The sequence below is a fragment of the Acidobacteriota bacterium genome (assembly GCA_018001935.1).
In the GTDB taxonomy this organism is placed as follows: domain Bacteria; phylum Acidobacteriota; class JAAYUB01; order JAAYUB01; family JAAYUB01; genus JAGNHB01.
Genome location: JAGNHB010000002.1, coordinates 1 through 115,343, shown reverse-complemented (window position 1 = coordinate 115,343; position 115,343 = coordinate 1). Strand labels below are relative to the sequence as shown.

Below are 115,343 nucleotides of genomic sequence, written 5' to 3'. Positions count from 1 at the left end.
ACCCTGGCCAGGAGTTCCGTGGCGTTGAACGGCTTCGTCACGTAATCCACCGCGCCCTCCTCGAAGCCGCGGACGATGTCCGCGGTCTGGGTCATCGCCGTGAGGAAGATGATGGGGATGTCCCGGGCCCGGGGGGAAGCCTTCAGCCGCCGGCAGACCTCGAAGCCGTCCATCCCGGGCATCATGATGTCCAGGAGGACGAGGTCCGGGGACAGTTCCTCGACGGCCTCGAGCGCCTCCGCCCCGCCGGCGGCCGCGGCGATCTCGTAGGCGTCGCCCTTCATCAGGATCTCGGTGAGGACCTGGAGGTTCTGGGGGATGTCGTCCACCATGAGAATGAGGGGTTTTTCCCTCCGGGGGGTCTCCGGGGCTTCCGTCATGACGCCCTCCTGGAATGAGGCCGGCGCGGGACCGGCCACGTGGAAGTCTGATGTGGTCGCTATAAGTACCTTCGCCCTCCGGGCGATGGCTCAAACAAAGGTCCTACAACCACTTCTCCGTTCGATATCCGGCTTTTTGCGAGGCCGCCTAATCGCTCCGGCGCAGGACCCAAAGGGCCCGCAAACCCGTTCCGGGCGGTATCCCGAACCTTCCCGGGGCCACCGGGTTTTGCGACCCAACCTCCGACCCCTCCCCGGGCTTTCCCGGGGCCACGGGGCTTCACATCCCCATCTCCGACCGATCCCCCAGCCTTAAGAAACCACCCTGCCTGGCACAACCGGAAAGTTCAGCGCTATTCTCCCCCATCGTGAATAAAATTGCAACGGAAATTGACCTCCGGACGAATTCCCGCCCCGGTGAAAGCGTCGCCCCGTTGGCGTAGACGACGGCGATGCTCGGGCAGAGCCGGGCGTACGGTTCCGAAGCCATCCGTACAAACTCGTGGTTATCCGTATCCGGGCCGGGTCCTGGTCGGCGGCAAACCTCGGAATTCCCGGGGGTGCGGAAGGTGTGGGAGGCGCTGAGGGGGCTGACGGCGGTCGGACTTGTCCCGCCGCGACTTCGGCGAACGGGCGGGGGGCGGGTGGGGCGCATCATGCCATCGTCGCGCCTAGATCGCGGCCTCTGTCTCTTCACCCCGTCGTGAAATATTTGTAGAAATTGTGGTTTTATAGGTATCTCCCCCCGCGCGCCGCCGGCCGGTGAACGGGCCCCGAAGCACGATTTCCCCCCGGCGGCGCGCGGGGGAGGGAATTGAATAACCCGATTTACTACAAATGTTTCACCCCTGACGGGGTGAGGGCGCACAGGGGCGACGGCGTCGCGAAGGGGCGGCGGCATCGCAAGTGGGGCGACGGTGTCGCGCAGGGGCGATGGCATCGCGAGTGGGCGCGGGCATCGCGAGGGGGTGACGGGTTTGACCGGTGTCAAAAACCTGGGGTGCGGGTCGTTCGCGTTATGGCTCTCCAGAAACAAATTCACAACATGCTCAGAAAGAATCGGTTGCGAAATGCCGTTTCTGGTCGGTTGGACGGCGACCCCGCCGCCCTCGCTACACAGATTGAACCGCTGACGGGGTTCCCCGGTGCGGTTTGTTCGTGATCGGCCCAGGTTACCAGGGGCGTTCGAAGCGAAGGACGAGCCCCTTGCCCGCACCGGCCTTGCCCCGGGTCCCGGGAGAAGCGCCCCTTTTCCCGCCATCGTCCCGCCCGGATCCCGACGTCTTCCCGCCCGCGCCCCGCCCGGATCGCCGACCTGGCCGGTCCCGGGGACATCGCCGCCGGAACGCGCCCCGCCCGGCCACCAACGTCGCGACACCGCGCTCCGAGAGGATCAGACCGTCCAGGGCCCTGCCTGACCCGCCGGGCCCGGCTTGACGTACCAGTCGTCCCAGCGGGAGAACTTCTCGAAGACCCGGCGGTAGCCTTTTGCCTGCAGCAGGGCGCGGAGGCGCTCGCGCTCCGGCGTGAAGTTATGTTCCACCGTGAGGATGCGGACATCGAAGCGGGAAAAGTCGAAGGCCTCCAGGATGGTGAGTTCGGAGCCCTCGGTGTCCACGGAGAGGTAATCGAGGGTTTCCGGCGCCCCGTGGGTTTCGAGCAGCTCGTTGAGGGAGACGGTGTCCACCGGGTAGATCGCTCCCCCCTCCCGTGAGCGCGCGAAGCCGTCCGCCCCGGCGAGGGCGTCGAGGGTGGAGAGCCCGCCGTCCGGTGTTTCCCTGAAGGCGAGGCGTTCCCCGCTCCGGCTCCAGACGCAGCGCGTGTCGACGGCGCACCGGCGGTTGGCCCGGAGCGCGTCGTGCCAGCCGCGGGCCGGCTCGGCCAGGATGCCGGACCAGCCGAACCCCCGCTCCAGCAGGCAGGAGTTGCTGTGGGTGACGCCGTTGGCCGCGCCGAACTCGACGAAGTACCCGTCCCGTTTCCCGCCGGTCTGGAACAGCACGAAAAGGTCCTGGAAAAGCTGCGCCCGCGACTCCCCGAAGTGATTCAGGACGCAGGCGACGAAGTCGTGCCCGGGGCTCTGGCCGAGGGCTTCGCCCCCTTCGCGGTACCCCGCCAGCCCCCCCGCCCATTCCGAAGGTTCCGCGGCATTCACCAGCTCGGCGCCGAGCCGCCGCCCGATTGTCTTGATTTTCTTCAGGACATAATCACGAAATTTCATCGACGAACTCGCAAGGAAGCGGATATGGAACGGGAAAGGGTGTGCAAGACCTTTGGTACAGCCATCGCCCGGAGGGTGACGGTACGCTTTGGGGGAAGGTCGTCATGGATGAAGCCGCAAGGAAGCGGAAATGGAACGGGAAAGGATGTGCAAGACCTTTGATTGAGCCATCGCCCGGAGGGTGATGGTACATTTTGTAACAGCTCGTCCTTGATGACCTCGTAAAAAGTCCTGGTTGTGATCTCACAGAGGCACAGAGGCACGGAGAAGAATCGCAAGGATTTTTGATTCTATTAAATACGATATGCATTTCTCTGTGCCTCCGTGCCTCTGTGAGAGAAAAGGACTTTTTGCGACCGCATCATCCTTCGACATCCTTTGGGCGCCTCCCGGGACCCCTGTCGCCCTTGCACTCGCCCTCACCCGGTCCGCCGGCACCCGGGGTGCCGGGGAACAGGCAATCCCGCAACGCTTGCGGTGAAAAGTCCTGGTAGACCCGCGCGGCGCCCAGCCGCCCCAGGTCCTCCGCCAGCTCCGGCCGGGCCAGCAGGTCGGCGCAGTGCCGGGCAAAGTGATCCGGCCGGTCCGCCAGCAGCACCCCCTGGCCGGGCTCCGCCGCGATCCCCTCCGCACCGGTCGGGGTGCTCACTACCGGGCGACAGTGGGCCAGCGCTTCCAGCACTTTGATCCGGGTGCCGCCGCCGGCCCGGACGGGGACGACCACCAGCCGGGCCCGCCGATAGAGCGGGGTCACCGCCTCCACCCGGCCGACCGGCTCCACCTCGGGGATCCTCGCCAGCCGGCGCGCCAGCCCGGACGGCAGTCCGCCGCCCGCCACCCGCACCGTGAACGGCCGGTCCGCCATCCGGCGCAGCGGGGGGAGCACCCGGCGGCAGAACCAGGCGATCCCCTCCTGGTTGGGGTAATAGCCCAGGTTGCCCACGAACAGGATCTCGTCTTCCGTCGGGGGCCCCACGGCCGCGGCGGGGGGCGACGCCACGTTGGGCGCGACCGACACCGCCAGCCCGGGCAGCGCCCCCGCGAGCACCGCCCGGTCGTCGGCCGAGCAGACGTAGACCCGTTGGAAGCGCGGCAGCCACAAGCGCTCCCGCCGCTCGTAAAATGCCGCTTCCCGCAGCGCGCCCAGGGCGCGTGGGAGGCGTCCCCGCCGCAGCAGCAGCCGGGCCAGGCGGCGCCGCGTCCGGGACTCGATGTCGTCCAGGTCCAGGTGTCGCGGAACGTCGCCGGCCGGGCCGCCCGGGGCATAGGGGGCCATGTACAGGCGGAACACGTGGCAGGCGTCGAACCGGACGGGGGCAAACGCGGCGGCCGCCAGGGCCTGCCGGCCGGGCGGGGGCGGCGGCCACTCGGGCGGGTGGCCCGTCAGCAGGCTGTACAGCCCCGGGAGGCGCCAGGACCACTGTCGCCGGCGGCGGGCGGCGGCATCCAGCCCCGCATCCCGGGGAAGATGACGGATGGCCCGGCACCACCCCTGCAATTCCGGGAAAGCCGGCGTGTGGGAGAGCATGGCATCGACCACCAGGAGGCAGACCTCGTATTGTTCGGCCAGCGCCCGGAGCATGGCGAAGGCCCGCATGGCCCGGCCGTTCCCGCCCGGGGCCGGCACCACCGGCGACACGAAGAGAAGGCGGGGCTTCACGGGGTCGACCCCGGCCCCGGGTCGCGGCGGCGAAGACGAATCTCCCGCAGCCGCCTGGCCCGGCGTTTCACGCGCGCGACGAGGTCCAGCAGGGTGTAGCGCAGGGCGCGGGCGCGCGAGGGCGGCGGCAGGAAACGGCGGGCGATCCGGTTGTACGTGGAATCGAGGCGCCGGATGCGGCTTTCGGAGATCAGCCCGGCGTGGAAGTCGGAAAAATCCCGCCGGCCGCGGGATTCCCACAGGTGCGCCCAGAGGTGGATGCTGCAGGCCCCGTCGGGCGCCTCTTCCGCGGCCTCCAGCAGCCGGTGCAGGTCTTCGCGGGTCCACATGTAGGGGAAGAAGGTCTGCTCCGGCTCCAGGTGCACCATTGACGGGTGGATCTGGCTGAGCTGCCAGGGAAGGCCGGTGGAGTGACGGCTCCAGGTCCCGTCGAAGACCGTCTCCATGGCTTCCCGCCAGTGCCGGGCGAAGGCGGCGCCCGGTTCGGCCATGAGCAGGGCGTTGCACAGCGAGGGCCGGGGCGCCTGCCCGGGCCCGTCCGCCACGTCCTGCTCCCGCCCGATGACGAAGGGTTTTTGGTAGAGCGCCTCGGGCAGCGGGCGCACGAACAGGGTGTCCATGTCGGCATAGACGCCGCCGTGGGCGACGAGCGCGTCGAGACGGACGAAGTCGGCGCTGTGGGCGTAGCGGTAACGGGCGACGTGGGGATCCGAGTAGACGAAATCGGTTACCAGCCGGACCGGTTCGACCGGGTGCAGTTCCAGGTGGGGGCGGATCAGGTCCCAGTACGGGCCGTACGGTTCATGCTGGTAATGCAGCAGGATGCGCTGCGGCCGGTTCACATGGCGGCAGGACTCCAGGCCGAGCCAGTACATCGGCGGGAACGGGCGGTCCTGGGGGCGCAACCCGAACACGAAATGGAAGATCCGGGGAATTCTCTCGCTCATGTCACCACTCCAGCGCTGTCAGCATGGCTTCCCGCACGGCGGCCTCGCTGAACCGCCGGGTCACGTACTCTTGTCCCGCCTCTCCCCGCTCGCGCGCCCGGGCGGGGTCGCCCGCCGCCTCGCGCATCAGCCGGGAGGCCTCGCCCCGGTCCGGCTGGGCCCACCACTGTTCCGGGGCGAAGGACGGGAAGCCGGACGGGTCGTCCACCGGGACCCGTATCGACTTGACCAGCCAGGCCGTCTCCGGCGCCAGGTAATCCAGCGGGCCGCCGAAATCCGTGGCGATGACCGGCCGGCCGTAGGCCGCGGCATCGTAGGCCCCCAGCCCCCACCCCTCGCCGTGGGCCAGTTGAAGGTAACAGTCGCCCCGCCCGTGCAGCCGCAGGAGGGTCCGCGGGTCCAGGTAGCCGGTCAGCAGGCAGACCCGGGCGGGTTGGGCATAGTCCCGCAGGACCTTCCGCACCCGGGCCCGGACACCGGGGTGGAAAAATCCGTTCCCGCCCGTGTGGGACAGGTCCCGACGGTCCGTCTTGATGATCAGCGTGACCGGGTCCCGCCGGGTGAAAGCGTCCAGGTACGCCCGCAGGGTGAAGGCCAGGTCCTTGCGGGCCGTCCAGGACTGGATGGTGTAGAAGACGAAATGGCCGTCCGGGACCCGGCAGGGGAGCGGCCCCGCCTGCGGGCGGTCCTCCGGCAGCGGGTGGGGCACCACGTGCACCGGCCTCCGGACGTCGTCGCGCTCGAAGCTGTCCCGGTTGAACCGGCTCGGCACCATCAAGCGGTGCATCCGGCGCAGGTGGGGCGGCCAGTGGTGGGGCAGCCGGTCGGTTTCCCAGGCCGTGTAGCCGAACCGCCGCCGGTCGGGCTCCCGGATCGACCAGTAGGCGAAATTCTCCGGCACGGTGTGGACCACGACCCGGTCGTAGGGCAGCGGGGCGCGGTAGCGGCCGTCCAGGATGTCGTCGCCGGTTTTCAGGGACCGGATCTCCCCCTCTTCCGACCGGCCCGGCCTCGGCCCCCGCCCCATGGCCGTCCACGTGACGGGGACGTTCGACCGGACCAGCAGGCGGATGTAACGGAACGACGCTTCCGTGTAGCCGCTGGGCGGTTTCATGGTGACGAACAGGACCCCCCTGGAGTTTGCGCCGCTCATGCGCGCACCTCGCCGTTTTCTTCCCGGGAAGGCGGGAAAGGGGTATCCCGCAGGAGGCCCCGGTCCATGTCCAGGGTCCGGTCCACCGCCGCCAGGATGCCTGGCCGGTGCGACACCACCACCACGGTGCACCGGCCCTTGAGGGATCGCAGGGCCTCCACCAGGGCCTTCTCGCTCCACTCGTCCACGTTGGCCGACGGCTCGTCCATGACGAGCAGCCGCGGGCGGCGCAGCAGGGCCCGGGCGATGGTCAAGCGCTGCCGCTCGCCCGACGAGAGGCCGTCGCCGCTTTCCCCGATCCGGGTCTCGAGGCCCTGCGGCAGCCCGCGGACAAAGCCGTCGAGCTGCACCGCGGCCAGCGCCCGCCAGAGGTCCTCCTCGGCGCCGGTCCGCGTCCGGCCGTACTCGAGATTCTCCCGCAGCGAGCCCTCGATCAGGAAGGGCTCGGGCCCCACGTAGGCCAGTGTTTGGGACCGCTCCTCCAGGAACGCCGCCGCCGGCCGGCCGTCGATGCGGCTCGACCCCGCCGAGGGGGCGTAGATGCCCAGCAGGCAGCCCAGCAGGGTGCTCTTCCCGCTGCCGTTGGAACCGACGATGCCGCAGTGGGCACCGGCCGGGATGGTGAAGGAGAGGTCGTGGAAGACCGGCTCGGCGGCATCCGGCCAGCGGAAGGCCAGGTGGTCCGCCTCGAGGGCCGGCGGGGCGGCGTCCGGCTCCGGGGCCGCCGCCGGCGGGGGCTGAAAAGGGCGCCACTGCAGGTGGGCCCGCCAGAAGTGAAAGCCGCTCTCCGGGCGGAACGCCTGCCGCAGTTCCGCCGGCGAGAGGGAGTCCACCAGGGCCAGGGCGCGCCGGAAGTACTCCCGCGACGCGAAAAGCTCGCCGACCAGGTTGGCCCCGTTGGACATCTTCTGCTGCAGCCGCATGTACATGAAGAGGAAGGCCGCGAACGAGCCCGTGGCGACATGGAAGACACACAGGTTGGACGCCACGATGGCCGCCAGCACCAGGACCCCCAGGACGGGCATCACCACCAGGCTGAGGTTGGCCATCAGGAACGCGACGGCGTTGTGCCGGTACCCGGCGAAGACCGGCTCCAGCATGAGCCGGGATTCCTGCTCCTGGATGCGCAGCACGTGGATGAGAAACCAGTTCCGCACGACCCGCGTCTTCGCCTGGTACATCCGCGCCACCGCCTCCGTCATCTTCAGGGAGGCCCGCTGGGCGGACCGGTTGAAACCCAGGACCATGAGCCCCAGGAGCCCCATGAAGACCAGCCCCACCAGGGAGGGGCCCCACGCCAGGAGGGTCATCCCGGCGGCGATCAGGACCACCTGGATCAGGAACGACAGGGTCTGGACGAAGTGGAAGGTGAACTGGCCGGCCTTGTCGAAACACTCCGCGTAGTAGAAATCGATGGTGCTGGCCGGCAGGGGGTGGTTCGCTTTCCGCCACAGGAGGAGGTGGGTCAGCGCCATCTTCAGGCGGACGTTCACCCGCCCGGTGAGCAGGATCTTGGACTGGAAGGACCCGACCCGGGCCAGCGCCTGCAAGATGGCCACCCCCAGCAGGCCCAGCCATATCCAGGGGCTGGTGATGGTCGCGTCGGAAAACGGCAGCCAGCCCGGCAGCCTGCCCGGGGCGGTGATCCCCAAGGCGCTCATGAACAGGACGAAAAACCAGGCGAGAACATATTCCAGGAGGGCCAGGAGGACCGAGGAGAGGATCTCGAGGGTCAGCAGCAGCAACCCGGGCCTTCCCAGCAGTTTCATCACGCCGCGCAGCGTCTCCCGAATCGGCGGGGGGGATTTCATGGGGACACGACCTTCCGGGAAAGCCCGGCCGCCTTCCGGCGGCGAAGGTAGGCCCGGCCGCCCCGCATCACCCCCCAGGCCCAGGCGGCGCGGAACAGGATGACAAGGGGGAGGGCCAGCAGGATCCGGCCGGGCCGGCAGGGGAACCATCGCTTGAGCGTCACCCAGGTCTCGTTCACCAGGCGCCAGGGGCCGTTGAGCATGAACAGGAGCGGGTGATCGGGGAAAAGCCAGAGCTGCTCCGTCCGCCCGGGCAGGTACACCCTCCGGACGTGCAGGCCCCAGTGATAGAACTTGACCAGCGCGGCGAACAGGGACTCGCGGCCGCGGATGTAAACGCCCGCCCGGGGGTTGAAGCGTATTTCGTAACCCGCCCGCAGCACCTGCCGGCACCAGTCGAAATCCTCGAGCCAGTGAAGCTCCTCGTTCATCGGCCCGACCCGGTCCGCGACCCGGCGGGGCAGGGCCATGTTGCCGGACGGCTGGAAGGTGGACCGCCGGGGCGGCAACCCCTCGTGCCAGTTGAAGAGGGCCGTGGCGTTCTCGGCAAACGCCGTCAGGCTTCGCTGGGCGGGGTCGGGCGAGATGGCCCCGCCGCTGATGCCGACGGCGGGGTCGGAGAGCAGCACGGCCAGGTGCTCCCGGACGAAATCCGGCCCGGCCGGCCGGGTATCGACGTCCAGGAAGATGATCACGTCCCCGCGGGAGGCGCGCAGGCCGGTGTTCCGCGCCGCCGCCGGCCCCTGCCGCGGCTCCTCCAGGCGGCGCACCGGCAGCCTGGCCGCCAGCTCCCGGGACCCGTCGGTGCTGCCGTTGTCCACCACCAGGATCTCCAGCTCCGTGCCGGGCGGCAGCCGCTGCGCCCGCAGGGCATCGACCAGGCCGGCCAGGGTCGAGGCCCCGTTCAGGCAGGGAATCACCACGCTCACCCGTTGGCGGGCCGACGTGCCCCCGCTCATGGCCGCCCCGCCGTGCCGGGGCCCTGGGGCGCAGCCGGCAGGATGAACTTGTGCGGGAAGAAATCCCCCTGTTCCTGCAAGGCCAGGAAGACCCGGCGGTAGCGGGCGGCCCGGGGGTCGTCCGCCGCCGGGGCGGGGCCGTTCGGCCGGGACCGCGTTTCCGGCGCGGACAAGCGGTCCGGCGGATCGGGCTCGCCGGCGAGCCAGGCGGTGGCCAGGGCGTCCATCTGGTCCAGCAGCACGGACAGGGGAGGTCGTTTCGACGAGCGAAACCGGCGGCGATGGAGCGTTCGGCTGACCTCCACCAGCCGGTGGCGCAGTCCCCCCGGCGGCGGCAGGGCCTTGCGGACCTGGCGGAGGACGCCCTGCGCCGGCCGGGTGTCCGCAGCGCCGAGGGGAACGGCGGGCCGGCCCGCCGCCAGGTCCGCCGCCCGGCCGATGAGGGCGAGCGCGTCCGGTCCCAGTTCCGGGGCGTAGGGCTGGATGCGGTCCCGGACCCGGTCGGTGCGGAGCAGGTCCACCCATTCGGGGCGCGGCCTGCCGCGGCAGGCGTGCAGGAGCCGGGCCTGGGCGGCCTCCAGGAGCGCCTTTCCCAGCAGGGCGGAAAAGGCCGCGGGATAGAGCAGCGCTTCCGCCAGGTGCTTGAAACTCCGCCAGAGGGCCCCGGACGCCCGCGGCGCGGTCAACGCCTCCAGGCAGACGGACGCCGCCGGGTCCCCGGCGACGATCCGCCCGCCGGTGGTCGACCAGCCCCGCCGGAAGACGGGGGCCCAGACCAGGCCGATGTCCAGCGTGGCGGCCAGGCCCAGTGCCCGCAGACGCGGCCCCAGGAGGGCCCAGAGCCTTGCGGGGCGGAGCAGGCGCCAGTCCGGCGCGATCACCACCAGGTCGTAGTCGCTCCGGCAGACGGCTTCCCCGTCCACCGTCTCCCACCGCCCCTCGTTGACCGACAGGCTGCCGGTGAGCAACACGGTCGCCCGGGGCAGCACCCGCAGCAGCGCCCGGCTGATCTCCCGCAGGTCCCCCCGGACCCGGGCGGTCAGCCCGGCCGGGCCGTCCCGCAGCAACGGCTCCTGCTCGATGTCCATCCGCAGCCCGTGCCCCGGCCCGGCGGGCTCCCCCGCCGCACCGGCCGGGACCCGGACGGGCGCCGGGCCGTTTCCGCCGGCTTCCCCGCCCGACAGGCCGCGGCTGATCCCGGCGAGCAGGCTCACCGTGCGCAGCTTGTCGAGGAAAGGGTAGGCCAGCGCTTTCGGCCAGGGCAGACCGCGGGTGCGGTGGGCCCGCACCATCCAGGGGTAGCGCAGCAACCCCGCCGCGGTGCGCCAGCAGGCCCAGCGGTATCGCGCCGCGGACAGGAAGCGCGGGTGGAAATCCCGGGCGTGTTTGCGGCGGAAGGCGGCCACCCCCAGCCCTTCGTGGAAACTGCGGGCGGCCAGTTGGCGAAGGCCGTCCGGGCCCGGGTGCACGACCACCGCCCGCGGGTTGTAGCGGAAATCCAGCCCTCCCACGGTCTGGACCCGCCAGGTCAGGTCGGCGTCCTCCCCCCAGCGGAAGGACTCGTCGAAGACCCCCACCCGCTCCAGGGCGGCCCGGCTCACGGCCAGGTTGCCGGTGGCCGCCGTCGGGATCACCTGGGAGAGCAAGTCCGCCTGGGAAATGACCCGACGGTATTCCGTGAAGCGGCTGACGAGGCGGGGTGACGGGGCGCCCTCGATCTCGCCGACGAAGAACCCGACCGCCGGGTCGTCCCACGCCTCCAGCAGTGCCGTCAGCCAGTGGGGTCCCGGGACGCAGTCGCCGTCCAGGAAGACGATGAAGTCGCCTCTCGCCTGGCGGATCCCGGTGTTGCGGGCCCGGGCCGGCCCGCGGACGAGGGCGCTCGACACCGTGACGGGGTAGCGGGCGGCACGGGCCGGGGTGTCATCCGTGGACCCGTTGTCCACCACGATGATCTCCCGGGACGCGGGAGGATAGGTCTGGGCCAGCAGGGCCTTCAGGCAGGCGTCCACGTGCTCCGCCTCGTTGAGGACCGGCACGACGACGGAGACGAAGGGCCAGGTCCTCATCACGTTCCCCGCGGCCGGGCGACCACCGGGACCCGCTTCCAGGGGTCGGGTTGATAGGCGATGACGTCGTAAGGCTCCAGCGCGAAAAGGTACCCGTAGCCGTGCAGGCGGTGCAGGCACGCCTGCATCTCCGTCCAGGACATGATCTGGTCGCCCAGGCCGTGTTCGAAACGGACGAGGGCCGGGCGGAACCGCTCGAAGTCCACCATGGCCAGGATCTCCCGGTCGTACCCCTCCGTGTCGATCTGCAGCAGGTCGAACTGACGAATCCCCTGCTGCTCGAGCAGTTCCGGGAAGGTGAGACAGGGGACGTCCTCCGTGAGGATGTGCTCCTCCGGGACCCCGAAGCGGCGCAGGTGGTCCCGGTCGAAGGACGCCATGCCCGGCGCGCCGCCGGGGAGACGGGGGGCCGAAAGGTCCGCCCGGTGGAGCACCGCCCGGCGGAGGGTCCGGTGCAGCGCCGCCTGGACGCCGCGGACCTGGGGTTGGTCCCGGTAGTTGTGCATCAGCTGCCGAAAGACGTCGGGGAGCGGTTCCACCACGACGCCCCGCAGCCGGTACTGCCGGACGAAGGGGGCCAGTTCGTCGCACATGAGGCCGTCGTTGGCGCCGATCTGCACGAAGAAAAAATCCGGGTTCCGCTTCAGCTGCTTGAGCAGCAGGACCTCCAGCAGGGAGAGGCTGCAGAGGCCCCGGACCAGGTATCCCCGCCGGGCGGCCCAGGTGCGGAAGGTCGTTTTCCAGTTCATGGTCGCTCCTGCAAAACCCGGCGTGCCAGCCGGACCAGCGGGTTTTCCCTCGCCGCCTCCGCCATTTCCAGGAAACCGGCCCGGAAGGGTCGCGTCTTCCAGGCCAGGTATTCCTGGTAGGCCTCCTCGTGGCCGTCCAGGTAGCGCAGGTACTCGGCCAGCGCCCGGGGGGGCCCCAAGGCCGGCGCGTCGATGTAACAGCGCTCGCCGGGGGCGAAATCGGCCACGTTGGGCGCGCCCAGGTACACGGGCACCGAGCCCGTGATCAACGCCGAGAAGAACTTCTCCGTCACGTAGTCCACGCCGCGCGAATTCTCGAAAGCCAGGGTGAACTTGTAGGCGGACTGCAGGTCGTGCTTGGCCCGGAGGCTGCCGTCATCGCCGGGGAAGGGGCGGTTGTTCAGGCAGCGGCCGCAGGAGTGCACGGGGAGGTGCCGCATCAGTTCCCGGACGTACAGCGTCCGCCCGCTGGTTTCCCGGTAACTGGAGGCCAGGAACAGGCACAGCGGCGAATCCGGGCCGCGACCGCCCGGCTTCGGGCGCGGGGGAAGGCGCAGGTGCTCCACCGCGTCCGGGCCGTAGTAACACAGGTAGGGCATGAAGATCTCCGCTTCCCGGCGGTAGGTCATGCGCAGGTCGAAGCGGCGCATGAAGCGCGGGTCGTCCAGGCAGGGGTAGGCCTGGGCGCTCTCGAACGACCAGGCCACCCACACCTGGCCGGGCGGCTTGGACAGCCTGCGCAATGCACCGGGCGGCAGCCCGGGGACGTGGAACACGACGGCGGCGGCCTCGGCGAAGCGGGCCCGGTCGGTCGTGAAGGTCACCCCCGGGGGGGCCGCGTCCGAGGGGAACTCCAGCGGTTGCTCCCACATGCGGTTGTAGACCAGGATCACCGTTTCGCCGGCCGCGTTGCTCCGGGTCGGACGGCTCGCGAGCGGGGCCCCGCGGACGGCACCGGCGCCGGCCGGCCCCGCCGACGAACCCGTCGGCCAGGGGAGTTCACGGAGCCGGCGCCGTAACCGGGCGGGGGCGCTGCGGCGCAACGCCTGGCGCAGGCGGTTCCGGAGCAGGATCCAGCGGAGTGCGGCACGACTGGGCCAGGGGGGCGGCGCGGCATTCATGAGGGCCATTGTAGCAACGAAACGGGTTGCGGGCAAGCGTCGCGGCGTCCGTTCAAATTCGGCGCCCACCCCCCAAACCTGACGCCCTTGTAAAAAGTCCTTTTCTCTCACAGAGGCACGGAGGCACGGGGAAATGCAAATCGGATTTGGTTGAAAAAAACAATTCTTATGATTCTTCCCCGTGCCTTCGTGCCTCTGTGAGATCAAAATCCGGACTTTTGTAAATCATCAAGCCCGTCTCGACTTGGGGTGGACGGAGGAGTATAACGGTGCGTGGCGAGGGCGCCGGCGTGGCCTTCCCTCGATCGAGATCCTGAACAGGCGGTTCTCATGAACAAGCTCAGAAAAACGGTCGTGCTGGGTGCGGGGGGGTTCATCGGCGGCCACCTGGCCGGGCGGCTGAAGGCGGAAGGTTGCTGGGTGCGCGGCGTCGACCTGAAATACAATGAGTACCACCAGCACGCCGACGAGTTCGTCCTCGGGGACCTGACCGACCCGGCGATCGCGGGGTCCGTCATCCCGGAAGGCGCGGACGAGGTCTACCAGCTGGCCGCCGACATGGGCGGGGCCCTGTATCTCTTCACGGGGCGCAACGATGCGAATGTATTGCACAACTCCGCGCTCATCAACCTGAACGTGGCGCGGGCATGTGTGACCCGGAAGGTGAAGCGGTTGTTTTTTTCTTCCTCCGCCTGTGTCTACCCGGCGTACAACCAGCTGGACCCCCTCAACCCGGCGTGTTCGGAGGCGATGACGTACCCGGCCGAGCCCGACAGCGAGTACGGGTGGGAAAAACTCTTCAGCGAGCGGCTGTACCTGGCGTTTCACCGGAATCACGGCCTGGACGTCCGGATTGCGCGGTTCCACAACATCTTCGGGCCGTGCGGGGCCTGGACGGGCGGCAGAGAGAAGGTTCCGGCGGCGCTCTGTCGAAAAGTGGCCCAGGCGCCCGACGGGGGAGAGATCGAAGTGTGGGGGGACGGGCTGCAGACCCGCTCGTTTCTGTACATCGACGAGTGCCTGGAGGCCCTGTCCCGCTTCATGCGACGGGAAGGGTTTGTCGGGCCGGTGAACATCGGCTCGGAGGAACGGGTCACCATCAACCAGCTGGCCCGGATGGTCATCGAGGTGTCCGGCAAGGACATCCGGGTCAGAAACCTCTGCGGCGACGACTTCGTCGCGAAATACGGTTTCCCCTGCCCGCAGGGCGTGCGGGGACGGAACTCCGACAACGCGCTCTTCCGGGAAAAGATGGGTTGGGCGCCGACGAAAAGCTTGAGAGAGGGAATCGCCGAGACCTACGCCTGGGTCAACGGGCTCTGCTGACAACCCCCCTCGTCCTGCCGTCGTCCCGCCAAAATCGTGGCTTTTGTCTCTTCACCCATAGGGGTGAAATATTCGTAGCTTGGGGGGGCCACGTTTCCCCCGCCCCGCGCGCCGCCGGGGTTCAATTTGTGTAGAATCCTATCCCCGAATCGCTCCCCGAACCCCGCCAGTTCAATCTGAATGTACCGACGGGGAGTGCGGCGCGCAGGCCGCCGGAGTGACGGTGGGAATGTCCTGGGGAGTGCGGCGCGGAGGTCTGACGGAGCGCCGCTTTTTGACAAACCCCAGGAGTAAGGCGCGCAGGCCGCCGGAGCGCCGTCGGAAGGGGACCGCCTCACCATCGCGGGGGACGCAAGGTCACCAGAGGGCGCACCGCTCCCGGAGGGCCGGGTCTTTGTCCGCCGTCACTCTCCCCGCGCCGCTCCGGAAGCCTGCGAGGCGCGGTCAAAGCGCCGCTCCGTCAGACCTGCGCGCCGCACGGGATTGGCCTCCCTCACGGCGATGTTCCGGCCCTTGCACAATTCGGCGTCCGAACGCCGCAGGCGTGTAACTGTGTAGCGAGGGCGGCGGGATGGCCGTCCAATCGAACAGATACCACATTTCGCAACCTGATTTTTTTAGGCATGTTGCGAATTTGTTTCCGGGGAGGAACGCTCTGAAACAGGCCTCCAGGGTTCACCGGGTCGGGCCGGGGGGCGACGATGGCAGGCGGAGGGTGGCCAGGGCGCCGCCGGCGGGGGCGTTTTCGAGGCGGACGGCGCCGCCGTGGAGCAGCGCCACCTCCCGCACCAGCGCGAGCCCCAGCCCGGAACTGCGGGCCCGGGTCCCCGGCCGCGGCAGGGAGTAGAACTTCTCGAAGACCTTGTCCAGGGCGTAGTCGGGGACCCCGGTCCCATTGTCGGCGACGCGCAGCTCGATTCCCTCGGCCGTCTCCCGGACCGTCAGCGAGACCCGCCCGCCCCGGGGCGTGAAGTCCAGGGCGTTCTGGACCAGGTTGGACACCGCCAGGCGCAGCAGCATCCGGTCGCCCCGCACCGGGCACGGGGGTCCCGGGTCCGTCTCGATGGCGATCCCCCGGGTTTCGGCCAGGGGGGTCAGACCTTCCGCCTCCTCCCGCACCAAGGCCGCGAAATCGAGCGTTTCCGGCCCGGGGAGGGCCTTGAGGTTCTCGATGGCGGCCAGCTGCGGCAGCCGGTCGGACAGGCAGCGGATCCGCTCGCTCTCCGCCAGGACGTTGGCCACGAAGCGGGCGCGGTCCTCCGCCGGCAGGTCCTCCTGCAGCAGCTCGGCCGCCCCCCGGATGGAGGAGAGCGGCCCCTTGATCTCGTGGGTCAGGGCCCCGACGTAGTGCTCCACGTAACGTTTCCCTTCCAGCTCGTCCCGCATCTCCTCGAAGGCGCCCCCCAGGCGGCCGATTTCGTTCCGGCCCAGCGGGGGGAGGGCGGTGCGCTTCCCCTGCCGCACCGCCTCGGCCCAGGCGGCCAGCGTCTCGATGGGGCGGGTGACCCAGAACGTCAGGAGGAGGCCGAGCCCGGCCAGGGCCAGACCCGCCACGGCGGCGGCCGTGAGGATGGCCCGGCTGGCGCCCCGGACGAACATCTTCACGTCCGACGCCGGCTTCCCCACGCTCACCACGCCGACGAGCCGACCGCCCTCCCGCACCGGCGCCGCCACGTACAGCACGGTGGAGTAGTCGTCGGCCGGGTCCGTCCGGGTGGCCCTCGAGCCGTAGCGGCCCCGGAGCGTCAGCCAGACGTCGTTCCAGCGGGAGAAGTCCTTCCCCTCGCTCTCGCCGTGGCGCGAGTCGTAGACGACGACCCCGCTCCCGTCGGTGACGTAGACGTGGATGTTGGTGCCGCTCCGGCGGTGCTCGTAGATCCGGGCTTCCAGGGGGTGGCGGAACGTGCCGGCCAGGGCTTGGCGCAGCCCGTCGGCGCGCCGGCGGATGTCCCCCGGGCGCGACTCCAGGAAGCCGGCGAGGACCTGCACCGTGTCCAGGAGGGCGTCCTCGACGGCCCGGAGGGGCTGGACGCGGGCGTCGCCCAGCAGCCAGGCGGCCAGCACGGCGAAGACCCCCGTCACCAGGGCGAGGAAGCCCAGGAGGATGCGCGTCCTTATCCTCATGCGTCGTCCTTGAGCGAGTAGCCGAAGCCCCGGTGGGTGACGACGGGGTCCTCGTCCGGGCGGACCTCCTTCAGCTTGGCGCGCAGGGTCTTGACGTGGGTGTCCACGGTGCGGTCCGTGCTCATCTCCGGCGCGTCCCAGGCGACGGCCATCAGTTCGTCCCGGGTGAACACCCGTCCGGGGCGCCCCACCAGGGTCTTCAGGAGTCGGTACTCGTACCGGGAGAGGTTGAGGGGGACCCCGTGGTAGAGGATGCGGCACCGCTCCGGCTCCACGCTGAAGGCCGACGGACGGCCCATCGCGGGCGGAGGGGGCGTGCCCGCCCCGCGCCGGCGCAGCACCGCCTTGACGCGGGCCGCCAGCTCCCGGGGGCTGAAGGGCTTCACCACGTAGTCGTCCCCGCCGATCTCGAGGCCCAGCACCCGGTCGATCTCCCCCACCCGGGATGTCAGGAAGATGACGGGGACGTCGGACCCCTTCCGGATCTCCTTGCACAGTTCGAAGCCGCTGACGTCGGGGAGGCCCACGTCCAGGATCACCAGCGCCACGCCCCCCTCCGCCAGGGACCGCCGCGCCTCCCCGCCGGTGGCGGCCCAGGCGGGGTCGAAACCCTCGGCCCGGAGGACGTAGACGATGGGGTCCACCACCGCCGATTCGTCCTCCACCACCAGGATGCGCTGCCGGTTCTCCACCGCCTCCCTCCCATGCCGCCCGCCGCTTGTGTCCAGGCCATTGTAACTCAGTCCGTCCGGCGGAAGAAGTACATCAGCACCCCGGTGACGACGAAGAGCAGGAGGCTCCCCACCAGCAGGGCGGTGTCCTCGAGGCGGAGGATGACGTACAGCACCCCGTAGAGCGCCGCCAGGACGCCCCCGACCGCGACGGCGGACCCGGTGCTTCCGAAGATCCCCCGGGCGAAGAGCCCCACCTGCGCCAGGACCCCCAGGGACGCGAAGCCGTAGGCGCTGTCGAAGCCCGCGACCTCCGACAGGGAGAGCAGAAGGGTGTAGAACACCACCAGGGCCACGCCCGCCAGCAGGTACTGGACCAGCGTCGGCCGGCGGGGGGAGCGCGTCTCCGCGAGGAAGAAGGCCACGAAGGTGAGGAAGATGAATAGGATGGCGTACTTGAGGGAGCGCGTGACCTTCTGGTAGCCGTCCACCGGGTAGACCAGGCGCACGCCGAAGGCGGAGCGGGTCAGGTCCTTCGCGAAGTCGGTGCCCGCGGAGAGCGCGTGCTGCGGGAAGTTCCGGTTGAACTTGAGCACCTTCCACGACGCCTCGAAGCCGGCGGGGCCGATCCGGCGGGTGTCGGGGAGGAAGGCCCCCCCGAAGCCCGGGTCGGGCCAGGGGGACCGCAACCTCACCGTGGTGGTTTCGCCGAGGGGGAGGAAGCGGATGTCCTCGCTCCCGTTGACGGTGAGTTCCAGGCTGAACCGGACGCGCCCGCCCGCGTCAGCGGCGGCCACCGCGGGGCCTCGGGCCGAGATCCCGGCCGGGAAGAGGTTGGGCGCCGTCCGTCCGGGCTCGAGGTCCAGGGCCTTCCCGTTCCACAGCAGGCGCACCCCGTCCCGGATCCCCCGCAGGTCCGAGATCCCGACGGAAACCACCGACTGGTCCCGGCGGACCGGGTAGTCGACCAACTCCGGGGCGTCGGGCCCGGGCAGGTCGAACGACCCCTCCAGCCGGAGGCGCGCGGAGTAGAGAACCACGGGGTAGAGGGTGCGGTAGCGGAGGACGGGGGTGACCTCGCCCGTGACGGTGAGTTCCCGGGGAAGCACGTGGTAGTAGCCCGCGTCGGAGAGGATCCCCGTCCGGGGGTCCACGGTGCACAGGGGGAGGGAGACCACCGGCGCGCCGACCACCTGGGCCCCACCCCAGGTCCCGGCCACCTCGCGGACCACGTCGTCCCGCGTCCGGCGGCGCTCCTCCACGAGGTCGAGGATGGGGACCGTCGCCAGGTACAGCAGGACGATCAGGCCGAGGATCCCGGCGAAGCGGACCGCCCTGCCGCCAAGGGGGAGCGGGCCCGGGGCGACGGGGGTCGAATTGAACGAATCGCTTGGTTCAAACATGGCTGCCTCCGTTTGGTTGGTGATGGGCTGACGCGGGGGGTCGGGCGGGGAGGGCACGTTCCGGCCGAACCGCCCCCGTGTCCCTTCACGAGACCATTCTCACGCACGGAAGTGAGCATTTTTCGAAAGGCAACCGAAATGGCGGTGAAATCGCGGTGAAGTCCGTGGAAGGCCCGAGGGCCGCCACCACCGCAGCGAGGCGGTTCAGCCGATCCGTGCCCGGCGACGGCGGGGCCCGGGGGGGATGAAGTCGTCCTTCTCCCGCTCGGCAATGACCCGAAGCGCCAGGTTCACCAGGATTCGTTCCTTGGCAGAACCAGCAGCATCTCCCGGTCCACGGCCGATTTCCAGTGGACCCAGGCGTTCAGCCGGTCGATCAGGAGGTCCTCCAGGCCGATGACGTAAAGGCCCAACCCCTCCCCGAGGTCAATCTCCTCCCGCAGGGCATCCTCTCCGGCCAGATCGGCCGCGGGGCATTTCACGGCGATGTTCCAGCCCTCCTGGACCCAGTGCCGGCCTTCCCGGCGGAAGCCGAGGCCGTCCAGCACCTCGTCGAACGCGGTGGAGCGGGGGTAGGCCAGATCGATGTCGGCCGTGAATTAACCTCGCGGGTGTAGTAGGCGAGTGCGCATTCCCCGATCAGTTGCGGGCCCGTTCGAAGGCGATGTCGTAGGTCTGCCCCTCCACGGCCTGGAAGTAGGTGCCCAGGAGCCGGTCGGACACCGGGTCGTACTGCAGGTCGTACTTCGACCCCGGGTAATTGACGTCCCGCAGCTCGACGTAGACGCGAAGGGCTCCGTCCTTCCGGCTCCACTTCGCCATGAACACGTTGATCTTCCGGGGGTTGAAATAGGAGGCCGCCAGGCGGCCGTCCGCCAGAACGTCTCGGAGTTCGAGAACGTAGCCGCCGTCCGGCCGGACCCATTTCCCTTCCAGGCGCTGGTAATCGGGGGGCGGCGCCGCGGGTTTCCCCGGTTTCGGTTTCGCCGGGGAGGCCGCGTGGGCGAACGGTGCCCCGAGCAGGGCGAAAAGGGCCAGGAACGGGATGACGGGCATCAGGGCGGCGGGTTTCTTCATGGTTTGCCTTCCTTTGGGAGGTTTGGCGGCCCGGAGTCGTCCGGGGCGGCCTGGAGGAGCAGGGGACGGTCCACCGCCCGCATCACCAGGGAGGCGGGGTACCCGTTCTCCAGGAGTTGCGTGATGGCCCGCAGGTACTTGCGGATGTGGCGGAAGAACTTTCGGTACCCCGCGCAGAGGTAGTGCAGCCCGGGCTCGCCCCGGGCGGACTCGGTGAAGCGGTGCTTGGGGCACCCCCCCCGGCATGCCGCCAGGACCTCGCACTCCCGGCACTGGAGCGGCAGCGCGGTCTCCTTCCCCACGCCGAACCCCGACCGGCGGGAGCGCTCCGCCAGGTCGTCGAGGCGGTCGGCCCGGACGTTCCCGAGCTTGAGCTGCGGGTAAACGCCGTGATCACAGGCGTAGACGTCGCCGTTGTGTTCCACCGCGAGGGAGCGTCCGCACCGTTGCGCGTGGACGCAGACGGGCGAGGGGTTGCCGACCCAGGCGTTGAGGGCCCACTCGAAGTTCATGACGAAGACCGTGCCCACGTCGTGGCGAACCCACTCCTCGTACACGGCGATGAGGAAGTCGCCGTAGTCCTCGGGGAGAACGGACCAGGGGGTGACCCCCTCCGGTTCGACGGGGGCTCCCGGGGAGCCGAACCCCGCCAGCCGGAGCCCCTGCGCGGCGGTGCCGGCGTCGGCCGGGCGCTCCACCACCGGCGTGAACTGGATGAATTCCACGCCCTGCTCCCGGAGGAAGCGGTAGACCTCCAAGGGGTGTCGGGCCGTCTCCCGGGCCACGCACGCCAGGACGTTGAACGCGACGCCGTGCTTCTTCAGCAGGCCCAGTCCCCGCATTACCGCGTCGAAGGTGCCGCGGCCCGCCCGGTCCCGCCGGTAGCGGTCGTGGATCTCCCGCGGGCCGTCCAGGCTGAGGCCGACCGTGAATTCGTGTTTCCGGAGGAAGGCGCACCAGTCGTCGGTGAGCAGGGTCCCGTTGGTCTGGAGCGCGTTCGTGATCTTCTTCCGCCGGGTGAAGCCCTTCTGGATCGCCACCACCCGCCGGAAGAAGTCGACCCCCAGGAGGGTCGGCTCCCCGCCCTGCCAGACGAACTCCACCTCCGGCGTGGGTTGGCTGTTGACGTAGTTGGCGATGAAGGCGCTCAGGACCGCGTCGCTCATCCGGGTCTTCCCGCCGGCCCCGAAGAGGGCCTGTTTCTCGAGGTAGAAGCAGTAGGCGCAGTCGAGGTTGCAGGCGGGCCCCGCGGGCTTGGCCACCACGTGGAGGCCCCGGGGAGCGTTGGCTGTTTTTGGGTTATCTGTCTTGTTTGGCAACGTTCGGGTCCTCGTTGAATCGCCCCGCAAGCGGGGCTCCTCATCTCATCGCCGCCTCTCCCCGGGGCTCGGGCGAAGCGCCCGTCGCCCCTCTCCCCGGGGCTCGGGCGAAGCGCCCGTCGCCCCTCTCCCCGGGGCTCGGGCGAAGCGCCCGTCGCCCCTCTCCCCGGGGCTCGGGCGAAGCGCCCGTCGCCCCGGGCTACACTCAGTCGCCCCGCAGGCGGGGCTCCGGGAACCCGCGCCCCGAAGGATGACATTATAGCATCCCTTGCCGGAACAGGCTCAGCGAGGAGTCCAGCCCGTTCACGTCTTTTTCCGGAAGGTGCACCATCTCTCGGCCACCGCTGTAAAGGGATCGAGCGAGTGTTCCCCGGGGCGATGGCTTTCCGCAGAAACTTGTTGCGTGGGGGGGTGAGTTTAGCCAGGAACGAAGAGCATTCCTCAGGAGCCCGCGAAGCGGGCGATTGAGTGTAGCCCGGGGCGAAGGGCGCTTCGCCCGAGCCCCGGGAACCCGCCGGAAAAAGAATCGGAGCCCCGCTTGCGGGGCGATTCGTTTCCATGAATCAATCATTTCGGTCACATGGATCATCACAACATGATGTCCACCGGTTTGGGGCCGATGATTCTCGGGATGCGACGGCATTCCTGCGGCCCCGCCCATCCTCATTTCCAGATGTATTTTTCATCGTATTCGATCCCGTGCCGCTGCAACATCCGGAGAAATTCTTCCTGAAAACTCATCCTCCGGTGGTGCGCCTCCTGCCCCCGGATATACTCCCTCACCCTGTCGATCGCGGACATGCTGACGGAGAAGGCCCCGTACCCCTCCTGCCAACCGAACCCCGGCAGGTCGAACTCCCGGTGCACCCACCCGGAGGAACGGCTTTTCAGGTCGCGCATCAGGTTGGCCGCGCTCACGTCCTTGGAGATTTCGGTCAACAGGTGGACGTGATCCTCGGTCCCGCCGATCTCGCGGACCTGCCCGAACTCCTCGTTCACGATGCGGACCATGTAGGGGAAAAGGCGATCCCGGAGCGGTTTTTTCAGGAAGCAAGCCCTGCCCTTCGAGGAGAAGACAAAATGAAGGGTTATTTGGGTGAACGTGTGTGCCATGTTGACATTCCTTCGTTTTGATGATTATGAAAAATCGTTGGGTGGCCGGAAACGTGTTCGTCATTCATCCGATCGGACATGGCCAGCCGTTGATGGTCTTTTTTCGAGGCTATCCTTGTTTTGAATCGCCCCGCAGGCGGGGCTCCTCGTCTCATCACCGCCTCAATCCCGGGGCTCGGGCGAAGCGCCCGTCGCCCCGGGCTACACTCCATCGCCCCGCAGGCGGGGCTCTGGGAACCCGCGCCCCGAAGGATGACATTATAGCATCCCCTGCCGGAACCGGATCTCCGACGGGTCCGGCCCGTTCGCGTCTTCTTCCGGGAGGTGCACCTCCTCTACGCCACCTCCCCGAGCCCGTAACGTAGGGGATGGAGCGTAGTCCGGGGTCAGTGTGAACCGCAGGTCTCCGCAACGCGAGGGATGGAGCGCAGTCCGGGGCCAGATGTGCACCGCAGGAGCCCGCAACGCGAAGGATGGATCGTAGTCCCGGGCCAAATGTGAACCGCATGAGCCCGCGAAGCGGGCGATTGAGTGTGGCCCGGCGCAAAGGGTGTTCCGCATGAGCCCGCGAAGCGGGCGATTGAGTGTAGCCCGGGGCGAAGGGCGCTTCGCCCGAGCCCCGGGAACCGGCCGGAAAAAGAATCGGAGCCCCGCTTGCGGGGCGATTCCTGGTTCTCTGGGGTCTGAATTGATTACCGTGTTTGGCAACGCTCGGGTCCAGGTTGAATCGCCCCGCAGGCGGGGCTCTGTTCGATTCCCGGCCCGCCTCCCCGGGGCTCGGGCGAGGCGCCCGTCGCCCCGGGCTACACTCAATCGCCCCGCAAGCGGGGCTCCGGTCGATTCCCGACCCCTCTCCCCGGGGCTCGGGCGAAGCGCCCGTCGCCCCGGGCTACACTCAGTCGCCCCGCAGGCGGGGCTCCTCGTTTCATTACCGCCTCTCCCCGGGGCTCGGGCGAGGCGCCCGTCGCCCCGGGCTACACTCAATCGCCCCGCAGGCGGGGCTCCGGTCGCTTACCCCCCCCCATCGCGCCTCGGGAACGACCCCTACCCGAGGATATTGATGGCGCGCGAGGCGACCACCAGGATCGTGGTCAGGGAAACGGCGCTCTCGAGCATCATCAGCAGCTTGGCCCGGGTGGTCAGCGGCAGGGCATCGGTGGAGCTGAAGGCCGTCGCCGTGGAGAACCCAAGGAACAGGTAGTCGATGAAGACGGGCCGCCAGAAAGGTTTTACGAGCGCGGGAGGGGCGGATTCCGCCGGAAAGACCCAGTCCGGCCGGGCGCCCGCCTCCTTCGCCCGCAGGGCAGGCCCTCCACGGTCCGTCTGCCAGTACACCAGGGAAAAGGCGATGACGTTGGTTGCCCAGGCCCCGACGCTCGAGGAGAGGAGCTGGAGGCCCGTCATCCCGGACGAGTGGTTCAGGATGGCAATGACCACGTGCCGCAAGGACATCAGGGTTGCCAGCATCACCACGCCGGCGCACAGGACCGTGGTCACCCTCTCCACGGGCTCGAACCAGCGACGGGTGGCCGGCAGATCCGACAGCAGCATGGGGAGGACGAAGGTCAGCGTCACCGTGCAGACATACCAGCCGGGGAGGATGCGGATGCGGGCCGGCATCATCACGAGGAGGGCAAGCACGAAAAGAATGGCGGCGGCGGCGGGCCAGCGGGGCTCATGCCGGGGGACGGGTGCCGGGTCTTCACGTGTCACGAATCACCTCTTGTTCTTCCAGGACGGCGTCCTTTTTGCCGCCGGCGGGTGTGATCTTGAGGAGGGTGATCATTTTCATGCAAGTGAGGATGCACGAACCGTGCCACTGCTTCGCGAAGCATGCGCTTTTGCTTGCATCTCAAGTCTTTGGAATCAGATAGTTGAAAATCGTTCCCGGGAGGAACCCGCTCCCGCTCGCGCAAGGGGGTCGGCATTGCGTCCTTTGAGCGAAATATCGCCCGGCACCCCGCCGACACTCGGGTGTCTGCCGGAGCAGGTACTCCCACAACCTCTACATGAAAAGAGATATAGCAAACAGGGGGGTGAGGCGCCCGGCTTTGGCATCGATCATGCGATCTGAATCCCGAAACGGATCCGGGTAACCGGTGAGACCGGGGCCGATGCCGTCCAAGCGGGGCGCCGAAATCCCCGGATCGACGACAGGACGCCCCGGTGACAGAAGGAGAGCCGGCGAGACGGCTGAATACACGTCAAGACTTTCAGGAGGACCGATGAAAAAACTCACGTTATCCCTGTTTCTGCTGATCCTGGCTTCACTCGCGATCGTCCCCGTCTTGGCCGAGGAGGCGGCGAGCGGACATTACATGCCCGGTGCGCTGGCGGACTGCGTCGATGCCCTGCCGCTGAAACCGGGGTTCACGTTCGTCAACATCTTCTCCGCCTACAACGGCGATACGGGCGTCGGGAGGGAGATCCCCATCATCGGCACCGTGGGCCTGAACGTCGAGGGGACCGCCTTCGCCGACTGCCTGCTCCTGTTGTACACCTTCAAACCCAAGGTGCTGGGCGGCCAGTGCGCGGCCCTCGTCAGCCTGCCCCTCGCGCACCTGACCATCGACGCCGACCTGGTCACCCCCACGGGGACGGTCCACCGCAGCCAGTCCGCCAGCGGGCTGGGCGACATCTTCTTCTCCCCCTTCGCGATCGGGTGGAAGGTCAAGGACTGCAACATCGGCGCGATCATGGGCTTCTATGCCCCGACCGGCAAGTACGAGCGGACGAACGTGGCCAACCTGGGGAAGAACTACTGGACCGTCGAGCCGACCTTCTACGTCAGCTATATGGGCCACAAGAACATGGTGGAACTCAGCCTCTTCACCGGTGTCGACTTCAACACCACCAACAACGAGACCGACTACAAGACCGGCACGCAGTGGCACGTCGAGGGGACCGTGGCGAAGCACTGGATGACCAAGTCGCACGCCATCTGGGGAATCGGAGCGAATGTCTATTATTACCAGCAGATCACGGGCGACAGCGGCACCGGCGCGAAACTGGGCGACTTCAAGGGGCGCTCTTTCGGTGTCGGGCCGGCCTTGTCCTTCATCAAGCACACCAAGAAGGCGCTGATCGCGGCCGAAGTCAAGTGGCTCCCCGAACTGAGCGTGGAGAACCGCCTGAAAGGAAATTCCTTCTTCGGAAAGCTGGCGTTCGTATTCTAAGTGGACGGTCCCGGGTTCAAACCCGGGACCCCATGGCCCGAACAACACCCACAGCTTGGGTGATTACCGGGTTTCAACCACGAAATACACGGAATACACGAACAGCGGCAGACCATTCACCGGCCGGGGCGGTCCCGGCAGCCGCCAGAAAGAGCAGGATCACCCACGCGATCTTCCTCGGGAGACCGGGAAGGAGAGCGGATTGGGCGTTCCTCGTCCCGAAAGCGCACGAAGAACCGTTTGACATTGCCCTCACCCCCACCAGGAGAGCACGAACACCCCGCCGAAGACGGCCGGAAACAACCAGCGGACCCGGACGTCGAGACGGTCGACGAGGGGGGGGCGGTCCCGGCGCACCAGCCTGGCGCCGAGCGTCACCAACTTGCAAAGAAGAAGGGAGGGAGGGAAAACAAGGGTTTTTGACGGCGCTCCCCGGTCCGGGCTTCGAATCCAGGTTGCATTTATGCTTTCCCCCCTCCAGGTCAGGGTCGGGCGGACGCGGGGCTCGCGACGACCGGTGCGTTCCCGGACGACGCGCCGACCCCCGGCCGGATTGTCACTCGATCCCGGCGACTCCCTTGTTCTGGAGGACCCGCACCACCACCCGGCGGGCTTTGGCCTGCCCCTCGGGGGTCCGGTCGTTGGCGACGGGCGCTCGCTCCGGCCACTCACCCATGGCCGCCGGCGCCAGCAGGCAGACCGCGGGAATCCCTCCCTGCTGGAGCAGCAGGGCCGTGACGGCTTCCGCACGCTGCTCACTGAGTTTCTGGTTCCTGGCGGCGTTGCCGACCGGCGAGGCGAATCCCTTCACAGCGATCCGGTACCCCTTGACGGTCTTGGCCTTCTGCGCCAGCGCCATCAGCAGGGGAACGTACGAAGGCTCGACGGCGGTCTTGTTGTTGCCAAAGTAGACCGTCACCTCGTCCCAGATGTAGAACTCGGCCAGCTGGCCAAAGCGGGCGGTGTTGGCGGCAATGGCGGCCTTGTGCTCCTCGATCTGGCGCTGCTGCTCGGCCAGTTCGGCCTGCTGCTTTTTCAGCTCGTCGTTCTGCGCCTGCAGTTCCGCGTTCTGTTTCTCCAGCTCCTCCTGGTTCTTCCGGGCCTGTTCCTGGGTCTCGTGCAGGCCGGCCTGGATGGACTGGGCCCGCTCAAGGTCGTCCCCGTTGAACCGGACGGACTTCGCCACGAGCTGCTGCTTACTGTCGTAGGTCCCTTCCACCTGGACCGGGAGGCCCGTGACGAGGCAGGACATCGGCATGGCCTTCTTGCGCACCTTCAGGGCGCCCAGGTTCTGGGCCACCTGGGTTTTCTTCGTCAGCCGGACGACCACCTCCGCGTTTTCGGGCGTCTGGATCGTCAGGATCATCTCGGTGCGCTGCTTGATCAGGCCCTCCACCTTGACGGTCCCGGCGAAAACGGCCGTGCAGCCCAGGATTCCCAGCAGAGCCACCCGGGCGATTGCCGTTGATACTTTTTGGATTTCGTTTCCTCTCATGACCGGATCTCCTTTATTCCTAGATATTCACTGCTTCCAGGTCCACCCGGGAGCTCTTGAAGACCCGTACCGGGAAAATCCGGGAACCAGGAGCCCCGGGGTCCCCTCGTCTGCCGGTGGACACCGGGATTTTCCCGGCGATCGGGGGCAAGACGAGGGAATTCCCTCGAGACAGGGTAATTGCATTCTCTGTGCCAACCCGACGCCGGGAAAAGCACGCGGGACAAATGCCTTGTCGTCAGTGAAAGAATAAGGACCCTCCGGAGTGCCGGATGTCGTCAAGCCCGGGAAGGGGACGGTATTCCGACCCGGGGACGGAATCCCGACTCACTTCGGAGCGGTTCCCCGGGGCGAGGGGACTTTGGGCGTAGCGCGGGGCTCCGTCCCGCGCACGGATCGGCCGCGGCGGGATCGTCCGTCGCCCGGAGGGCGACGGTACGCGCAGGGCGCGGGCGCGCGCTCACCTGCCTTTGGCGAAAACGCCCTGATTGCCGGCCTCCAGGGCTTTCACGGGGTCGACCAGCCCGAACAGCTGGATCATTTTCGCCACCACGCCGGTCCACCCGGTCTGGTGGGACGCGCCCAGGCCGGCGCCGTTGTCGCCGTGGAAGTACTCGAAGAAGAGGAGGTGGTCCCGCCAGTGGGGGTCGTTCTGGAACTTCTCCGTCCCGCCGTACACCGGCCGGCGGCCGTCCTCGTCCCGCAGGAAGATCCGCGCGAGCCGGTCGGCGATCTCCCGGGCCACCTCGAAGAGGTTCATCAGCCGGCCCGAGCCGGTGGGGCACTCGACCTTGAAGGTGTCGCCGTAGTACAGGTAGAACTGCAGCAGGGCCCGGATGAGCACGGCGTTGACGGGCATCCAGACCGGGCCCCGCCAGTTGGAGTTGCCGCCGAACATGCCGGTGTTGGACTCGGCCGGCAGGTAATCCACCCGGTACTCCCGGCCGTTCACGTGAAAGACATAGGGGTGGCGCTCGTGGTACCGGGAGAGGGCGCGGATGCCGTGAGGGCCCAGGAACTCGTTCTCGTCCAGCATTTTCCCGAGGATTCGGCGGAGCCGCTCCGGGGTGACCAGGGCCAGGATCCCCCGCTCGGCCACCCCGAAGTGCCCCGGCCCGGTGGGGTGGATGCTTTCCAAAAGGACCGGCATCTGCACCGACCGGCGGATCAGAGCGGCCATCACTTCCGGGACGAGGTCCCGCTGTCCTTTCTCGATCACGGTGGTGGCAGCCAGCGGCAGGAGCCCCACCATGGAGCGCACCTTGAGTCGCGTGGCGCCGCCGTCCGGGGTCCGCAGCAGGTCGTAGTAGAACCCGTCCTCCTCGTCCCACATGCCGTCCGGCCCGGGCTTGTTCATGGCTGCGGCAATGTAGTAGAAGTGCTCGACGAACTTCAGCACCAGGTCCTGATAGGTGGGGTCCACGGCGATCAACTCGCCGGCCATCTCCAGCATGTTCTGGGTGAAGAGGGCCATCCAGGCCGTGCCGTCCGCCTGCTCCAGGTAGCCGCCCGTGGGGAGCGGGGCGCTGCGGTCGAAGACGCCGATGTTGTCCAGCCCGAGGAAGCCGCCCTCGAAGACGTTCTTGCCGAAGCGGTCCTTGCGGTTCACCCACCAGGTGAAGTTCAGCAGGAGCTTGCTGAAGGCCGCCCGAAGGAACTCGAGGTCCGACTCGCCCCGCACGAGCTGCTCCATGCGATGCAGGAACAGGGTCGCCCAGGCGTGGACCGGGGGGTTGACGTCGCTGAAGTTCCACTCGTAGGCGGGGAGCTGGCCGCTGGGGTGCAGGTACACGTTGCGCAGCATCATCTTCATCTGGTCCTTGGCGAAGTCGGGGTCCACGATGGAGAGGGGCAGGGTGTGGAAAGCGAGGTCCCAGGCTGCGTACCAGGGGTACTCCCACTTGTCGGGCATGGAGATGACGTCGTCGTTGACCATGTGGAACCACTCGCTGTTCCGGAAGTTCCGGCTCCCGGGGTGCAGCGGGTGGGCGCGGTGCTCCTTCAGCCAGGCGTTGGCCTCGAAGAGGTAGTACTGTTTCGACCAGAGCATGCCCGCCAGGGCCTGGCGCATGACCGCGGCCGCGTCGGGGGAAAGGGAGGGCGGCGTCACGGAGCGGTAGAAGGCGTCCGCTTCCGCCCGCCGGGTGGACAGGACGTCCTCGAACCCCGGCCCGAAGGGGGCGCCTTTCCTGGTCCCGACGGCGTCGGACCGCCCGACGAGGCGCACCCGCACCGTCGCGGCCTCGCCGGGGCCCACCGTCAGCTTGTAATGCGCCGCGGCCTTGGTGCCGGTTTTCGCAGGGTTCACCGCGTCGGCCCGGCCGTTCACCACGCAGTCGTTGATGCCGTCCTTGAAGAACTGCCCGGTGACCGGCCGTTCGGGGAAGAGCCGGGCGGTGTGGGTCTCGTTCTCGGTGAAGAGCAGCGGCGCGTCGCCCTCGCAGTGGAAGTCGAAGGCGCCCAGGACCGGGTGGAACGCCTCCAGCGCCCCGGCGCCGCCGGGCCCGTCCACCTGCCGGAGCAGCGGCTTGCCGGCGGGTTCGGCGATCCACGCCGCCCAGTCGTTGCGGAACCAGAGCGTCGGCAGCACGTGCAGCTCGGCCGCCTCCGGCCCCCGGTTGACGGCGGTGACCTTCACCAGGAGGTCCTCCGGGCCCGCCTTGGCGTACTCCACGAAGACGTCGAAGTAGCGGTCCGCGTCGAAGACCCCCGTGTCCAGCAACTCGTACTCGAACTCCTCGCGGGTTCGCCCCCGGTTGGTTTCCACCAGGTCGGCGTAGGGGTAGGCCGCCTGGGGGTACTTGTACAGGAACTTCATGTAGGAGTGGGTGGGGGTGCTGTCCAGGTAGAAGTAGTACTCCTTGACGTCCTCGCCGTGATTGCCCTCGCTGTTGGTGAGCCCGAAGAGGCGCTCCTTGAGGATGGGGTCCCGGCCGTTCCACAGCGCCAGGGCGAGGCAGAGCCGCTGCTTGTCGTCGGAGACGCCGGCCAGGCCGTCCTCGCCCCAGCGGTAGGCCCGGGAGCGGGCGTGGTCGTGGGTGAAGTCGTTCCAGGCGTCGCCGCTCTCGCTGAAGTCCTCCCGGACCGTCCCCCACTGCCGCTCGCTCAGGTAGGGCCCCCACTTCTTCCACGGGAGCCTGCCGTCCCGCGCCTCCTCCAGCCGGATCTTCTCAGCGATTTTCTCCTTTCCCATTTCTCCTCCGTTTTCGTGTGGTTCGTGGTTAAACTCGCCTCAGAACCACCGGTAGTTGTACGCCACGGTCAGGGTCGTGAAATCCGCCCCGACCGCGGTGTAGGCGCCCCGGGAGACGCTGACCTTCAGCGAGTGCGCCGGGGCCAGCGGGATGAACAGCGTGCCTCCGATGCGCGAGTTGCGCTGCAGGTCCATCAACCGGACGCCGTCGACGACGATCCGGCCGCCGATGTAGTAATTGGCGTTGAACATCGCCATCCAGCCCTTTCCGAAGGCGTACCCCACGTGGCCCTGGACGTTGGTGACCGGGCTCTGTTCCCGCAACTGCCCACCGAAGAAGTCGGCGTTGGCGGTGAACATCCAGACCCCGACGTATCCTTCCAGCAGCCACTTGCCCCGGGCGTGGGAAACGCCCACCTCCGGCTTGAAGGCCCAGCGGTTGGTGCCGAGGTTGATGAGCCGGGTCGGGTCGTACTGCCCCAGCGGCGCCGCCACCGTCAGGCTGACCCCCAGGTTGGTCTTCTGCCGGTAGTTCCGGAACTCCTTCGGCGACAGCGCCGGCCCCCCCAGGAGGTTCACGGCGAAACGGACCCGCGGGTCCGCCAGGCCCTCCCGCCGGGTGCTATTGCGCTCTTCGTAGACCAGGCCCTCGGCGGTCCCGAAGGCGTAAGGGACGAGGAGGCTGACGCTGGCCGAGCGGCCGGCCAGGGAGAACGAGCGCATGTAACCGAGGACCCCGCTGTGCACGTCCGCCTGGACGTCCTGCAGGGGAAGGTTCGGGTCCGACAGCACGCCGCCTCGGGACCAGGCGTAGCCGCAGGTGAGGACGTTCACCCCCGTGGGGAAGGTCTGGTAGGCGCGCGGTTCCAGTTCCTGGGCAATCGCCGTCGCCCCGGCGGCCAGGAGCAGGCAGACCATCGCGAGGGCGCGGAAAGGGTGTTTCGCGAAACGGCCTCCCGAAACGGTCACGGTGCCGAGGCCATTCAAGGCAGCCCGCGCTGCGGGCTTCTCCGGGGCGTCGATCCTCACCAACTTTGTCGTGACACCACAAGGCTGTCCCTTTGGAGGGTCGATCTTCGGTCCCGTTTTCGTGTCACCGGAAGGTTGTCCATCCGGAGGAACACGCCTCGGCACCCTTCCCTTGACACCCGGAGGGCCTCCGTATCCCTGCCCTGCAGGCGGGATATTTCCCCTGATCGTCGAATGGGTTTCCGCCATGCCTGTCACATCCGCATCAATCTTTCGGAAGCCGGGGATGATGGTCCTCCCCGCCCGAACGGGCGGGCGGGGCGTGCCAGTTCGCCGGGGGGACCACTTTCGGCCCGGCGGGGTCGCCGAGGTAATGGGGCGACATGATCTGGACGCCGTTCTCGTTGAAGGTGTCCTGGATGCGGGCGTGCAGCTCCGCCAGGACGAAGATCCGCTGGTCGGCCTGCTGCAGGTAGGCGTTCACCTGGTACTCCACGTAGAAGTCCGACAAGGCGGTCTGGATGACGAAGGGGGCCGGCTCCTTCTTCAGCCCGGCGGTGCGGGCGACGGCCTCCAGCAGCATGGCGTGGACCTGGCGCCACGGGGTGTCGTAGCCGATGGTGACGCTGGTGTAGACGATCACCCCCTTGTCCTCCACCAACCGGGAAAAATTCGTGGAAGTGCCGCCCAGGAGCACGTTGTTGGGGATGTTCACCTCTTCGCGCTGGATGGTCCGGACCTTGGTGGACACCATCCCGATGGTGGTCACCGTGCCCTCCACCTCGCCGACCCGCACGTAGTCCCCGACCGTGAAGACGCGGGAGAAAACCAGGATGAAGCCGCTGATGAGCTGGGAGACCAACCCGGACGACCCCAGCGAGATCAGCAACCCCGCGAAGATCCCCAGGGCCTTGAAAACCTCCGAGTCGCTCCCGGGGAGATAAGGGTACACCAGCACCAGGGTGAGGGCCCAGAGGACGATCATGATGAGGCGGCGCATGGACGGGGCGGTGTCGGGGTAGAGGTTGAGACAGGGGACGGAGACGCCGCGCTGCTCGACGAGGGTGAAGGCGAAGCGGATGAAGCGCGAGACCAGACGGGCCAGGAACACGATGATGACAACGACGAGCAGTCCGGGCAAGGCGGCCCAGACGCCTCGGCCGACGAAGGCGAGGGCGTTGAGGACCACCCCCCGGGCCTCGTCCCCCCAGGGGCGGGTCAACGGGAAACGGCGCAGGCAGAACGTCACGCACATGTTCACCAGGGCGACGACGGCGACGACGAGGGCCAGCCGGTACACCATGTTCAGGACCATCCGGAGCGGCCGTACCAGGATCTTGCCCACCTCCTCGTCCAGGTCCTTCAGGCGCTCCGGGGAGAGGTCCGCGAAACGGGTGTCCAGGCGCCGGTAACCTTTCACGCACAGCCACGCCAGGAACGCGCAGATCACGACGGCCAGGAGGGACAGGGCGACCCCTTCGAGGACGATCCGGGGCCGGCGCTGTTCCCGGATGGCCTCCAGGGCCTCCCGGAGACGGCTCTCCGTCTCCGCGCCGGCTTGCTCGAGCGTCTGCTCCAGGAGGAGGTCCAGGTCTCCTTCGTGCAGGTTGAACACGGCCTTGTCCGCGATGAACACCCGCTGCTCGTCACCGACCCGGGCCAGCCGCACGGGTCCCGTCACGTCCGCTTCGACCAGTTCGGCGATGCGATCCATGGCGGCGGCGGCCCGCTGGGCGGGGGAGTAGCCGCGCCACTCGCACCGGAGCACCGCGACGGTCCGGTTGGCGACGACGATCCCGGCCGGTTCCGGCCTTGCCTCTTTGGTATGGGACTGTTTCGGCCCGGGAAGGGGCTCGACGGGGATCGCTTCCAACGTGGCCGGCGGGGTGACGGGTTCCGGCAGCGGGGAGGGTCCCGCCGTGACGGGCGTCAGGGTTCCGGGAGCCGGCGAGGGTTCGGCCGTGACCGCGGAGGCGGCGGTATGCAGGGGCGGATTCGGTGGGGTTTTCGAGGGGGACTGCCCCGCCGGCCAAACCGCGAGAACAACGAAAATCGTCAGAACCATCGGCACGACAGGCAGGCGTCTCCGGTTCATGGTTGGTGCCCTCTCATGGCCGAGTCCTCTCGAATGATCTGCACGCCGTACTCGTTGCCGGGGGTGATCTCAGTCCGGCAGATAGTCGCTGATGTTGGTCAGCTTCCAGGGGTTCTGGAAGGCCTCCAGCTCGATCTCCCCGGTCTTGTCGTTGACTTTCAGCTGCATGACCGGCAGCAGCGTGCCCGTGCTCTTGCCCTTTTCCGGGCTCAGGATGATCTCGAAGGCCGACAGGTTGTAGTCCGAGGAGCGGCTGTCGGACCACGCCTCGCCGAAGCGGATGGGCCGGTCGGTTACCATGCGGAGTTTCCGGCTGCCATCCGGCTGTTTGAACTCCCGGATGTACTTGATGTCGAAGCCGAGGGTGCCGGAGATGGCGATGCGGCCGTGGGACTGCAGCTTGCTCACGGCGTTGTGGAGGCCTTTGGGCCCGTCGGCCTTGAAGGCCTCGAACAGGTTCTTCTGGTCGTCGGCGGTGCTGAATTCATAGATGATGATGGTGATGCTGGCATGCCTGCCCAGTTGGGTGCTCTCACCCAGGGCGACGGCCTCGATACGCTCGTACTTTTCCTTGGCGAGGGCGGTGAAGCTCGCCGCCAACAGGAATCCGGCGAGGAGAAGGGTGACGAGAATCCGGTTCGTTCTTCGATCCTGTGTCATGGCAACCTCCTTGATGAAATAGTGTTCGGATCATCCGACGCGAGATTCCGCGCGAAAAGCCCCGCTTGCGGGGCGAATGAGTGTGGCCCGGGGCGAAGGGCATTCCACTGGAGCCCGCGAAGCGGGCGAGTGAGTGTAGCAGGGTGAAGGGTATTCCATTGGAGCCCGCGAAGCGGGCGAGTGAGTGTAGCCCGGGGCGATGGGCATTCCGCCGGAGCCCGCGAAGCGGGCGAGTGAGTGTAGCCCGGGGCGATGGGCATTCCGCCGGAGCCCGCGAAGCGGGCGATTGAGTGTAGCCCGGGGCGAAGGGCGCTTCGCCCGAGCCCCGGGACAGGTCGTAGGCGTGGTCCGGAGCCCCGCTCGCGGGGCGATTCATGGTTCTCTGGGATCTGAATTGATATGTCGTATTTGGCAACGCTCGGGTCCTTGTTGAATCGCCCCGCAAAGCGGGGCTCATCGTTTTATTTCCGCTTCTTCCCCGGGGCTCGGGCGGGGCGCCCGTCGCCCCGGGCTACACTCAATCGCCCCGCAAGCGGGGCTCCGGTCGCGTCTCTGACCCTCTCCCCGGGGCTCGGGCGGGGCGCCCTTCGCCCCGGGCTACACTCAATCGCCCCGCAGGCGGGGCTCCTTCCCTTTCGTGTGGTTCGTGGTTCCTTTCCGGGTTATCCGGTTTGGCTCCGAATCAATCCTCCTCCTCGATGAGCGCCTCGATTCTTCCACTTCGGACCGCTTTCGCCAGGGCGGTGTAGTCCTTCTCGTTCTGGTCGGCGTAGGCCAGCGAAAAGTCGGCGACCGCCTCGTCGAACGCGTCGCCGCGCCCCAGGTAGCCGGTGATCACCGCGGGGTCGCTGCCCCGCGCGTGACAGAGCGCCAGGGCCCAGCCGCACCACATGGCGTATTGATACATCTCCGCCTTCCCGAAGGTCTCCACGGCGAAGCTGATCTTGCAGTCCCGCAACTGGCGGACGTAGAAGTGAAGGCCCGTGGGCCCCTCCATCCACCCGAGAAAGATGTCGCTGGCGGGCTGCATGAGGCGCTGGCCGTTCACCACCCGCTGGCCGTGGTTGGGGAAAACGCTCGGGCCCGCGAAGGCCTCCAGCACCGAGGCGCGCGCTTCCTTGACCTGGAGGAAGAGGGGGTCCCCCTCGCCGGCCTGGAGCAGGACGATCCAGCAGGCCGTGCCCACGCTCCCCACGCCCACCACCTTGATGGCGGCGTCCTTGATCTCGTAGCGGTCGAGCAGCACACGGCAGGACGGCGCCAGGGTTTCCCGGTACCGGGCGAAGGTCTCCGCGACGGCCTGGTGGATCTCCCCCGGCGTGTGACCCTTCCAGTGGAAGATCGTCGGGCGCTGGTCGCGGATGAGCGGCTTCCTGCTCTCCGCGTCCGCCAGCTTGGGGAAGACATCTTCGGCGATGGTCTTTCCGCGTTCCTTCTCCAGCCGCCGGATGGCCCGGCGACGTAACCGGTCGTCCTTTAGGGTGGTGATCAGGGTATCCGAATCCAGGGCCAGATACCAGAGGTCCAGCACGCGCATCGTGCTGAACTCGGCCATGTGCTCGCGGTAGGAGCGGACGCACCGGAGGGCCGCCTCCCGGGCCGCCGCCTCGGAGAGGCCGTTGTCCCGGCAGCCCACCACGAAGCTGGCCGCGAGCCGCTTGACGTCCCACTCCCAGGGTGCCGGGAGGGTCTCGTCGAGGTCGTTGATGGAGAAGATGACCTGCCGTTCCGGCGTGGCGAACGCGCCGAAGTTGCACAGGTGCGAGTCCCCGCCGCACTGCACGCGGAACCCCGAGTTCGGCGTGTTCGCCAGGTCCGTGGCCATGTGGAGGGCCGCCCCCCGGTAGAAGGTGAAGGCCGATCGGACCATGCGCCCGTGGCGCAGGGGGAGCAGTTCAGGGAGCCGGCCCTCTTCCGCCGCCAGCACCAGGTCCACCGGGTCGGGTCGCCCGGCGGGCGCCTTCCTCTTCGCGTGCGCGGCCCGCGGGCAGGCTCCCCGCAGGCCCTTGCCCAGGGCGAGCCGCTCGTCACGGGAAAGGTGGTGGGTGAACGACGGGACTTCCGGCCCCGGGCTGGTTTTCGAGGGTTTCTTTTTCATGGCGAACTCCTGTTCTGATAAAATTCCACGGACCACAGCCATCTCCTGTCCCATTTTGCCGGCAGTTGACGCGAACATCGCGAATCGGGAGTCCGGGACACGATCCGTGGATCGGGTAACAACGGTACAGTGGAATGATTCGTTCTATCCATTCGCATCATTCACGCGCGACGCCCTTTGGGCTTTTCTTCGAGCCCGCGAAGCGGGTGATTGAGTGTAGCCCGGGGAGATGGGCGCTGCGCAGGAGCCCGCGAAGCGGGTGATTGAGTGTAGCCCGGGGCGATGGGCGTTTCGCCCGAGCCCCGGGAAACCGCGGCAAAATGAACCGGAGCCCCGCTTGCGGGGCGATTCGTTTCCATGACTCAAACATTCCGGTCTCCTGGTTTATCACAAAAATGATCTCAATATGGTTTGGGACGATGATTCTCGGGATGCGACGGCATTCCTCCGGCCCAGTCCAGCCTCATTTCCAAATGAATTTTTCATCATATGCGATCCCGTGTTTTTGCAACATCCGGAGGAATTCCTCCTGAAAACCCATCCTTCGGTGGTGTTCCTCCTGCCCCTGGATATACTCCCTCACTCTACCGATCGCGGACAGGCTGACGGAGAAGGCCCCATACCCCTCCTGCCAACCGAACTCCGGAAGGTCGAACTCCCGATGCACCCACCCGGAGGAACGGCTCTTCAAGTCGGAGGTGCTTTTTTAAGGCCTTCTCCATCTTGATTCGCCCCGCAAGCGGGGCTCCGATTGCATCGCTACCTGTCAACCCGGGGCTCGGGCGGGGCGCCCGTCGCCCCGGGCTACACTCAATCGCCCCGCAAGCGGGGCTCCGGTCGCGTCTCTGACCCTCTCCCCGGGGCTCGGGCGGGGCGCCCTTCGCTCCGGGCTACACTCCATCGCCCCGCTTGCGGGGCTTGAAGCCTCCTCAATCCTCTTGCCTTGCGCGTTCACGCTCGCTCGGACGCCACATTTCGTTGGGCTGCACACCTGTCATGAATCAGTTGGATTCACACGATTCTCTGACGATTATAGCCGATTTCCGGAATCCTCGTATTCCTTTGAAAGAACAATCTCGATGATCCCGTAAAATATTCCCTGAAGACTGCGACCGACACGAATCAAGAAACAACAATACATCGAAATAATTAGTATAATTGGCGTTATTCGTGAGTTGGTTCCTTTCGTGTCTTTTCTTCATCGTTCGCTTTCCTTGCGAGCCTCGCATGCGGGGCGATGGGCGTTCCGCTGGAGCCCGCGAAGCGGGCGATTGAGTGTAGCCCGGGGCGATGGGCGCTTCGCCAGAGCCCCGGGAACCGGCGGCAAATTGAAACGGAGCCCCGCTCGCGGGGCGATTCGTTTTCCTGAATCAATCATGACGGTCCGCTGGATAATCACAAAATGGCCTTCTCCATCTTGATTCGCCCCGCAAGGCGGGGCTCATTCCCTCTCGCCATCTCCCAACCCCGGGGCTCGGGCGGGGCGCCCGTCGCCCCGGGCTACACTCAATCGCCCCGCAAAGCGGGGCTCAACGCCCGCGGGTCAGAAGTGCACCCCCAGGTTCAGGCCCAGACGGTGCTGGTTCCTCGAAACGTTCCCGCCCGATTCCCCCGCGAAGGTGTAATCCCAGACGAAGCCGAGGGAGACCACCCGGCTGAGCGGCTGGCTGATCTCGAGATTGAACCGGAGCATGTGGTTATAGGCGTTCCGGGGGTCCTGGAGGTAGAAGAAAACCTCCCGGGCCCGGAACGCGAAGGGCAGTTTGCAGTCCAGGTCCTGGAAGACCCCGGCGACGAAGTGCCAGCCCCGGCTCGTGGTGTACTCGGCGTACTGGACCCCGGCGAAGGGTCCGACGGAGAGCCGAACACGTCCGCCCTTGAGCAGCCAGTACCCGACCCCGAAGACCTGGTTGGCCTCGTTGAGCAAATTGACGATGGGGTCCCGGTAGTAGTTGGTGTTGGCCTGGAAGAACCACCGCGGCCGGAGGTACCGCCGGAAGCGGAACCCGCCGTCCAGGTTGTCGTCCTTGGCCTTTCGCGAGCCGTCCGCGTTGACGTCGTCCTTCCGGTAATAACTGAAGGTGAGCAGGTACTCCCGGTTTCCGGGGATGGTCTTTTCGGTGCGGTAGCCCAGGTCGAGGGTGACGTCGCTGTCCCTTCCCCTTCGCATCATCAGGCCGAAGCGGAAGACGGTCTGCCACCCCCGGAAGGGTTGAAGAATGCGGAGGAACGCCTTTTCCATCGACCGGGTCCGGGCCGCGTCGACGGCGTCCGCCCCGGAAGCGGGTCCGGCCAACGGCGCCGGGGCGGGGGGCGCGGGGGAGACAGCCCCGGATCCTTGAGCGGGTGCGCCCGCCTCTACGGCGGCGGCCGGTTCCGTGGGGACGGCCGCCGTCGGGGCCGGGGAGGCGCCCCGTTCCAGGCGGGCGATGGCGGACCGGGGCACCGTCAGCACCCCGAAGGCGCTGGAGCGGAACGCCACGGTCTCCGCCGATTCCGAGACAACCGTCCCCGACAGGTGTTCGCCGCCGCGGGTGTAGAGTTCGTCGGCCCGCGGGCCCGACCCGGCGGCGAGCAGGAGACCCAAGAGAGCTATCATCCGCTTCGCACGTTTTCTCATCGTAACCTTTCCGCCCCGGCCTCACCGGGCCGGGATGGGGATGACGGGGAGGGCCTCCGGTTGCCCGGTCTCCATCATCGTGAAAAGGAACATGATGATCATGGACGTCCTCCTCTCAGCGGGCCAGAAGGGAAAGCAGCCCCCACAAGCCGCCCACCGCGAGCAGGGCGGCTAAGGTGATGCTGAGCGACAACCGCGACGGAGTCAGGGTTTCACCCCGCCGGAGCCGGCGCAGGGTGAGCCCGTGCGACACCCCCGCGCAGACCATGGCCACGATCCCGACCACCACCAGCGCCGCGCCGAACCAGATCGCAACCTGGTGCAGCCGGATCGCCTCCAGGTTCTGGTAGGACTGCCGCAGGGAGCGGAAAAAGGCGACCAGGCCGAAGCCGAAGGAGGCCATGGTCAGGGTGGTCCGGACCCAAGCCAGGGTGGTCCGCTCGAGGGCGAGATGGGTCCGGTAGACCGCCATTTTCGTGCGGTCCTCGGCCAGTTGCGTGCGGTCCTCGGCCAACTGCGTGCGGTCCTCGGCCAGTTGGGTGGTCCGGCTCGGCTCGTCGCTGTGTGTTGTGTCCATCGTTGCCTTTCCTCCCGCATTTCGTCAGGAGCCCCCGGCTATTCTCTCACCGGCCCTTCGAACCTCCGGACCCCACGGGGCCTGCCAAACCCCTCGAGGCTATGGTTCCCGCCGGGATGCACCGATTCTTCGATGCCGTGGGCCCCGCCGGGTTTGGCCGACCCGCCGAGGCCATGAGGCTCGTTTGTATCGAAGTCATTTCCGACTCTCAATCGAGCGGGATGAGCGCCTCTTTCCACCACTCGGGAGGCGGCACCTGGGTGGGCGTGAATTCCACGCGCTGCTTGCCCGGGATCGGCGGCAACTGGGCAGCCACCTTGGCCTGCCGGGAGACGACGGCCTCCCGGGTGATGTTGATCACCGTCAGGTCTTCGGCCTGGACGACCGGACCGTCGTACACCTCGCGGAGTTCCGAGAAGAGTAAAGGGACCACCGTCGGCGACAGCAGGGTGTGCCAGAGCACGGCCACGCGAGGTTTCACCAGGCTAAAAACCTTGCCGGCGGCCTTGGGCGAGGTGTGCGCGGCATTGAGCGCAATCGTCGCCCGCTCGATCGAGAGGCCCGATGCCGCCGCGAGCGCCGCCGCCGGCGGGAAGCACTCGTGGATGAGGACGTCGACGCCCTTGCAGGCTTTCACGAGCGGCCAGCACGGGCGCGTGTCGCCGGAGAAGCCCAGCGACACACCGGCGAAGTCGATGCGATAGCCCACGGCGCCGCTGATGCAGTGGACGACGGGAAATGCCGTCACTTTCACGCCGTTCTTCTCGTAGACGACCTGGGTCTTGCTGTAGTCGAACTCCGACCCCACGATCCTCATGCTGTCCGGATTGATGGGCCCGTATCCGGCCGCGGTGTCCCACGCCAGCGCTTCCTCGATCGACTCGCAGAAATGCTTCGTGCCCAGGCGGGGCTCCGTTCCGCTGGGCCCCCACACGTAGACCGGACCGTCCGCCCGCCCCACCTTGGCAAAGCTGCCGCTCAGCGTGAGGATGTCGCTCATGTGGTCGGCGTGCAGGTGCGTGATGAACACCTTGTCGATCTTGTTCACGGGCAGTTTCAGACTCGCATAGTTCGCGAGGGAGCCGGTCCCGAGGTCGAAGACCAGAACGTCGCGCTCGGGATTGCCGACTTCGACCAGGACGCTGGCCGAGGCCTGGGCGCGTGTCGGCCAGGGATTCCCGCTGCCGAGCACCGTCACGCGCAGCTCGCCGTCCGCGAGCGTCTCTTCGCCCGGTACGAATACCTCCGGGTATTCCCGCTTCGGCGTGCCGACGACTGGCGTCCGGGTGATCGCCTTGGTTCCGCCTTCGTAAGCCAGTGCCGGCAACGGGGTGCCCGGCTTCCCGGCCGCCTTGGCGGTCTTGTCCTGCCTTGCCCCCTGAGCCGCGGCACACAAGCCGGTTGCCGCCATCAAGGCCAGCAGGAGCATCTTCCGTCCATGTTTTCGCATAGCATCCTCCGGGTATCTGATAGATAATCTCCGTATGTCAAGATCATCGGGTTGTGTGTTCGACCCCTGCGGGGTCGGTCACGGCCCGGATCGCCGTCGTCACCGCGGGTGCGGCACCCGCGGCTATTCACCGGCGATCCCTTCGGGAACGATCCGCGACCCCGTTGGCCTCCCCGTGTCGGGGCCGTCTGCGCCGGTCAGCCCAGCTACCTGGCCGGCGTGTACTGGACGTTCACGTTGTCGATCCGTCCGTTGAACGCGAACGGCGCCTGGTCGAAATAGTCGGGGGACACCGGCGACCCCAGGTCCGTGCCGATGTCGAGGCAGTCGTTGGCCGTGAACAGCACCGGCGCACTGATGGGCACCCGGCCCCGGGCAACCTCCCGGCCATTCACCTTCAGAACGACCTCGAGCGGTCCGCCCGGTTTTTTCTCCGTGTACCGGGTCTCGACCTCGATCTTCGCCTTGCCGGCGGGCAGTTTCTCCGCGGACCTGATCTGGGTGCGCTGGATCTCGAAAAGGTTGTATTCGTAACAGAGCCGGCCGTCCTTCAGGAAGCAGGACAGGCCGCCGGAGAAGGCGCCCAGCGCATAGAGCACGCCGTTCGCGTCGGCGGGGAGGTCGGCGTCGATGGTGACCCGGTTTTCCCGGTTCCCGAGCTTGGGCGCCGTCAACTCGGGCATGCGCGTGATGTTGCCGGAGAAGGTCCACTCCGTGTAAGGAGAGGCCGGGCCGAGGTCCGGGCGCACCAGGACCGTGAACAGGCCGCCGCCCACCGGAAAGCCCTTGTTTTTGGCAAACTCCATGGTGAAGACTTCCTTCATCTGCGCGAGCTTCTCCGGCATCCGGGCGGCCAGGTCGTCCGACTGGGTCCAGTCCCGGGTCAGGTCGTAGAGTTCCCACTGGTCGTTGTCCGGGGTCCAGGCGAGCTGCCTTTTCTCGTCCAGGAAGCCCTTCGGGATGCCGGGCACCCAGGGGATGCGCGGCCCCATGGTGCAGGCGAACCAGCCGTCCTGGTAGACGCCGCGGCTGCCCATGATTTCGAAGTACTGGGTGTGCCGGACCTCCTTCGCCTTCGCGTCGTTGAAGGTGGAGGCGAAGCTGACGCCGTCGAAGGGGTCCTGGGGAATTCCGTTCACCACCCGCGGCGGCTGGATGCCGACCACGTCGTAGAGGGTCGGCACCACGTCGACGACGTGCAGGAACTGGGAACGCGGCACGGCATCGGGCTTGATCTTCGCGGGCCAGCGGACGGCCAGGGGGTTGCGGGTCCCGCCGAAGTGCGCGGCCACGAGCTTGGTGGACCTGTACGGCGTGCTCCCCGCCCAGGCCCATCCGGCGTGGTACATGTTGTCGGTCTTCTCCGACCCGAGGGCGTCGAGCCCGCCCAGGGACTCCAGGGTCTTGAGATGCATGTCGATGGTGGTGGGGATGCTGTTCTGGGCCAGCAGTTCGCTGATGGTGCCGTTCTGGCCTTCCGCCGAGGCGCCGTTGTCGCCCCAGATGTACAGGATGAGAGTGTTGTCGCCGTAGCCCAGGCGTTCGATCTCGTCCACCAGGCGGCCGACCTGGGCGTCCATGTGCTCGGTGAAGCCGGCGAAGACTTCCATGAGCCGGCGCTGGAAGGGTTTCTCGGCCTCGGGGATCGAGTCCCACGCGGGCAGGGTGTCGGGGCGCGGCGTCAGTTTGGCGTCCGGGGGGATGACCCCCAGGGCCTTCTGCCGGGCGAACACCCGCTCGCGGTACTGGTCCCAGCCGTCGTCGAATTTGCCCTTGTACTTGTCGGCCCACTCCTTCGGCACGTGGTGCGGACCGTGGCTGGCACCCGGCGCCCAGTACATGAAGAAGGGCTTCCCGGGCATGAAGGCCTTGTGCTGCTGAAGCCATTGGATGGCGTCGTCGCAGATGTCCTCGCTGAGGTGGTACCGCTTGCCGTCCTTGGGCTTGTTCGGGTGGACGACGGTGGTGTTCCGGACCATGTTCGGCTCGTACTGCGACGCCTCGCCCGCCAGGAACCCGTAGAAGTACTCGAAACCGTAGCCGGTGGGCCAATTGTCGAAGGGCCCGGCGGCGGTGGTTTCGTTGGCGGGGGTGTTGTGCCATTTGCCCCAGGCGGCGGTGTGGTAGCCGTAGGCCTTGAGCACTTCCGGGATCATGGCGCTGCTCTTCGGCTGAACGCCGGAGTAGCCGTCCCAGTCGTTGGCGAACTCCGCGATCTGGCCCGCGCCCACCCGCTCGTGGTTCCGCCCGGTCAGCAGGGCCGCCCGCGTGGGCGAACTCATGGCGGTGGTGTGGAACCGGTTGTACGTGATGCCCTGTTTCGCGATCCGGCTCAGGGTCGGGGTGTTGATCTCCCCGCCGTAGGTGCTGGCCTGGCCGAACCCCACGTCGTCCGCCAGGACGATCAGGATGTTGGGCGTCCCGGCCGGGAGCCGGCGGGGTTCCGGCAACGGGTTGTAGGTGGACTCCTGCATCGTCCGCCCGGCGATGCTGCCGGACGGCTTCGGCGGAAACGGCAGGCTTTCCTGCCCCAGGAGCGCCTGGGGCGCCCCCCCGGTCAGCACCACCCCCGCGGCGGCGGCCAGGCGCGCAAACCGTTTCGCTGTCTGATCCATGGCTAACCTCCGTATATCAAAATCATAGGTTGCTTCGTTCGTAATTGTCCCGTCGCCCGCCGGGCGACGGGACGATTACATCACTTCTTTCCCCCCGCCGGGAAGAGCAGCGTCAACTGGAGGCGCATCGACCACCGCGCCCCGGTGCTCTCGGGCGTCACCGCGTTGTAGTACAGGGCCGCGCTCCCGTTCACCGGCACCTTCCCCAGTTTGAAGATTTTGCCGAACCCGCCCCCGAAGGGCACCGTCCAGCGCTCCCCCTCGCCTGCCTTCCAGTTGGCCGTGATGATGGGCGAGACAGAGACGTACCAGCCGTCCTTCATGTTGTAATTGACGAAGTACTGGAAAAGAAACTGGTTGACGTCGGGGCGCCCCTCCTGGCCGCCCACCGACCAGAGGTTGTTCACCAGGCCGCCGATCACCCAGTGCCCCGGCATCGTCAGGGCGACGAAGGTGGGGCCCAGGCCCCAGGCCCCCTGGGAGATCATCGGGTCCGTCCCGGAGGGGAACTGGATGACGGGCCCCGCGCCCCAGATGAGCTTCCCCGCCTTGGCGGGCGACAGGAAGAAGCTGGCCTGGATGTCGCCCACCCCGCCCGTGCTTCCCGTCGGCGCCCAGGCGTCCGGCTGGTACAGCACCGGGATGATGGTCCGGGTGATCAGGTTCCAGTTCTCGCTCAGCCGGAAAGGGATGACCGGCTGAAAGTTCATGACGTACTGGGTCCGGTCGTACGGCCCCACGCCGAAGTTGACGTTGTTTTGAAACGGGAAGCTCATCATGCTGGCCACGGGGTTCTGCGCGGCCTTGGCCAGGGCCTCCTTGCTCTCCTCCTGGGCCGCGGCGCCCCCCGCCAGGACAATCAGACCCAATATCAGGATCATCAAAATCCTACGGCTTTGCATATATACTCTCCCTTTCACTTATTCTGTGTATTGCGAAATATTTTCCCTCAACGTTGACGGAAGAGCCCGTGCTCTTCGTCCAGGTCGATCTTTTTCATCCGCAGTTCCTGGATCCAGCTCAGCCCCCGGGTGTCCGACACCTCGTAGAAGCTGAGTTCCGGGGCCCGGGAACCCAGTTCCATGGCCAGCAGCAGCCGATGGAAGAGGTTGGACTGGATGTGCAGGCGCAGGTCCTCGGGTGTGCGCCACTGGTCAAGGTAGAGGATGGCCTTCTCGTTCCCCGACTGCTCGAAGACGGCGCAGTCCATGCACCCCGCGCGCCCGGACAAGAGGCTCTCGATGGACCGGAGGACCCCCAGCACGGCGTCCCGCTTCCCGCTCAAAGGCACGATTTTGAGAATGGTCAGCATCATAACCCTTCCTTTTCGCATGGCCGGTGCCAATCCGGGGCCCGTGCGGGTCATTGCCCGCTTAATTCCTGCAAAGGGAAAGGATGAACGGCACATCCCCTTGAGTGCTCGTTGGGACGATGCTTCGGAAGGGTCGGCATCCCGACCCAAAGACGGGATCCCGACTCTTTGCCGATCTTCATGGGAAAAATGTGGAAGTCGTCCGGCTAGGCCTCACGCAAAGGCGCCAAGCCGCCAAGCCTCGCAAAGTTGCCGAGATGTTGTCTCATTGCGAGGAATTGTGCCTCTGCGCCTCCGACAGAGCGGGGAGAGGGGCGTTCCCCTGAGCAGACTCGGCAGGAAACGACAAAAGGACCAAAAGGACTTAAGGGACCAAAAGGAAATCGAGGGAGGGGCAGTGGTGTTTTGTGTTCGCGAGTATTGGCTTTATTCGCGGGCCGGTCTCCGCCGCTCGGCTTGGCGGGTCACGGCTCCCGGTTGTCCCGGCGGGTGGGGATGCCGAGCTTGTTCATGCGGGTGTAGAGGGTGGACGGTTTCATCCCGAGCTGGGCGGCCGCCCCGCCGGGGCCCTTGATCCGCCCGCCGGTCCGCTTCAAAGTGGCCCGGATGAGTTCCGCCTCGGCTTCGGCGAGGGAGACGGGGGCCGCGGAAGTGTCCGTCGCCGTCACCGGGAGGTCGACCAGGAGGGTCTGCCCGGTGGAGACGATCACCGCCCGCTCGATGACGTTACGCAACTCGCGGACGTTCCCGGGCCACGGGTAGCGCTGGAGCGCCTCCATGACCCGGCGCGGCACCTGCCGGATGCTCCGGCCGATCCGCCTGGAGAACTCCTCGACGAAGGACCGGACCAGGAGGGGGATGTCCTCGGGGCGGTCCCGCAGGGGGGGGACCTGGATCGGAAACACGTTGAGGCGGTAGTACAGGTCCTGCCGGAAGGTCCCCTTCCGGACCTCCTCTGCCAGGTCCCGGTTGGTGGCGGCGATGACGCGCACGTTTACGGCGAGGGTCTTCGAACTCCCCAGGCGCTCCAGGAAACCCTCCTGGAGGACCCGGAGCAGCCGGACCTGGACGACCGGCGTCAGCTCGCCGATCTCGTCGAGGAAGAGGGTCGAGCCGTCGGCGAGTTCGAAGCGCCCGGCCTGCCGCGTCAGCGCCCCCGTGTAGGCCCCCTTCTCCCGCCCGAACAGCTCGCTCTCGACGAGGGTCTCGGGCAGGGCGGAGCAGTTGACCGTGATCATCAGCCGGTCGGCCCGCGGGCTGAGCTGGTGGATGAGGTGGGCGACCAGTTCCTTCCCGGTGCCGGTCTCCCCCTGGATGAGCACGGTGGACAGGGTCGGGGCCACCTGGTCGACCAGTTGCAGGGTCTTCCGGATGGCGGCGCTGTGCCCGATGATGCTGCCCTGTTCGTAACCGTGGGTGATCTCCTCGCGGAGGTAAACGTTTTCCTGCTGCAGCCGGTCCTTCAGTTCCCGGATCTGTTCGAAAGCCTGCTTCAGGGACAGTTCGGCGCGCTTCTCCTCCGTGATGTCCCGGATGGCCCCCAAGGTTCCGAGGGCGTTGCCGTCCCCATCGCGCCCCGTGATCTGGGCGGAGTGGCTGAACCACAATTCTCCCCGGTCCGGGTGCCGGTAGCGGTAGACGAGCCGTGCCCGGTCCAGCTTCCCGGTCAGCATCTCCCGGCTCATCTCGAGGACCCGGACGCGGTCCTCGGGGTGGACGTGTTCCAGGAAGAAGTCCCTCACCTGGTGCTCGTTCCCGGCCGGGAGACCGAACAGGTCCTGGATGCGCTCGTCCATGTACACGAACATCGGGGGGTTGCGCATCTCGTAGAAGCCGATGCCCCCCACCTCGACGGCGGCCTCCAGCCTCGCCTTCTGCTCAAGCAGGGCCTGCTCGTTCCGCTTTCGCTCGGTCACGTCCATCGAAACCCCTGTCAGGCGGTCCGGCACCCCGGTTCCGTCCACCCGGATCGTCCCCCGGGAGGCGATCCACCGGGTGTCGCCGTCCGGGAGCACGATGCGATACTCGAGGCGGATTTCAACTCGATCGCGTGTCGCGTCGTCCACCGCCTGCCGGACCCGATCACGGTCCCCGGTGTGGACGACGTCAAGGAAGCCCTCCAGCGTGATGTCTTGTTCCGGAGCGAAACGGAACAGTTCCCGGGCCTTATCCGTGACCCAGAAACGGCCGGTCCTCAGGTCCAGGGACCACAGGCCGGCGTCCGCGGACGCCGCGGCCAGGTTCAGCCGCGCCTCGCTCTCCCGCAGGGCCTGGTCGGATCGCTTCCGGTGGAGGGCGTTGGCGATGATCTCCGTCAACAGGAGAAGCCTTTTCACGGCCGGTTCCGGCCAGGGGTGTTCCTCCCGGATGGCGTTGAAGGACAGGACCCCGATCGGGGGGAGCCCCCCCGCCGCCAGAGGCAGGACCAGGGCTGATTTGATGTCGAAGTGGCGCCAGGATTCCCGGTCGACAGCCGCTTCGGGCGGCAGGCCGTCCATGGAGGAGACGACGATGGTCCGGCCGGTCGACAGTTCCCGCAAACACCAGGGGTAGAACTCCCGGGCGCGCATCGGTTCCGGCGGGGCCGGTCCGTCCATCAGGCGGTAGTAGTGGGCCAGGGACAGGTTCTGCGGGTCCTCGGTCGACACTGACCACATGCCGCACGCGTCGATTCGAAGTTCCTCGCAGATCCGGCGCAGGGCGTCCACGATCTTCGCGTCGATCTGCTCGGAGGGCAGGTTGATGAACGACGCCGACAGTTCGGTGACCAGGGATTCGAAGCGCAGCCGCTCTTCCCAGTCCCCCGCCAGCCTGTCTTCACTCGATTCCGCCACCGCGCCTCCGACGCTCCCCAAACCGGTTGTTCTCGTACCATCGCCCGGAGGGCGATGCTGCAAGCTTCCTGTTTGACTGGGCGGCCAACCCGCCGCCCTCGCTACAAAGGCGCCATTATACCATGGTTTCAACCTTCGGGCGCAAGGGCGATGTACGCGCCTTCCGCCGGAAGGCGCCCTCTCCTTTACAGCCCGCGAAGCGGGCGTTTGAGTGTAGCGCGGGGCGAAGGGCGCTTCGCCCGAGCCCCGGGAAGGGGCGTTTGAGTGTAGCGTGGGGCGAAGGGCGCTTCGCCCGAGCCCCGGGCAAGGACGTGGGCGTGATCGGGAGCCCCGCTCGCGGGGCGATTTCTGACGCGTCGGCAATATCTGAGCGGTTGAATCCGGCATCGCCCGGGTCCATCTGAATCGCCCCGCATGGCGGGGCTCCTCGTTTCATCGCCGCCTGTTCCCCGGGACTCGGGCGGGGCGCCCTTCGCCCCGGGCTACACTCAGTCGCCCCGCAAGCGGGGCTCTTTCCCTGCTACCGAACCGTGTCCCGGGACTTTGGCCGGGTGAAGCGTGTCCCGGGACTTTGGCCGGGTGAAGCGTGTCCCGCAAGAGCCCTTGAGGCGATCCCGGAATATTCCCGCGCATACCGCGTGGACCCGCTCCGCTATGGCTTCGCCGGCCCGGCGGGGGCAGCGGGGCACTTGAACCACTCCTCCTTCGGCACGACCTTCGGTTCGGCCGGATCGCCCTCGTAGGCCGGGGTCATGATCTGCACGCCGTACTCGTTGAACACGTCCAGGATCGAACGGTTCAGCAGGGCGTAGAGCCGGCTCATGTCCTGCGGCTTGTCACAGTAGACGTTCAGTTCGTAGACGACGCTGAAGTCCCCGAGCGCCTTGTAGAGAACGAAGGGCGCGGGTTCCCGGAGCAGTTCGGGGGTCCGTTCGGCCGCCAGCCTGAGCATGGCCTCCACCTGCCGCCAGGGGGTCTCGTAACCGATGCCGACGGTGGTGTGCAGGATCAGGCCGTGGGATTGGGCCAGCGAGCTGTAATTGACGACCTCGCCGTTCAGGATGCTTGAATTCGGGATGATCACCTCCTCGTTCTTCAGGCTCCGGACGTGGGTGACCTGGAGCCGGCTGGAGGTCACGTCCCCCACGACGTCCCCGATTTTGACCCGGTCCCCGATCTTGAACGCTTTCCGGTACGTGAGAGTGTAGCCGGCCAGCAGGTTCGAGATCACTGAGGAGGACCCGAGGGAGAAGACCACGCCGATGAAGAGGGAAACGCCCTTGAACGCCGCGGAGTCCGAGCCGGGGATGTAGGGGTAGGCGACGATCAGGCCGAAGGCCACCACGACCAGCCGGACGATCTTGTAGGTGGGCAGGGCCCACTCCGGCTCGAAGGCGGAGAGGTGCAAGGCCCCCCGGGCGATGGAATCGAAGAACAGGCGGATCAACCCGAGGGCGCCCCGCAGAACGAAGAAAAGCAGCAGCAGGAAGATGAGGTTGGGGACCTGGTCGAGCAGGGACTTCCCCATGAGGTTCAGGGGACTGATGACCCAGTCGGACAGCCGGGCGTAGGCCGGCCGGGTCCAGGGGAACAGGCCGAGCACCAGGTGGACGTTGACAAAAACCGTCACGCCGATGAGCACGGTGAAGACGCTGCGCATCCCCCGGCGAAGGATCGCGCCGAAGCGTTCCGTGCCGCCCTCCTTCAGCGCTTCCATCCCCATCGACCGGACCCGCTCCTCGATCCGGACCGCCAGGTCGTGCAGGATGCGGCGCTTCAGCCAGACCAGGCAAAAGACGACGACGGCGCACAGGAGCGTGATGCCGGCGGCTGACAGGGCGCTTTTCCAGATCGCCCCCGGTTCGCGCTCCGCCCGGTAGTCGACGATGGCCCGCTTGATGCGCCGGAGAACCACCTGTATCAGAGCGTGCCGGGACACGTCCTCGATCCTTCCGTCCGCGTCGAAGATCGTGACGACGCGAACCGGGCCGGCCATGAGGTGGGTCATGTTCTGCGCGTCGACCACCAGGAGTTTTTCCGGGTCAAAGGCCTTGTCGCGGGCGACGGAGCGGATGGTGTCCGCGATCTGTTCGGCCCGTTTCTCGGCCGGCAAGGCGGACACCCCTCGGATCTTGAACAGCGCCCGCCCGTCCACTTCGACCGAGGCCATGTTGATACGGGGCCTGGCATCGGGACCGCTTTCACCGGGCCTCTCGCCCCCTTCCTGGGCGGAGAGCGCCGGGATGCCGATCCCGATGACCACCAGCAGCAACCCTGCGGCAAAGCATTTCGGGGAACTCATACGTCACCTCTTCCCAAATCGTCAATAATCGCGTCTGTAACCCTTTCGTTTCGTTCGTGGTGTCGTGGTATGGGTTCCGGCAACCCGTGCTCATCCGTGTTATCCGTGTTATCCGTGCTCATCCGTGTTCATCCGTGGTTTCCTTTCCCGGTTTGTCTGGGCCGGGCCGGCCGGGCGGCGGCTCCCACTTCGCGTGGGCCTTGCGCGGGCATTTCTCCCGCAGGCTCTTGCCGAAGGCGAGGCGTTCGGCCCGGGAAAGGTGGTGGGTGAACGAGGGCGGCAGCCCCGATGCCACCGTGTCTTGTTCAATCGGGGACTTCTTCTTCATGGCACACTCCTTTGAGGCTTTGAAGAAAGGGGGGCACGGCGCCCACGCCGCTGCCTGAATTCGAGGATCTCTACGATCTTTGTTCCGCCGATCCCTTGCCCCCTTCCCCTTTCAGATTCGACAGGAGGATATGCGTATGGAATTCATCACGTCACGGTTATTTTCAAAACACGCGCTGACGGCCACAACGGCATCGCCCGGGGGGCGATGCCGCACATACGTACCATCGCTCCCCGGGCGATGGCGGGGCGATGACCCTGGAGACGTACCGCTCTTTCCGGCAAGATCGGGAAGTCTCGACACTGATCTGATCCCTGGGTATTATAGCAAACAACCGGTAAAGAGTTGGAAGCCAATCTCAAGCTCGACGGGATCATCGGGGTGGCCGTCCATTCGACCAGAAACGAGTCGGAGCCGCGCGCGTAAGCAAGCGGTAAGAATATTTGTCTCTTACCGCTCCCTGACGGTCGCGGCTCCGACAATTGTTTCTGGAGAGTGGGTGAAATGAACCAACCCATCAATCAAAGGTGATGCCCTCGTAAAAGTCCGGATATTGATCTCACGGAGGCACGGAGAAGAGGACCAAAGCATTTTTTTCTATGAAATACAAATTTCATTTCTCCGTGCCTCCGTGCCTCTGTGAGAGAAAAAGACTTTATACGGAGATGTCAAAGGTCTCAAAGCGGAAGCCTTGGACGTCACATGGACCGTTCCGAAATTCCGGAAGGTCATTTGAAATGATTCGATGGTAAACTACGCGGGTTGCCCGCAAGAACGCCCGGCAAATCAGCGACCGACACGGAAAGGAAAAGAAGATGAAAACCGCGCTCATCCCAAGTGTAATCATGATGGCCGCCGGCCTCGTCTGGACGGCGCAGGCGGCGGACAAGCCGAAGATGGCAACCCAAATCCCGCCGGACATCACCACGCCGGACTCGGTCGAGACGCGACTCGGCACGTTGAGGTTCTTCGACGGGTTGCCGGACAAGGCGACGGTCGAGAAGGTCTATGACAACCTCGACTTCATGCGCGGCGTGGACGTGTTCCTGAACACGATGGCGGCCGCGTCCACGCTGGCCAACATCGAGGGATTGAAGAGCGTGGGCTGCGATAACTTCGCGGCCGTCATCCACGAGGACCGCGTGGATGCCAGGACGCTGCTGCTGACGCCGAACACCCAGACGGCGACGCTCTGGGCGTTCATGGACTTGAAGGCGGGCCCGCTCGTGGTCGAGATCCCGCCCGGCGTGCTCGGCCTGGCCGACGACGCGTGGATGCGATACGTCATCGACCTGGGTTTGGCCGGCCCCGACAAGGGCAAGGGCGGCCGGTATCTCTTCCTGCCCCCCGGCTACAAGGGCGAGGTGCCCGAAGGCTACTTCGTGGCCAGGCCGCTCACGTACAAGGTGTGGTTCGGCGCCCGCGGCTTTTCGGCCAAAGGCGACACCGGTCCGGCGGTGAAGGCCTTCAAGGACCATTGGAAGGTCTATCCGCTCGGGCAGGAGGCGAAGGCGCCGAAGATGAAATTCATCAACGGTTCCGGCCTGTACTTCAACACCATCCACTCGACCACGTTCAAGTTCTACGAAGAGGTCAACACGGTCGTCCAGGAGGAGCCGGCGGATTCTGCCGACCCGGAGATCCTCGGCCAACTCGCCGCCATCGGCATCGTGAAAGGCAAGCCGTTCGCGCCCGACGCGCGCATGAAAAAGATCCTGACGGATGCTGCCGCCGTGGGCAATGCCACTGCGCGCGCCCTTTCGTTCAAGTCCCGCGACGAGCAGATGTACTTTTACCCGGGAAAGTCCTGGTTCACGCCCTTCGTCGGCGGCAGCCACGAGTTCATCCAGGATGGCGTCCGGTTGCTGGATGCGCGCACCGTGTTCTTCTACGTGGCCACCGGCATCAGCCCGGCCATGGCGGTGAAGATCGTCGGCGGCGGGTCGCAATACGCCTGCGCCACCTTCGATGCGGAGGGCAACTATTTTGACGGCGGAAAGAATTACCGGCTGCGTCTGCCGCCGAACGTGCCGGTCAAGACCTTCTGGTCCATCATCCCCTACGACACGCAAACCCGGTCGGTGTTGCAGACCGACCAGCGCGACACGGCCCTGACCAGTGAATCCGGCACCGTGAAAACCAACGACGACGGCTCCACGGATATTTACTTTAGCCCGAAAGCGCCTCCCGGAAAGGAAAGCAACTGGATCCAGACCATGCCCGGCAAAGGCTGGTTCACCATCCTGCGCCTCTACGGCGCGCTCGAGCCGTGGTTCGACCAGACCTGGAGACCCGGGGAGATCGAACGGGTGAGATGATCCGGTTTTTTCGTGTATGGCAGGCCCGTCACCTGGAGCGTCGCCCGACGGCATGCCGGAAGGGCCGGGATGGGGGGCGGCGACAACGTTCTGGCCTGTGAGGTCCCCATGAACTGGTTTATTGTCAACCGTAGCCGGGTTTTTCTGCGATCCTCCCTGTGTGTGACGCCGATTGTCTTCATGGCGGCGGCACTCCTCACCGCCCCCCTGGTCCGGTGGGTGGACGACCGCACGCAGTGGACGCTGATGGGCTTCGAACCCGACGGGGCGAGGGCCCTGGTCGGGGCCCTGGCCTCGTCGCTCCTCACCTTCATCGTCTTCGCCTTCAGCATGATCCTGCTCATGGTCCAGATCGCCGGCGGCCAGCTCTCGCCGCGCGTCATCGCCCGGATCTTCGAGGGCCGGACCGCCAAGCTGACCCTGGGCGCCTTCGCGTTCTCCTTCACCTATTCCCTGGCGGCCATGGGCCGGATCGAGGGCCGTGTCCCGCAGCTCCCGGTGATGCTGGTCATCCTGTCGAGCCTGGCGAGCCTCGCCCTCTTCCTCTACCTGATCCAGCGGGTCAGCCAGACCCTCCGGCCCATCCAGATCATGACCCAGGTGGCCGCCGACACCCGCGCCGCCATCGACAAGGCCTACCCGGACCCCTTCACGGCCCCGCCGGAAGCGGCGCCGGGCCCGGACGTCCCGACCGTCCCCGCCGACCGTACGGTCACCTACCGCGGGTGCCCGGGGGCGGTCCTGGCGGTGGACACGGCCGGCCTGGCGGAGATCGCCCGGAAGGCGGGTTGCACCCTCGAACTCGTCCCGCGGATGGGGGATTTCCTGGCCGACGGGGACGACCTGTTCGGGCTCCGCGGCGCCCGGTCGGGCGAGGTGGACGAGAACCGCCTGCGCCGCGGCGTGGTGACAGGCACCGAGCGTTCCCAGGAGAACGACCCGGTCTTCGGCTTCCGGATCCTCGTGGAAATCGCCGTCAAGGCGCTCTCCCCGAGCCTCAACGACCCGTCCACGGGGGTCCTGGCCCTGGACCAGCTCCAGCACCTCCTTCGCCGGCTCGGCGGACGTGACCTCGACACCGGGTTGGTTCGGGATTCGGCCGGAGCGGTCCGGCTCCGGTTCCGCACCCCGGCCTGGGAAGACTACCTTGCCCTCGCCGTGACGGAGATAAGGCACTACGGGGCCGACAGCCACCAGGTGGCGCGGAGGCTCCGGGCGATGTTCGACCACCTCCTGGCCGTCCTGCCCGCGGAGCGCAGGGAAGCACTTCACCGGGAACGGGCTCTCCTGCAGCGGACCACCGAGGGGGCCCTGGCCGACCCCGAGGACCGTCGCCTGGCGGGCGTCGGCGACCGTCAGGGCTTCGGCAGCCTCCTGCGCGGCGGCGGCCCGGAGGACGCCCCGAACGGACGGTAGCGGGCGGTCGAGCAGACGACGCGAAACGTTCGCTTTCGGCAGAGGGTAAATCTCGTGCTGTGTTCCTTGCGTTCTTTGTGGTAAAACGGGCGCCGGGTTATCGGGATTTTATCACGCCGGGCGTGAACGGTCCCGGAAGAACAAGATTGCGGCTTTGGCCGCGCAGGAGGTTCCATGAGGGTTCGGATCATGATCGTGCTGGTGCTGACCTCTCTCGCGTGGACGGCTGTCCACGCCCAGGAAGTGCAGACGTTGACCTTTCCCCGGACGAAAACCGCGGCCGACGGCAGCCAGGTGATCCTCTACCAGCCGCAGATCGACAAGCTGGACTTCTCCGACCGGCTCGAGTACCGCCTCGCGGTCGAGATCCGCCCCCCGGGGGCGACGGCGGCCATCCCTGCCTCCCTGAAGATGAGCGCTGCGACCAGCACCGACCTCTCCGACCGGACGGTGCTGATCTCCGACCAGAAGATCGTCTCGGTCAATTTCCCCTCGGCGGACGGCGACACCGCCCGGCGCCTGTCCCAACTCCTGGAAGGGATCGTGTCGGTCAAGCCGTTGAAGCTGTCCCTGGACCAGATCCTGGCCTGTTCCGTCTCGGCCGAACCGACGCCCGACGTGGCGCCCCCACCGGAGAAGCCGGCGCCCCCGGTCCGGGTCATCGCCGTGCCGCCGGACCCGCCGGTCATCCTCTGCAGCCAGACCCCGTCGGTGCTGGTGCTCTTCGACGGCGAGCCGGTGTTCGCGCCCATCAAGGATACGGGCCTGCGCTACGCCCTGAACACCAACTGGGACCTGTTCCAGACCGACGACAAGACCACCTGCTATCTGCTCGACGACGGCGCCTGGCTCCAGGCCCCCGCGCCCACGGGCCCCTGGGCCCCGGCGGGCAAGCTGCCCAGGGGCTTCTGGGACATCCCCAAGACCGACAGCTGGTCGGAGGTGCACAAGAGCCTTCCCGGCAAAACCCTTGCCCGGGACAAGATGCCCCGGGTATACGTCAGCTTCAAACCGGCGGAGTTGATCCTCCTGGAGGGGAAGCCCAAGCTGAAGGACATCAAGGGCACCGGCTTGAGGTGGGTCACCAACACCGAGAGCGAGCTGTTCCAGGAGAAGGCGAGCAAGGCCTGGTTCTTCCTGGTGGCGGGCCGGTGGTACCGCGCCGCCTCCCTGGAGGGCCCCTGGGTCCTGGCCAGCAACCGGCTGCCGGCCGATTTCGCGAAGATCCCCAAGGATCACCCCCGGGCCTCCGTCCGCGCCTCGGTCCCCGGCACCCCCGAGGCGAAGGAGGCGGTGATGCTGGCCCAGGCGCCTCACAAGGCCGAGGTCAAGCGCGCCGACGTCAAGGTCGAGGTGGTGTACAGCGGGGAACCCGAGTTCAAGCCCATCGAGGGCACGTCGCTGGCCTACGCCGTCAACACCCCGTACGACGTGATCCAGTTGGGGCAGCGCTACTACGTCTGCTACCAGGCGGTCTGGTTCACGGCGTCCTCCCCCAAGGGGCCCTGGGTGGTGGCGGACAGCGTGCCGAAGGAGATCTACACCATCCCGCCCGAGAACCCCAAGTACAACGTGACTTACGTCACCGTGTACGAATCGACCCCCGAGACGGTGACGGTCGGGTACACCGCCGGCTACATGGGCTGCTACGTCGCCTACGGCTGCGTGGTGTACGGCACCGGGTACTACTACCCGCCCTACTGGTACTATCCTGCCGGCTTCTATTACCCGATCTACTATCCCTACCCCTACACCTTCGGGGTGGCGGCCTACTACAACCCCTACACCGGCATGTACGGCCGGGGCGCGTTCGCCTACGGGCCCTACGGCGGCTGCGGCTACGCCGCCGCCTACAACCCGGTCACCGGCACCTACGCCCGGGGCGCGGCGGCCTACGGCCCCTACGGGAGCGGCGGGTTCGTCCAGGCGTACAATCCCCGCACGGGGACCGGCGCGGCGACCTACCAGCGGTCCACCCCCTACGCCCAGTGGGGCCAGTCCGTGGTGACCCGGGGGGACGACTGGGTCCGCACGGGCCATTACTCCGACTCCCGGGGGACGGCGGCCGGCTTCGAGACGTCGTCCGGCGCCAAGGGCGGGCGGGTCGTGACCGACAACGGCAGGACCACCGTCGTCAAGGACGCCGACAACAACGTTTACGCCGGTCACGACGGCAACGTGTATAAGAAAACCGAGGACGGCTGGCAGAAGTACGAGGACGGGTCCTGGAACGACGTAGACCGGTCCGAGGCCCGGGCGAACAAGTCCGGGGACGAACGGTCGAACCGGTCAGGGGACGCCCGGGCGTCCAACCGGGCCGGGACCCAGCCGTCCGGGTCCGGCGAGCGTTCCCGGAACGTGGATCAGCTCAACCGGGACCAGCGCGCGCGCTCCGAGTCCGTCCAGCGCCAGAAGCAGTACGACTCCTGGCGCCGCAGCGGCGGCCAGAGGAGCTGGGGCGGCGGCCGAAGTTTCGGCGGGCGCCGGCGGTAAACCCGTCCCGGGCCGGCGGGGCCGTCTCCCGACCGGGCCGGCCCATGGCGGAATGATGAATCACGAAGTGTTGACGGCCATCGATGAACTGGAACACGACGGTGTCCTGGACCCGGCCCAGGCGGATCGCTTCCGCCGGGTGGCGGCCGGCCGGCTCGTTTCGGTGCAGACCGAGTTGCGCCTGGTCGTGGGGATCGGGATAACCCTGACGGCCTCCGGGGCCAGCCTGTTCATGGCGGAAAACAAAACGCTGCTCGGGGCTTTGCCGGTCCTGCTCGTCATCGCGGCCGCCGCGCTGGCCTGCATCGCCTGGGTGTGGCGGAAGGCGGCCCCGTTCACCTGGAACGAGACCCCCACCCCGGTCACCTCCCTCGATTTCGTGCTGCAGCTCGGCTTGCTCCTCCTCGCCGCCGCGCTGGCCTATGGGGAAGCGACGTTCCACCTGGCCGGAACGCGGTGGCCCGTCTACCTTCTGGCCGTCGGCCTGATCGACCTCTGGGCCGCCTACCGTTTCGACTCCTGCACCGCCCTCTCCCTGGGGCTCTCCGCCCTGGCGGCCTGGCGCGGCGCGGCCGTCATCCCCTCTCTCTCCCTCCGGGAGAACCTGTCCCTCGTGGACTTCCGCTGGAATGCATCCCTCCTGGGGGCGCTCTTCCTGCTGGTCGGTTTCCTGTCCCGCCGTCTGAAACGAAAACCGCACTTCGCATCCGTGTGGGAACGGGGCGGCTTCTTTCTCCTGTCCACCGGGGCGATGTCGGGCACGTACGACCCGTCCGGTTACCTGCCCTGGCTCCTGCTGCTCCTGGCCGCCGGCACGGTCACGTCCCTTGCCGGGATCCGGCGCCGGGTCCCGGTCGATTTCGTGATGGGCTACCTCGTTTTCTGTGTTGGGGTCCTGCGGCTGCTCGCGTTGGTGCTGACGGGGGACGTCTTCCGGTACGTGGTGTCCCCGGTGATCATCGGAGCCCTCGCTCTGCTGATCTTCTCCGTTCACAAAATGGGGGAGGAGCCATGAAACCCGATCCGCGTCTCGCGTTCAACCGGGCGGTCACGAAAGCGGCCCGGGCCTGGCACGAGGCCGGAGCGCTGTCTTCGGACACCCTCCAGGCGATCCTGGCGCGCTATCCCGACGGAGGCCCCCCCGATTCCGTCATCCTGACCGTCGCTTTCTTTTTGCTGGTCACCCTGGGCAGCCTGCTCCTGCTGGCCGGCACGGGGGCGCTGACGTTCGTCGCGCTCGACCGGCTCGAACCGGCCTTTCCGCTGATTCTCCTGGGAACGGTCCTGTGCCTGGACGGCGATCGGCTGGACCGGAAAAGCGGCCTGGGCAAGGAGGGCATGGTCCTGGCCGCCCAGTTCTGGGGGGCCCTGTTCCTCGCGAGCGGCCTCGTCGCCTCACTGGGGTGGTTCAACGTGGAGAGACCGTCGAACCTGTCCGGTGTGTCCGGCCTGGTCGTCTTCGGCCTGGCCGCCTGGCGATGGGGTCGCGGCTTGTTCACCCTCCTGGCGGTGTCCGCGTTCTTCCTCCAGATCCACCTGTCCGTCGGCCATCCCGGGGCCTGGTTCCTCGGCGGGTTGCTCCTGGGCGCGGGCAGCGGCTTCCTTCGACGCGGGGCGTCGGCGACCCGGCGCGAGAGCGGGGGGATTCTGCTGCTGACGTCCCTGGTGACGATCTATGCGGCCGTGAACCGGTACGTCCTCGAGGAGCGATGGCTCTTCAACCCCAACGCCTCCCTTCATCCCCGGGGGCCCCTGGCGGCCCTGGCGGACGGCCCCGGGCCCTGGTATTCCCTTTTCTCCATCGCGGCCACCGTGCTGTTCCCCCTCGTCCTGCTTGCCTGGGGCGCCCGGTCCCGGCGGCTTTCCGTTCTGAATGCCGGCCTGGTCTGCCTGGTCCTCTCCCTGGCGACCCTGTACGTCTACCATCCCGTATTGCCGCTCTGGGTCGTGTTTTGCCTGGGAGGCCCGCTCCTGGCCGGACTGGCCTGGGGGCTGGAATCCGGGCTGAACCGGAGGCCAGGCCAGGAGTGGCACGGTTTCACCGCCCAGCCGCTTTACGGCAACACGGCGAGGGACAGGGGACTGAACCTGGCCGCCAAGGTGTTCAAAAAACACCTGCCCGGCTGGTGAAAATTGACACCCCCGCAAAAAGTCGCATCTTACCCGCGAATCACGCGAATGAACGCGAATCAGAAATCAACAATCAATAGATATTATTCGTGTTATAAATTCGCGTATATTCGTGTTATTCACTACAGGGCTCGCAACGACCGGGAAGTCGATTTCCTGATCCGGCGCGGCACCGGGGTGGAGGAATTGGTCCAGGTGGCCTGCGCCCTCGAGGGGGAGGACACGCGGCGGCGGGAGATCAAGGCCCTGACCGAGGCGGCGGAAGAGCTGGGGGCGTCGCGTCTGACGATCCTGGCCGGACAGGGCTCCGAAAGGGTCCCGAGCGGCGACCGCTCGATCGAGGTGGTCCCCCTTCTGAACGGCGGAAAGCAGTTCCTTCCGGTAGAGGGACCCGGCTTCGGCCATCTTCCCCGGTTTCACTTTTCGTGAAGGTTTCTTTCCGTTCAGCGCGGGTAGCCCTGGATCTCGAGGCGGGTCAGGCCGCGGTCTTTCGCGTGCCGGACCACGGCGTGGTACTCGGCGCGGGTGATCCGGCGGTCGATCTCGGGGTACTCCGCGGCCTTGAAGACGGGGGTGAACTGGGACATCAGGTTGAGGTAGGTGTCCGCCGGCAGGTGGTCCGCCACCCAGTCCACCACCCGGATCGAGTCCTCCGCCCCGCCGGGCATGACCAGGTGCCGGATCATGAGACCCCGGCGGATCAGCCCGTCCGGGCCGGGCCGGGCCGTCCCCACCTGGCGGTGCATCTCCCGCAGGGCGGCCCGGGTGACCTCGGGGTAGCTCCCGGCCCCGGCGGAGTAACGCTCCGCCCGCCGGGCGTCCGCGTACTTGAAGTCGGGGAGGTAGACGTCCACCACCCCGTCCAGGAGTTTCAAAACGTCCAGGCGCTCCCAGCCGCAGGTGTTGTAGACCACCGGCAGCCGGAGTCCCTTCCCGGCCGCCTCGTCCAGGGCCAGCAGGATGTGGGGGGCGTAGTGGGTGGGGGTGACGAGGTTGAGGTTGTGGCAGCCCCGCCGCTCGAGGTCCAGCATCATGGCCGCCAGGTCCGGGACCCGGCAGGGCGTGCCCTGGCCGCCATGGCTGATCTCCCAGTTGATGCAGAAGACGCACCGCAGCCCGCAGTGGGTCAGGAAAACGGTCCCGGACCCGCGGCTCCCCGACAGGGGCCGTTCCTCCCCCCGGTGGGGGTAGTGGGAGGCGACGTCCAGCCGGGTGGTGGCCCCGCAGAAGCCCGCCTGTCCGTCGAGCCGCGCGGCGCCGCACTCTCGCGGGCAGAGCCGGCAGTGCTTCATGGACTGCCACAGTTGCTCGCCCCGCCGCTTCAGTTCACCGCGGCGGTGGAGGGCGAGGCAGGCGGGCTGGAAGGCCGGGCCGCCCCCGTTCCCCTCCCGTTCCCCGCCGTTCGCGTCGCCCCTGGCAGGCTGGCCGGGAGACGCTTCCCGGCACCCGCCGAACCCGGCCGGACCGAGACCGGCCAGGGCCAGGGCGATGGAATCCCGGAGCAATTCACGCCGGTTTCTCCCGTTCACGGGTCCCTCCGTTTCACGCCCCGGGGCGGCAACGGTTCCCGGGGCGAGGGGGTCAGTCTTGACACCCCCGTAAAAAGTCGCATTTTGCCCGCGAATCACGCGAATAAACGCGAATCAGAATTCAAAAACTACTAGATATTATTCGTGTTATAAATTCGCGTATATTCGTGTTATTCGCGGGAAATCTCCCTTTCGCGACTTTTTGCGGCCCCATCAGTCTTCTTCGTGGGCCGTGTGCCCACCGAGCATGAACTCCAGGCCCAGCCACACCGAGTGGGAGTCCCGGGGGTCGAGGGCGTCGGACCGGTCGTAGTTGTACTGGAGTCGGAACCGGCTGAAGTGACTCGGGCTCCAGGAGAAGAGCGGGGAAAGGCGCAGGCGGTCCGCGCGGAGCGGGTCCGCCTCCCGGGGGATGACCCCGTCGTGGCTCCCCGAGGCGTACTCGACACGCAGCCCCGCCGCCAGCCCTTTCCGGAAGGTGAACACTCCCTGAAGGTTCAGCCCCCAGTCCACCAGGGTGGTCTCCGGCAGGGAAACCAGTCCCCCGTGCCCGTCCGCGGCGAGCGACGCGGCGGCGGTGTAGGCCCGGCGGATGCCCTCGCCCGTCAGCGTGAAGGCGGGGCCGCCCCCGCCGTGATGGTCCGGGTGCCAGTGGAGCAGCGCGTCCACGCCCCAGATGTCGGTGCCGGCCTCCGGTCCCGTGGCGTTGGGGCCGCGCAGCCAGGACCCTCCGCCCTTCAGGACGGCGTTGGGGCCGAGTTCGGCGGCGTTGTCCCAGCGGACGAGGTAGACCAGGTCCCGGAGGCGGCCGATCGGGCGGTCAACGACCGGCCACCCGCCGGGGGCCCCGGACGCGTGACCCCCGTGCCGTGCCGCCGCAAGGCCCGGGAACCCGGGGCGGACCGCGAGGGGCCGGCGGGGGGCGTCAGGGTCTTCCGCCGCCTCCCCGGGGTCCCCGAGGAAACTGACCATGGTCTGGCCCGACGGGTTCTGCACCCCCAGGAAGAGCCGGGAACGCCAGGGCAGAGGCGCCTCCCACGACAGGCGCGCCCCCGGGCCGCGCATGCCGTCGGGACCGAAGACGCGGGTGTTGATGATCGGCTGGTCCAGCCAGGTCCAGGCGTGGGGGTGGGTGGGGTTGGACCGGCCGAACTCGGTGAGAAACTGCCCGGCCTTGACCTGGAGCCCTCGCGGGAGACACGCGGTGGTGGCGAAAGCTTCCTCGAGTTCCACCCCGGTCTCGCCGGTCCGGCTGTCGATCGCGGCCGTGAGATAGGCCTCCACCCGGAACCAGGGGTCCACGTTGCCGGCAAAGGCCAGCTCGGCCAGGCGGAAGGTGAAACCCCGCCGGTCCGGGTCGTGGCCGCCCCCTTCGATCAGGGGGATTTCCGGGTCGGGCCGGGTGGACCCCCCCACCGCGGCCTGGACGTCCAGGGCGATCTCCATCCGGCGGGGGGAGGCGGTTTCGTCGTCCCCGGGCTTCCCGTGGTCGTGGCCCGCGTGCGTGCAGCCCTCCGCCGGCTCGTCGGCGTCGTGACCCCGGGGGGGCGGCGAGCCCTCTCCCGGCGGGGAGAGGGCGGCCGGCTCGGCGACTGGGGCGCCCAGGGCCGCCTGCAGGGCGTCGAGCCGCTTCGTCAGCGTCTCGATGACCCGCTGTTTCTCCGCGTCCCGTCGCTTGAGTTCCTCGATTTCCCGTTTCAGCCGCGAGAGTTCGTCCGGGGCGTCGCCCTGCGCCGGGGCGAGGCAACCCGCCGCCCAGAGCAACACGCCAGCCAGAAACCATCGTCCGGTTTTGATCATGCGCAGATTCCGATGGACCGTCGTGCCGGCGGCACGGCGAAAAGCCGTCACATCATGGCGCGGCGCAGCTTGTGCTTCCGTTCGTGGATCTCCCGGTGGATCTTCCGCATCTCCGCGCGGCTCTTCGCCGCGGCCGGGTCGTCGCGCCGCTTCTTCAGCTCGCGGATCTCGCGCTTGACGGACGTCTTGTCGATGCCCACCACGTGGAGGTGGTGGTGCATGTCGATGTGCAGCGCCTTGCAGAGGTTGGCCAGCAGGTGCTCCTTGTTCATCTGGGTGGCGCCCTGGACCGCCTCGTGCTGGATGGTCTTGGCGATCTCGCGCAGCTCCGCCACGGACTTGCCTTTGAGTTCCTCGAAGGTGTACGCCATGCCACACTCCTTGCGCAGAATTTTCCTGGATTATACCACAGGGGCCCTGACTGGGGAAACCGGAGAAAGGACCACGGAATACACGAAATACACGAACAGGGAGGACAGAGTTCAGATTTCTTCGCGAGCTTTGCGCCTGGCGAGATCTCGATCCGGATCGATTCTCGCCAGGGCGCCAAGCTCGCAAAGGAAGACGGCATGGGCCGCAAATCGTGTTCCCGGTCGGCGTTTCATGAGATCGACCCCACGATCTTGCGTGACCTGGCAACGATTCCACGTTGAAGGGGCTTCGCTTTTTCGGGGACATTGCCCGGTGAAAGTGGCCTGGGAAGTCAACCGGGATTGACAACCTGCGGGTAAAAACGCAGCCGCTGAAGCGCCTAAAAACCGGGGACGATGTGGATGCGGGCCCGATAGCGGCCGAAAAGGCGGGCGTCGTACCACATCCAGTAAAACCGCTCCATGTTGAAGATCGTAGTCCCCTCCATCCGGTCGTCGTGCCGGTCGTAGGGGTCGGCGAAGAAGATCACGTCGTCGGCGAAGTCCGCCGTCCCGCGGTCGTCGAAACCCTTGGCCACCACCCAGTGGCCGCCCCAGTCGCTCCACTCCACCAGCACGGGGGCCCCGGCGCGCAGACGGTCTTTCAGGGCGAACCAGGCCCAGTAGGGGGTCACCGTGTCGTTGTGCTCCGCGTCCTGCTCGAAGAGGGCGGCGGCAATCCCGTGGGCCTGGAACCAGGCCAGGATGGCCTCGGGCGTGGTCCCGCAGGTCATGTTCGACCCCATCTCCGCCGCCAACTGCCTCTCGATCTTCGTGAGGATCTTCGGGTCGGTTTCCGTCACGAGGCCCCAGTAGCGGAGCAGGCTGAGAACGGACGCGGGGCCGCAGGTGTAGTCGGTGCTCTGCTGCCAGCCGGTCACGGGAAGGTGGCAGAGCCCTTCCTGAAGCGGCAGGTTCTCGAAGTCGAGGGTCGAGTAGTAGGGAAGTGCGGACGCTTTCGCTTTGGCGGGCGCCGGTTGCGGGGCTGCCGGAGGGGTTCCGGCCGGGTCCGCCCCGGTGCCCGGGGGAGATGCCGCGGCAACCCCGGCGAAAGCGGCGGCACAGGCCAGGAATAATCGTGCGAGGAACATGTCGCGGCTCCTTCGGCGGGCGTTCGAGCGGGTGTGCCGACGCACCTCCCTCTTCCCGCTCCCCACGGGCCCTCAACTTCGGGGGCCGGTTCTCGCCCGGCGATCACCTCGGCAGAGGCGCCGCTTCGGCGGCCGGGGCGGGGGGGGGCGGCGCGCCGTCGCCCTTGCCCCCTCCGGCCGGGAAGACGTTGAGGATGACGTGGTTGAGGGTCTGCCAGTCCGGGGTGGCCGCCCCGGGCGAGGGGTTGCCGACGATTCCCTTCTCGTGCAGGTACCAGAACGCCAGGGTCCCCGTTGTCATGTTCCGCCAGAGCAGGTCGGCCCGACCGTCCCCGTTGAAGTCGCCGACGCCCATGACCTTCCAGTTCAGGTCGGACACCGTTCCCATGTCGATGCTCCGCTGGAGACCGCCTGCGTTGATCAACCACAGGGACAGCGCCCCCGTCTCTGCGTTCCGCCAGAGGACGTCGGCGCAGCCGTCCCGGTCCACGTCCCCGAAGCCCAGCACGTGCCAGGCCGGGTCCATGGGCCCGGGGGACACGTCGGCGGCGAACCCGCGGTCGTTCAGGAGCCAGATGGACGGGGCGCCCGTCGGCCCGTGGCGCCAGAAGAGGTCCGCGGTCCCGCTGCCGTCGAAGTCGGCGGTGCCGACCACCTGCCAGTCCACGGACCCGACGCCGCCGAGATCCAATGACCCCTTCACGGCCGCACCGTCCATGAACCACAGGGACAGCAGCCCCAGTTCGTCGTTGCGCCAGAAGAGGTCCGCCATCCCGTCGGCGTTGACGTCCCCCGTCCCCACGATCTGCCAGGCCGGGTCCACTTCCCCGGGGGACTCGTCCGCGACGACGCCGCCCTTCCCGAGAATCCACATCGACAGCTCGCCGGAGAAGCGGTTCCGCCACAGGACGTCGTCCGGCCCGTCGCCGGTGAAGTCGTTCAAGCCCTTCACCTCCCAGACACCGTCGCCGGACCCGCCCAGGTAGAGCCCGACGATGGCCCCGTCATTCTCCAGCAACCACGCGGACGTGACGTCCTGCACGTCGTTGCGCCAGAAGACGTCGCTGATCCCGTTCGCGTCGAAATCGACGACGGCGTGCGACGCAACCTGGCGCACGGTGACCCAGGCCGTGACCGAGTCGGCCGGCCCGCAGCCGCCCGTGACCTGGACCCAGTAGGGCGTGGTCTCGGCCAGGGCGGGCGTGGTGAAGGTGTTCGCGTCCCCGCCCACCGGCTCGGACACATCGCTCGCCACGCCGCGGTACCACTGGTAGTGGAGCGTCTCGCCCGACGCCAGGACGGACAGCGTGGCGGCCTGGCCGGCCCAGATCGTCCGGGGTAGCGGCATGGCCGTGATCTCCGTGACGCTCAGGACCGTCACCGTGTGGTCCGGGGAGGTGGCCGTGCAGCCGGCCGCCGTGGTGACTGTCACCGTGTACGCCGTCGCCGCCGCGGGCGACACCGTGATGGCCCGGGTCGTCTCGCCGCCCGGGGACCAGTGGTACGCGGCGTAGTCCGCTCCCGCGTCCAGCGTCACGTCCGACCCCAGGCAGACGGTGGCCGGCCCCGTGATGAGGGGCGTGGGCAGCGGGTTGACGGTGTGGCCCGCCCCCGGCGAGGTGCTCGCGCCGAAATGGGCGTCCCCGCCGTAGGCCGCGCTCACGGTGCGGGCCCCCGGAGCCATGGCCGCCGTGGTCAGCACGGCCGTGCCGGCGCCGTCGAGGGTCCCCGTGCCGAGGGACACGGCGTCGTCGTAGAACGTCACCGTTCCCGTGGGCGTCCCCGCCCCCGGCGCCGTCACCGTCACGGTGGCCGTGAAGGTCACCGGCTCGCCCTCGCAGACCGGGCTCGCCGAGAGCGCCAGCGCCGTGGCGGTCCCGGCCGGGTTCACCACCTGGGACAGCACCCCCGACGTGCTGCCGTTGAAGTGGCCGTCCCCGCCGTAGCTCACCGTCACCGGGTGCGTCGCCACCTCCAGCGCGCTGGTGGAGAAGGAGGCGACCCCGCTCCCGTCCAGGGCGGCGGTCCCCAGGGTCGCGGCCCCGTCCAGGAACGTCACCGCCCCCGTGGGCGTCCCCGCCCCCGGCGCCGCCGCCGTCACCGTGGCCGTGAAGGTCACGCTCTGCCCCCACGCCGACGGGTTGGCGGACGACGCCACCGCCGCGGTGGAATCCGCTTTCTGGACCCCCTGGTCCAGGATCGTCGACGTGCTGGTGTTGAAAGACGGGTCGCCCTCGTAGCGCGCCGTGACGGGGTGCGTCGCCACCGCCAGCGCGGCCGTGGTGAACGTGGCCGTGCCGCCGGCCAGGGCACCCGTCCCCAGGGTCGTCGCCCCGTCAAGGAAGGTCACCGTCCCCGCGGGCGTCCCCGTCCCCGGCGCCACCGCCGTCACGGTGGCCGTGAAGGTCACCGCCTGGCCGAACACCGACGGGTTGGGGGAGGAGGTCAGCGCGGTGGCGGTGTCCGCCTTGTTCACCGTCTGGTTGACGGCGGAGGATGTGCTGGTGTTGAAGGCGGCGTCGCCGTCGTAGCGCGCCGTCACCGCGTGTGGCCCTGCCGCCAGCGTCGCGGCTGTGAAGGTCGCCGTGGTGCCCGACAGCGTCCCCGTCCCCAGCGTGGTGGCGCCCTCCAGGAAGGTCACCGTCCCCGTCGGCGTCCCCGCCCCCGGCGCGCTCACCGCAACCGTGGCCGTGAAGGTCACCGCTTGGCCGAACACCGACGGGTTGGGCGCCGAGACCAGGGCCGTTGTCGTTTCGGCCTTGTCCACCGTCTGGTTGACGGCGGAGGACGTGCTGGGGTTGAAGGCGGCGTCGCCGTCGTAGCGAGCCGTCACCGTGTGCGTTGCCACCGACAGCGTCGGGTTGGTGAACGTGGCCGTGTCGCCCGACAGGGTCCCGGTCCCCAGGGTCGTGGCGCCGTCGAGGAAGGTCACCGTCCCCGTGGGCGTCCCCGCGCCCGGCGCCGTGACCGCCACGGTGGCCGTGAAGGTGACGGCCTGGCCGTACACCGACGGGTTGGGCGCCGTGTTCAGGCCGGTGGTGGTGTTCGCCTTCTGGACGTCCTGGGCGAGGGGCGCCGAGGTGCTGGGGTTGAAGGATGGGTCGCCGTCGTAGCGTGCCGTCACCGTGTGCGGCCCGACGCCCAGCGCCGGGGTGGTAAACGTGGCGGTGCCGCCCGAGAGCGTCCCGGTCCCCAGGGTGGTCGCGCCCTCCAGGAAGGTCACCGTCCCAGTGGGGGTCCCCGCGCCCGGGGCCGTGACCGCCACGGTGGCCGTGAAAGTGACGGCCTGGCCGTACACCGACGGGTTGGGCGCCGCGTTCAGACCGGTGGTGGTGTCGGCCTTCTGAACCGTCTGGGTCCCGGCCGGCGAGGTGCTGGGGTTGAAGGCGGCGTCGCCGTCGTAGCGCGCCGTCACGGTGTGCGGGCCGACGCCCAGCGCCGCCGTGGTGAGGGTGGCGGCGCCGCCGGCCAGCGTTCCGGTCCCCAAAGTCGTCGCGCCCTCCAGGAAGGTCACCGTCCCCGTCGGGGCCCCGCTCCCCGGCGCGTTCACCGTCACCGTGGCGGTGAAGGTCACCGGCTGGCCGACGCGCGAGGGGTTGGGCGCCGCGCCCAGGCTGGTGGTGGTGTCCGCTTTCTGGACGGTCTGGGTGAGGGGTGTCGACGTGCTGGGGTTGAAGGACGCGTCCCCGACGTAGACGGCCGTCATGGTGTGGGGCCCGACGCCCAGCGCCGCGGTGGTGAACGTGGCGGCGCCGCCGGCCAGCGTCCCCGTCCCCAGGGTCGTGGCGCCGTCGTGGAAGGTCACGGTTCCGGTGGGTGTCCCGGCGCCCGGCGCGTTCACCGTCACCGTGGCAGTGAAGGTCACCGACTGGCCGTAACGGGACGGGTTGGGCGCCGAGGCGAGTCCGGTGGTGGTGTCGGCCTGGTTCACGGCCTGGGAGAGGACCGGCGAGGTGCTCGCTTCGAACAAGGCGTCGCCGTCGTAGCGCGCCGTCACGGTGTGCGCTCCCACGGCCAGTGCGCCAGTGCTGAAGGTGGCGACGCCGCCGATCAGCGTCCCGGTCCCCAGGGTCGCGGCGCCGTCGAGGAAAGTCACGGTCCCGGTGGGGGTCCCGGCGCCCGGCGCCACGGCCGTCACCGTGGCGGTGAAGGTCGCCGGCTGCCCGTAGGTCGACGGGTTGGGCATCGACGTCACGGCGGTTGTCGTGCCGGCTTTCTGGACCGTCTGGGTGAGCGGCGTCGACGGGCTGGGGTCGAAGGCGGCGTCACCCCCGTACTGGGCGATGACGAGGTGAGTTCCCACCGCCAGGGAAGACGTGTTGAAAGTGACCGTCCCGCTCCCGTCGAGCGACCCGGTCCCGATGGCGCTCCCGTTGTCCAGGAAGGTCACGGTCCCGGAGGGGGTCCCCGCCCCGGGGGCCACGGCGGTCACCGTGGCCGTGAAGCTGACCGGCTGGCCCGATACCGACGGGTTCGGCGAAGCGGCCAAGCTCGTGAAGGAAGCCGACGGCTGGACCACCTGGTTCAGGTGGGAGGACAGGCTCCCGTTGTGGCTGCCGCTGCCCGCGTACTCCGCCCGGATGGGGTGCGTCGCCACGCCCAGCGAAGCGGTGGTGAAGGTCGCCGTTCCGCTCCCGTTGAGCGTTCCACTCCCGAGGAAGGCCCCGTTGTCCGTGAAGGTCACCGTTCCCGACGGTACTCCCCCTCCCGGCGCGACCGACGTCACCGTGGCCGTGAAGGTCACCGACTGGCCGAACCGGGACGGGTTCTGTGACGAGACCAGGATCGTCGACGTGTTCGCCTTGTTCACGGTCTGGCCGCCGGAGAGGGAGCCGGTGCTTCCCGCAAAAGCGGGGGTGTCGGGCAGGTACTGGGCCGACACGGGATGTCCCCCCACCGACAGGCTGGAGGTGCCGAGAGACGCCGTCCCGCCGGAGAGGGGGACCGGGCCGCCGAGGTTGGCGCCGTCCGCCGTGAACTGGACCGTTCCCGTGGGCGTCCCCGCCGCGGCGCTCACCGTGGCCGTGATGGTCACCGGTTGGCCAAAGAGGGAGGGGTTGGGGGCTGCGGTCACGACGGTGGCGGTGGGCAAGGGGTTCACGGCGTGGCTGTGCACGGGCGAGGTGGACGCGCCGAAGCCGGTGGAACCGCTGTACGTCGCGGTCAGCGCGTGGGTGCCGACGGCCAGGGCGGCGGTGGTCAGGGCAGCCACGCCGCTGCCGTTGAGGGCGCCCGTGCCCAGGTTCGCGGCGCCGTCGAAGAAAGTGACGGTCCCGGTGGGGGTCCCGCCTGAGGAGGTCACCGTGGCCGTCAGGGTGACGGACTGCCCCCAGGCCGAGGGGTTCGGGGCGGATGTCAGGGCCGTCGTCGTCGGGTCCTGCAGCGTCCCGTTGAACTCGAAGGCCCCGATGTCGGTGTTGCCGCTGCGGTTGTACCCCCGCTGGTCCTTCTCGGGGGCGCCGGCGGCCGTCCCGTTGTCGATGGCGGGGCTGCCGGACTGCAGGGGGCGGGTCGGGGTCGTGCCGCCCTGGGCCAGGCCGGTGTCCAGCGCCGACAGGAGCGGGTCGATGGCCGTCCCCGATTCGACGGCGCCGGGGTTGGGCGTGGTGGAGGAGAGGGGGTCCCCGTAACGGTCGCCGGTGGTGTTGCCGCTGAAGGCGTACTGCCCCAGGTCGCCCACCAGGTTGTAGCCCTGGGACTGGAAGGTGCCGGTCCCGCCCCAGTTGTCGTCCAGGTCGACCCGCGCGTTGCCCACCGCCGCGCTGTTCTGGGCGCCGAGGGTGTTCCTGAGCGCGATGGAGCCGTTGTACAGGTTCAGGCCGCCGCCGTTGTCGTTGGCGACGATGGTGTTGCCCGCCACGGTGCAGTTGAGCAGGGTGGTGGTCCCGCTGAGGTTCAGGACGGCCCCGCCGAACTGGGCGCTGTTGCCGCTGAAGGTGCAGTTGGTGAAGGCGGCGGTCCCGTCGTTGGCGACGGCGCTGCCGCCGCAGGCGCTGTTGCCGGAGAAGGTGCCGGCGGTCACGGTCAGGGTGCCCTGGTTGTAGATGGCGCCGCCGCACGGGTCGAATTCGCCGGCGTAGTTGGCGGTGTTGGACAGGAACCAGCAGGCGTCGACAGTCACCGTGGCCCCGGCGGCCACCCGGAGGCCGGCCCCGTTCGCGCCGCCCGAGTAGTAGCCGGAGACATGGCCCGCGGTGATCTTCATCCCCGACAGGGTGACCGTCCCGCTCGTGACGTCGAAGACCCGCGAGACGCTGTTCCCGCTGACGGTCAGCTTGTCCGCCCCCAGGCCGGTGATGGTCAGGCTCTTGTTGACGGTCAGCGACCCCGAGGTCAGGGTGATGGTGCCGGAGGCGAAACCGAACTGGAGGGTGTCGCCGGACGCGGCGGCGGCGATGGTGTTGCGGAGGGAGCCGGCCCCGCTGTCGGCCGTGCTGGTCACGGTCAGCGTGGCCGCGCGGGACAAGCCTCCCGCCCCCGGGAGGGCGACGATCAGGAGAAGCAGGAGAACTGCGATTCTGGGTTTCATGATGCCCTCCGCGGCTTTCGCTTCGAACCGGCGATCACGGCCGCTGCCGGTGGTCCTTCCCTTGCTTGGGCCTCAGGCCGTTCCGGCCGGGGCCCCGAACCGGTTTCCGGCACACGGGGAGCGCCCCGTCAAGACCGTATCGGATAGAGCCCGTACTGGCAGATACAGAAGTTCATGGCCAGGTACGGCTGCAGGTTTGCGTGGGCGAGGCTCCCGCCCGCGGGCCCGACGGCGGACGCGGCCATCACGTCCGCCGGGGCCAGGGTCTGGTAGGCGTTCACCGGGCGGAGGGACGGGCCCACCGCCTTGGCCCCTCTCGCCGGGTAGGCGCCGGCAGGGTCCTTGCGGTCCGCCGGCAGGTCCTGGCCGACCAGGGGGTGGGTGTGGGCCGGGAGTTGGGCGTTGGTCACGGTGACCGTCTCGAAACCGGTGACCTCTCCCGGAACGCGGGGAGTCAGCCCCTGCCCGCTTCCGGCGGCCATGGGGGCCCGCCCCTGCAGGTTGGGCAGGCCGAAGGTCGTCGAGCCGTTCCCGCCGAAGGTGGTGCCGAGAATGGAATAAAGCGCCGTGTTCTGTTGGATCTGAATCAGCTGCCCGCTGCAGGCGGCCCAGTTCTTCGGCGCGAAGTTGAAGCCGATGATCCGGATTTCCCCGATGAATGCATCCGCCATCGTGTGTCTCCTTGTGCCGGCATCAGTTCCTGGAGGGGAAGATCCCCGTCAGGGCGATGCAGAAGTTGAGGACCAGGGACGGTTGCACGTTGCCGTGTGCGTTGCCGCCGGCGGCGCCGAGGGCCCCGGCGGCCATGGCCACGGGGTTGGCCGCGGCGGTGTAGACGGGGTTGCTCACGTCGATCCCCCCCCAGGCGTTCCCGGCGGGGCTGTTGGTCACCCCCTGGGTGTTGCTCCCCCGCAGGGAATGCGAGTGTTGGGGGATTTGGCCCGCCGTCAGGGTGACGGTTTCCGTGCCTCCGGCCGCCCCCTGGGTGTAGGTGCCGCTGAAATGAATGGGCACCCGGCCCCGCAGGTCGGGCAGGCTGAACGTGGTTTGGCCGTTGCCGCCGTAGGTGGTCCCCAGCAGGCTGAACAGGGCGGTGTTCTGACTGATCAGGAGCACCTGACCGCTGCAGGTCGACCAGTACCGCGGGGCCCAATCGAAAGCGAAGGGTTTGATTTCGCCAATGAACGGATCCGCCATGCTTTCCTCCCGTTTCGAGGGTCTATGCTTCACTGCTCGTCGTGCCAAAGACCTTGCCGCGACGGCATCCCGCCCCTCCCCGCCGGGCTTCGCCGCCTCGCCCGGCCGGGCGCGTCTCGACGTCAGGGCCGCGTCGGGAAAACCCCCTCGCAGCAGATGATGAAATGGACGCACAGGGCCGGCATCAGGTTGTCGTGCGGCTGGCCGCTTCCGGCGGGGGCCACCGACGCGGCGTTCATGCTCACGGGCGCGGACGTGCCCGTGGTATACAGGTTCACCCCCGTCAGCCCGGGGAGGTTCCCGCCGGGCGTGGTCTGCCCTGCGGGGTTCCCACTGGCGGAGAGCGAGTGGGTGTGGCCCCCCAGTTGGTCGGCGGCGAGGGTGACGGTCTCCGTGCCGAAGGCCTGGCCGATGCTCCGGGGTGTCAGGCCGGGGCCCTCGCCCTGGTGCACCGGGAGCCGGCCCCGCAGGTCCGGCAGCCGGAAGTTGCTCACCCCGTCCCCCCCGTAGATGGTCCCGATCAGGGCGTACAGGGCGTTGTATTCGGCGATGGACAGCAGGCTGCCGTCGCAGAAACGCCAGTACAGGGGGGCGAACGTGCCGCCGAACATCTTGATCTCCCCGATGAATCCGTCCATGTCCTGCCTCCCTTGACGCGGCGAAACCGCCTGCGGATTTCGTGAAAGGAACGTCCCCCGGCCGCCCCCTCAAGGCCGCAGCCGGTTGAAGACCGCCTGGTAGCACACGGCGTCGGTCCACCCGGAGTGGATCGGGCCGACGAAGAGGTCGAACTCGCCCAGGGCCGCGTGCCGGACCCGGTGGGTGTCCTGGGTCAGGACCGGCGCCAGCGGCCCACGGAAGAGGAGCGAGAAGGCCTCGCAAGCCGCGGTCTGCATTCCGGTCACCTCCACCAGTTCCACCTCCACCGCCCCGCCGTCCCGGGATCGGATCTCGAAACGGGTGTTCAGGTGGGGGGTGAAGCTGTCCCGGGTCAGGTGCTCGAGCATTCGCACTCCCTTGGCGTCGCCGCCCTCTCGCCGGCTTCGACCCGACCCCGGGGCGCGCGCTCCATGTAGTAATAAACGCCCCGCAGCTCCCCTTCCCGGAAGCCCAGGACCCGGTACCAGTCCCTTGCCGGGTTCAGGGTCTCCACGTGCAGGCCCAGGGGTACGCCGCGCGCGTCGGACTCGGCGACGAGGCCGGCCATCAGGCGGGCGCCGATCCCCCGGCCCCGGTGCTCCGGCAATACGGCGATGTCCATGATGCGGATCTCGTCCGGGTGGCGGTGCACGTAAAGCCGGCCGACGGGGACGCCGCCCGCCAGGACCACGTCGAATTCCGCCCCCGGGTAGTTGGCCACGTACTGGTCGTGCTGGAGCTGGAACTGCCAGGCGAGGAACGCGGCGATCCGGTCCTCGTCCCACCCGGAGAGCGCCATCTCCTCCCGGCGCGAACCGGCGTAGACCCGAAGCAGGAACTCCCGATCGGCGTCGGTGATGGGGCGTAGCGTCACGTCATCCATGGCTGATTCCCTTCACGCACGGTCTCTTCCGATTCTCACGATTTCCCCGCTCCGGCGCCCCTTTCGGGGTAAAAGCCCGGCCGTGCGGCGCCGGGCCCGCCTGCAGCCGGTCGGACCGGGGCCGCCGTCTACTTCAGGATCGTGTCCGACGCCGGGGGGGCGAACTTCTGACCGGGTGCCAGCACGACCCAGGCCTTGCCCTTGGGGTGCAGCGTCAGCACGAAGGTACCGCCCGGGGAGCTGATTTCCGCCCGGGTCAGGCCGTCCTCGACGTAGATGCGCCGCACGGCGTTGGTCTCGCCCAAGTCGGCGTGGAGCGTCCAAACCTTCCCCCCGTCCAGCGACTGGAGGATCCGGCCGTCCGCGGTCCCCCTGAACAGCCGCCCGCCCGCCGGCACCGCGTCACCGGGGGGCGCCGTCGGCTTGGGGTCGGCCGCGAGCAGCTTCCCCGGAACGAACAACCCCGCCGCGCTCAAACCCAGCAACCTGAGAAAGTCCTTCCTGGTCATAGGGGCTTCCCCTCACCCTGATTTAGTATTTTCATTTTGTACCCATCTCGTCCCTTGTGCAAGTGAATTCATGGATGCACGGGTAGGGCGGGTGGATTCGGAAGGAGGATGAGCCTGGGGACCCATCGACAATCGAATGGTAACATGTTATGAAATCCGTTGTTTGACCATCGCCCGGGGAGCGGTGGTACTTGTTGAGGGGCCCTCCAGGATGACTGTCCCGCAAAAAGCCCGGATTCGGATCTCACAGAGGCACAGAGGCACGGAGAAATGCATTTTGGATTTAATAGAATCAACAATTTTTATGATTACTCCGTGCCTCAGTGCCTCTGTGAGAGAAAAGGGCTTTTCAGACGACGACAAGGATATAGGTGCCGTACCCCTGGTGAGAGGCCGCGGGTCAACGGAAGGGGTCGATGATGCGAACCCCGCGGTATCTCCGGTCGTGCTGCAGGTCCTCGGTGTACAGGCAGGGGCAACCGCTCCTCAAGGCCGAGGCGACGACGAGGCTGTCGGACCACGAAAAGCCGGTGTCCGCCTGGACGGTCAGGGTGTCCTGGTAGAGGGTCTCGTCGGGCCAGACCTTGCAGAGAGGGAAAAGAACCTCTTGCTGGTACTCCCCGAGGCTGAGCCTGTCCATCGGCTTGAGGAACCGGCACTGCGCGACGTGGCAAAACTCCTGCACCACCTGCCAACTGATGCACCCGCGTCCCTGGAGGGCGAGACCGACCAGTTCCCGCCCCCGGCGACGCTTTTCCGGCGCCGTCGGGTCGAAGGTGTAAACCAGGATGTTCGTGTCGAGAAAGAACCTAGCGTTCATTGAGTTCATCCCTGGAGAAATGCCTGCCGGCCTCGCACTGCCCCTCGAGACGTTCCATCAGGCTGTCGAACCGGGCGGCCCGGTCACGTTCCTGGGCCCATTCCTCCAGCCAGCTCCGAAAGGCGTCGTTCAAGCTGCGGTGTTCCCTGCGGGCCCTCTCGCGGGCTTTCTCGATCAAGCGTTCATCCGCACTCAAGGTGATGTTCTTCATCATCGCCTCCACAAAAACAGTGTACACGTTTTTCGTGTAGAAAGCAAGGGGGAGATCCGCCCCTTGACTTCTCCGGGGGTTCCGGCTATGTTCCTCCCCGGCCGTGACGGCGGAACGGCGGACAGGAGCGGTTGGAGGTTCGGGGTGGCGGTGGACGGCTCGATCACGGCAGGCGACGGGACGGCGATGGGCGAACGCGCCCTGGCGGACGCCCTGGGCCTGCCGCTGTATGCCCCCCCCTGGTTCGTGCCGGTCCTGCGGCCGATGGAAACGGCGCACTGGCGGGTGACGACCTGCCCCTTCCACGTGGAGCCCGGCTACCACAGCGGGTTGTGGGCGGTCCCCGCGATGCCCCTGCTCCTGCGCCGGTCCGAAGGTTCCGGTGACGCCTGGGAGACCTGGATGTCCTTTTCCCCCCGGGAGATCGAAAGCCAGGAGCCGGCCTGCCGCCACGCCGCGGGGAAGGTCGCGGTGATGGGGCTGGGGCTGGGCTGGGCGGCCGCCAACCTGGCGTTGAACCCCCGCGTCCGGCAGGTCACCGTGGTGGAGCTGGACCCGGAAGTGATCGAGTTGGTGACGAGCCTCGGGGTCTTCGGGCAACTCCCGGAAGCGGTCCGGGCCAAGGTGGGGATCGTGCGGGCCGACGCCCTGGCGTGGCGGCCCGGAAGCCCCGTCGATTTCCTGTACGCCGACATCTGGCGCTGTTTCGACGCGCCGGGCACCCTCGACCAGGTGCGCCGCATGCAGGCCAACGCGGCGGCGGAGACCGTCTGTTTCTGGGGGCAGGAGATCCTCCTTCACCGGTTGCTGGAGGGGACGGGTTGGGCGAACCTCCCGCTCGCCGGCCTGCGGGATAAAGTGCGGGAGTTGACCGGACTGCCCCTGCTGGTGCCCGGCGAGGGTTACGCGGAGACGATCCGCCGGGTCGCCGCCAACCGGGCGGGGCCCGGCCGGCGGACGGGAGCGGGGACGGCAGGCCCCCCGGAACCGTGAGGCAAGCTCCCGGCCCCGGCCTGACGGGTTGGCAACCCGTCGGGAACCGAAGGGAAACGGATTTTTAAGCTTTTGGTTGAGCCACCAGCCAGAGAGCGGAGGTACGGTTTGCGAGCTTGTCGGCCGGATCATCCGTGTTGATCCGTGTTCATCCGTGGTTCGTTTCCGCTTCGTCCGTGGGTGGACCGCTCCCTCACGGTCGCGGCTCTGAGATTTGTTGCAAGGAGCGTCTCATGGAAATCCCGATCTGCGACACCAAGACCCGGTTCGCCCAGTTGGCCCGGGAACTCCTGGGCGTCGACGCGGTCCCCGCCGACGGGGGAGGAGACCCGCCCCCGGGAGCGGATGAACCGGATGGGGCGGGCCATGCTTCGCCGGGGGACGGCCCCGACCCCGCCGCCGTTGCCCCGGAGAAGCCCTGATGGCTCGAGCGGGTGCGCGTACCATGAACATCCCCGAGCTGGTCAGCCCCGCGGGGAACCTGGCCAAGGGCCTCGCCGCGCTCCGGTTCGGCGCGGATGCGGTTTACTGCGGGCTGGAGCGCTTCAGTCTGCGGCGCAAGGCGGGCAACTTCACCCCCGACGAACTCGGCCGGCTCATCGAAGCCGCCCACGGCGCCGGAAAGCGGGTCTACCTGGCGGTGAACATCTTCCCCCGGGACGCCGACCTGGCCGGCATGGGGGAGACCATGGCCTGCGCGGCGAAGCTCGGCGCGGACGCCCTCATCGTCTCCGACCCCGCGGCGCTTCGCCTGGCGCAGCGGCACGCCCCCGGCGTCCCGCTCCACCTCTCCACCCAGGCCAACACCCTCAACGCCGTGTCGGCGGCCTTCTGGTTCGACAGCGGCGTCGCTCGCATCATCCTGGCCCGCGAACTCTCCCTCGACGCGGTCCGGGGCATCGTAAAGGCCCACCCGGGTCGCCCCTTCGAGGTCTTCGCCCACGGGGCGCTCTGCATGGCCTACTCGGGGCGCTGCTTCATCAGCCATTACCTGGTGGACCGGGACTCGAACCGCGGCGACTGCGCCCACGCCTGCCGGTGGTCTTACAAGGTGGAGGAGGCGCTCCGGCCGGGCGAGGTGTTCCCGGTGGAAGAGGGGCCCGACGGGACGCTGATCTACTTTTCCCGCGACCTCTGCGCCCTGCCGTTCCTCCCCCGCCTGGCGGACACGGGCGTGTCGGCCCTCAAGATCGAGGGGCGCATCAAGTCGCTCTACTACGTCGCGGTGGTCACTTCCGTCTACCGGCGGGCCCTGGAGGCCCTCCGGGCAGGGCCGGACGTTTTCGCCGAACGCCTGCCGGCCATGCAGGCGGAACTGGACCGCCTCCCCAACCGGGGGTACACCAGCCACTTCTACCTGGGGAAACCCGGCGACGACGCGCCCGGGCAGCCCCCCGACGCCCGCGAGGAGCGGGAGGACTACCTGGGGCTGATCGGCGGGACGATCGACGGGTGGACCGCCCTGGACGTGAAGAACACCTTCGGCGTCGCCGACCCGCTCGAGGTCCTGAAGCCCGGGGGGGGCGTCCCGGCCCGCCTGGACGCCTTGCGCGACCGCGACGGGAACCCGGCCGAACGCGTCCACTCCGGCGCCCGGGCCGGGGTTCGGCTGGACGTGATCGCGGACCCGGGGGACATCCTGCGCCGCCGCCCGGGGCCTTCCTGAACACGGGGCAGTCGAGCGCGTTCCTCCGGGGTTTCGATCGGGCTGATTTCAGCCGGGGCAGGGCGCGCTTCGCTTCTCCGGGGGTCATTTTTCCGAATCTCCCGGGGCGGGGACGAAATCGACACCCCGTCGCCGCGCACCTTGACTTCCCCCGTCCCCCGGGCCTACAATCCGGCTTCTCCGGGCCCTCACCCTCCGCCCCGGGCGTGGGTCCGCGAAGATGCACGGCGAAACGGCGCGATGATCCTTCAGGACACCCTCGACCTCTTGCGGACGAAGTACCGCGACGACTTCCTCGCCGCGCGGATCGACCGCGCGCTGGTGGGGGTCTTCTTCACCGCCGTCCGGCTGTCGGGCGGGCACTGCGGCCTGGCGCGGACGGAGACGGGCGCCTGCAACGCCGCCGTCCGGCCCGGCGACCGGGAGCTGGGAGCGTTCTCCCCCGGCGCCATCGCGGGCGCCCGCGTCGCCGACCTCTTCGCCCACCTCCGGCCGGCGCCGCTGCTGGAGGGGGTGAAGCTGGCGTGTCTCAACGCGCTCTCGATGCAGGTGGTGGAGCGCTCCGGCCTCCCGGTGATCGAGGGCCGCGACCCGCTGGACCTCGTTGGGCTGGACGGCCGCCGGTCCTTCTGCCTGGTGGGGGCCTTCCAGTCCTACATCCGGCGGGTCGAGGCCGCCGGCAACCCCTTGACGGTGCTGGAACTCGACGCGGGGGCCCTCGCCCCGGAGGACCGGCCCTACTTCGCGCCGGCCGGGCGGGCGGCCGAGGTCCTCCGGGCGTCGGAGGTCGTCGTCATCACGGGGTCCACCCTGGTCAACCACACCCTGGACGGCCTGCTGGCCCAGGTCCCCCCCTCGGCGCGCACCCTTCTGGTGGGCCCCTCGGGTGGCCTTCTCCCCGAGGTGCTCTTCGCCCGGGGCATCCACCTCATCGGGACCCTGCGCGTCACCGACCCCGACCGGATGTTCGCCGTCCTCGGTGAGGGCGGCGCCGGTTATCACCTGTTCCGGGACTGCGCCCGGAAAATCTGCATCGCCCATGAAGCGTAGACCCCCCCTCGACGCGGTCTGGCTGAAAGCCGCGGTGCTCGGCTGCCTGTGGGCGTCCTCCGAGATCGTCCTGGGGGGCTTCCTGCACAACCTCCGGGTCCCCTTTGCCGGGAACCTGCTGACGGGGGTGGGGATCGTCCTGATGGTCTCGGTGGCCCACCTGTGGCGGGAGGAGGGCCTTTTCTGGCGCACCGGCCTCGTCTGCGCCCTGCTCAAGTCCCTGTCCCCCAGCGCGGTGATCTTCGGGCCCATGGTGGCCATCTTCTGCGAATCGCTGCTGATGGAGGCGTCCGTCCGGGTTTTCCGGCGCAACCTCGTCGGCTTCACGGTGGGCGGGATGCTGGCCATGTCCTGGAACGTGGTCCAGTTCGCCGCCAACACCGTGCTGTTCTACGGGGTGAAGATCATCGACTTCTACGCCGACCTGGTCCGGTACGCGCGGAAGCAGCTGGGGATGGCGGGGGACGGCTTCTGGCTTCCCCTCGTGCTGCTCCTGTCCCTCCACGCGGTGACGGGGTTGATCGCGGCCCAGGTCGGCGCCTTCATCGGGCGGAAGGCCGTGCGGGAGCCGCTCCCGATGCGCAGCCTCTCCACGGGGGAGGTCCTGAGGATCAAGTCCCGGAAGCCGGGCCCGCCCTTCCGGCACGCTCTCGGCTGGCTCGCCGCGGACGTGGCGGTGCTGGCGGCCGCCTTCGCCGTCATGAGCTTCGCCCCCTGGACGGTCTGGGCGCCCCTGGGGGCCCTGGTCGTCCTCGGGTGGTCCCTCCGGTACGCCCATGCCCTGCGGGGCCTCGCCCGGCCGGGCTTCTGGGTCTTCTTCGCCCTGGTCACCCTCGCCTCGGGCTTCGTGGTCTGGCGGCTGCAGGGGACGTCCGGCGGTTTGGCCCGGGGCCTGCTGATCGGGCTGGAGATGAACTTCCGCGCCGCCGTCCTGATCGTCGGTTTCTCCGCGGTGGGGACGGAGCTGGCCAACCCTCGCCTGGGGAGCCTGCTGGGCCGGTCCCGGTTCCGTCAGCTCCCCGCCGCCCTGGAGGCCGCCTTCGAGGCCCTCCCGCTGGTGATCGCCAACCTTCCGCGCCTGCAGGACGTCTTCCGGCAGCCGGTGACGGTCTTTCACCAGTTGGTGTCCCAGGCCGAGTTCTGGCTGGAGCGCATGACGCTGCACCTCCAGGGGCGTCCCGGGGTGATCATCCTGCAGGGGAGCGTGGGCGACGGGAAGTCGCTCTTCCTGGAAGGCCTGCTGGAGCGTCTGCGCGATGCGGGGGTCCGCCCGGGCGGGATCCTTTCCCCCGCCGTCCACGAGGGGGGGCGGCGCGCCGGCTACGACCTGGTGGACCTGGCCTCGGGTGAGCGGACGGCCCTGTCGCGGACCCGGGGCCTCCCCGGGATGCCCGTGGTGGGCTCGTACCACTTCTTCCCGGAGGGCCTCGAGGCCGGTCGGCGGGCCCTCTCGCCCGTGCGGGCCGCCGAGGCCGACCTGGTGGTGGTGGACGAGGTGGGGCCGTGGGAGCTGCGGAACCAGGGCTGGGCCGAGTGCCTCTACCGGCTCACCCGGGAAACCCGGACCCCCCTCCTCTGGGTGGTCCGGCGGGAGATCACCGGGCAGGTTCGCGAACAGTGGTCCCTGGTGGACCCCGTCCTTCTCGACGTGGACGAGATCCCCCTCGACGCCGCCGCGTCACGGGTCCTGGCCGCCCTCCGCCGTCCCCCTTCGCCGCTGCCCGCGGAACCCGCCGAATCCCGCCCGGAACCGGCCCTCCCTGCGCCGGCGCTCGCGGGGGCCGTCGGAACCGCCGCGTGCTGGCCGGGGGTCCCGCGGAAAACCCGCGGCAAATGACAGCGGCCCCCGGGCCAGGCGCCGTTTGCGTTCGAGCGAAATGAAACCTGATTCCATTCGATAGGTGTGTTTAAAGGCGCGGCGATTCCGGCGGGAGGATCTTCCGCGTCCAGTCTGGGGTCTCTTGGCGTATTCCGCGAGACCCGTGATAGAATGAGGGGCAGTCGGTCTTCGCCGTTTCGGAATGAACTTTTGGCCATTCGGACAAGGCGTTCAGATCCGGCCTGTTTCCATTGGCGGGGCTTGGTTGCCGGCTTATCCGGGTTTGGAGGGACGGGGCATGCTGAAAAGCGGTGACAGGGTCGGGCCTTACGTTCTGTTACAGCGCCTGGGGGAGGGCGGCTTCGGCGAGGTGTGGCTGGCGGAGAAGAAGACCGCCCTGACCGCCATGCGCTTCGCCCTCAAGTTCACCCGGGAGGAGCAGCCCGACCTGTCCGTGATCCGTCGCGAGGCGGACATCTGGAAGGCGGCCGGCGGACACCCCAACATCCTTCCCCTGGTCGACGCCGACATCTTCGAAGGCCAGGTGGTCCTGGTGAGCGAGTACGCCCCCGACGGGTCGCTGGGGGCGTGGCTGAACCGGCACGGGGGGCGGGCGCCCGGCCTCGAGCCCGCGGTGGAGCTCGGGCGGGGGATCCTGTCCGGGTTGGCTCACCTTCACGGCCTGGGGGTGATCCACCGGGACCTCAAGCCCGACAACGTCCTGCTCCAGGAGGGGTGCCCCCGGATCACGGACTTCGGCCTCGCGCGCGTCCTCCAGGGCTCGACGAGCAGCGTGGGGGTCTCGGGGACCCTGCGTTACATGGCGCCCGAGGCCTTCCGGGGGGAGCGGTCCGAGCGAACCGACCTCTGGTCCGCGGGGGTCATCCTCCGGCAGCTGCTGTGCGGCACCCTTCCTTTCCCATACCGGGAGACGGCCCAGCTGGTCTACGCCATCGTGCACGCCGTCCCGGAACCGCTGCCGCCCGAGGTCCCGCGGGAGCTGGCGGCGGTGGTGGAGCTGGCGATGGAGAAGGAGCCCGCCCGGCGCTGGCAATCGGCAGCGGCCATGAAGGCAGCCCTGGAAGCCGCCTGGAAAAGCGTCTCCCGGGATTTCCCGGCCCCCTCCCCGACACGGCCGCCATTGGACGCCACACGCCTCGACACGCCCAGCGGGGAACGAACCCGGCTCCTGGGACCGCCGGAACCCTCCCGGCCCGCCCCCCTGCACGGCGCGGCCCTTCCCCCGCCCCCCCGCCAGGCCGGGGCGACGACCGCGGCCCCCGGGGGGGCCTTCCTCCCGCCGGCCGCGGCCGGCCTGCCGCCCGCCCCGTCCGGGACCTGGCCGGCGGGCGCGCCGACCCTGGCCCCGTTGCCCGTCTGCCCCGCCTGCGGCCGCAAGAACGACCCGAGAAACACCTTCCGGTGCCGCGCCTGCGGCCGGGACGATCTCTGCCTGGGGCACCTGGACCCGTCCCGGAACGTCTGCCTCGACTGCGCGCGGCAGGCGCCGGGCGCACCTTACCCGCCAGGCCCGCCGGAAGGCGCGGCCGGGTGGGGCGGCCGTCCCGGCGACTCCGGGAGGCACCCCTCCGGGGCCCCCGCCCCCGCGGCGACGCGGCCCGGCCCTTCCGCGAAGTCCCCGGGGAAGCGGAAATGGGTCTGGTGGTCGTGCATAGGCCTGGCGGTGGTCGCCGCGGTGACCGCCGCCCTCCTGTGGCTGGGCCCGAAGGTGTTCGGCCCGAAGCGGCAGGTGCCGCCCGGGCTCCGGACGGCCGTCATTGCCCTGCCGCCCGAGACCTTGATGGCGTTCACCGTCGAGAGCCCGGCCCGGGTGATCGCCGCCCTGAAGGGACGGGGGAACCCGGGGCCGTTCTTTGACACCGTGTCCGAAAACGCCCGGAAGCAGATCGGGTTCGACCTCCTGTCGCCCGCCGGGTGGGAGACCGCCGGGTTCGACGTCAACGCCCCCGTCTCCATCGCCATCATCTCGGACCGCCCGGAGGAGGTCCTCTTCAGCGTGGGCGTCGCCGACCCCGAGCGGGCGACGGCCACGCTTCGCAAGATCACGGACACCCGCGGCGTGGTGCTGGAAACCGTGGGGGGCGATTTCCCGCTGTACCGGACGCGCTACCCCGACGCGTCCGGCCCGGAGGCCCGGGCGGCGACCACGGCCTTCGCCCTGAAGGACGGGCGGCTCTACTGCCTCGAGCGCCACGCCTGGGGGCAGGACGTTTCGGTGAAACCCGAGGTCCGGCTGGGAGAAATCCTGCGCCTGGGGCCCGGCTCCACCCTGGCCGAGGACCCGGATTTCCTGCGGGCGGCGTCGTCGCTGGCCCCCGGCGAGCTCGCCGCCCTTTTCCTGCGGTTGACCCCCCGCATGTTCGACACAGACATGCAGAACATCGCCCCGCTCGAACAGACGGTGTGCGTGGCGGTCTCCCTGGGGGAGAAATCCCTGAGCGCCTGCGCCGCGATGCGGAAGGGGGCCGAGTTCCTCTCCCGGTTGAAGCCGGGGTCCGCCTGCGCCGAGATGGTGTCCCGCTTCGACCCGCCCGCGGCGGCCCTCAGCTTCAGCCTGGACAACCCGGTCGACCTTGCCCGGCTGGTCCTTCCGCCCACCGCGCGGGAGGAGCTTCTCAACGACCTCGCGCGCGAGGGCCTGCCGCTTTCCGAGATCGAGGCCCTGTCCCGGGGGGGCGCCGGGGCCTTCCTGCTCTACCTGGGGGACGGGGCGGGCAACGCGAAACCCTCCTTCGCCACGGTCGTGAAGGTGAACGATCCGGGCAAGGCCCGCCAGATGCTGCGGGATTTCGCCGGGAAGAACGGTCTGGAGCCGCGCCCGGTGGGGGATTCGGCGTTCTGGGCGAACCGCTCGGGCGGCGTGGAGGACGTGGCCCTCGGGGTGTCGGGCGACTACGTGATCTTTGGCGACGCGGTGGACCGGATCCTGCGGGCGGCCGGGACGACCGGACCCGCCTGGACGCCCCGGTGCGGCGGGCCCAACCCGTTCGAGGTCCACGCGTTTCCCGTCAAGTTGCTCCAGGTGCTGCTCTGGGGGGTGCGCGGCCGCGGGAAGGGCCTCTCCGAACTCGATCCCGGGGCCGAGGTCCACGGCGCCCTCACCCTCGACGGGGACAACGTCCGGCTTTCCCTCCAGGGGGATTTCGCCGCCGCGGTCCCCCCGCTCCTGTACGGGGTCTTCCAGGACATGGGCCTGGCGAGGACCTCCGCGGGTCACGACATGGCCGTCGCCAACCTCCGGAGCATCGCGTCCGCCGAGGAGGCGTTCCGCCTCAAGCCCGAAAACGGCGGACGGTACGGGTCGTTCCAGGAACTGCTGACCCATTACGTTCTGCTGGATTTGCGGTTCTCCGGCACCGCGCCCGTCGTCGACGGCTTCCGCTTCACCCTCGACGCCCGCGCGGACGGCTTCACCTGCGTGGCCACGGGCGTGGGGCTCAACCAGGGCGCGACCTTCGCCGTCAACCAGACGGGGACCGTCTACGCCGACGCCGCCTGCACCCGCCCGGCGGAAGGCTACTGACCCGGCGGCCTGAAGGGCCGCAGCGGTCCCCGGAACGCCGGGTTCCCCCGGGGTGTCGCCCCTCCGGGGCTCCTTTCCCCCCGCACCCCCCGTTTGAACCCAGCCCGCCGTGCTGCAACAGGTCCCGAAGCCTTCACGGGACCCTTGGCGCCGGGCCCTGCTGCTCAAGGGCCACGGCACCGGGGAAGAGGACGTTGTTCTCCAGGTGGATGTGACGGTGGAGGTCGGTCTCCAGCCGCAACAGTTCATCGTACAGCGCCCGGAAGGTGGGACAGCCGTCGGGAGGCGGCCCGTAGTCCACGGTCAGCTCTCGCATCGTCGCCAGGGCCTCGCCGGCTTCGACGTGCTCGTGCTCCATCTGCCGGATGGGGTTGCGCACCGACCCGCAGTGGGCGTGGAATTCTGCGATCTCACCCCGGGCAAAGCGTTCCAGGTCCCGGATCAGCGGGAAGAGGACGCGCTCCTCCTTCATCAGGTGCGTCCCGAGTTCGTTGCGCAGGCGGGTGAACGTCTCCTCCAGGCGCGCCAGCATTGCCCCGTGCCGCGCCTCGTGCGCCCGCCGGACCTTCCCGAGCAGGTCCGTGAGGCGGGGGAGCGCCTGTCGCAGGTAGGCGTGGTGCACCGCCTCGATGTGATCGGCAAGGGTCGTGAGCGAGGACGCCTTCCAGTCCTTTTCCTCCCCGCTTTCCAGAGGGGCCTGGGCCACCGCGGCCTCCAGCGCGCGGATCACCGAGGCGGGGTCCAGCCCGGCCGATCGGGCGGCGTCTTCCAGCGTGCGGGCCCCGCCGCAGCAGTAGTCGAGCCCCAGGCGTTCCAGGCACACGCCCAGGCCGGGGTGGCGGGCCACGAGGGCCCCCAGGGTGTCCTTCGGGGAAATCGGGTGGTTCATGATGCTCTCCTTCCCGGAAGTTTCCGGTCGTCGGTCGGCCTCTCCGTCAGGCACCCGCCGGGAGGGCCCTACTTCGCGTGCTGCATGCAGGGGGGCGCCTTGACCTCCCCGGCGTGGCCCGCCTCCCCGTGCAGCTGGGCGTGCAGGCCCTCCACGAAGTGCAGGAACACCACGTAGGCCGCCACGTAGGCCCGGCCGGCCTCGACGCTCTCGTCCTTGTGCTTCCGGGCCTCCATGAGGGCCTGGTACTTCTCCAGGACGGCGGCGGTGGCGTGTTTCCCGATCCGGCCGGCGAGGTCCTCCCCCGTTCCGGTCTCGATGGCCTTGTCCGCCATGGCCACGGGGCGCGCCATCGTGCCCGCCGGTTTGAGGCCGGTGTAGGGGGCGCCCTCGCTCTGCCGGTGCAGCCGGACCACCGTCTCCAGGAAATACCGCTCGGCGACCTCCTTCGCCTCGGGGCCCTGGGCGCTCGCCTTGACCACCCGGGCGAAGACGTCCCGGACTTCCTTCTCGTCGGCGGCGGTCACCCACTTCAGGACGGGCGTGACGTCGCCTCTGGCCAGGGCGGCCCGGACCTCCACGGCGACGGGGCCGTCCAGGGTGTCGCAGTGAGCGGGGACGCTCCCGGCGAAAAGCCCGAGGATGCCGAGCAGGCTGGCCAGGAGTGGAAGGATTGCGGACGAGAGGTGTCTTGTGCTTTTCATGATCATTCTCCTTTCCGTCGGAATGTGTTGCTGCCCGCACCGTGATGCTTGACGGGCTTATCGAGGCTTGCACCCTTTCGGGTTGATTGAACCCGGTTTTGTCCCGGTTCGTGGTTTTCGTGTATTTCGTGGTTAAGAGCCGTTCTTTCCGCGTGGGGGCGCCCTTCGGGTGAATCCGCGGCGATGCCCGCCCGGAAGATCGGCCAGGCGCGCCGGAAGTGGTCGCCGATGCCGTAGGCGCCTTCGCTGACACTCTTGAGCAGGGCGGCCGGCAGGAGAACTCCGAGGAAGAGGGCGGACACCGTCACGGGGTCGGCCTCGGGGCGGATCGTCCCTTCCGCCTGGCCGTCCCGGAGGATCTCCCGGATCTGGTCGAGGTACTCGTCGAGGATTCGCCGGATCTTCTCCTTCCGGGGGGAGTGCCCCGCGTAGAGCCCGTCCGACATGATGATGTGGGGGATGGCCCGGTTGTCCTCGAGGACCCGGGCGTGCCGCTCCATCAGGCGCCGGAGGCGCTCCAGGGCCTCCGGGGTTTCCTCCCGCACCTCCGCGACGTTGCGCAGGAGGCGTCTGTGAAGCATGTCCAGCACCGCGTCCAGGACCGCGTCCTTGCTTCCGAAGTGGCGGTAGACCGAGGACACCCCGATGCCGACCCGCTCCGCGATCCCCGACAGGCTCAGGGCGTGGAAGCCGTCGGTCCCGATGACCTCCAGGGCGGCGTGGACGATCTGTTCCTGCCGAATGGCCGTTCGCGTCTTCTTTGCCCGCATGCCCTTCACCCCCGAATGCGTAATGCGATTCTCAATTCTCAATATATCTCACACGATGATCTTTCGCAAGGGTTTCCTGCCGGGCCGCAGTTTTTTCGTTTTGATCGCGTCTCTTATTGCTGACGGATCTTGCCAAGGCTGATGGAGTCGCATAAAGTCTGAAATCAGTGTATTTTGTCCACGCAAGTCCTTTGATTTCCCGCGCAGGCTGAAGCCTGCGCCACTATTTGCGGGTTCGTCAAGGCTGAACAGAAGCTGGGTGATTGTCTGCACAGGAAACATACCACCTCAGGCGGTTTGCGCCCGCTCCGTGCCTCTGCGCCTCCGTGAGAGAAAAATCCGGAATGTCTCTCACAAAGGCACGGAGGCACGGAGAAAGCGAAATCCCCTGTTTTGAATGGTTGCGGCTCTGGGGGAAAGGGGTGGATGCCGGCCAGATCCACCCCCGTCCAGTTTTTTTGACCCTTCGAAAATTGACACTTGACAATGCGACATCTGGATGTCAATATGGGGTCATGGCGAACGAAAACGTTACCTACTCCATCGAGGAACTGGCCGGGGCGGCGGGCGTCAGCCGCCGCACGGTGCGGTTCTACGTCCAGCGCGGGCTCATTCCCCCACCCGGCGGGCTCGGCCGGGGGCGGCACTACACCAAGGCCCACCTGGAAGCGATCCTGAGGGTCCGCGCCCTTCAGCGCGACGGCGTCCCGCTCCACGCCGTGCCGGACCGGATGGAGGACGGCGGGGACGGCCTCGAGGGCGAGGTGCCCGTCCCGCAACTGGTCACCCGGGTCCCCCTCGCCGAGGGGGTCTGCCTGGAGTTCGCCCACGGGTGCCTGCCGGGGCCCGCGCGGCTCCGGGAGCTGGTGCGGGCGGCCCGCCGGGCGCTGGGCCCCGGGGGGCGGCCCCCGGGAGGCGGGGGAGAAACACCGGAGGAGGAAACATGAGAGAGGAAAGCCGGTCGGGGATGTGGACGACGGGTGCGCAGCCGGTGCCGCTCAGGGGCGTCGTCGTCGAGGTGGAGGTGAAGGACGCCGCCTCGCGGGTGAGCGTGACCCACCGTTACCGGAACGAGGAGGCGGTCTCCGTCGAGGCGGTCTACAGTTTCCCGCTGGAGGAAGGGGCCGCCGTCTGCGGGTTCGAGGCCGAGGTGGACGGGCGCCGGATCACCGGCCGCGTGGAGGAGCGGGAGGCGGCCTTCGACCGCTACGACGAGGCCCTGGCCGGCGGCCACGGGGCCTTCCTCCTGGACCAGGACCGCCCCAACGTTTTCACGGCGAGCGTCGGCAACCTGCGGCCGGGGAGCGAGGCGGTGGTGCGCCTGGCCTACGTGGCCGAGCTGAGCCGTTCCGGTGACCGGCTGCGCCTGATGCTGCCCGCCACCCTCTCGCCGCGCTACCTTCCGCCCCGGCTCCAGGCGAAGATGGACCCGGCCGAGCTGGACCACCTCAACCCGCCGGTGGCCGCGGAAGGGGTCCCCTACGGCCTGCGGCTTCACGTGGCGGTGGAGGCCTCCGCACCGATCCGCGGCGTGGAGTGCGCCTCCCACCCGGTCCGGGTGGAGATGGCGGGCTGCCGGGCCGAGGTCTGGCTCAGCGGCGAGGAGGCCCCGCTCGACCAGGATTTCGTCCTCACCCTCGAGACGGTCGAACCCCACCAGCCGGGGGTGCTCGTCGCACCCGATCGGGGCGGGGAGGGCCTCGTGGCCATGGTGACCCTGTTCCCGGACCTCGAGGGGCTGCCCCGGCCCGCCTGCGAGTTCGTGTTCGTCCTGGACCGCTCCGGGTCCATGCAGGGCGAGAGCATCGGCCAGGCGAAAAAGGCCCTGCAGCTGTGTCTCCGGGGGCTCGAGGAAGGGGACCGCTTCAACGTGGTGGGCTTCGGCTCGGCCTTCGTGAAGCTGTTCCCGGCGAGCGTGCCCTACACCCAGGAGAACCTGGACGCCGCGACCCGTCACGTGGAGACCCTGCAGGCCGACCTGGGGGGGACCGAGATCCTGGGGCCGCTGCAGAGCGTCCTCGAGGAGCCCCTTCACCTGCCCCGGCAGGTCCTCCTGCTGACGGACGGGGAAGTCGCGAACGAGAACGAGGTGATCGCCCTGGCCGCCCGTCACCACGGCCGGGCCCGTATCTTCCCCTTCGGCATCGGGCGGGGGGCGGACGAGCACCTGGTCCGCGGCCTGGCCCGGGCCACCGGCGGGGCGGCCGAGTTCATCCACCCGGGCGAGCGCATCGAGCCCAAGGTGCTCCGGCAGCTGGCGCGGGTGTCTTCCCCGAGCCTCCGGGACGTGCGGGTGGACTGGGGGTCCCTGGAGACGGACCTCCAGGTGCCCCGCCGGCTCCCGCCGGTCTATGCCGGGGACCAGTTGGCGGTGTACGCACGCCTGAAGGGACGGGAGAAGGCCGTCGTCACCGTGCGGGCGGAGTCGGACCGGGGCCCCCTGGCGTGGTCCGTGGAGTTGGACCCCGCGCAGGTGGTGGAAGGCGAGGCCGTGGCGCTGCTCCTGGCCCGGACCGCCATCCGGGAGCTGGAGGAGGAGGCCCCCGGGAGGGGGTCCCGCCGGCGGGCGCGAAAGCGGTCCGACCAGGCGGTCCTGGACCTGGCCCTGCGGTACCAGCTCCTGTCCTCGGTCACCAGCTTCGTGGCGGTGGAGACCCGGGAGGGGGCCGTCCCCGGCGCTCCGCCCGTGCTCCGGCGGGTGCCGGTGGCCCTGACCCGCGGCTGGGGCGGGGGGGGGAGGCCTTTGCCGCCCTTCCTTTCCATGAGGGGGCCCGCGGTGGCGGCGACCTCGGTAATGTCGTTCTGCCTTCGGGAAAACGGGCCGTCCCTGCCGTTCGGGGGGGGGCTCGCCTCCCCCGCCCCCGGGGGGGGCGCCCGGGACGCCGTCGGGCACGTCTCCGAACCCGCCGGCCGGAGCGGGACGGGACCCGGCTCGGCAGGGGTGGAAGACCTCCTGGAAACCACCCATCCCGGGGGTGTTCTCCCCTGGGGGGATCGCCTGGTCCGGTTGGTCAAGGCCCAGCGCGCCGACGGGTCCTGGGACCTGGCGGACGACCTGGCCGCGCTGGCCGGCGTCGACCCGTGGCGGCTCGCGGAGGGGGCCCGGGCGCTGCCGGGAGACCCCGGGACGGCGCGCCGGGCGGCGGCCACGGCGCTGGCGCTCTGCCTCCTGGAGCGGGACTTCGCCGATCAGGAGGACGAGTGGCGGCTGCCGGCCGCGAAAGCGCGTCGCTGGCTGGACCGCCTCGCGATCGCCCCGCCCCCCGCCGGCTGGCTCCCCTGGGCCCGGTCGCTCCTCGCCTGAGGGCGTGGAAGCCCTCGAAAGCGCCTTCTCGCTCTGCTGGCCGCATTGAACGGCGGCATCGTCTTCGGCGCGACCAAGGAATTCGTGTTGGGTGTATAATCGGGAAAGAGACGGGATGCGGGAGAAGGAGGGTCGCATGTCGCGTGTTTCGGAACCGGAAGGGGCTGCCGGGAGGTATGCGTGCCGTCCGGCGGGGACGGGCCCTGCCGAAGGTCTGAACGGCCGGCGCATGGCCCTGGACGAATTCCTGGCCCTCCCCGAGGGGACGCCCGGCCAGCTGCTGGGAGGTGAAGTCGTGATGACCCCCGCGCCGACGCCGTATCACCAGGTTGTTTCGCGACGCCTGGAATTCGCCCTGCTCCGTTTCGTCGAGGACAATGGGTCGGGCCAGGTTTTTGACTCCCCCCTGGACGTGTTCCTGTCAGACGGGGATGTGCTTCAGCCCGACCTGCTCTTCATCGCCCGGGAACGGGAGTCCATCATCGGCCCCGCCCGGGTGGAAGGCGCCCCGGACCTGGTGGTGGAGATCCTCTCGCCGGGCTCCGCCTACGACGACCTGCGCCGCAAATACCGGATCTATGCTGGAAGAACCCGCTTTCAAGCCTTGATATCCATTTCCTCCCGAGAAGAAGTGCCGAAACCCGCAGCAGTCGGCGAATCCTGCAGAAGGGTCATCCGAGACTGTCGCCGCCTCGCGGACTCATAAATCCGATGGGAGGCAAAGTACTGTATAAAAATGCATTACTAAATCCAACGATATTTTGAACCAGTCAGTGGCCTGTTATTCTGTTTCCATTCTTCTCTTAATACTTCGATTGGTTTGTCTCTGTTTTTTTTCCACCATATCTTATAGATTAATCTGATCTTAGAGAGGTCGGAGCTTCTTATGGAATCACCGTTTTTCTTGATTATCACGCCAGTGGAGTAGATGTAATTGTCAATGTCGGAACCTAACAAAAAGAATCCACTCCAATACGCTCTTTCGTCGATTCTATCCTTGGCCAGGATAAATTCTATGACATATGCTGAAGCAATACCTGCATAACCATTCATCACGTCGTCTCTTCTGAAAGACAGACGTGGGTTTGTAAACATAAGCATGATCTTTTTGTTGCATTCAATAGAGTCAATCAGACTGGGTATTGAGTCTTTCCCGTTTTTAAATAACTCCAAGATTGCTTCTTTCTGGGAAATGCTCGAATCCCCCCTCAATCCTTTGATATATCCCATCAGGTCTTCTTCTGCAAATAACCAGACAAAAAAGAAAAAAAAGTAGAATTGTGACAACAACAAGACAAGAAATTTTTCTTTCATGTGGTCGATAATCGTCAGAAAAATACGGGAAATATCTTCTGAGAAGACCCGTTTACGCGGCTTGAATCGCCTTTTCAAACCTGAAAACGACCGGGTATGCGGTGGCCGTTCCGGGCACCCGCCCATTATACCGGAAAAATCCGCGATTTCACCCGGAAGCCTGCGCGCCGCACTCCGCAAGCCGAGATTTCCCCGCCGGAGGCAGCGCTCCCGCCGGTCAGGGGCCGTGTCGTGAACCCCGGCGCCCCGGAGGCGGCGCCGCTTTTTGTGATCCCTTCAATGTTTGACAACCCGTTCCTCTCTTGCTATAGTGCCGATACGATCCCGGCGGCTTTTTATACTTTCAGCCGGACAATGCTCCGCCTCCCGGGGGGAAGGAAGATCCGATGGGGAAGAAAACGTTCTGCCTGGCGCTCGTGCTGTTCGGTTTGTTCGGGTGCCGGGTCCTGGAGAAGAAAACCGACGAGGTCAGCGCCCCCTTCCAGCAACTCGAGGAGGAACTGCGGGCCTACATCGCCTCGGTGCGTTCCGCCCGCAGCCCGGACGAGGTGGCTGCCGCCATGAACCGGCTGGCCGAGGCTTACCATCAGGCCGGTTCGAAGATCCTGAGGTTTCGGACCCGCTACCCGGACCTGAAAAAGGGCTATCGCATCGACCAGAAGATCGCCGATGCCCTCGCGGGGATTCTTCCTGACTGACGCGCATCCCGCCTCGTGGCGGTCAATCTTCCCAATCCTCCCACTCCACCGCATGGGTGGCGAGATAGCACCCTACCGCCGAGCCCAGGGTGGGGAAGAAGGTCTCCTCGCCCAGCCGCGAGAACATCCCGAACCGCTTCAGCTTGTCCTTGACCGGGTCCTTCATCTCGGCGAAGCAGAGTTCGATGCCCTCGGCATGGAGGGCCTCGTCGAGTTCCACCAGCATGTCGGCGGAGGTGACGTCCACGCTGGTGACCGGCTCCGCCGCGACCACCACCCAGCGCACCGGCGTGGGCGACGCCGCCACCGCCTCCCGCACGCGGTCGTGGAACAGTTCGGCGTTGGCGAAGAAGAGGGGCGCATCCCAGCGGAACAGCACCAGGCCAGGGATCCGCCGTGCGTCGGGATAGCGCGTGACGTCGTGGTATCCCTTCACCCCCCCGGCGCGGCCCAGCACCGCAGAGTAGGGGCGCCAGCCGTCCCACAGGAACTCGATGACGGCGATCACGATGGCCAGGCCGATGCCGGGGATCGCCCCCAACCAGGTCACGCCGACGGTGCAGACGATGGAGAGCCAGAACTCCCACTGCTGGATGCGGTGGATGCGGCGCAGGTCGGCGACCTCGATCAGGCCGATGGCGGCGGCGATCACCACCGCCGACAGGGCGCTGGCGGGCAGGTCCTCCATCAGGTCCGGCGCCAGAACCGCCAACAGGGCCACCGCGAGGGCCCCCGCCACGCTCGTCATCTGGGTCTTGGCCCCCGCGGCCTCGGCCACCGGGGTGCGGGAGGAGGAACTGCTGATGGGAAAGCCCTGAAAGAACCCGGCCGCCAGATTGGCCACACCGAGCCCCACCATCTCCTGGTTGGGGTTCACGCAGCTGCGGGTGCGAGCCGCATAGACCCGCGAGAGCACGCTGGTATCGGCGAACGACACCAGGGCCACGGCGAGGCCGCCGGTAAGCACGGGCACGAGGTCGGCGCGGGTGATCCAGGGGATGGCGAAGGCGGGCAGCCCCTGCGGAAGGGAACCGAGCACCGCCACTCCGGCCCGCGCCCCGAGATTCAGCGCGCCGACCGCCACCGTGGCACCGACCACCGCGATCAGGATCCCCGGCACCCGCTTGTAGCGCTTCAGGAGCAGGATCACCGCCAGGGTTGCCGCCCCCACCGCGAAAGTGGCCGGATTGACCTTGCCGTCCAGCACCGAGGTCTCGATGGCCCCGAGGTTCTCCAGCGGATCGCCGCTTTTGATCGAGAAGCCGAACAGCTTGGGGAGTTGGCTGATCAGCACCGTCAGCGCGATGCCGTTCATGTAGCCGTAGCGGATCGGCTTGGAGAGCAGCTCGGTGATGAAGCCCAGCCGCGCCAGCCCGGCCGCGATGCAGACCACCCCGGAGACCACCGCCATCATCCCCGCCAGGGCCACGGCGCGCGCCGGATCGCCGCCGGAGAGCGGCAGCACCACGGCGAGGATCAACGCGGCCAGCGAAGAGTCCGGCCCCAGCACCAGGATGCGGCTGGGGCCGAACAGGGCGTAGGCCAGCAGCGGAACGATGGTGGCGTAAAGGCCATAGACGCCCGGCACGCCGGAGGCCACGGCATAAGCGATGCCCACGGGCACCAGCATGGTCGTCAGCACCAGACCGGCCACGATGTCGTGTCGCAACCAGGCTGCCTTGTAGCTGCGCAGGGTCTGGAGGCCCGGCAGCCAGCGCATCATGCCGGTTCGATCGACGATCTTCGCCGCGGGCGGGAAGCCAAACGGCTTTGGTTGGGGATCGGGCGAGGAGGCGCTACTCATGGACTCGCCCCGGTCGGGAGGGCCAGCGCAGCCCGGGCGGCGCCCGCCTGCATCACCCTGGGTTTAGGCATAGTGCTTATGATGGGCACAATCATAAACCTCCGTTTCACTTCACGTATTGTACCATGATCCCTTGCCGAAATTCTGAAGCCCATGATTGGTCGGGAGGGTTCTTCACCCACCAGCGCAGCCGCCGCTTGGACACCGGTGACGGGTCCGAGCCCAAGCGTACCGGCCCGTGACGGGGTTGTTGTTCCCGCCACGCGCGGGGGGATGGCCCGTCGCCCCGGAGACGGCCGGCGGGGCCGGGAAGGCGGCGCTCCGGCGGCCTGCGCGCCTTGCGCCTGGGGCGTGTGAAAAAGCGGCGCTCCGGAAGCCTGCGCGCCGCACTCCGCAAGCTGCGATTTCCCCGCCGGTCGGGGGCCGTGTCGTGAACCCCGGCGCCCTGGAAGGCGGCGTTCCATCAATGGCGCCCTTCAGGCTTGACACGGCCGCAAAACAAACCGGATTCGGATCTCACGGAGGACAGAGGCACGGAGAAAAATCATAAGAATTGTTGATTCTGTTAAATACGATTTGCACTTCTCCGTGCCTCAGTGCCTCTGTGAGGGAAAAGGACGCTTACGATGGCGTCAGGCTTGTCCTGTGAGGGATTCCACCGCCTCCGGCCGGCGGAGTTCCGCCGAGAGGGCGTGGGCGGGGAGCCCCTCCGCGCGGGCGAGGGTCGAGGCCTGGTCCACCAGGGCCCCCAGGCCCTCGGGGGTGACGTCCAGCCACGTCCGGACCGCCAGGAAGCTGCCCACCCAGAGCCCGCCGGCGAAGCGCGCCGCCCCGCAGGTGGGGAGGACGTGGTTGGGCCCGGCGCCGTAGTCGCCGAAGACCTCCGCCGAGCGCGCTCCCACGAAGAGCGCCCCGTAACGGGTGAAGCGGGGCGCCATCGCCTCGGCCGCCGCCCCCGCCAGGGACAGGTGCTCGGGGGCCATGGCCTCCGCCAGGCGGACCGCCCCGTCGGCGTCGGTCTCCACCGCGATCCCCCGGGGGATGCTCTCCCACAGCGGGGAATCCGCCGGCAGGCGCTCGGCGAGCCGGGCGATCTCCCGGTTCACCGCCGCGGCCAGCCCCGGTTCCATCGCCGCCAGCGCCGGCAGGGCGTCGGGGTCGTGCTCGGCCTGGGCGAGCAGGTCCGCGGCCACCCAGGCGGGGTCGGCGCCTTCGGAGGCCACCACCAGCAGCTCCGAGGGCCCCGCGGGAAACTCGATCCCCACGTCGCCGTAGAGGCGCTTCTTGGCCGCCGTGACGTAGCGGTTGCCGGGGCCCACCACCAGGTCCGCCCGAGGCAGCCCGCAGAGCCCCCAGGCCGCGGCCGCCACGCCGTGGGCCCCGCCGAGGTCGAAGACCCGGTCCGCCCCCGCCAGGGCCGCGGCCGCCGCCGTCACGGGGTGGATCCGCGGGCTCAGGACCACCACCTCCTCCACCCCCGCCGCCCGGGCGGGGACCACCCCCATCACCACCGACGAGGGGAGGGGGTAGCGTCCCCCGGGGGCGTAGACCGCGGCGCAGCGGACGGGTACCGCCCGCCAGCCGAGCCGCGCCCCGCCCACCACGGTCTCGCCGCCCCGGAACGCCTCCCGCTGGAACGCGGCGAAGGCCCGCACCCGCGCGATCATGGCGTCCAGCTGCGTGCGGAGCGCGGGGTCCAGCGCCGCGACGGCGCGCTCCAGGTCCGCGCGGGGCATTTCGAAGGCGGGGCCGGGGCGGCCGTCGAGGCTGGCCGACCACCGGCACACCGCGGTGTCGCCCTCGCGGCGGATTTCCTCCAGCATCGCGTCGATGCCCCCGGGCACCTCCGTCCGCCGGGCCCCGACCCGCGCCAGGGCCTCCCCCAGCGGGACCAACGGTAAAAACAATGAGGATGCGTTCATTTCATCTCCTTTCGTGATCTGCGTAAACCCACGGGCCTTAACAGGAGGCAAAAAGGACAAGGGCCGGGGGGGGGCGAGGGACTAAAGGACCTAAAGGACCTAAAGGACCTAAAGGATTTAAAGGACTTAAAGGACCCTGAGGATCCAGAGGTCTATCAGGGCATCGGGGGCGGCAGTGGATTCCCGTATCCGTGTTCATCCGTGTTCATCCGTGGTCAAGATCGGGTTGCGGCCGCCGGCGGCCCCTCTGCCCTTGTCGTCGCGCTTGACGGTGCGGCGGCGGGCCAGTTCCGACGCCACCTGCGCCAGGGTGACGCCCCCGGCGGCCATGCGCACCATCAGGAAGTAGAGCAGGTCCGCGCACTCCCAGACCAGGTCCGACGGCCGCGCCTGCGCCTCGATCACCTCTTCCGTCTCCTCGCGGAGCTTGGCGTCCAGCAGGGCGGGGTCGGCCAGGAGGCGGGCGGTGTAGCCCCCGGAGGCGTCGCCGCCCCGGCGGCCGGCCAGGACCGCCTCCAGGTCCTCCAGGCGGAAGTCCGCCGGTCCGAAGCAGGTGGCCGCCCCCGTGTGGCAGGCCGGGCCGGTCTGCTCCACCGTGAAGCGAACCGCGTCCCGGTCGCAGTCCGCCCGCGCCTCGAGGAGTGCCTGGGTGTTCCCGCTCGTGGCGCCCTTGACCCACCGCTCGTTCCGGGATCGGGACCAGTAGACGCCCCGGCCGGTGCACAGCGCCTCCGTCAGGGTTTCCGGCGTCTGCCAGGCCAGCATCCGGACCCGCCCCGCCCGGTCCTGGACGATGCAGGGGACGAGGCCGCCCCCCTTGGCGAAGTCCAGGCAGGCGATGAAGGCGGCGGCGGGGTCGAGCCGGCCGGTGTAGAGGGCCATGCCGACCTGGACGTCCACGCCGAGCCGGTCGAGGTCCGCCACCTCCGCTTCCGACGCCGCCCCGCCCGCCGCCACCAGGGGGAGGGGCGACACGGCCCGCAGCCTCCGGAAGGCGTCCCGGTCGAGCCCCCCCAGCCGGCCCTCTCGCGCCACGTCGGTGACCAGGAAGCCGGCGCACAAGGGCGCAAGACGCTCCAGGCGCCTCTCCAGCCGCTCGCCCGTCTCGCCGCGCCAGCCGCGGTCGAGGACGAGGCCGTCCCGGTGGTCGAGGGCCACCCACGTCCGGTCGCGGGGCAGCCGCGACAGGAACGCGGGCTCGGCCGCCGTCCCTACCACCAGGCTGTCGGCCCCGGCCCGCAACAGGGCGTTGGCCCGCTCCTCGCTCCGGACGCCGCCGCCCACCCGGCACCGCGCCAGGCGGCACAGGGCGGTAACGAGGTCCAGGTTGTCGCCCGTGCCGAGGGCGGCGTCCAGGTCCACCACCGCCACGGTCCCGTACACCCGGAACCGGCGGGCGAGGCCCTCCACGTCCGCCACTTCCAGCGCTTTCCGCCGCCCGCCCACCAGCTGGACGGCCTTCCCCGCCCTCAGGTCGATGCTCGGGATCAACATGGCCGCACCTCCACGCCGCGCGTTCGCAGGAATTCCTTCAACTGGCGGACTGACATCCGCCCTTCGTGAAACACCGACGCCGCCAGGACGGCGTCGGCGCCCGCCCGGACGGCCTCCACGGCGTGCTCGACCCGCCCGAAGCCGCCCGACGCCACCAGGGGGACCCGGAGGACGGCGGAAACGGCGCGGATCAGGTCGCAGTCGTAGCCGCCGTTCACCCCGTCACGGTCCACCGCGGTGAGGAGGACCTCGCCCGCTCCCCGCGCCTGGGCCTCCGCGATCCACTGAACCGCGGGAAGGTCCGTGGCGGTCCGGCCGGCGTCCACCGCCACGGTCCAGCCGTCGCCGTCACGCCGGGCGTCCACGGCCGCCACCACGCACTGGCTCCCGAAGGCCGCCGCCAGGCGGTCGATCAGCGAGGGGTCCCGCACCGCCGCGCTGTTGACGGCCACCTTGTCGCAGCCGGCCCGGAGGAGGTCGCGGGCGTCCTCCACGCGCCGGACGCCGCCGCCCGCCGTCAGCGGGACGAAGACCCGGCGGGCGGTCCGTTCCACCACCTCCAGGGCGGTCCGGCGTCCCTCCATGCCGGCGGACACGTCCAGGAAGACGATCTCGTCGGCCCCCTCGGCCGCGTAGCGCTCGGCCAGCGCCACGGGGTCGCCCACGTCCCGCAGTCCCTCGAACTTTACCCCTTTCACCACCCGTCCCCCGGTGACGTCCAGGCAGGGGATCACGCGCACCGTCCTCATGAGAGCACCTCCTCGAGGAATTGCAGCCCGGCCTCCCCGCTCTTCTCGGGGTGGAACTGGGCCCCGGCGAGCCCGCCCCGGCGAAGCGAGGCCAGGAAGGGGCCGCCGTGGTCGCACCACCCGGCCTCGAGGCCGTCCCGGGAGACGTCCGAGGCCGGCAGGGCGTAGGCGTGGACGAAGTAGAACCACCCGGCGGGCCGCCCCGGGCCGAAGTCCACGCGGTCCCACCCCGTGTGCGGAACCTTGAGGGGCCGGTCCGGGGGCCCGCCGGCGAAGGGCGCCTCGCCGAGCCGGCGGAAGCACCCCGGGAGGAGCCCCAGCCCCCGGGCGCCGGGCGCCTCCGCCGAGGACTCGAAGAGGAGCTGCATCCCCAGGCAGACGCCCAGCACCCGCCCGCCGCGCCCCGCGACGGCACGGACAGCCTCTCCCAGGCCCGACACGGCCAGTTGCTCTGACGCGGCGCCGAAGTGCCCCACGCCGGGGAGGACCAGGCGATCGGTCCCCGCCACCGCGCGCGCCGCCGTCAGCCGTCGGCACGGCAGGCCCAGCCGGGCGAGGGCGTTCTCCAGGCTCCGCAGGTTCCCGCCGCCGTAATCCACGATCCCGATGGTCATGAGAGCACCCCCTTCGTGCTGCGGACCCCGCCGTCCCGCGGCGCGGTCGCCTCGGCCAGGGCCATCCCCAGGGCCTTGAACGCGGCTTCGGCCACGTGGTGGGCGTTTTCCCCCGTCACCTTCAGGTGGAGGGTCAGCCGCCCCTCCGCCGCGAAGGTCCGGAAGAAGTGGAGGACGTTCTCGCCGGCCAGTTCACCCACGGCGCGCCCGGCGAGGGGGGCGTCCACCGCGGCGAAGGGGCGCCCCCCGGCGTCCACGGCGGCCAGGGCGAGGGCCTCGTCCATGGGCAGCCAGCGCTGGCCGTACCGGGCGATCCCGGACCGGTCGCCCAGGAGGCGGTCCAGGGCCCGGCCCAGGACCAGGGCGGCGTCTTCCGCCAGGTGGTGGCCGTCGCCCAGGGGGAAGCGGTCCTCCGCCTCCAGCTCGAGGCCGATCCCCCAGTAGAATCCGAGCTGCGTCAGGAAATGGGTGAGCGCGTTGAGCGACGTCTCGACGCGGACCCGCCCGGGCTCGCCGCCCAGGGTCGCCCGGACGGCGGTCTCGGTGGTCGTACGTTCCAGCGTGACCGGTGCGGTGTTCATGATCCACCTCCCGGGGCCGGCCGGCTCTCGAGACGCACCCAGGCCTCGCGGAAGGCCTCGGCGTCGTCCGCGCCGGCGACGCTGACCCGGCAGAGCCCCGGGCCGAGATCGCCCCGGCCCTTCACCAGGATCCCCTCCGCCCGGAGGCGCCCCGGTGCGTCCGCCCCCAGCCGGGCCAGGAAGAAGTGGGTGTCCGAGGGGAGCGTCTCCACCCCGCGGTCCGCGAGCCAGGCGGAGAGGGCGCGGGCCTCGGTCGCCGCGGCCCGGGCGCGCACCGGGGCATCCTGGTCTAGGCGGAGCAGGTCGGTGCCCACGGCGGCCGCCACCGCCGAGACGGCGTAGGGCGGGCAGATCCGGCGGAGCTGCCGGGCCACGGCGGGGTCGGCCAGCAGGAAGCCGCACCGCAGCCCGGGCACGCCGCAGGCCTTGCTCAGGGTGCGCAGGAGGACCAGGTTGGGGTGACGGCGCAGCAGGGGCGCCAGGTCCTGGCCGCAGAAGGCGGCGTAGGTTTCGTCGGCGAGGACCGGCCGCCGCCCCGCGGCCGCCAGGAGCCGCTCGAGGTCCGCCTCGGGAACGCGCAGCCCCACCGGGTTGCCGGGCGTGACCACCGCGGCCAGGGCGGCGTAAGGGAGGACGCGGATCAGGCGGTCCGCGTCCGGCGGCCGGTCCAGCCGGCCCGGCACCCGGAGGACCGGGGCCGGGAGCGTGGCGGCGTAGAAGGCGTACATGGGGAACGCCGGCTCGGGGACGGCCAGCGGCGCCCCCGGCCCGCAGTACGCCTGCACCGCCAGGCGGATCCCGTCGTCGGCGCCGTTGACGGGGACGACCCCCGCCGGGTCGATGCCCCAGGCCTCGGCGGCCGCCGCCTCCAGGTCGGCGTACTCGGGGTAGTAAGCCAGTTTTTCCGCGGCCCGGGCGAGGGCCTCCGCCAGGAGACCGGCGGGGGGCGGCGGGCCCTCGTTGGCGTCCATCCGGCGGAAGGCGCCGCGGCCGGCCGGGGGGACGCAGGGCTCGACGTCGCCCAGGGGCGGGCGGAGGGCGGGGAGGCTGCGGCGCGCTGGCGCGAGGACGTCGGGAGACGACACCCGTTCGGTCCCGATGCAGGGAGGGGCTGCTTCAGCTCGAAATCGTCCACTCCCTGGAAAACCTTTCATCGTTGCGTCCGGTCCCTTTTCGTGTGGTTCGTGTCGTTCGTGGTTCTTCTCCGGTTTTTCCAGGTTGGAGGTTGGAAGGTTGCTCTGGGGTTGGTTTGTCCCGCGCAAGCTGAAGCTTGCGCCACTGCTTTGGGGGTTGAGGTCCATCAGAGCACCACCTTGGAGAAGGGGTATTCCAGGATGTCGGTGGCGCCGGCCGCTTTCAGGAGCGGGATGAGCCGGGCCACCGAATCGCGCGGGACCGCCGCCTTCACGGCGTAGCCCGCGTCGCCGGAGAGGGGGGCGACGGTGGGGAAGCGCATGCAGGGGAGGAGGCGCATGACCCCGTCCAGGACGTCGCCCGAGACGTTCATCTCCACCATGACCCGCCGGCGGGCGTCCAGGACGGCGCGCACCAGCAGGACCAGTTCCTCGAGGACCTTCCCGCGCTCCCCCTCCAGGGCCCGCGGGTTGGCGATGAGGCGGGTGGAGGAGCGCAGCAGCTCGTCCACGATCGTGAGGCCGTTCTCCTCCAGGGTCCGGCCGGTGGCGGTGTTGTCCACCACCAGGTCGGCGTCGTCGGGGGGGAAGACCTCGGTGGCCCCGTAGCTCCGAAGGAAGACGTAGTCGTACCCTTCCCGGTCCAGGTAGTCCCGGGTGATGCGCTCGTACTCCGAGGCTGCCGTGATCCGGCGCGCGCGGAGCCGGGCGGGGTCGGCCAGGCCGGCCGGGGCGGCCGCCACGATCCGGACGGGGTCGAGGCCCGTGTCGAGCAGTTCCCGGACGTCCGCGCCCAGCTCCACCACCCAGTCGTGACCGGCGAAGGCGGCGTCGCGGCTCCCCAGTTCCACCATGCGGACGATGTTCTGGGGCTTGAGGACCTTGAGGTTGAAGCGGGGGTCCCGGCAGCGGGGCCGGTAGTCCCGCCCGTTGTTGAGCACGCCCAGGCCGGCCTCGTCCATCAGTCGGCTCACGGCGTCGTACATGCGGCCCTTGGGCAGGGCCAGGTTGAGGGTCGTCTGATTTCTTGGTGTGTTATTTGCCATGTTCCTTTCTCTCCTGATTAAAATCGATTTCTCGTCGTCTCAATCCTCGGGGTCGGTATCGGGATCGGTATCGCAGTCGGTATCGCAATCGGTATCGCCGTCGGCCTCGCCGTCGATGTCGAACCCGGTGCCGATAGCAAGGCCGTTTCCGACGGCGATACCGATTCCGATACCGACCCCGATGAGGGCTTTTCATCACGTTGGGCAATCCGGGCTCGTTTCATGGTCACTCCGTGCAAAAAAAGGAACCCCGGGGAAGGCGTCTTCACCCGGGGTCCGTCTCGTGCGGCACGACACGCGGTGTTCACCCCGGGTGGGGGGGGTGGCGGCCGTGGGCGCGGTGGGCCAGGACCTCGGCGGAGGGAAGTCCGGTAGCCACGGAGCGGCGGTTCGAGGGCCGCATCCGGGCCGACGTGATTGCGTGACCTCGTTCAGGTTTCGAGACCGATTGCGATTGCGATACCGATACCGATGCCGATGAGGGTTCTTCGCCGGTTTGGTTGGGTTCGAATAATTTCATTGTCGCTCCGTTCGGGATTCTCGAAAAAAAAGCCCCCGGACTTGGGGCCGGGGGCTTGGGTACTTATCGTACGGCGCAAACGGCTACACGGCACCCCCGACCGCGGAAGCGGTGTGGTGAGGATGCCAGTTGACGTTCGCGATGCTCTTCATGTCAAACCTCGCTTTTGATACTAGAGGAGACGTTCCGGATCTGTCAACCCATTTTTTTCTCAATTCTCGGTCAGGTCTTTCATTCTTCCGAAAACGGCGGCTTTCTGTTCCGCGGTTGCGGCGGTGACGGGAATCAGGCAGGCTGCGAAAAGAATGAGGAGAAGGGTTCCGAGTTTCCTGGGTTCCTCCCGTTGGTTCTGCGTGCCGGGGCGACGTCGTTTTCGGGACAATCCGCTAACCGGGTCGGCAGTGCACGGATGAGATCACGGAAATCCCCTGCCGTACCCGCCGCCTGCCGGGTGGCGCACCGAACCTCCCGTCGGGGCGTGCGGCGCCGGTCGGCAGAAAGCGCCTGCCGGTCAACCGACATGCCCATCGGGCAGGCAACCCGGCCCCCGTGTCCTCCGCCGCGAGCCCCGCGGACCGGATGTTCTTCCCGGAAGCGGCGAATCAGGCGGACGCAGAGGGGGCGAAACTCCCGCCGGGGCAGGAGCCCAAACCCAGAAAACCGGTGAAAATGCCACCCACGCTCTGGTGGGCGTCCCCTTCGGAGCGAACCGGACAATCTGTCACCGGGTCCCGCCCGAATATAACTTTCCCTTGTTTGCAGGCGCTATTCCGCTTATACTAAAACCAATTTCGTGAATAGCCCGTTCAATCCAAGTTTTCAGGAGGACCCATGTCGAAGATCAATCGTCGGGACGCGCTGAAGATGTCGGGTTTGACCGCCGGGGCCGTGATGACCGGCGGGGCGTTGTCGGGGATGTCCATGCGGAAAGGGGAGGGCGGAGGGGTCGTCGAGCGGCCGCGGGCGGTCTGCGGGGACGGTTCGAACCCCGAGATCCGGCGCCACCTGTTGCAGACGTTTTTTATCCCCGGGGAGGAACTGGCGCCGAACGAAATGCGGATCTGTTTCATGGGTACGGCTTTTTCGCCCCGGCTGGGGCAGGCCTGCAACAGCATCTTCATCGAACTGGGCTCCGGGGAGTGCTTCGTGTTCGACTGCGGGTCCGGGGTGGTCATGAAGTACATCTGCATGGGGGTGCCCTACTCGAAGATGACCCGGGTTTTCCTGACCCACCTCCACGGCGACCACATGAGCGATCTGACCACCATCTACTGCTTCGGCCCGGCCAACGACCGCAAGACCCCGCTGCACGTCTACGGCCCCAGCGGCCCGTATTTCGACGACGTCAACCCCCCCGTGGAGATCCCGGAGGAGGGCACGACCGCGTTCTGCCAGAACCTCTACAACCTGTGCCGGTGGCACCGGGAGAGCTTCAGCTTCCTGCCCACCGGCCTCACCACCGGCGAGGACGGCTACACCCTCATCCCGCACGAGACGAATTACCGGACCATCGGCAGCCGAAACAACTACATCTACCCGGACAGCACCTTCACGTCCCTGGCCAAGGTCTGGAGCTACCCGTCCATTCACGCCCGTGAGGGCGCAGTCGGCTACGTCCTGGAATGGAACGGCCTCCGGGTGCTCTTCACCGGCGATTCTCTTCCCAACAGCCAGATGGTGGACCAGGCCAACCAGTTCGGTGAGCCCATCGACGTGCTGATCAGCGAGATGGCCCTCGACCCCGAGGTCTGGGTGAACAAGATGGCCGCCCTGAAGCAGGGCGACCCCGGGTACTGGGAGGCCGTGGCCGGCAACAAGGAGGTCCAGCTCTCCTCCCACACCCCCATGAAGATGTTCGGCTACATGCTCAACATGACCCACCCCCGGCTGGCGGTCGGCACCCATTGCTTCCTCAACAACGATGTCTGGGTTCACGCCGTGGACGAGATCCGCTCCTTCTATCCCCAGGGCGATCTCGCGTTCGCCGTGGACGGGATGGTGCTCAACCTGGTCAAGGGGCAGCCGATCCAGCAGCGGATGGCCATCTACTCCGACTTCACCTGGCCCATGGAGAACATCAAGAGCTACAACAACCCGGCGCCGCCGAAATACCACGGGCCCCGGGCCCAGTTCTCCCAGTTCTCGAAGAACCTCATCATCAACCCGCCCTATCCGGATTAGTCCGGATGGAGAGCGGAAAGCCGCCGGTCCCGGGCCGGCGCCGCGGTTGCCTGAATCATTGGATCTCGAACGGTGCCCGGCGCGGGGGAACCCGCCGCCGGGCCTTTTTGCGCTCGCCCGGCGGGCAACATCCGGACTTTTGCGAGGGCATCACCGATGATCACCCCTCGGACGAGGGGTGATCGAAACCCCTCGTGCGGGGGGGCTCTACCGGGTGAGGGCGCGGGCGAGGAGGACGAGGTCGGCGGCGTCGATCCGGCCGTCGAGGTTCAGGTCTGCCCGGGCCAGGGGTGCCGGGAAGGGGCTCGCCATCCCGTCCAGTTGACCGGCCAGGAGGGCGGCCAGGAGGAGGGCGTCGGCGGCGGTCAGGGCGTGGTCGTCGTTGAGGTCCCCGGCCAGGGCGCCGCCCGATTCGCTCCAGGGCGCCACCGCCAGGGTGGCGGAGCGGGCGGGGAGGTTCACCGTGCACGAGCCGGCATCGGAGGGGGTTACGGCCCCGGCCGGGGCCAGCCGGTTGGAGGCGTCGAAGCGGTACAGCTGGAGGTCCCCGGTGAAGGAGCCCGTCACCGACACCGCCGCCGGGTGGGCGACCGTGTCCTTGTTGAAGAGCAGGAGGAAGAGCTTCCCCCCGGCCCCCCGGACGGCGTAGGCCCCCACCCGGTCCACGTTGCCGCTCAGGGCCCGGACGCTCTCGCCCGCCACCCGGCTCCCGGCCCCGTCGTAGTTCAGGTAGAGGGAGAAGGCGTCCTCGGCGCGGTTCCCGGGGCGCGGGGCCACCCAGCGGGTCGCCGCGTCCACGCCCTCCCGGGCGAAGACGGCCAGGGCCTCCGCCTCGGCCAGCGCCGTGCTGGGGAGGTTGTCGTCCCCCCAGGAATACTCCGTGACGGCGATCTTCGTTCCCGGCGCGTACTGGGCGACCCACTCCCGCAGCCGCGGGATGAGGCGGACCGGCTGGCCGATCCACGACTCGTCGACGTACGCGGGGTCGTAGAGCCCCTTGACCGAGCGGAGCCGGACGGCGGCGTACTCCTCGCCGCCGCCGAAGACCCCGCTGGCCTGCGGGTAGAAGTGGACGTCCAGGTAGTCCACCAGGCGGACGCCGGTGCTCACCCGGTGCGCCTCCACCTGCTGGAGGTACCACGGGAGGAAGGCCATCCCGCCGTGGGCCGCGGCGTCGGCCCCCGCCGAGCACCCGTCGGCGGCGGAGTAGAAGTAGGCGCACCAGCCCCACACCACCGGGCCGAAGATCTGCACGTCCGGGTCGAGGGCCTTCACGGCCCCGGCGTAGAGCAGGGTCCGCTGCCATAGTTCGTCGTAGGTGACCCCGGACGGGTGGACGTCCCGGTGGGTGGAGTTCCAGAGCATGGGCTCGTTGTCCAGGGCATAGAACTTCACGCCGCCGTTGCCCGCCGTCCCGGTCCGGCCGGCGATATGTGCCGTCCAGCCCGTGACGAAGGACGGGCCGACCTCCCGGCAGGCGTCGTCGGGGTCGTTGCCGGTGATCAAGGTGCCGTCCGGGTGGCGGCCGTTGCCGGCGTCCGCCGTGCACCACGACGCCCAGCCGGTGGCGGTGCACTCGGTCTCCTGCTGCGCGCCATACTTGGCCACGGAGAAACTCCACCGCCGCGTGCGGTCCCGCGCCGTCCAGCCGATGAGGGGGAGGGTGACCAGGGGCTGGGCGCCCGCGGCCCGGGTGGCGTCGATGAAACGGTCGGCGTCGGAGTTGTCGGGCAACTGCTCCGGGTGGTCGTTGTCGTGGGGGTAGGAGAAGAAGAACCAGTCGGAGCCCCGGTTGTCGGCGTCGTCCTGCCACGAGTAGCGGGTGGTGCTGTTGCCGCCCCACCGGCGCAGGGGGTACTTCATCCGGGCGACGGCCTCGTCGGTCCCGAAGTTGACGCCGAAGATGTGCGGGTTGACTGCCCGCCGGTCCAGGGCGGGGTCCACCGACACCGACACGGTCTCGCCCGTGGGCGGACCGCCCTCCCGCTCCAGGAAGCTCAAATCGTCGAGGTAGAGCGTGGGCTGGTCGCCGGCCGTGTCCGCCATGAACCAGAAGCCGTCCAGGATTCCCGTGGTCAAGCCCAGCGACGCGAAGGGGACCGTGACCTTCACCCACTGCCCGGCCGGGATGGCCCCGCCGGTGATGAAGGTGTCCACCCGGGCGCTCCCCGCCGACGACCCGCCGATGAGCAGGGCCAGCCGTACGGCCTGGCCGCCGGAGGCGCCCCCGTGGACCCAGAACTCCAGGCGGTCGTAGGCGTTCACGTCGATCCCGGCGCTCCGGTGAAAGTAGAGGCCGCCCCAGCTGTCGGGCTCGAAGGAAACGGCACTGCCCCCGGTGTGCACGACCGCCGTCTGGCCGAGGTTGTGTGTCGCCCAGCTCCAGTCCTCGAAGCCGTTGAGCAGGCTGTCCACGTACACCTGGAGGGGGTCGGCGCTCGCGGCGCCCCAGAACAGCACCAGGATCACCAGGGCCGTCAGCGATTTTTGCCGAATCATCGTCCCTCCCTGCCCAACCGGGGCAAACCGGAAAAAGAACCGCGAAAAACAAGGTGATGGCGATTTACGTTTGCATGGCACCGGCGGCGAGGCAGGCGATCCCGCCCACGAAGAGGGCGATGGAGACGATCATCAGGATCAGCGCCGACGTCTCCTTCCCCTTGATGGTGGCTTCCCGGGACTTCGTGGAGATCAGGCAGGGGACGGTCTTGTCGCCGGGGGTGTGGACGTTCCAGGACCCCCCCCGGGTGTCCGCTTCCCCGGTCATGAAGACGGTCCGCCCGGTGGGCAGGGCGTACTCCTCGAAGTGGTACCCCAGGGTGCGGCGTCCCTGGCCGACGGAGGCGACCCCGGACAGGTTCAGGGAGAACCCGCCGATGGAAAGGGAGAAGCCGGCCCGCTCGGGTTCGAACTTGGAGAGGACCTTCTCCGCCTCCATCTCGGCGCCCTCGGGCAGGACCCGGATGGAACCCGAGGCGTCCCGGAGGGTGAAGGGGCAGCGCCGCGTGTTGGAGGACATGGTCTCCCGGTGGCGGCGGGTCTTGCGCTCGTTGCGCTTCTCCTGCTCGTTCCACTGGGTGTACTCCTCCTCCGTCTCCCGCTCGACCTGCATCCGGTAGTAGACGCAGGACACGCCCGAAAGCTCGCCCTTGAGCGGATCTTCGCAGACGATCTCGCCCTGCAGGGCCACCACGCCGCCGGCGCCCGCGAGCACCTCGCCGACGGTCTTCGGCGGGATGGCGCGAAGTTTCCCGGCCTTCGCCAGGGTCCGGGACCGGGCCCACAGGCAGCCTCCCCCCGCCAGGAAAAGCACGAGACCCACGATCGCCATGGCCATGAGAACCTCCTTTCAGGAAGCGGATGTTTGCGTTCGACCCGCGGTTTCTCCGCGACGTCGCGGAACGTTTGACGGACCGACCGGGATTCACGGGGGGCATGATAGTTGGGTTGAGCGGGGAAGTCAAGGGCCGGGCGGGCGCCGCGCGGCCGGCTCGTGTTCAGAAGGCGTTTTCGTGAAACTCCAGGGTGGCCCGACGGTCCTCGCCCACGGTGATGGCCACCAGGTGACAGCGCAGGTCCCGGATGTCCAGGCGGTGGGATTTGAGGAAATACACCCCAAGGTCGCGGTATCGCTCCATCTTCTCCGCGTCCACCCGGTCCTCGGGCCGGAAGACCTCGTGGCGGCGGCGCGTCTTGACCTCCACCAGGTGGAGGGCGTCCCCCCGCCGGGCCACGAGATCGACCTCGCCGAAGGGCGCCCGCCAGTTCCGGGCCACCACGTCGTACCCTTTCCGGACCAGGAGGTCGTAGGCGAGCCACTCGCCCTCTCGCCCGAGCCGGGCCGGGTCCCGCAGGGCCCGCCGCGAGACGCGCCGCCGCAAGGGGTTCCCCCGCAGCCGCTCCAGGAATCGGAACCACATTCGCGCCGCCCCCCTCAAGTTTGATGCGTTCGCAAAAGCCCTTTCTCTCACAGGCACGGAGAAGTGCGAATCGTATTGAACAGAATCAAAAATCCTCAGGACTCTTCTCCGTGCCGCCGTGCCTCGGGAGACCCGAATCCGGGCTTCTAACGGGGCCATCCGGATTGACATCCCCGCAGCAGGCGTCATTGCCTTCGGGGAGGGATTCGCGGACGAGGGTACGGACGTCCTCCAGGATGCCCTGGTCCGCCGGCGGCATGGGCAGGGCGCCGATCTCCGCCTCCCCGAACCACCCGACCTCCGCGCACTCCAGGGGGCGGGGCTCGCCGGCGACGATCCGGCAGCGGTAGAACAGCAGCAGGACCTTCTTCTCGGGGTACTCCCACCAGGCGAAGCGGAAGGCGTCCCCGACCTCGGCCTCCACGCCCAGCTCCTCCGCCAGCTCCCGCCGGAGGCCCTGGGGGGGAGACTCGCCGTCGTGGAGCTTGCCCCCGGGGAATTCCCAGGTCCCCCCGAGGTGGTCGCCGTCGCGCCGGCGGGTGAGCAGCAATTTCCCCTCCCGGGTGACGACGGCGGCCGTCACGACGATGGCGGGGACCTCCACCGGCCGGGGACCGGAACCGGGGCTCACTTCGCCGTCACCGGCGGGCCGGGCTTGTCGGGGATCATCCCCGGCGACAGCGTCCGCTCGATGTAGGGGAAACCGAAGAACCCGGGGCGCACCTGGACGGCGACCCGGTGGTCGCCCGGCTGGTCCAGGGGCGGGATGGCCTGGTAGACGTCCTTCTGGACCGGGATCTTCTTGACGGGGAACTTCTCGGCGTCATCGACCTCCACGTAGTATTCCTGGTCGGGCTCGGCGCCGATGGCGTACTTGTAGACCACCTTCAGGTTCCGGATCTCGCCGCGGGAACGGTCCAGCGGCCGGTTGAACGCGAGGACGATCCCGGCGGCGATGGAGGCGCCCCCCAGGAGCATGACCACCGTCATGAAGACCACCGACTCGAAGTGGGTGACCTTCCAGACCACGAAACCGGCGATGAGACCGATTCCGCCGCCGATGGCGAGGGGCCAGTAGATGAAGGAGTCCTTCATGGGGTGGACCGAGTTCGAGAAGGCCGCCACCGCGAAGATCAGGCCGCCGATGAAGAGGGCGGCCACGACGATGTCCATGACGCCGAGGCTCTGGGACGCGCCCCGTTTCTTCCCGGACGACTTCTTCTCCGGTTTCTTCGCGTCGGCCCGGGGTTTCTTCGGGGGGGGCGGCTTCACCGTTTCCTTCTTTGGGGCGTCCTTTTTTGGGGAATCGGGTTTTGCGGTCTCCTTCCCCGGAGGGTTCTTCTTCGTGCTTTCGTTTTTCATTCGGGTTTCTCCACCAGTCGGGATCTGGCCCATGTTACCGAAAGCCCGCCGACTGTCAAGGCCTTTCCCGCGGACTGCCTGGGGAGGGCGAAAGGACGAAGGGACCAAAAGGACCTAAAGGACCAAAGGGACAGACGGGGCCGGCGAGGTTGGCGGGGTTGGCGGGCTTTTGCCGCCTTCAGGGTGGGAAGGTCCTCGAGAGGCGGCTTTTTCGTCTCTTCGGTGTATTTCGTGGTTCCATTTCACGCCGAGTCGGGTAGAATTCCGCTTCGATCGCTGGAGAAAGCCCCAAGGAGGACAAGCGGATGCGGAACGAATTCGGAAAACTCGACGCGGCCCTGCGGGACAGGGGCCGACTGGTCACGGCCGTCATCGTGCGGACGGCGGGCTCGACCCCCCGCAAGGCCGGCACCCGCATGGCGGTCTTCGACGACGGGTCCTCCCTGGGCACCATCGGCGGGGGCTCCTTCGAGGACACCGTGACCCGGGACGCCCAGGCCCTCTTCGCGTCGAAGGGCTGCGCGCTGCGGCACTACGCCTTCCACCCCGACGAGGCCGGCAAGGGCTCGGCCATCTGCGGGGGCGAGGCCGACGTCTTCTACGAATACCACGAGTCGGCGCCCCGCCTGCTGGTCTTCGGGGCCGGGCACTGCGGGAAGGCCCTCCTGCGCGCGGCCGCCCTGGCGGGGTACCGTCTCCGGGTGACGGACGACCGCGCCGAGTTGCTCGACGAGGTGCGGGCCTGGAACGAGCCGGCCGTCGAGGAATGCCTCCCTCTCGACCCGTCGCTGGAAACCCTCCCGGACTTCGACCCGGGCTCCGCCGTGGTCATCATGACCCGGAACCACGAGTTCGACGAGGAGATCCTGAAGAAGGTCATCCGCAAGCCGTGCGCCTACCTGGGGATGATCGCCAGCAAGTCCAAGGCCGGGACCATCCGGGGCCGCCTGCTGGCGGAGGGTTTCACCCCCGGCGAACTGGAGCGGGTGCACATGCCCATCGGCATCCCCATCCACTCGGAGACCCCGGAGGAGATCGCCGTCAGCATCCTGGGCGAGCTGATCTCCGTCCGGAACGCCTGAGGGGCTCGGGACGGCCGGCGCCCCGGAGACCGACATGAAAATACCGCCCGCCGACCCGTCCGCCGAAACGGCCGTCCTCCACGTGGTGGCCACCCCCATCGGAAACCTCGGGGACCTCACCTTGAGGGCACTGGAGACACTCCGCGCCGCGGAGTTGGTGATCTGCGAGGACACCCGCCGGACCGGCCGGCTGCTGCAGCACTACGGTGTCGGGGCCCCCCGGGTCTCCCATCACGACTTCAACGAGCGGGAAAGCGCCCGGCGGCTGGCCGACCGCATCGCCGGGGGCCTGCGGGCCGCACTGGTCACCGACGCGGGGACCCCGGCGGTGTCCGACCCCGGGACCGCCCTCGTCCGCGAGTGCCTGGCCCGGGGGGTCCGGGTGGTGCCCGTCCCCGGCGTGTCCGCGGTGACGGCCGCCCTGTCCGTCTCCCACCTCAGCCCGTCGCCCTACCTCTTCCTGGGCTTCGCCCCCCCGAGGGGGCCGGCCCGCCGCCGGTTCCTGGAGACGGTGCGGGACCTGCCCTGGACCTTGGTCTTCTACGAGGCCCCGCACCGGGTCCTGGCCTTCCTGGGCGACCTGCAGGCGGTCCTCGGGGACCGGGAGGCCCTGTTCTGCCGGGAGTTGACGAAGCTGCACGAGGAGGTCCTGCGGATGAAGACGTCCGCCCTTCGGGAAGCGCTGGCGGGCCGGGAGCGCGTGGTGGGCGAGATCACCCTGGCGGTGGCGGGTGCCGCCCTGCCGGACGCCCGGGCCAGCGCCGGCAGTGCCCCCGACCCCGCCGCGTGCCTCGCGGCCCTGGACGGGAAGGGGCTGTCGAACCGGGACGTGGCCGCCATCCTGTCGCGACTCTGCGGCATCCCGCGCAACGAGGCCTACCGGATGGCCGGCAGGCGGCGGTAGCCGGGACCGCCCTCCGGGCCGCCGGCGCGGTTCGCCCCCCGCAAGGCCTTCCCGAGGCGGGGCCCCGCACCCGATTTTGCTTGAACACCCATTCGGCTGATGTATAATGAACCCGTCATTTCTGGATCGCAACCAATATCGGAGAGGGAGAGGAGACCATGCCGGATGACGAAATCGTAACCATGAAGCACCTGGAGGCCCCCGAGCTGGAAGAGGCGGCCGTCGAGTTTTTCGAGACCGTGCAGGAGGCTGCCGAGGCCGGCAAGAAGAGTCTCACCGTCACCTACGGCGGCGCCGAGTTGACCGTCGGCCTTCCGCCGCTCGGCGAGGGGGACCGGGGGATGGTCTACCACCTCCCGGGGCACTCCCTGCCCATCGCCGACCCCGGGAAACCCCTCTGCCTGAAGGTGGCCAAGCAGCAGCCCATCTGCCGCGAGCGTCTCCTCGAGGAAGCCATGACCACGGAGTTCTTCCTGTCGGAGAACGTGGCCGTCCCCCGGATCTTCCACCTCGACCCCCTGGGCCGTTACTGCGTCAAGGACTTCATCGAGGGCGAGTCGGTCACCAGCCTCTACATGCGTTTCGACAAGCTGACGGTCAAGACGCAGAGCCTCATCCTGGAAGGACTGGAGAATTTCCTGAACCGCCTCCTGGACCTTTTCAAGAAGCGCCCGGACTGCAAGGTCAGCATCAGCCCCAACAACATCTACGTCCTCGCCGAGGGGGGCAAGTTCAAGGACCCGACGGAGTTCGTCCTGATCGACCCGGGGACGACCCTGAAGAAGAACTACGACGGCTTCAGCTTCGACAAGTACTGGAACGAGGTCCTGCCCGACCGGATCAAGAAGTACCAGCGCACGGGCTACCTCCAGTGGCTCGTCCCCCAGGCCGTCACCAAGTCCGAGCGGGACGAGGTCAAGGAGTTCGAGATCTTCCGCGGCATGACCCCCGCCGAGATCTACCTCCTCCTGAAGATCGCCCGGACCGTGGAGTTCGACGCCGAGGACGTCATCCTCCACGAGGGGGCCGTGGGCGAGAACTTCTACCTGATCCTGGAGGGGGAGGTGGAGGTTCGCAAGCGCCACTATCACAAGCCCGGCGCCCTGAAGATCCGCGTGGGCCGGGGGTCGGTCCTCGGGGAACAGGCGTTTCTGCTCCGGGTGCCGCGCTCCATGACCGTGGTGGCCGCCACGGCCTGCAAGCTCATCGAGATCGACTGCGACGACTTCAACGAACTGCTGGAGGCGAACCTGACGGCGCCGTACAAGCTCATCAAGAACGTGGCCACCATCCTGGCCGAGCGCCTGTACCACCTCAACAACGCCTACCAGAAACTCGTGGAATCCAACCCGGAAACAACCGCTTCAGGAGCCTGAAATGACCGTGCCGCTCGAATCCGACATCTGTCCGCGCTGCGAGGACGGGATCCTGGTGGCGACCACTTCCTCCCAGGACATCACCGTCTCCGACTCCGTGATCCGGGTGCCGAACGTCCAGGTGGACGAGTGCCGGAACTGCGGTTTCCGCGCCATCTCGGGGCGGAATGTCGGCCTGTTCGACCTGCTGTTCGCCCCCCAGTACTCCCGGATCCAGGACCTCGTCGCCGCGCTGCGGACCGCCGGCTACCTCGGGATGTTCCTCCAGGAGCACCGCTCCGAGTCCAGCCTGGGTTTCGGGTCCCGGGAGTACGTGGCCAACCTCCAGGACGACCTCCGGGACCTCTACCTCGACAACGAGTCCAACCACGTCATCCGTCGGCTCTCCGCCGCCCGGATGGGGTTGATCTCCCTGGACCTCCAGGGGCAGCGCCTGAACGTGAAGATCCCGAAGATCGGCGAAGGCGAGAACGGCGTCGTCTTCGACTTCGAGGAGTCGCCGGGCTCGGTGCTCAAGATCGCCAAGCCCCGCCAGTACAGTCGGAACCACCTGGTGGAGGAGTTTTACGCCACCGATTTCTTCGAGAAGAACGGCGTCCCGGTCCCCCGGATCGAGCAGAGCGACCCCTTCGGCAACTTCATGATCAAGCAGAAACTGGCCGGGGACTCGCTGGCAAAGGTCTACTACGACCTGGGCGGGCCCGAGAGCCCGGTCTGGCGAGCCGTAAAGTCCTCGGTGAAAGCCTTCATCGACTGCATGTTGGAATTGTTCGTCAAGTACCCGGAGTGGAAGACCTCCGTCAGCCCCAACAACATCTTCGTCCTGATCTCGGGCGCCGAGTGCCGGTGCCTGCTGGTGGACACGGGCCCCGCCCCGTTCCACGACTACTCGACCTTCAACTTCGAGGACTACTGGAACACGGTGATCCCCCAGAAAATCAAGCAGTACCGGGCCGTCGGCTACCTCTGAGACGGCCCTTCCCCCGCGATGACACCTCCCCGGGGCGTGATTCCCCGGGGATTTTTCTTCATCGAAGGCTGAGGGGGAGGAGGCAGTCCCCCCTTCCCCCGCGGATAATACCCAAAGGAGACGGTCGATGACATCCAAGCGGTCGGGAGCCCTCCTCGTTGCCCTGGTCCTGGCAGCCGCGGCGTCCCTCGCCCTGGCCGACGCGCCCCCCGAGCCGGCGCCCCGGAAGAACCCGGCCAGCCCCGAGCGCATCCTCCTCACGGTGAGCGTGGACCCGACCCGTTCCCAGGTGGTGACCTGGCGGACCCGGGTCCCCGTCGCCGACCCCGTCGCCCAGATCGCCCCCGCCCGGTCCGAGACGGACTTCCACGAGAAGGCGGTGAGCGTGAAGGCGGTTTCGGAAAGCCTGAAAACCGACAAGGGCGAGACGGTTTACCACCACGTCGCCCTCTTCCGGGACCTCGCTCCCGACACGGCGTACGGTTATCGGGTCGGCGGGGAGAAGGCGTGGAGCGAATGGTTCACCATCCGGACGGCGTCGGACAAACCCGACCCCTTCCGCTTCCTCTACATCGGCGACATGCAGAACGGCATCTTCTCCCACTGTTCACGGACGGTCCGGCAGGCCTTCCGCAAGGCGCCCGACGCCCGGCTCGTGCTCTTCGCCGGGGACCTGGTGGCGGAAGGGTACGACGACGCCCTGTGGGGCGAGTTCTGCGATGCCCTCGGGTTCATCGGCTCGGAGACGGCGGTCATGGCGTCCCCCGGCAACCACGACATGCATGCGCTGCCCGACTGGATCACCAGCAAGAAGATGGACAGCGTGGCCCCCACGTGGCGCGCCCACTTCTGCTTCCCCGCCAACGCCCCCGAGGGGATCGCCGAACTCAAGGACGAGGCCTTCTACTTCGACTACCAGGGGGTTCGGTTCATCTCCCTGAGCACGGCCGTCTTCAGCAGTTCGGCCTTCCGCGAGGAGAAACGCGAGGCCATCCGGAAAGCCCAGCTGGCCTGGCTGGAGGACCTCCTCGCGCGCAACCACAGCCATTGGGTGGTGGTGCTGATGCACTACCCCGTCTTCTCCGCCGGCAAAGACCGGGACAACCCCGAGATGCGCGACCTTCTCCTGCCGCTGTTCGACAAGTACGGCGTGGACCTGGTGCTCCAGGGCCACGACCACGTCTACGCCCGCACCCACAAGCTGCACGGCGGGAAGGTGGCGGGGCCGTCCGCGCCCGGGACCGTCTACGTCATCTCCGCGGGCGGTTTCAAGACCTACCCCGTCAACCCGCGCCACAAGGGCCTCATGGCGGTCCTGGACTCCGGACGGCAGTACTACCAGGTGATCGACGTGTCGCCGGAGCGCCTGGAGTACCGCTCCTACGCCGTGGACGGGCAGCTCAACGACGCTTTCCGCCTGGAGAAGAACGCGTCGGGGCCCTCGACCTTCATCGACCTGTCCGGGGGGCGGGGGGCGAAACCGAAGCCGGGGGCCGAGGGCACGCCCCCCGAGGGGGCGCAAAGCGGCCGGCCCGCCGCCTGAGGCCCCGGGCGGCGACGGATCGCGCCGGGCCGGGCCCGGCGGAAAACCCATCACGGAGGCGGTATGAGACCCTTTCACGGCGTGGATTTCATGGACATCGAGCCCCTCTTCTCCGAGGAGGAGCGGATGGTGCGGGACACGGTCCGCCGCTTCGTCGAGGAGCAGGTCAAGCCGGTCCTCGGCGCCTGCCACCGGGAGGGGCGGTTCCCCCGGGAGCTGATCGGGCCCCTCGCGGAACTGGGCCTCCTCGGGGCGAACCTGGACGGCTACGGCCTGCCCGGGATGGGCGCCGTGGCCTATGGGTTGGTGATGCAGGAACTGGAACGGGGTGACAGCGGCCTGCGCTCCTTCGCCTCGGTCCAGGGCGCCCTGGTGATGTACCCCATCCACGCCTTCGGGAGCGAGGAACTCAAGGCAAAGTGGCTCCCGGCGCTGTTCGAGGGGAGGGCCGTCGGCTGCTTCGGCCTCACGGAACCGGACTTCGGGTCCAACCCCGCCGGGATGACCACCCGGGCGGTGCCCGACGGCGGCACCTACGTGCTCAACGGGGCCAAGATGTGGATCACCAACGGCACGCAGGCCGACCTGGCGGTGGTTTTCGCCCGCCTCGGGGACGGTCACGCCGGCTTCCTGGTGGAGCGCGGGACGCCAGGGTTCTCCGCCGAGGAGATCAAGGGGAAGTATTCCCTCCGGGCATCGGACACCGCCTCCCTCTTCTTCGACGACTGCCGCGTCCCCGCCGCCAACCGCCTCCCCGGGGCCGACTCGCTCAAGGCCGCCCTGAAGTGCCTGACCCAGGCGCGCTACGGGATCGGCTGGGGCGTGCTCGGGGCCGCCATGGAGTGCTACCACACGGCCCTGGAGTACGCGAAGGAGCGGGTCCAGTTCGCGGGGAAGCCCATCGCCGCCCACCAGCTCACCCAGGAGAAGCTCGTCCGGATGCTCTCCGAGATCACCAAGGGGCAGCTTCTCGCCCTCCAGGCCGGCCGGCTCAAGGAGGCCGGGAAGCTTCGGCACGACCAGGTGTCGCTCCTGAAGCGCAACAACGTGGACATGGCCCTGGAGTGCGCGCGCACCGCCCGGGACATCCTGGGCGCCGCCGGCATCGTGGACGACCACCCGGTGATCCGGCACCTGCTCAACCTGGAGTCGGTGCGGACCTACGAGGGCACCCACGACATCCACACCCTCATCCTCGGCCACCGGATCACCGGCATCCCCGCCTACCACTGAAAGCCCGCGACTCGTTGGGGTAAGATTCAAAGGACAAAACGACCCAAAGGACCCAAAGGACGGCACGGACCTTTGAGAGCGCAGGGCCCGCGCAGGCCTTGAAACCCGGCTGGCGCAAGCTCCCCCGGCCCCTCCCGGCCCTGCAGCTTCCGTCCTCGCCCCCCGCCGCCTGCTTCCCCCCCGGCCGCGCCGCCCCCGTTCGCCTCCCGCGGCCGCGCTGCTACCCGCCGCCGCTCCCGACCCCGCCGTCCTCTGTTCACCACTCACCCCCACGGCCGCGCTGCCCTCTGTTCACCCCCCCCCACGGCCGCGCTGCCCTCTGTTCACCCCCCCCACGGCCGCGCTGCCCTCTGTTC

At 68.4% G+C, this 115,343-nt stretch carries 89 protein-coding genes (1 of these 89 running past the window's edge); 25 read left to right on the top strand and 64 right to left on the bottom strand.

Annotated features, from left to right (window positions below):
- The 10 genes from KA419_01445 to KA419_01400 form a co-directional block, all read right to left on the bottom strand.
- Positions 1-380 carry the 5' portion of a response regulator gene (locus KA419_01445; GenBank protein MBP7864586.1) on the bottom strand. The gene continues 262 nt to the left of window position 1, outside the view, so the window shows 380 of its 642 coding nt (coding positions 1-380); the start codon lies at positions 378-380; the stop codon falls past the left edge of the window.
- Positions 381-1,773: 1,393 nt separating this feature from the next.
- A complete protein-coding gene (locus KA419_01440; protein ID MBP7864585.1) occupies positions 1,774-2,601 on the bottom strand; it encodes an FkbM family methyltransferase in 828 nt (275 codons plus the stop codon).
- A 361-nt stretch (positions 2,602-2,962) separates the two neighbouring features.
- Positions 2,963-4,261 (bottom strand): glycosyltransferase, encoded by a 1,299-nt coding sequence (locus tag KA419_01435; protein ID MBP7864584.1) that lies wholly within the window; start codon positions 4,259-4,261, stop codon positions 2,963-2,965.
- Positions 4,258-5,208 carry a glycosyl transferase gene (locus KA419_01430; protein MBP7864583.1) on the bottom strand — a complete coding sequence of 317 codons (951 nt, stop codon included), beginning with the start codon at positions 5,206-5,208 and terminating at the stop codon, positions 4,258-4,260. The genes KA419_01435 and KA419_01430 overlap by 4 nt, the downstream gene beginning before the upstream one ends.
- 1 nt (position 5,209) lies before the next feature.
- Positions 5,210-6,361, bottom strand: a complete 1,152-nt coding sequence (locus KA419_01425; GenBank protein ID MBP7864582.1) for a glycosyltransferase family 4 protein — start codon at positions 6,359-6,361, stop codon at positions 5,210-5,212.
- The gene (locus KA419_01420; GenBank protein ID MBP7864581.1) at positions 6,358-8,172 is read right to left on the bottom strand and encodes an ABC transporter ATP-binding protein; all 1,815 of its coding nucleotides are present in this window, start codon (positions 8,170-8,172) and stop codon (positions 6,358-6,360) included. Before KA419_01420 ends, KA419_01425 begins: the two co-directional genes overlap by 4 nt.
- The gene (locus tag KA419_01415; GenBank protein ID MBP7864580.1) at positions 8,169-9,131 is read right to left on the bottom strand and encodes a glycosyltransferase; all 963 of its coding nucleotides are present in this window, start codon (positions 9,129-9,131) and stop codon (positions 8,169-8,171) included. Before KA419_01415 ends, KA419_01420 begins: the two co-directional genes overlap by 4 nt.
- Positions 9,128-11,200 carry a glycosyltransferase gene (locus tag KA419_01410; protein MBP7864579.1) on the bottom strand — a complete coding sequence of 691 codons (2,073 nt, stop codon included), beginning with the start codon at positions 11,198-11,200 and terminating at the stop codon, positions 9,128-9,130. Before KA419_01410 ends, KA419_01415 begins: the two co-directional genes overlap by 4 nt.
- Positions 11,200-11,949: an FkbM family methyltransferase gene (locus KA419_01405; protein ID MBP7864578.1), complete on the bottom strand. Its 750-nt coding sequence runs from the start codon at positions 11,947-11,949 to the stop codon at positions 11,200-11,202. Before KA419_01405 ends, KA419_01410 begins: the two co-directional genes overlap by 1 nt.
- The gene (locus KA419_01400) at positions 11,946-13,079 is read right to left on the bottom strand and encodes an alpha-1,3-fucosyltransferase (protein ID MBP7864577.1); all 1,134 of its coding nucleotides are present in this window, start codon (positions 13,077-13,079) and stop codon (positions 11,946-11,948) included. The genes KA419_01405 and KA419_01400 overlap by 4 nt, the downstream gene beginning before the upstream one ends.
- A 321-nt stretch (positions 13,080-13,400) precedes the next feature.
- Between KA419_01400 and KA419_01395 the strand changes: the two genes are divergently transcribed.
- The gene (locus KA419_01395) at positions 13,401-14,396 is read left to right on the top strand and encodes an NAD-dependent epimerase/dehydratase family protein (protein MBP7864576.1); all 996 of its coding nucleotides are present in this window, start codon (positions 13,401-13,403) and stop codon (positions 14,394-14,396) included.
- 675 nt (positions 14,397-15,071) lie between these two features.
- Here the strand turns inward: KA419_01395 and creC are convergent.
- The 8 genes from creC to KA419_01355 form a co-directional block, all read right to left on the bottom strand.
- Positions 15,072-16,520, bottom strand: coding sequence for a two-component system sensor histidine kinase CreC (gene creC, locus KA419_01390; protein MBP7864575.1), 1,449 nt, complete (start codon positions 16,518-16,520; stop codon positions 15,072-15,074).
- Positions 16,517-17,212 (bottom strand): two-component system response regulator CreB, encoded by a 696-nt coding sequence (gene creB / locus KA419_01385; GenBank protein ID MBP7864574.1) that lies wholly within the window; start codon positions 17,210-17,212, stop codon positions 16,517-16,519. The genes creC and creB overlap by 4 nt, the downstream gene beginning before the upstream one ends.
- A 47-nt stretch (positions 17,213-17,259) precedes the next feature.
- On the bottom strand, positions 17,260-18,594 hold the full coding sequence (creD, locus tag KA419_01380) for a cell envelope integrity protein CreD (protein MBP7864573.1): 1,335 nt from the start codon (positions 18,592-18,594) through the stop codon (positions 17,260-17,262).
- Positions 18,595-18,884: 290 nt separating this feature from the next.
- Positions 18,885-19,142: a hypothetical protein gene (locus tag KA419_01375; protein MBP7864572.1), complete on the bottom strand. Its 258-nt coding sequence runs from the start codon at positions 19,140-19,142 to the stop codon at positions 18,885-18,887.
- A 91-nt stretch (positions 19,143-19,233) separates the two neighbouring features.
- A complete protein-coding gene (locus tag KA419_01370) occupies positions 19,234-19,671 on the bottom strand; it encodes a hypothetical protein (protein MBP7864571.1) in 438 nt (145 codons plus the stop codon).
- A complete protein-coding gene (locus KA419_01365; protein MBP7864570.1) occupies positions 19,668-20,990 on the bottom strand; it encodes an anaerobic sulfatase maturase in 1,323 nt (440 codons plus the stop codon). Before KA419_01365 ends, KA419_01370 begins: the two co-directional genes overlap by 4 nt.
- 663 nt (positions 20,991-21,653) lie before the next feature.
- The gene (gene tnpA / locus KA419_01360; protein ID MBP7864569.1) at positions 21,654-22,103 is read right to left on the bottom strand and encodes an IS200/IS605 family transposase; all 450 of its coding nucleotides are present in this window, start codon (positions 22,101-22,103) and stop codon (positions 21,654-21,656) included.
- A gap of 1,044 nt (positions 22,104-23,147) precedes the next feature.
- Positions 23,148-23,816 carry a hypothetical protein gene (locus tag KA419_01355; GenBank protein ID MBP7864568.1) on the bottom strand — a complete coding sequence of 223 codons (669 nt, stop codon included), beginning with the start codon at positions 23,814-23,816 and terminating at the stop codon, positions 23,148-23,150.
- Between the two features lie 512 nt (positions 23,817-24,328).
- Between KA419_01355 and KA419_01350 the strand changes: the two genes are divergently transcribed.
- A complete protein-coding gene (locus KA419_01350; protein ID MBP7864567.1) occupies positions 24,329-25,279 on the top strand; it encodes a transporter in 951 nt (316 codons plus the stop codon).
- A 556-nt stretch (positions 25,280-25,835) separates the two neighbouring features.
- Here the strand turns inward: KA419_01350 and KA419_01345 are convergent.
- The 16 genes from KA419_01345 to KA419_01270 form a co-directional block, all read right to left on the bottom strand.
- A complete protein-coding gene (locus KA419_01345; protein MBP7864566.1) occupies positions 25,836-26,774 on the bottom strand; it encodes an OmpA family protein in 939 nt (312 codons plus the stop codon).
- A 460-nt stretch (positions 26,775-27,234) separates the two neighbouring features.
- Positions 27,235-29,967 carry a glucosidase gene (locus KA419_01340; protein ID MBP7864565.1) on the bottom strand — a complete coding sequence of 911 codons (2,733 nt, stop codon included), beginning with the start codon at positions 29,965-29,967 and terminating at the stop codon, positions 27,235-27,237.
- Between the two features lie 39 nt (positions 29,968-30,006).
- Positions 30,007-30,996 (bottom strand): transporter, encoded by a 990-nt coding sequence (locus KA419_01335; GenBank protein ID MBP7864564.1) that lies wholly within the window; start codon positions 30,994-30,996, stop codon positions 30,007-30,009.
- 205 nt (positions 30,997-31,201) lie between these two features.
- Positions 31,202-33,031 carry a mechanosensitive ion channel gene (locus KA419_01330; GenBank protein ID MBP7864563.1) on the bottom strand — a complete coding sequence of 610 codons (1,830 nt, stop codon included), beginning with the start codon at positions 33,029-33,031 and terminating at the stop codon, positions 31,202-31,204.
- A gap of 69 nt (positions 33,032-33,100) precedes the next feature.
- Positions 33,101-33,691 carry a hypothetical protein gene (locus KA419_01325; GenBank protein MBP7864562.1) on the bottom strand — a complete coding sequence of 197 codons (591 nt, stop codon included), beginning with the start codon at positions 33,689-33,691 and terminating at the stop codon, positions 33,101-33,103.
- 682 nt (positions 33,692-34,373) lie between these two features.
- Positions 34,374-35,789 carry a DUF2252 domain-containing protein gene (locus tag KA419_01320; protein ID MBP7864561.1) on the bottom strand — a complete coding sequence of 472 codons (1,416 nt, stop codon included), beginning with the start codon at positions 35,787-35,789 and terminating at the stop codon, positions 34,374-34,376.
- 463 nt (positions 35,790-36,252) lie between these two features.
- Complete coding sequence (locus tag KA419_01315) at positions 36,253-36,456, bottom strand: hypothetical protein (protein ID MBP7864560.1); 204 nt, start codon at positions 36,454-36,456, stop codon at positions 36,253-36,255.
- A gap of 876 nt (positions 36,457-37,332) precedes the next feature.
- The gene (locus KA419_01310) at positions 37,333-38,409 is read right to left on the bottom strand and encodes a DUF481 domain-containing protein (protein MBP7864559.1); all 1,077 of its coding nucleotides are present in this window, start codon (positions 38,407-38,409) and stop codon (positions 37,333-37,335) included.
- Between the two features lie 115 nt (positions 38,410-38,524).
- Complete coding sequence (locus tag KA419_01305; GenBank protein MBP7864558.1) at positions 38,525-38,986, bottom strand: DUF202 domain-containing protein; 462 nt, start codon at positions 38,984-38,986, stop codon at positions 38,525-38,527.
- A gap of 208 nt (positions 38,987-39,194) precedes the next feature.
- Complete coding sequence (locus tag KA419_01300) at positions 39,195-40,415, bottom strand: MBL fold metallo-hydrolase (protein ID MBP7864557.1); 1,221 nt, start codon at positions 40,413-40,415, stop codon at positions 39,195-39,197.
- A 227-nt stretch (positions 40,416-40,642) separates the two neighbouring features.
- Positions 40,643-43,051 (bottom strand): sulfatase-like hydrolase/transferase, encoded by a 2,409-nt coding sequence (locus KA419_01295; protein MBP7864556.1) that lies wholly within the window; start codon positions 43,049-43,051, stop codon positions 40,643-40,645.
- An 80-nt stretch (positions 43,052-43,131) separates the two neighbouring features.
- Positions 43,132-43,929 carry a neuromedin U gene (locus KA419_01290; GenBank protein MBP7864555.1) on the bottom strand — a complete coding sequence of 266 codons (798 nt, stop codon included), beginning with the start codon at positions 43,927-43,929 and terminating at the stop codon, positions 43,132-43,134.
- Positions 43,930-44,000: 71 nt separating this feature from the next.
- Positions 44,001-44,363: an antibiotic biosynthesis monooxygenase gene (locus tag KA419_01285; GenBank protein ID MBP7864554.1), complete on the bottom strand. Its 363-nt coding sequence runs from the start codon at positions 44,361-44,363 to the stop codon at positions 44,001-44,003.
- 464 nt (positions 44,364-44,827) lie between these two features.
- A complete protein-coding gene (locus KA419_01280) occupies positions 44,828-47,197 on the bottom strand; it encodes a sigma 54-interacting transcriptional regulator (protein ID MBP7864553.1) in 2,370 nt (789 codons plus the stop codon).
- Positions 47,198-47,849: 652 nt separating this feature from the next.
- Positions 47,850-49,499: a mechanosensitive ion channel family protein gene (locus tag KA419_01275; protein MBP7864552.1), complete on the bottom strand. Its 1,650-nt coding sequence runs from the start codon at positions 49,497-49,499 to the stop codon at positions 47,850-47,852.
- A 118-nt stretch (positions 49,500-49,617) separates the two neighbouring features.
- Complete coding sequence (locus KA419_01270) at positions 49,618-49,827, bottom strand: hypothetical protein (protein MBP7864551.1); 210 nt, start codon at positions 49,825-49,827, stop codon at positions 49,618-49,620.
- Between the two features lie 815 nt (positions 49,828-50,642).
- On the opposite strand from KA419_01270, the gene KA419_01265 reads away from it, so the two are divergent.
- The 6 genes from KA419_01265 (at position 50,643) to KA419_01240 (ending at position 58,613) form a co-directional block, all read left to right on the top strand.
- Complete coding sequence (locus tag KA419_01265; GenBank protein MBP7864550.1) at positions 50,643-52,145, top strand: DUF1254 domain-containing protein; 1,503 nt, start codon at positions 50,643-50,645, stop codon at positions 52,143-52,145.
- 108 nt (positions 52,146-52,253) lie between these two features.
- Complete coding sequence (locus KA419_01260) at positions 52,254-53,561, top strand: DUF2254 domain-containing protein (GenBank protein ID MBP7864549.1); 1,308 nt, start codon at positions 52,254-52,256, stop codon at positions 53,559-53,561.
- A gap of 174 nt (positions 53,562-53,735) precedes the next feature.
- The gene (locus KA419_01255) at positions 53,736-56,054 is read left to right on the top strand and encodes a hypothetical protein (protein MBP7864548.1); all 2,319 of its coding nucleotides are present in this window, start codon (positions 53,736-53,738) and stop codon (positions 56,052-56,054) included.
- A 55-nt stretch (positions 56,055-56,109) separates the two neighbouring features.
- Positions 56,110-57,069, top strand: a complete 960-nt coding sequence (locus tag KA419_01250) for a hypothetical protein (GenBank protein ID MBP7864547.1) — start codon at positions 56,110-56,112, stop codon at positions 57,067-57,069.
- A complete protein-coding gene (locus KA419_01245) occupies positions 57,066-58,184 on the top strand; it encodes a hypothetical protein (protein ID MBP7864546.1) in 1,119 nt (372 codons plus the stop codon). The genes KA419_01250 and KA419_01245 overlap by 4 nt, the downstream gene beginning before the upstream one ends.
- A 177-nt stretch (positions 58,185-58,361) precedes the next feature.
- Positions 58,362-58,613: a hypothetical protein gene (locus KA419_01240; GenBank protein ID MBP7864545.1), complete on the top strand. Its 252-nt coding sequence runs from the start codon at positions 58,362-58,364 to the stop codon at positions 58,611-58,613.
- 14 nt (positions 58,614-58,627) lie between these two features.
- Here the strand turns inward: KA419_01240 and KA419_01235 are convergent, their stop codons facing one another.
- The 13 genes from KA419_01235 to KA419_01175 all read right to left on the bottom strand — a co-directional run bounded on the left by KA419_01235 (position 58,628) and on the right by KA419_01175 (position 73,802).
- On the bottom strand, positions 58,628-59,713 hold the full coding sequence (locus KA419_01235; GenBank protein MBP7864544.1) for a radical SAM protein: 1,086 nt from the start codon (positions 59,711-59,713) through the stop codon (positions 58,628-58,630).
- Positions 59,714-59,926: 213 nt separating this feature from the next.
- Entirely contained in the window at positions 59,927-61,513 is a 1,587-nt protein-coding gene (locus KA419_01230; GenBank protein MBP7864543.1) for a hypothetical protein, read from the bottom strand.
- 47 nt (positions 61,514-61,560) lie between these two features.
- Positions 61,561-61,884, bottom strand: a complete 324-nt coding sequence (locus KA419_01225; protein ID MBP7864542.1) for a hypothetical protein — start codon at positions 61,882-61,884, stop codon at positions 61,561-61,563.
- A gap of 380 nt (positions 61,885-62,264) precedes the next feature.
- Positions 62,265-63,014 (bottom strand): C39 family peptidase, encoded by a 750-nt coding sequence (locus KA419_01220; protein MBP7864541.1) that lies wholly within the window; start codon positions 63,012-63,014, stop codon positions 62,265-62,267.
- A gap of 103 nt (positions 63,015-63,117) precedes the next feature.
- Positions 63,118-69,543, bottom strand: a complete 6,426-nt coding sequence (locus KA419_01215; GenBank protein MBP7864540.1) for an Ig-like domain repeat protein — start codon at positions 69,541-69,543, stop codon at positions 63,118-63,120.
- Positions 69,544-69,671: 128 nt separating this feature from the next.
- Positions 69,672-70,214, bottom strand: a complete 543-nt coding sequence (locus KA419_01210) for a phage tail protein (protein ID MBP7864539.1) — start codon at positions 70,212-70,214, stop codon at positions 69,672-69,674.
- A gap of 22 nt (positions 70,215-70,236) precedes the next feature.
- A complete protein-coding gene (locus KA419_01205) occupies positions 70,237-70,740 on the bottom strand; it encodes a phage tail protein (protein MBP7864538.1) in 504 nt (167 codons plus the stop codon).
- A 122-nt stretch (positions 70,741-70,862) separates the two neighbouring features.
- Positions 70,863-71,378 (bottom strand): phage tail protein, encoded by a 516-nt coding sequence (locus tag KA419_01200; GenBank protein MBP7864537.1) that lies wholly within the window; start codon positions 71,376-71,378, stop codon positions 70,863-70,865.
- A 69-nt stretch (positions 71,379-71,447) separates the two neighbouring features.
- Positions 71,448-71,747, bottom strand: coding sequence for a hypothetical protein (locus KA419_01195; protein ID MBP7864536.1), 300 nt, complete (start codon positions 71,745-71,747; stop codon positions 71,448-71,450).
- Entirely contained in the window at positions 71,732-72,262 is a 531-nt protein-coding gene (locus KA419_01190; protein ID MBP7864535.1) for a GNAT family N-acetyltransferase, read from the bottom strand. Before KA419_01190 ends, KA419_01195 begins: the two co-directional genes overlap by 16 nt.
- Positions 72,263-72,390: 128 nt before the next feature.
- Complete coding sequence (locus KA419_01185) at positions 72,391-72,771, bottom strand: hypothetical protein (protein MBP7864534.1); 381 nt, start codon at positions 72,769-72,771, stop codon at positions 72,391-72,393.
- A 400-nt stretch (positions 72,772-73,171) separates the two neighbouring features.
- Positions 73,172-73,591: a PIN domain-containing protein gene (locus KA419_01180; protein MBP7864533.1), complete on the bottom strand. Its 420-nt coding sequence runs from the start codon at positions 73,589-73,591 to the stop codon at positions 73,172-73,174.
- Entirely contained in the window at positions 73,581-73,802 is a 222-nt protein-coding gene (locus KA419_01175) for a hypothetical protein (GenBank protein MBP7864532.1), read from the bottom strand. The genes KA419_01180 and KA419_01175 overlap by 11 nt, the downstream gene beginning before the upstream one ends.
- A 144-nt stretch (positions 73,803-73,946) precedes the next feature.
- On the opposite strand from KA419_01175, the gene KA419_01170 reads away from it, so the two are divergent.
- The 6 genes from KA419_01170 (at position 73,947) to KA419_01145 (ending at position 82,874) form a co-directional block, all read left to right on the top strand.
- A complete protein-coding gene (locus KA419_01170) occupies positions 73,947-74,795 on the top strand; it encodes a hypothetical protein (GenBank protein ID MBP7864531.1) in 849 nt (282 codons plus the stop codon).
- 233 nt (positions 74,796-75,028) lie between these two features.
- A complete protein-coding gene (locus KA419_01165; protein ID MBP7864530.1) occupies positions 75,029-75,217 on the top strand; it encodes a hypothetical protein in 189 nt (62 codons plus the stop codon).
- Entirely contained in the window at positions 75,217-76,461 is a 1,245-nt protein-coding gene (locus tag KA419_01160; GenBank protein ID MBP7864529.1) for a U32 family peptidase C-terminal domain-containing protein, read from the top strand. The genes KA419_01165 and KA419_01160 overlap by 1 nt, the downstream gene beginning before the upstream one ends.
- Before the next feature lie 240 nt (positions 76,462-76,701).
- Complete coding sequence (locus KA419_01155) at positions 76,702-77,511, top strand: DUF364 domain-containing protein (GenBank protein MBP7864528.1); 810 nt, start codon at positions 76,702-76,704, stop codon at positions 77,509-77,511.
- Positions 77,501-79,348, top strand: coding sequence for a DUF2478 domain-containing protein (locus tag KA419_01150; protein ID MBP7864527.1), 1,848 nt, complete (start codon positions 77,501-77,503; stop codon positions 79,346-79,348). The genes KA419_01155 and KA419_01150 overlap by 11 nt, the downstream gene beginning before the upstream one ends.
- Before the next feature lie 280 nt (positions 79,349-79,628).
- On the top strand, positions 79,629-82,874 hold the full coding sequence (locus tag KA419_01145; GenBank protein MBP7864526.1) for a serine/threonine protein kinase: 3,246 nt from the start codon (positions 79,629-79,631) through the stop codon (positions 82,872-82,874).
- A 133-nt stretch (positions 82,875-83,007) separates the two neighbouring features.
- Here KA419_01145 and ric read toward each other — a convergent pair whose 3' ends face one another.
- The 3 genes from ric to KA419_01130 form a co-directional block, all read right to left on the bottom strand.
- Positions 83,008-83,763, bottom strand: coding sequence for an iron-sulfur cluster repair di-iron protein (ric, locus tag KA419_01140; protein ID MBP7864525.1), 756 nt, complete (start codon positions 83,761-83,763; stop codon positions 83,008-83,010).
- Between the two features lie 68 nt (positions 83,764-83,831).
- Positions 83,832-84,467, bottom strand: a complete 636-nt coding sequence (locus tag KA419_01135; GenBank protein ID MBP7864524.1) for a hypothetical protein — start codon at positions 84,465-84,467, stop codon at positions 83,832-83,834.
- Between the two features lie 2 nt (positions 84,468-84,469).
- Positions 84,470-85,237, bottom strand: a complete 768-nt coding sequence (locus tag KA419_01130; protein MBP7864523.1) for a TetR/AcrR family transcriptional regulator — start codon at positions 85,235-85,237, stop codon at positions 84,470-84,472.
- A 515-nt stretch (positions 85,238-85,752) separates the two neighbouring features.
- Between KA419_01130 and KA419_01125 the strand changes: the two genes are divergently transcribed.
- The 3 genes from KA419_01125 to KA419_01115 all read left to right on the top strand — a co-directional run bounded on the left by KA419_01125 (position 85,753) and on the right by KA419_01115 (position 89,247).
- Positions 85,753-86,184 carry a MerR family transcriptional regulator gene (locus tag KA419_01125; GenBank protein MBP7864522.1) on the top strand — a complete coding sequence of 144 codons (432 nt, stop codon included), beginning with the start codon at positions 85,753-85,755 and terminating at the stop codon, positions 86,182-86,184.
- Positions 86,181-88,541 carry a VWA domain-containing protein gene (locus KA419_01120; GenBank protein MBP7864521.1) on the top strand — a complete coding sequence of 787 codons (2,361 nt, stop codon included), beginning with the start codon at positions 86,181-86,183 and terminating at the stop codon, positions 88,539-88,541. The genes KA419_01125 and KA419_01120 overlap by 4 nt, the downstream gene beginning before the upstream one ends.
- A 136-nt stretch (positions 88,542-88,677) precedes the next feature.
- The gene (locus KA419_01115; protein MBP7864520.1) at positions 88,678-89,247 is read left to right on the top strand and encodes a Uma2 family endonuclease; all 570 of its coding nucleotides are present in this window, start codon (positions 88,678-88,680) and stop codon (positions 89,245-89,247) included.
- A gap of 38 nt (positions 89,248-89,285) precedes the next feature.
- Here KA419_01115 and KA419_01110 read toward each other — a convergent pair whose 3' ends face one another.
- The gene (locus KA419_01110; protein MBP7864519.1) at positions 89,286-89,771 is read right to left on the bottom strand and encodes a hypothetical protein; all 486 of its coding nucleotides are present in this window, start codon (positions 89,769-89,771) and stop codon (positions 89,286-89,288) included.
- Positions 89,772-90,241: 470 nt separating this feature from the next.
- On the opposite strand from KA419_01110, the gene KA419_01105 reads away from it, so the two are divergent.
- Positions 90,242-90,553 carry a hypothetical protein gene (locus KA419_01105; protein MBP7864518.1) on the top strand — a complete coding sequence of 104 codons (312 nt, stop codon included), beginning with the start codon at positions 90,242-90,244 and terminating at the stop codon, positions 90,551-90,553.
- Positions 90,554-90,575: 22 nt separating this feature from the next.
- On the opposite strand, the gene KA419_01100 is transcribed toward KA419_01105, so the two are convergent.
- The 8 genes from KA419_01100 to hisG form a co-directional block, all read right to left on the bottom strand.
- Entirely contained in the window at positions 90,576-92,357 is a 1,782-nt protein-coding gene (locus KA419_01100) for a SulP family inorganic anion transporter (GenBank protein MBP7864517.1), read from the bottom strand.
- A 632-nt stretch (positions 92,358-92,989) separates the two neighbouring features.
- Positions 92,990-94,279: a histidinol dehydrogenase gene (hisD, locus tag KA419_01095; GenBank protein MBP7864516.1), complete on the bottom strand. Its 1,290-nt coding sequence runs from the start codon at positions 94,277-94,279 to the stop codon at positions 92,990-92,992.
- A gap of 195 nt (positions 94,280-94,474) precedes the next feature.
- Complete coding sequence (gene hisE / locus KA419_01090) at positions 94,475-95,773, bottom strand: phosphoribosyl-ATP diphosphatase (protein MBP7864515.1); 1,299 nt, start codon at positions 95,771-95,773, stop codon at positions 94,475-94,477.
- Complete coding sequence (hisF, locus tag KA419_01085; GenBank protein ID MBP7864514.1) at positions 95,767-96,522, bottom strand: imidazole glycerol phosphate synthase subunit HisF; 756 nt, start codon at positions 96,520-96,522, stop codon at positions 95,767-95,769. The genes hisE and hisF overlap by 7 nt, the downstream gene beginning before the upstream one ends.
- Positions 96,519-97,136, bottom strand: a complete 618-nt coding sequence (gene hisH / locus KA419_01080) for an imidazole glycerol phosphate synthase subunit HisH (GenBank protein ID MBP7864513.1) — start codon at positions 97,134-97,136, stop codon at positions 96,519-96,521. Before hisH ends, hisF begins: the two co-directional genes overlap by 4 nt.
- Positions 97,133-97,717 carry an imidazoleglycerol-phosphate dehydratase gene (gene hisB, locus KA419_01075; GenBank protein MBP7864512.1) on the bottom strand — a complete coding sequence of 195 codons (585 nt, stop codon included), beginning with the start codon at positions 97,715-97,717 and terminating at the stop codon, positions 97,133-97,135. Before hisB ends, hisH begins: the two co-directional genes overlap by 4 nt.
- A complete protein-coding gene (locus KA419_01070; GenBank protein ID MBP7864511.1) occupies positions 97,714-98,802 on the bottom strand; it encodes a histidinol-phosphate aminotransferase family protein in 1,089 nt (362 codons plus the stop codon). The genes hisB and KA419_01070 overlap by 4 nt, the downstream gene beginning before the upstream one ends.
- A gap of 215 nt (positions 98,803-99,017) precedes the next feature.
- A complete protein-coding gene (gene hisG / locus KA419_01065) occupies positions 99,018-99,896 on the bottom strand; it encodes an ATP phosphoribosyltransferase (protein ID MBP7864510.1) in 879 nt (292 codons plus the stop codon).
- Between the two features lie 1,351 nt (positions 99,897-101,247).
- Here hisG and KA419_01060 point away from each other — a divergent pair.
- A complete protein-coding gene (locus KA419_01060) occupies positions 101,248-102,597 on the top strand; it encodes an MBL fold metallo-hydrolase (protein ID MBP7864509.1) in 1,350 nt (449 codons plus the stop codon).
- 207 nt (positions 102,598-102,804) lie between these two features.
- Here KA419_01060 and KA419_01055 read toward each other — a convergent pair whose 3' ends face one another.
- The 5 genes from KA419_01055 to KA419_01035 all read right to left on the bottom strand — a co-directional run bounded on the left by KA419_01055 (position 102,805) and on the right by KA419_01035 (position 107,879).
- Complete coding sequence (locus KA419_01055; GenBank protein MBP7864508.1) at positions 102,805-105,096, bottom strand: endoglucanase; 2,292 nt, start codon at positions 105,094-105,096, stop codon at positions 102,805-102,807.
- A 64-nt stretch (positions 105,097-105,160) separates the two neighbouring features.
- Positions 105,161-105,934: an E3 ubiquitin ligase family protein gene (locus KA419_01050; GenBank protein ID MBP7864507.1), complete on the bottom strand. Its 774-nt coding sequence runs from the start codon at positions 105,932-105,934 to the stop codon at positions 105,161-105,163.
- 160 nt (positions 105,935-106,094) lie between these two features.
- Positions 106,095-106,517: a YraN family protein gene (locus KA419_01045; protein MBP7864506.1), complete on the bottom strand. Its 423-nt coding sequence runs from the start codon at positions 106,515-106,517 to the stop codon at positions 106,095-106,097.
- A gap of 85 nt (positions 106,518-106,602) precedes the next feature.
- Positions 106,603-107,148 carry a (deoxy)nucleoside triphosphate pyrophosphohydrolase gene (locus KA419_01040; GenBank protein ID MBP7864505.1) on the bottom strand — a complete coding sequence of 182 codons (546 nt, stop codon included), beginning with the start codon at positions 107,146-107,148 and terminating at the stop codon, positions 106,603-106,605.
- Positions 107,145-107,879 carry a hypothetical protein gene (locus tag KA419_01035; GenBank protein MBP7864504.1) on the bottom strand — a complete coding sequence of 245 codons (735 nt, stop codon included), beginning with the start codon at positions 107,877-107,879 and terminating at the stop codon, positions 107,145-107,147. Before KA419_01035 ends, KA419_01040 begins: the two co-directional genes overlap by 4 nt.
- Before the next feature lie 305 nt (positions 107,880-108,184).
- Here KA419_01035 and KA419_01030 point away from each other — a divergent pair, with 305 nt between their 5' ends.
- From KA419_01030 to KA419_01005, 6 genes are all read left to right on the top strand, one after another.
- Positions 108,185-108,961, top strand: a complete 777-nt coding sequence (locus KA419_01030) for an XdhC family protein (GenBank protein MBP7864503.1) — start codon at positions 108,185-108,187, stop codon at positions 108,959-108,961.
- A 34-nt stretch (positions 108,962-108,995) separates the two neighbouring features.
- Complete coding sequence (gene rsmI, locus KA419_01025; protein MBP7864502.1) at positions 108,996-109,865, top strand: 16S rRNA (cytidine(1402)-2'-O)-methyltransferase; 870 nt, start codon at positions 108,996-108,998, stop codon at positions 109,863-109,865.
- 158 nt (positions 109,866-110,023) lie between these two features.
- Positions 110,024-111,241, top strand: coding sequence for a cyclic nucleotide-binding domain-containing protein (locus KA419_01020; GenBank protein ID MBP7864501.1), 1,218 nt, complete (start codon positions 110,024-110,026; stop codon positions 111,239-111,241).
- A 1-nt stretch (position 111,242) separates the two neighbouring features.
- Positions 111,243-112,211 (top strand): hypothetical protein, encoded by a 969-nt coding sequence (locus KA419_01015; GenBank protein MBP7864500.1) that lies wholly within the window; start codon positions 111,243-111,245, stop codon positions 112,209-112,211.
- A gap of 127 nt (positions 112,212-112,338) precedes the next feature.
- Positions 112,339-113,754 carry a metallophosphoesterase family protein gene (locus KA419_01010; protein ID MBP7864499.1) on the top strand — a complete coding sequence of 472 codons (1,416 nt, stop codon included), beginning with the start codon at positions 112,339-112,341 and terminating at the stop codon, positions 113,752-113,754.
- Between the two features lie 63 nt (positions 113,755-113,817).
- Complete coding sequence (locus KA419_01005; protein MBP7864498.1) at positions 113,818-114,987, top strand: acyl-CoA dehydrogenase family protein; 1,170 nt, start codon at positions 113,818-113,820, stop codon at positions 114,985-114,987.
- The last annotated feature ends 356 nt before the right edge of the window (positions 114,988-115,343 follow it).

Bases quoted from the DNA above. Each gene is read 5' to 3' on its own strand.
- KA419_01440 (MBP7864585.1), bottom strand. From the start codon at position 2,601: ATGAAATTTCGTGATTATGTCCTGAAGAAAATCAAGACAATCGGGCGG.
- KA419_01430 (MBP7864583.1), bottom strand. From the start codon at position 5,208: ATGAGCGAGAGAATTCCCCGGATCTTCCATTTCGTGTTCGGGTTGCGC.
- KA419_01425 (MBP7864582.1), bottom strand. From the start codon at position 6,361: ATGAGCGGCGCAAACTCCAGGGGGGTCCTGTTCGTCACCATGAAACCG.
- KA419_01420 (MBP7864581.1), bottom strand. From the start codon at position 8,172: ATGAAATCCCCCCCGCCGATTCGGGAGACGCTGCGCGGCGTGATGAAA.
- KA419_01415 (MBP7864580.1), bottom strand. From the start codon at position 9,131: ATGAGCGGGGGCACGTCGGCCCGCCAACGGGTGAGCGTGGTGATTCCC.
- KA419_01410 (MBP7864579.1), bottom strand. From the start codon at position 11,200: ATGAGGACCTGGCCCTTCGTCTCCGTCGTCGTGCCGGTCCTCAACGAG.
- KA419_01405 (MBP7864578.1), bottom strand. From the start codon at position 11,949: ATGAACTGGAAAACGACCTTCCGCACCTGGGCCGCCCGGCGGGGATAC.
- KA419_01400 (MBP7864577.1), bottom strand. From the start codon at position 13,079: ATGGCCCTCATGAATGCCGCGCCGCCCCCCTGGCCCAGTCGTGCCGCA.
- KA419_01395 (MBP7864576.1), top strand. From the start codon at position 13,401: ATGAACAAGCTCAGAAAAACGGTCGTGCTGGGTGCGGGGGGGTTCATC.
- creC (MBP7864575.1), bottom strand. From the start codon at position 16,520: ATGAGGATAAGGACGCGCATCCTCCTGGGCTTCCTCGCCCTGGTGACG.
- creD (MBP7864573.1), bottom strand. From the start codon at position 18,594: ATGTTTGAACCAAGCGATTCGTTCAATTCGACCCCCGTCGCCCCGGGC.
- KA419_01370 (MBP7864571.1), bottom strand. From the start codon at position 19,671: ATGAAGAAACCCGCCGCCCTGATGCCCGTCATCCCGTTCCTGGCCCTT.
- tnpA (MBP7864569.1), bottom strand. From the start codon at position 22,103: ATGGCACACACGTTCACCCAAATAACCCTTCATTTTGTCTTCTCCTCG.
- KA419_01350 (MBP7864567.1), top strand. From the start codon at position 24,329: ATGAAAAAACTCACGTTATCCCTGTTTCTGCTGATCCTGGCTTCACTC.
- KA419_01345 (MBP7864566.1), bottom strand. From the start codon at position 26,774: ATGAGAGGAAACGAAATCCAAAAAGTATCAACGGCAATCGCCCGGGTG.
- KA419_01340 (MBP7864565.1), bottom strand. From the start codon at position 29,967: ATGGGAAAGGAGAAAATCGCTGAGAAGATCCGGCTGGAGGAGGCGCGG.
- KA419_01330 (MBP7864563.1), bottom strand. From the start codon at position 33,031: ATGAACCGGAGACGCCTGCCTGTCGTGCCGATGGTTCTGACGATTTTC.
- KA419_01325 (MBP7864562.1), bottom strand. From the start codon at position 33,691: ATGACACAGGATCGAAGAACGAACCGGATTCTCGTCACCCTTCTCCTC.
- KA419_01320 (MBP7864561.1), bottom strand. From the start codon at position 35,789: ATGAAAAAGAAACCCTCGAAAACCAGCCCGGGGCCGGAAGTCCCGTCG.
- KA419_01310 (MBP7864559.1), bottom strand. From the start codon at position 38,409: ATGAGAAAACGTGCGAAGCGGATGATAGCTCTCTTGGGTCTCCTGCTC.
- KA419_01305 (MBP7864558.1), bottom strand. From the start codon at position 38,986: ATGGACACAACACACAGCGACGAGCCGAGCCGGACCACCCAACTGGCC.
- KA419_01300 (MBP7864557.1), bottom strand. From the start codon at position 40,415: ATGCTCCTGCTGGCCTTGATGGCGGCAACCGGCTTGTGTGCCGCGGCT.
- KA419_01295 (MBP7864556.1), bottom strand. From the start codon at position 43,051: ATGGATCAGACAGCGAAACGGTTTGCGCGCCTGGCCGCCGCCGCGGGG.
- KA419_01285 (MBP7864554.1), bottom strand. From the start codon at position 44,363: ATGCTGACCATTCTCAAAATCGTGCCTTTGAGCGGGAAGCGGGACGCC.
- KA419_01275 (MBP7864552.1), bottom strand. From the start codon at position 49,499: ATGAGTTCCCCGAAATGCTTTGCCGCAGGGTTGCTGCTGGTGGTCATC.
- KA419_01270 (MBP7864551.1), bottom strand. From the start codon at position 49,827: ATGAAGAAGAAGTCCCCGATTGAACAAGACACGGTGGCATCGGGGCTG.
- KA419_01265 (MBP7864550.1), top strand. From the start codon at position 50,643: ATGAAAACCGCGCTCATCCCAAGTGTAATCATGATGGCCGCCGGCCTC.
- KA419_01260 (MBP7864549.1), top strand. From the start codon at position 52,254: ATGAACTGGTTTATTGTCAACCGTAGCCGGGTTTTTCTGCGATCCTCC.
- KA419_01255 (MBP7864548.1), top strand. From the start codon at position 53,736: ATGAGGGTTCGGATCATGATCGTGCTGGTGCTGACCTCTCTCGCGTGG.
- KA419_01250 (MBP7864547.1), top strand. From the start codon at position 56,110: ATGAATCACGAAGTGTTGACGGCCATCGATGAACTGGAACACGACGGT.
- KA419_01245 (MBP7864546.1), top strand. From the start codon at position 57,066: ATGAAACCCGATCCGCGTCTCGCGTTCAACCGGGCGGTCACGAAAGCG.
- KA419_01230 (MBP7864543.1), bottom strand. From the start codon at position 61,513: ATGATCAAAACCGGACGATGGTTTCTGGCTGGCGTGTTGCTCTGGGCG.
- KA419_01225 (MBP7864542.1), bottom strand. From the start codon at position 61,884: ATGGCGTACACCTTCGAGGAACTCAAAGGCAAGTCCGTGGCGGAGCTG.
- KA419_01220 (MBP7864541.1), bottom strand. From the start codon at position 63,014: ATGTTCCTCGCACGATTATTCCTGGCCTGTGCCGCCGCTTTCGCCGGG.
- KA419_01215 (MBP7864540.1), bottom strand. From the start codon at position 69,543: ATGAAACCCAGAATCGCAGTTCTCCTGCTTCTCCTGATCGTCGCCCTC.
- KA419_01210 (MBP7864539.1), bottom strand. From the start codon at position 70,214: ATGGCGGATGCATTCATCGGGGAAATCCGGATCATCGGCTTCAACTTC.
- KA419_01205 (MBP7864538.1), bottom strand. From the start codon at position 70,740: ATGGCGGATCCGTTCATTGGCGAAATCAAACCCTTCGCTTTCGATTGG.
- KA419_01200 (MBP7864537.1), bottom strand. From the start codon at position 71,378: ATGGACGGATTCATCGGGGAGATCAAGATGTTCGGCGGCACGTTCGCC.
- KA419_01195 (MBP7864536.1), bottom strand. From the start codon at position 71,747: ATGCTCGAGCACCTGACCCGGGACAGCTTCACCCCCCACCTGAACACC.
- KA419_01190 (MBP7864535.1), bottom strand. From the start codon at position 72,262: ATGGATGACGTGACGCTACGCCCCATCACCGACGCCGATCGGGAGTTC.
- KA419_01185 (MBP7864534.1), bottom strand. From the start codon at position 72,771: ATGACCAGGAAGGACTTTCTCAGGTTGCTGGGTTTGAGCGCGGCGGGG.
- KA419_01180 (MBP7864533.1), bottom strand. From the start codon at position 73,591: ATGAACGCTAGGTTCTTTCTCGACACGAACATCCTGGTTTACACCTTC.
- KA419_01175 (MBP7864532.1), bottom strand. From the start codon at position 73,802: ATGAAGAACATCACCTTGAGTGCGGATGAACGCTTGATCGAGAAAGCC.
- KA419_01165 (MBP7864530.1), top strand. From the start codon at position 75,029: ATGGAAATCCCGATCTGCGACACCAAGACCCGGTTCGCCCAGTTGGCC.
- KA419_01160 (MBP7864529.1), top strand. From the start codon at position 75,217: ATGGCTCGAGCGGGTGCGCGTACCATGAACATCCCCGAGCTGGTCAGC.
- KA419_01155 (MBP7864528.1), top strand. From the start codon at position 76,702: ATGATCCTTCAGGACACCCTCGACCTCTTGCGGACGAAGTACCGCGAC.
- KA419_01150 (MBP7864527.1), top strand. From the start codon at position 77,501: ATGAAGCGTAGACCCCCCCTCGACGCGGTCTGGCTGAAAGCCGCGGTG.
- KA419_01145 (MBP7864526.1), top strand. From the start codon at position 79,629: ATGCTGAAAAGCGGTGACAGGGTCGGGCCTTACGTTCTGTTACAGCGC.
- ric (MBP7864525.1), bottom strand. From the start codon at position 83,763: ATGAACCACCCGATTTCCCCGAAGGACACCCTGGGGGCCCTCGTGGCC.
- KA419_01135 (MBP7864524.1), bottom strand. From the start codon at position 84,467: ATGAAAAGCACAAGACACCTCTCGTCCGCAATCCTTCCACTCCTGGCC.
- KA419_01130 (MBP7864523.1), bottom strand. From the start codon at position 85,237: ATGCGGGCAAAGAAGACGCGAACGGCCATTCGGCAGGAACAGATCGTC.
- KA419_01125 (MBP7864522.1), top strand. From the start codon at position 85,753: ATGGCGAACGAAAACGTTACCTACTCCATCGAGGAACTGGCCGGGGCG.
- KA419_01120 (MBP7864521.1), top strand. From the start codon at position 86,181: ATGAGAGAGGAAAGCCGGTCGGGGATGTGGACGACGGGTGCGCAGCCG.
- KA419_01115 (MBP7864520.1), top strand. From the start codon at position 88,678: ATGTCGCGTGTTTCGGAACCGGAAGGGGCTGCCGGGAGGTATGCGTGC.
- KA419_01110 (MBP7864519.1), bottom strand. From the start codon at position 89,771: ATGGGATATATCAAAGGATTGAGGGGGGATTCGAGCATTTCCCAGAAA.
- KA419_01105 (MBP7864518.1), top strand. From the start codon at position 90,242: ATGGGGAAGAAAACGTTCTGCCTGGCGCTCGTGCTGTTCGGTTTGTTC.
- KA419_01100 (MBP7864517.1), bottom strand. From the start codon at position 92,357: ATGAGTAGCGCCTCCTCGCCCGATCCCCAACCAAAGCCGTTTGGCTTC.
- hisD (MBP7864516.1), bottom strand. From the start codon at position 94,279: ATGAACGCATCCTCATTGTTTTTACCGTTGGTCCCGCTGGGGGAGGCC.
- hisE (MBP7864515.1), bottom strand. From the start codon at position 95,773: ATGTTGATCCCGAGCATCGACCTGAGGGCGGGGAAGGCCGTCCAGCTG.
- hisF (MBP7864514.1), bottom strand. From the start codon at position 96,522: ATGAGGACGGTGCGCGTGATCCCCTGCCTGGACGTCACCGGGGGACGG.
- hisH (MBP7864513.1), bottom strand. From the start codon at position 97,136: ATGACCATCGGGATCGTGGATTACGGCGGCGGGAACCTGCGGAGCCTG.
- hisB (MBP7864512.1), bottom strand. From the start codon at position 97,717: ATGAACACCGCACCGGTCACGCTGGAACGTACGACCACCGAGACCGCC.
- hisG (MBP7864510.1), bottom strand. From the start codon at position 99,896: ATGGCAAATAACACACCAAGAAATCAGACGACCCTCAACCTGGCCCTG.
- KA419_01060 (MBP7864509.1), top strand. From the start codon at position 101,248: ATGTCGAAGATCAATCGTCGGGACGCGCTGAAGATGTCGGGTTTGACC.
- KA419_01055 (MBP7864508.1), bottom strand. From the start codon at position 105,096: ATGATTCGGCAAAAATCGCTGACGGCCCTGGTGATCCTGGTGCTGTTC.
- KA419_01050 (MBP7864507.1), bottom strand. From the start codon at position 105,934: ATGGCCATGGCGATCGTGGGTCTCGTGCTTTTCCTGGCGGGGGGAGGC.
- KA419_01045 (MBP7864506.1), bottom strand. From the start codon at position 106,517: ATGTGGTTCCGATTCCTGGAGCGGCTGCGGGGGAACCCCTTGCGGCGG.
- KA419_01035 (MBP7864504.1), bottom strand. From the start codon at position 107,879: ATGAAAAACGAAAGCACGAAGAAGAACCCTCCGGGGAAGGAGACCGCA.
- KA419_01030 (MBP7864503.1), top strand. From the start codon at position 108,185: ATGCGGAACGAATTCGGAAAACTCGACGCGGCCCTGCGGGACAGGGGC.
- rsmI (MBP7864502.1), top strand. From the start codon at position 108,996: ATGAAAATACCGCCCGCCGACCCGTCCGCCGAAACGGCCGTCCTCCAC.
- KA419_01020 (MBP7864501.1), top strand. From the start codon at position 110,024: ATGCCGGATGACGAAATCGTAACCATGAAGCACCTGGAGGCCCCCGAG.
- KA419_01015 (MBP7864500.1), top strand. From the start codon at position 111,243: ATGACCGTGCCGCTCGAATCCGACATCTGTCCGCGCTGCGAGGACGGG.
- KA419_01010 (MBP7864499.1), top strand. From the start codon at position 112,339: ATGACATCCAAGCGGTCGGGAGCCCTCCTCGTTGCCCTGGTCCTGGCA.
- KA419_01005 (MBP7864498.1), top strand. From the start codon at position 113,818: ATGAGACCCTTTCACGGCGTGGATTTCATGGACATCGAGCCCCTCTTC.